112 protein-coding genes and 2 pseudogenes (1 of these 114 cut by a window edge) are annotated in these 112,144 nt (G+C 55.0%); 56 read left to right on the forward strand and 58 right to left on the reverse strand.

The window, feature by feature from the left end; all coding sequences use genetic code 11:
* On the forward strand, positions 1-1,039 hold a 1,039-nt coding region (locus tag ACEPP2_RS18210; RefSeq protein ID WP_395517436.1), incomplete at its 5' end, for a hypothetical protein.
* An 82-nt stretch (positions 1,040-1,121) separates the two neighbouring features.
* Here the strand turns inward: ACEPP2_RS18210 and repC are convergent.
* From repC to ACEPP2_RS18250, 8 genes are all read right to left on the reverse strand, one after another.
* Positions 1,122-2,336 (reverse strand): plasmid replication protein RepC, encoded by a 1,215-nt coding sequence (repC, locus tag ACEPP2_RS18215; protein WP_395517437.1) that lies wholly within the window; start codon positions 2,334-2,336, stop codon positions 1,122-1,124.
* A gap of 154 nt (positions 2,337-2,490) precedes the next feature.
* Positions 2,491-3,492, reverse strand: coding sequence for a plasmid partitioning protein RepB (gene repB, locus ACEPP2_RS18220; protein WP_395517438.1), 1,002 nt, complete (start codon positions 3,490-3,492; stop codon positions 2,491-2,493).
* A 75-nt stretch (positions 3,493-3,567) separates the two neighbouring features.
* Positions 3,568-4,773 (reverse strand): plasmid partitioning protein RepA, encoded by a 1,206-nt coding sequence (gene repA / locus ACEPP2_RS18225; RefSeq protein ID WP_395517439.1) that lies wholly within the window; start codon positions 4,771-4,773, stop codon positions 3,568-3,570.
* Positions 4,774-5,094: 321 nt separating this feature from the next.
* Positions 5,095-6,345: a hypothetical protein gene (locus ACEPP2_RS18230; RefSeq protein WP_395517440.1), complete on the reverse strand. Its 1,251-nt coding sequence runs from the start codon at positions 6,343-6,345 to the stop codon at positions 5,095-5,097.
* Between the two features lie 104 nt (positions 6,346-6,449).
* Positions 6,450-7,568, reverse strand: coding sequence for a hypothetical protein (locus tag ACEPP2_RS18235; RefSeq protein WP_395517441.1), 1,119 nt, complete (start codon positions 7,566-7,568; stop codon positions 6,450-6,452).
* A gap of 107 nt (positions 7,569-7,675) precedes the next feature.
* The gene (locus ACEPP2_RS18240; protein ID WP_395517442.1) at positions 7,676-8,437 is read right to left on the reverse strand and encodes a hypothetical protein; all 762 of its coding nucleotides are present in this window, start codon (positions 8,435-8,437) and stop codon (positions 7,676-7,678) included.
* Positions 8,438-9,085: 648 nt separating this feature from the next.
* Positions 9,086-9,277, reverse strand: coding sequence for a hypothetical protein (locus tag ACEPP2_RS18245; RefSeq protein ID WP_395517443.1), 192 nt, complete (start codon positions 9,275-9,277; stop codon positions 9,086-9,088).
* Positions 9,278-9,361: 84 nt separating this feature from the next.
* Positions 9,362-9,802, reverse strand: coding sequence for a MucR family transcriptional regulator (locus ACEPP2_RS18250; RefSeq protein WP_395517444.1), 441 nt, complete (start codon positions 9,800-9,802; stop codon positions 9,362-9,364).
* Between the two features lie 309 nt (positions 9,803-10,111).
* On the opposite strand from ACEPP2_RS18250, the gene ACEPP2_RS18255 reads away from it, so the two are divergent.
* The 4 genes from ACEPP2_RS18255 to ACEPP2_RS18270 all read left to right on the forward strand — a co-directional run bounded on the left by ACEPP2_RS18255 (position 10,112) and on the right by ACEPP2_RS18270 (position 12,839).
* Positions 10,112-10,555, forward strand: coding sequence for a LexA family protein (locus ACEPP2_RS18255; RefSeq protein WP_395517445.1), 444 nt, complete (start codon positions 10,112-10,114; stop codon positions 10,553-10,555).
* Between the two features lie 143 nt (positions 10,556-10,698).
* Entirely contained in the window at positions 10,699-11,976 is a 1,278-nt protein-coding gene (locus ACEPP2_RS18260) for a Y-family DNA polymerase (RefSeq protein ID WP_395517446.1), read from the forward strand.
* A 176-nt stretch (positions 11,977-12,152) separates the two neighbouring features.
* Positions 12,153-12,389, forward strand: a complete 237-nt coding sequence (locus tag ACEPP2_RS18265; protein ID WP_395517447.1) for a hypothetical protein — start codon at positions 12,153-12,155, stop codon at positions 12,387-12,389.
* Positions 12,390-12,593: 204 nt separating this feature from the next.
* Positions 12,594-12,839 carry a hypothetical protein gene (locus tag ACEPP2_RS18270; protein WP_395517448.1) on the forward strand — a complete coding sequence of 82 codons (246 nt, stop codon included), beginning with the start codon at positions 12,594-12,596 and terminating at the stop codon, positions 12,837-12,839.
* A 215-nt stretch (positions 12,840-13,054) separates the two neighbouring features.
* Here the strand turns inward: ACEPP2_RS18270 and ACEPP2_RS18275 are convergent, their stop codons facing one another.
* The 3 genes from ACEPP2_RS18275 to ACEPP2_RS18285 all read right to left on the reverse strand — a co-directional run bounded on the left by ACEPP2_RS18275 (position 13,055) and on the right by ACEPP2_RS18285 (position 15,260).
* A complete protein-coding gene (locus ACEPP2_RS18275; RefSeq protein ID WP_395517449.1) occupies positions 13,055-13,324 on the reverse strand; it encodes a hypothetical protein in 270 nt (89 codons plus the stop codon).
* Between the two features lie 52 nt (positions 13,325-13,376).
* A protein-coding gene (locus ACEPP2_RS18280) for an IS3 family transposase (RefSeq protein WP_395517450.1) occupies positions 13,377-14,590 on the reverse strand; the annotation gives its coding sequence in 2 pieces (ribosomal slippage) (positions 13,377-14,254 and positions 14,254-14,590; 1,215 coding nt in all).
* A 70-nt stretch (positions 14,591-14,660) separates the two neighbouring features.
* Positions 14,661-15,260, reverse strand: a complete 600-nt coding sequence (locus tag ACEPP2_RS18285) for a hypothetical protein (protein WP_395517451.1) — start codon at positions 15,258-15,260, stop codon at positions 14,661-14,663.
* 270 nt (positions 15,261-15,530) lie between these two features.
* On the opposite strand from ACEPP2_RS18285, the gene ACEPP2_RS18290 reads away from it, so the two are divergent.
* From ACEPP2_RS18290 to ACEPP2_RS18330, 9 genes are all read left to right on the forward strand, one after another.
* Entirely contained in the window at positions 15,531-16,169 is a 639-nt protein-coding gene (locus ACEPP2_RS18290; protein WP_395517452.1) for a GntR family transcriptional regulator, read from the forward strand.
* A gap of 2 nt (positions 16,170-16,171) precedes the next feature.
* Positions 16,172-17,101, forward strand: a complete 930-nt coding sequence (locus ACEPP2_RS18295) for a dihydrodipicolinate synthase family protein (RefSeq protein WP_395517453.1) — start codon at positions 16,172-16,174, stop codon at positions 17,099-17,101.
* A 17-nt stretch (positions 17,102-17,118) separates the two neighbouring features.
* Positions 17,119-17,862 carry a type 1 glutamine amidotransferase gene (locus ACEPP2_RS18300; RefSeq protein ID WP_395517454.1) on the forward strand — a complete coding sequence of 248 codons (744 nt, stop codon included), beginning with the start codon at positions 17,119-17,121 and terminating at the stop codon, positions 17,860-17,862.
* 19 nt (positions 17,863-17,881) lie between these two features.
* Positions 17,882-18,916: an ABC transporter substrate-binding protein gene (locus ACEPP2_RS18305; protein WP_395517455.1), complete on the forward strand. Its 1,035-nt coding sequence runs from the start codon at positions 17,882-17,884 to the stop codon at positions 18,914-18,916.
* 75 nt (positions 18,917-18,991) lie between these two features.
* Positions 18,992-20,122: a M24 family metallopeptidase gene (locus tag ACEPP2_RS18310; RefSeq protein WP_395517456.1), complete on the forward strand. Its 1,131-nt coding sequence runs from the start codon at positions 18,992-18,994 to the stop codon at positions 20,120-20,122.
* A gap of 28 nt (positions 20,123-20,150) precedes the next feature.
* A complete protein-coding gene (locus ACEPP2_RS18315) occupies positions 20,151-21,821 on the forward strand; it encodes an ABC transporter permease subunit (RefSeq protein ID WP_395517457.1) in 1,671 nt (556 codons plus the stop codon).
* On the forward strand, positions 21,818-22,834 hold the full coding sequence (locus ACEPP2_RS18320; RefSeq protein ID WP_395517458.1) for an ABC transporter ATP-binding protein: 1,017 nt from the start codon (positions 21,818-21,820) through the stop codon (positions 22,832-22,834). Before ACEPP2_RS18315 ends, ACEPP2_RS18320 begins: the two co-directional genes overlap by 4 nt.
* Positions 22,835-22,863: 29 nt before the next feature.
* The gene (locus ACEPP2_RS18325) at positions 22,864-23,652 is read left to right on the forward strand and encodes an SDR family oxidoreductase (protein ID WP_395517459.1); all 789 of its coding nucleotides are present in this window, start codon (positions 22,864-22,866) and stop codon (positions 23,650-23,652) included.
* A gap of 1,545 nt (positions 23,653-25,197) precedes the next feature.
* Complete coding sequence (locus tag ACEPP2_RS18330) at positions 25,198-25,554, forward strand: hypothetical protein (RefSeq protein WP_395517460.1); 357 nt, start codon at positions 25,198-25,200, stop codon at positions 25,552-25,554.
* A gap of 555 nt (positions 25,555-26,109) precedes the next feature.
* On the opposite strand, the gene ACEPP2_RS18335 is transcribed toward ACEPP2_RS18330, so the two are convergent.
* From ACEPP2_RS18335 to ACEPP2_RS18345, 3 genes are all read right to left on the reverse strand, one after another.
* On the reverse strand, positions 26,110-26,760 hold the full coding sequence (locus ACEPP2_RS18335; RefSeq protein WP_395517461.1) for an NUDIX hydrolase: 651 nt from the start codon (positions 26,758-26,760) through the stop codon (positions 26,110-26,112).
* Positions 26,761-27,267: 507 nt separating this feature from the next.
* Entirely contained in the window at positions 27,268-28,668 is a 1,401-nt protein-coding gene (pdxR, locus tag ACEPP2_RS18340) for a MocR-like pyridoxine biosynthesis transcription factor PdxR (RefSeq protein ID WP_395517462.1), read from the reverse strand.
* Positions 28,669-29,649: 981 nt separating this feature from the next.
* Positions 29,650-30,144, reverse strand: a complete 495-nt coding sequence (locus ACEPP2_RS18345) for a MarR family winged helix-turn-helix transcriptional regulator (RefSeq protein ID WP_395517463.1) — start codon at positions 30,142-30,144, stop codon at positions 29,650-29,652.
* A gap of 44 nt (positions 30,145-30,188) precedes the next feature.
* On the opposite strand from ACEPP2_RS18345, the gene ACEPP2_RS18350 reads away from it, so the two are divergent.
* From ACEPP2_RS18350 to ACEPP2_RS18380, 7 genes are all read left to right on the forward strand, one after another.
* Entirely contained in the window at positions 30,189-31,703 is a 1,515-nt protein-coding gene (locus ACEPP2_RS18350; protein ID WP_395517464.1) for an FAD-dependent oxidoreductase, read from the forward strand.
* A complete protein-coding gene (locus tag ACEPP2_RS18355) occupies positions 31,700-32,668 on the forward strand; it encodes a quinone oxidoreductase family protein (RefSeq protein ID WP_395517465.1) in 969 nt (322 codons plus the stop codon). Before ACEPP2_RS18350 ends, ACEPP2_RS18355 begins: the two co-directional genes overlap by 4 nt.
* A gap of 1 nt (position 32,669) precedes the next feature.
* The gene (locus ACEPP2_RS18360) at positions 32,670-33,896 is read left to right on the forward strand and encodes an MFS transporter (RefSeq protein WP_395517466.1); all 1,227 of its coding nucleotides are present in this window, start codon (positions 32,670-32,672) and stop codon (positions 33,894-33,896) included.
* A gap of 72 nt (positions 33,897-33,968) precedes the next feature.
* A complete protein-coding gene (locus tag ACEPP2_RS18365) occupies positions 33,969-35,120 on the forward strand; it encodes a patatin-like phospholipase family protein (protein WP_395517467.1) in 1,152 nt (383 codons plus the stop codon).
* A 498-nt stretch (positions 35,121-35,618) separates the two neighbouring features.
* Positions 35,619-37,211 carry a cytochrome c oxidase subunit I gene (ctaD, locus tag ACEPP2_RS18370; protein ID WP_395517563.1) on the forward strand — a complete coding sequence of 531 codons (1,593 nt, stop codon included), beginning with the start codon at positions 35,619-35,621 and terminating at the stop codon, positions 37,209-37,211.
* 21 nt (positions 37,212-37,232) lie between these two features.
* Positions 37,233-37,850, forward strand: a complete 618-nt coding sequence (locus ACEPP2_RS18375) for a Tim44/TimA family putative adaptor protein (protein ID WP_395517468.1) — start codon at positions 37,233-37,235, stop codon at positions 37,848-37,850.
* 62 nt (positions 37,851-37,912) lie between these two features.
* Positions 37,913-38,761, forward strand: a complete 849-nt coding sequence (locus ACEPP2_RS18380) for a LysR family transcriptional regulator (RefSeq protein ID WP_395517469.1) — start codon at positions 37,913-37,915, stop codon at positions 38,759-38,761.
* Between the two features lie 86 nt (positions 38,762-38,847).
* On the opposite strand, the gene ACEPP2_RS18385 is transcribed toward ACEPP2_RS18380, so the two are convergent.
* The 5 genes from ACEPP2_RS18385 to ACEPP2_RS18405 all read right to left on the reverse strand — a co-directional run bounded on the left by ACEPP2_RS18385 (position 38,848) and on the right by ACEPP2_RS18405 (position 45,178).
* The gene (locus ACEPP2_RS18385) at positions 38,848-39,549 is read right to left on the reverse strand and encodes a 5-formyltetrahydrofolate cyclo-ligase (protein ID WP_395517470.1); all 702 of its coding nucleotides are present in this window, start codon (positions 39,547-39,549) and stop codon (positions 38,848-38,850) included.
* A gap of 103 nt (positions 39,550-39,652) precedes the next feature.
* Entirely contained in the window at positions 39,653-40,804 is a 1,152-nt protein-coding gene (gene metB, locus ACEPP2_RS18390) for a cystathionine gamma-synthase (protein WP_395517471.1), read from the reverse strand.
* Positions 40,805-41,304: 500 nt separating this feature from the next.
* Positions 41,305-42,297 (reverse strand): FecR domain-containing protein, encoded by a 993-nt coding sequence (locus ACEPP2_RS18395; RefSeq protein ID WP_395517472.1) that lies wholly within the window; start codon positions 42,295-42,297, stop codon positions 41,305-41,307.
* 801 nt (positions 42,298-43,098) lie between these two features.
* On the reverse strand, positions 43,099-43,851 hold the full coding sequence (locus tag ACEPP2_RS18400) for a pseudouridine synthase (RefSeq protein ID WP_395517473.1): 753 nt from the start codon (positions 43,849-43,851) through the stop codon (positions 43,099-43,101).
* Positions 43,852-44,164: 313 nt separating this feature from the next.
* Positions 44,165-45,178, reverse strand: coding sequence for an Ldh family oxidoreductase (locus ACEPP2_RS18405; protein ID WP_395517474.1), 1,014 nt, complete (start codon positions 45,176-45,178; stop codon positions 44,165-44,167).
* Positions 45,179-45,504: 326 nt separating this feature from the next.
* Here ACEPP2_RS18405 and ACEPP2_RS18410 point away from each other — a divergent pair, with 326 nt between their 5' ends.
* Complete coding sequence (locus ACEPP2_RS18410; protein ID WP_395517475.1) at positions 45,505-46,239, forward strand: hypothetical protein; 735 nt, start codon at positions 45,505-45,507, stop codon at positions 46,237-46,239.
* A 57-nt stretch (positions 46,240-46,296) separates the two neighbouring features.
* On the opposite strand, the gene ACEPP2_RS18415 is transcribed toward ACEPP2_RS18410, so the two are convergent.
* Both ACEPP2_RS18415 and ACEPP2_RS18420 read right to left on the reverse strand, forming a co-directional pair.
* Positions 46,297-46,890 carry a DUF488 domain-containing protein gene (locus ACEPP2_RS18415; protein ID WP_395517476.1) on the reverse strand — a complete coding sequence of 198 codons (594 nt, stop codon included), beginning with the start codon at positions 46,888-46,890 and terminating at the stop codon, positions 46,297-46,299.
* A gap of 196 nt (positions 46,891-47,086) precedes the next feature.
* Entirely contained in the window at positions 47,087-48,061 is a 975-nt protein-coding gene (locus tag ACEPP2_RS18420) for a bile acid:sodium symporter family protein (protein ID WP_395517477.1), read from the reverse strand.
* A gap of 107 nt (positions 48,062-48,168) precedes the next feature.
* Here ACEPP2_RS18420 and ACEPP2_RS18425 point away from each other — a divergent pair, with 107 nt between their 5' ends.
* A complete protein-coding gene (locus tag ACEPP2_RS18425) occupies positions 48,169-48,840 on the forward strand; it encodes a FadR/GntR family transcriptional regulator (RefSeq protein WP_395517478.1) in 672 nt (223 codons plus the stop codon).
* Here the strand turns inward: ACEPP2_RS18425 and ACEPP2_RS18430 are convergent.
* Positions 48,812-49,324 carry a hypothetical protein gene (locus ACEPP2_RS18430; protein ID WP_395517479.1) on the reverse strand — a complete coding sequence of 171 codons (513 nt, stop codon included), beginning with the start codon at positions 49,322-49,324 and terminating at the stop codon, positions 48,812-48,814. The two genes, ACEPP2_RS18425 and ACEPP2_RS18430, sit on opposite strands and share 29 nt — an antisense overlap.
* Positions 49,325-50,355: 1,031 nt before the next feature.
* Here ACEPP2_RS18430 and ACEPP2_RS18435 point away from each other — a divergent pair.
* Both ACEPP2_RS18435 and ACEPP2_RS18440 read left to right on the forward strand, forming a co-directional pair.
* Positions 50,356-50,487 (forward strand): annotated as a pseudogene (locus ACEPP2_RS18435) (DUF1127 domain-containing protein); the annotation flags it as partial.
* A gap of 474 nt (positions 50,488-50,961) precedes the next feature.
* Positions 50,962-51,351, forward strand: a complete 390-nt coding sequence (locus ACEPP2_RS18440; protein ID WP_395517564.1) for a GreA/GreB family elongation factor — start codon at positions 50,962-50,964, stop codon at positions 51,349-51,351.
* 34 nt (positions 51,352-51,385) lie between these two features.
* On the opposite strand, the gene ACEPP2_RS18445 is transcribed toward ACEPP2_RS18440, so the two are convergent.
* Positions 51,386-52,102 carry a hypothetical protein gene (locus tag ACEPP2_RS18445; protein WP_395517480.1) on the reverse strand — a complete coding sequence of 239 codons (717 nt, stop codon included), beginning with the start codon at positions 52,100-52,102 and terminating at the stop codon, positions 51,386-51,388.
* 221 nt (positions 52,103-52,323) lie between these two features.
* Entirely contained in the window at positions 52,324-52,758 is a 435-nt protein-coding gene (locus tag ACEPP2_RS18450; RefSeq protein WP_395517481.1) for a MucR family transcriptional regulator, read from the reverse strand.
* 255 nt (positions 52,759-53,013) lie between these two features.
* Between ACEPP2_RS18450 and ACEPP2_RS18455 the strand changes: the two genes are divergently transcribed.
* Positions 53,014-53,433: a hypothetical protein gene (locus ACEPP2_RS18455; RefSeq protein ID WP_395517482.1), complete on the forward strand. Its 420-nt coding sequence runs from the start codon at positions 53,014-53,016 to the stop codon at positions 53,431-53,433.
* Positions 53,418-53,906 carry a hypothetical protein gene (locus tag ACEPP2_RS18460; protein ID WP_395517483.1) on the forward strand — a complete coding sequence of 163 codons (489 nt, stop codon included), beginning with the start codon at positions 53,418-53,420 and terminating at the stop codon, positions 53,904-53,906. The genes ACEPP2_RS18455 and ACEPP2_RS18460 overlap by 16 nt, the downstream gene beginning before the upstream one ends.
* Positions 53,907-54,121: 215 nt before the next feature.
* Here ACEPP2_RS18460 and ACEPP2_RS18465 read toward each other — a convergent pair whose 3' ends face one another.
* The 12 genes from ACEPP2_RS18465 to ACEPP2_RS18520 form a co-directional block, all read right to left on the reverse strand.
* A complete protein-coding gene (locus ACEPP2_RS18465; RefSeq protein ID WP_395517484.1) occupies positions 54,122-54,907 on the reverse strand; it encodes a metallophosphoesterase in 786 nt (261 codons plus the stop codon).
* A gap of 125 nt (positions 54,908-55,032) precedes the next feature.
* The gene (locus ACEPP2_RS18470) at positions 55,033-55,275 is read right to left on the reverse strand and encodes a hypothetical protein (RefSeq protein WP_395517485.1); all 243 of its coding nucleotides are present in this window, start codon (positions 55,273-55,275) and stop codon (positions 55,033-55,035) included.
* Positions 55,276-55,529: 254 nt separating this feature from the next.
* Positions 55,530-56,975 (reverse strand): pyruvate kinase, encoded by a 1,446-nt coding sequence (gene pyk / locus ACEPP2_RS18475; RefSeq protein WP_395517565.1) that lies wholly within the window; start codon positions 56,973-56,975, stop codon positions 55,530-55,532.
* A 68-nt stretch (positions 56,976-57,043) separates the two neighbouring features.
* A complete protein-coding gene (locus tag ACEPP2_RS18480; protein WP_395517486.1) occupies positions 57,044-57,706 on the reverse strand; it encodes a histidine phosphatase family protein in 663 nt (220 codons plus the stop codon).
* 57 nt (positions 57,707-57,763) lie between these two features.
* The gene (locus ACEPP2_RS18485; RefSeq protein ID WP_395517487.1) at positions 57,764-58,852 is read right to left on the reverse strand and encodes an ABC transporter ATP-binding protein; all 1,089 of its coding nucleotides are present in this window, start codon (positions 58,850-58,852) and stop codon (positions 57,764-57,766) included.
* A gap of 27 nt (positions 58,853-58,879) precedes the next feature.
* Positions 58,880-60,592: an ABC transporter permease gene (locus ACEPP2_RS18490; protein ID WP_395517488.1), complete on the reverse strand. Its 1,713-nt coding sequence runs from the start codon at positions 60,590-60,592 to the stop codon at positions 58,880-58,882.
* A 103-nt stretch (positions 60,593-60,695) separates the two neighbouring features.
* Entirely contained in the window at positions 60,696-62,015 is a 1,320-nt protein-coding gene (locus tag ACEPP2_RS18495; protein ID WP_395517489.1) for an ABC transporter substrate-binding protein, read from the reverse strand.
* A gap of 159 nt (positions 62,016-62,174) precedes the next feature.
* Complete coding sequence (locus ACEPP2_RS18500; protein ID WP_395517490.1) at positions 62,175-63,506, reverse strand: sigma-54-dependent transcriptional regulator; 1,332 nt, start codon at positions 63,504-63,506, stop codon at positions 62,175-62,177.
* Positions 63,503-65,425, reverse strand: coding sequence for an ATP-binding protein (locus ACEPP2_RS18505; protein WP_395517491.1), 1,923 nt, complete (start codon positions 65,423-65,425; stop codon positions 63,503-63,505). Before ACEPP2_RS18505 ends, ACEPP2_RS18500 begins: the two co-directional genes overlap by 4 nt.
* Positions 65,422-66,747 (reverse strand): ABC transporter substrate-binding protein, encoded by a 1,326-nt coding sequence (locus ACEPP2_RS18510; RefSeq protein ID WP_395517492.1) that lies wholly within the window; start codon positions 66,745-66,747, stop codon positions 65,422-65,424. The genes ACEPP2_RS18505 and ACEPP2_RS18510 overlap by 4 nt, the downstream gene beginning before the upstream one ends.
* A gap of 289 nt (positions 66,748-67,036) precedes the next feature.
* Positions 67,037-67,867: an EamA family transporter gene (locus ACEPP2_RS18515; protein WP_395517493.1), complete on the reverse strand. Its 831-nt coding sequence runs from the start codon at positions 67,865-67,867 to the stop codon at positions 67,037-67,039.
* A 315-nt stretch (positions 67,868-68,182) separates the two neighbouring features.
* Complete coding sequence (locus ACEPP2_RS18520) at positions 68,183-69,379, reverse strand: IS256 family transposase (RefSeq protein ID WP_092938864.1); 1,197 nt, start codon at positions 69,377-69,379, stop codon at positions 68,183-68,185.
* 645 nt (positions 69,380-70,024) lie between these two features.
* On the opposite strand from ACEPP2_RS18520, the gene ACEPP2_RS18525 reads away from it, so the two are divergent.
* From ACEPP2_RS18525 to ACEPP2_RS18570, 10 genes are all read left to right on the forward strand, one after another.
* Positions 70,025-72,277 carry a DNA translocase FtsK gene (locus tag ACEPP2_RS18525; protein ID WP_395517494.1) on the forward strand — a complete coding sequence of 751 codons (2,253 nt, stop codon included), beginning with the start codon at positions 70,025-70,027 and terminating at the stop codon, positions 72,275-72,277.
* A 333-nt stretch (positions 72,278-72,610) separates the two neighbouring features.
* A complete protein-coding gene (locus ACEPP2_RS18530; protein WP_395517495.1) occupies positions 72,611-73,183 on the forward strand; it encodes a transcriptional regulator in 573 nt (190 codons plus the stop codon).
* A 158-nt stretch (positions 73,184-73,341) separates the two neighbouring features.
* Entirely contained in the window at positions 73,342-73,830 is a 489-nt protein-coding gene (locus ACEPP2_RS18535) for a hypothetical protein (protein ID WP_395517496.1), read from the forward strand.
* A gap of 57 nt (positions 73,831-73,887) precedes the next feature.
* Entirely contained in the window at positions 73,888-74,097 is a 210-nt protein-coding gene (locus ACEPP2_RS18540; protein WP_395517497.1) for a phosphoheptose isomerase family protein, read from the forward strand.
* Between the two features lie 390 nt (positions 74,098-74,487).
* A complete protein-coding gene (locus ACEPP2_RS18545) occupies positions 74,488-75,333 on the forward strand; it encodes a transporter substrate-binding domain-containing protein (protein ID WP_395517498.1) in 846 nt (281 codons plus the stop codon).
* 58 nt (positions 75,334-75,391) lie between these two features.
* Positions 75,392-76,054 (forward strand): amino acid ABC transporter permease, encoded by a 663-nt coding sequence (locus tag ACEPP2_RS18550; protein ID WP_395517499.1) that lies wholly within the window; start codon positions 75,392-75,394, stop codon positions 76,052-76,054.
* 4 nt (positions 76,055-76,058) lie between these two features.
* Entirely contained in the window at positions 76,059-76,724 is a 666-nt protein-coding gene (locus ACEPP2_RS18555; protein WP_395517500.1) for an amino acid ABC transporter permease, read from the forward strand.
* 13 nt (positions 76,725-76,737) lie between these two features.
* Entirely contained in the window at positions 76,738-77,508 is a 771-nt protein-coding gene (locus tag ACEPP2_RS18560) for an amino acid ABC transporter ATP-binding protein (protein ID WP_395517501.1), read from the forward strand.
* Between the two features lie 17 nt (positions 77,509-77,525).
* Positions 77,526-77,915: a RidA family protein gene (locus tag ACEPP2_RS18565; protein WP_395517502.1), complete on the forward strand. Its 390-nt coding sequence runs from the start codon at positions 77,526-77,528 to the stop codon at positions 77,913-77,915.
* A gap of 49 nt (positions 77,916-77,964) precedes the next feature.
* Positions 77,965-78,768, forward strand: a complete 804-nt coding sequence (locus ACEPP2_RS18570) for an IclR family transcriptional regulator (RefSeq protein WP_395517503.1) — start codon at positions 77,965-77,967, stop codon at positions 78,766-78,768.
* A 168-nt stretch (positions 78,769-78,936) separates the two neighbouring features.
* Here ACEPP2_RS18570 and ACEPP2_RS18575 read toward each other — a convergent pair whose 3' ends face one another.
* A complete protein-coding gene (locus ACEPP2_RS18575) occupies positions 78,937-79,944 on the reverse strand; it encodes a bifunctional GNAT family N-acetyltransferase/nucleoside diphosphate kinase regulator (protein ID WP_395517504.1) in 1,008 nt (335 codons plus the stop codon).
* A 1,240-nt stretch (positions 79,945-81,184) separates the two neighbouring features.
* Between ACEPP2_RS18575 and ACEPP2_RS18580 the strand changes: the two genes are divergently transcribed.
* Positions 81,185-81,505: a GreA/GreB family elongation factor gene (locus tag ACEPP2_RS18580; RefSeq protein WP_395517566.1), complete on the forward strand. Its 321-nt coding sequence runs from the start codon at positions 81,185-81,187 to the stop codon at positions 81,503-81,505.
* Between the two features lie 140 nt (positions 81,506-81,645).
* Here ACEPP2_RS18580 and ACEPP2_RS18585 read toward each other — a convergent pair whose 3' ends face one another.
* Positions 81,646-81,909, reverse strand: a complete 264-nt coding sequence (locus ACEPP2_RS18585) for a hypothetical protein (RefSeq protein WP_395517505.1) — start codon at positions 81,907-81,909, stop codon at positions 81,646-81,648.
* Positions 81,910-82,388: 479 nt separating this feature from the next.
* Between ACEPP2_RS18585 and ACEPP2_RS18590 the strand changes: the two genes are divergently transcribed.
* The 4 genes from ACEPP2_RS18590 (at position 82,389) to ACEPP2_RS18605 (ending at position 85,776) form a co-directional block, all read left to right on the forward strand.
* A complete protein-coding gene (locus tag ACEPP2_RS18590; protein WP_395517506.1) occupies positions 82,389-83,159 on the forward strand; it encodes a hypothetical protein in 771 nt (256 codons plus the stop codon).
* A 757-nt stretch (positions 83,160-83,916) separates the two neighbouring features.
* Positions 83,917-84,069 (forward strand): hypothetical protein, encoded by a 153-nt coding sequence (locus ACEPP2_RS18595; protein ID WP_395517507.1) that lies wholly within the window; start codon positions 83,917-83,919, stop codon positions 84,067-84,069.
* A 100-nt stretch (positions 84,070-84,169) separates the two neighbouring features.
* On the forward strand, positions 84,170-85,309 hold the full coding sequence (locus tag ACEPP2_RS18600) for an ImmA/IrrE family metallo-endopeptidase (RefSeq protein ID WP_395517508.1): 1,140 nt from the start codon (positions 84,170-84,172) through the stop codon (positions 85,307-85,309).
* Positions 85,309-85,776 carry a PIN domain-containing protein gene (locus ACEPP2_RS18605; protein WP_395517509.1) on the forward strand — a complete coding sequence of 156 codons (468 nt, stop codon included), beginning with the start codon at positions 85,309-85,311 and terminating at the stop codon, positions 85,774-85,776. Before ACEPP2_RS18600 ends, ACEPP2_RS18605 begins: the two co-directional genes overlap by 1 nt.
* Before the next feature lie 130 nt (positions 85,777-85,906).
* Here the strand turns inward: ACEPP2_RS18605 and ACEPP2_RS18610 are convergent, their stop codons facing one another.
* Both ACEPP2_RS18610 and ACEPP2_RS18615 read right to left on the reverse strand, forming a co-directional pair.
* The gene (locus ACEPP2_RS18610; protein WP_395517510.1) at positions 85,907-86,368 is read right to left on the reverse strand and encodes an SRPBCC domain-containing protein; all 462 of its coding nucleotides are present in this window, start codon (positions 86,366-86,368) and stop codon (positions 85,907-85,909) included.
* Positions 86,368-86,697: an ArsR/SmtB family transcription factor gene (locus ACEPP2_RS18615; protein WP_395517511.1), complete on the reverse strand. Its 330-nt coding sequence runs from the start codon at positions 86,695-86,697 to the stop codon at positions 86,368-86,370. Before ACEPP2_RS18615 ends, ACEPP2_RS18610 begins: the two co-directional genes overlap by 1 nt.
* Before the next feature lie 171 nt (positions 86,698-86,868).
* Between ACEPP2_RS18615 and ACEPP2_RS18620 the strand changes: the two genes are divergently transcribed.
* Positions 86,869-87,423: an alpha/beta fold hydrolase gene (locus tag ACEPP2_RS18620; protein ID WP_077548970.1), complete on the forward strand. Its 555-nt coding sequence runs from the start codon at positions 86,869-86,871 to the stop codon at positions 87,421-87,423.
* Here ACEPP2_RS18620 and ACEPP2_RS18625 read toward each other — a convergent pair.
* A complete protein-coding gene (locus ACEPP2_RS18625; RefSeq protein ID WP_268877028.1) occupies positions 87,400-87,813 on the reverse strand; it encodes a winged helix-turn-helix transcriptional regulator in 414 nt (137 codons plus the stop codon). The two genes, ACEPP2_RS18620 and ACEPP2_RS18625, sit on opposite strands and share 24 nt — an antisense overlap.
* A gap of 87 nt (positions 87,814-87,900) precedes the next feature.
* Between ACEPP2_RS18625 and ACEPP2_RS18630 the strand changes: the two genes are divergently transcribed.
* Entirely contained in the window at positions 87,901-88,506 is a 606-nt protein-coding gene (locus ACEPP2_RS18630) for a DUF899 family protein (protein WP_395517512.1), read from the forward strand.
* Positions 88,507-88,524: 18 nt separating this feature from the next.
* Here ACEPP2_RS18630 and ACEPP2_RS18635 read toward each other — a convergent pair.
* Both ACEPP2_RS18635 and ACEPP2_RS18640 read right to left on the reverse strand, forming a co-directional pair.
* Positions 88,525-88,707: pseudogene (locus tag ACEPP2_RS18635) on the reverse strand (peptidoglycan-binding domain-containing protein); the annotation flags it as partial.
* Positions 88,708-89,120: 413 nt separating this feature from the next.
* Positions 89,121-89,867 carry a hypothetical protein gene (locus ACEPP2_RS18640; protein WP_395517513.1) on the reverse strand — a complete coding sequence of 249 codons (747 nt, stop codon included), beginning with the start codon at positions 89,865-89,867 and terminating at the stop codon, positions 89,121-89,123.
* Between the two features lie 1,562 nt (positions 89,868-91,429).
* Between ACEPP2_RS18640 and ACEPP2_RS18645 the strand changes: the two genes are divergently transcribed.
* Positions 91,430-92,992, forward strand: coding sequence for a replication initiation protein (locus tag ACEPP2_RS18645; protein WP_395517514.1), 1,563 nt, complete (start codon positions 91,430-91,432; stop codon positions 92,990-92,992).
* On the forward strand, positions 92,989-93,786 hold the full coding sequence (locus ACEPP2_RS18650) for a hypothetical protein (protein ID WP_395517515.1): 798 nt from the start codon (positions 92,989-92,991) through the stop codon (positions 93,784-93,786). The genes ACEPP2_RS18645 and ACEPP2_RS18650 overlap by 4 nt, the downstream gene beginning before the upstream one ends.
* Positions 93,787-93,902: 116 nt before the next feature.
* On the opposite strand, the gene ACEPP2_RS18655 is transcribed toward ACEPP2_RS18650, so the two are convergent.
* The gene (locus ACEPP2_RS18655) at positions 93,903-94,316 is read right to left on the reverse strand and encodes a hypothetical protein (RefSeq protein WP_395517516.1); all 414 of its coding nucleotides are present in this window, start codon (positions 94,314-94,316) and stop codon (positions 93,903-93,905) included.
* Between the two features lie 75 nt (positions 94,317-94,391).
* Between ACEPP2_RS18655 and ACEPP2_RS18660 the strand changes: the two genes are divergently transcribed.
* Positions 94,392-94,610, forward strand: coding sequence for a hypothetical protein (locus ACEPP2_RS18660; protein WP_395517517.1), 219 nt, complete (start codon positions 94,392-94,394; stop codon positions 94,608-94,610).
* Between the two features lie 99 nt (positions 94,611-94,709).
* Here ACEPP2_RS18660 and ACEPP2_RS18665 read toward each other — a convergent pair whose 3' ends face one another.
* Positions 94,710-95,774 (reverse strand): helix-turn-helix domain-containing protein, encoded by a 1,065-nt coding sequence (locus ACEPP2_RS18665; RefSeq protein ID WP_395517518.1) that lies wholly within the window; start codon positions 95,772-95,774, stop codon positions 94,710-94,712.
* Positions 95,775-95,938: 164 nt separating this feature from the next.
* Between ACEPP2_RS18665 and ACEPP2_RS18670 the strand changes: the two genes are divergently transcribed.
* Positions 95,939-96,346, forward strand: coding sequence for a hypothetical protein (locus ACEPP2_RS18670; RefSeq protein WP_395517519.1), 408 nt, complete (start codon positions 95,939-95,941; stop codon positions 96,344-96,346).
* Between the two features lie 105 nt (positions 96,347-96,451).
* Here ACEPP2_RS18670 and ACEPP2_RS18675 read toward each other — a convergent pair whose 3' ends face one another.
* Entirely contained in the window at positions 96,452-97,009 is a 558-nt protein-coding gene (locus ACEPP2_RS18675; protein WP_395517520.1) for a hypothetical protein, read from the reverse strand.
* A 174-nt stretch (positions 97,010-97,183) separates the two neighbouring features.
* On the opposite strand from ACEPP2_RS18675, the gene ACEPP2_RS18680 reads away from it, so the two are divergent.
* Positions 97,184-98,539 (forward strand): hypothetical protein, encoded by a 1,356-nt coding sequence (locus ACEPP2_RS18680; RefSeq protein ID WP_395517521.1) that lies wholly within the window; start codon positions 97,184-97,186, stop codon positions 98,537-98,539.
* Between the two features lie 58 nt (positions 98,540-98,597).
* Here ACEPP2_RS18680 and ACEPP2_RS18685 read toward each other — a convergent pair whose 3' ends face one another.
* Positions 98,598-99,368, reverse strand: coding sequence for a hypothetical protein (locus ACEPP2_RS18685; protein ID WP_395517522.1), 771 nt, complete (start codon positions 99,366-99,368; stop codon positions 98,598-98,600).
* Between the two features lie 195 nt (positions 99,369-99,563).
* On the opposite strand from ACEPP2_RS18685, the gene ACEPP2_RS18690 reads away from it, so the two are divergent.
* The gene (locus tag ACEPP2_RS18690; protein WP_395517523.1) at positions 99,564-100,484 is read left to right on the forward strand and encodes a hypothetical protein; all 921 of its coding nucleotides are present in this window, start codon (positions 99,564-99,566) and stop codon (positions 100,482-100,484) included.
* Between the two features lie 429 nt (positions 100,485-100,913).
* On the opposite strand, the gene ACEPP2_RS18695 is transcribed toward ACEPP2_RS18690, so the two are convergent.
* Genes ACEPP2_RS18695 through ACEPP2_RS18720 form a run of 6 tightly spaced genes read right to left on the reverse strand, consistent with a single transcriptional unit; the run spans position 100,914 to position 104,606 of the window.
* Entirely contained in the window at positions 100,914-101,237 is a 324-nt protein-coding gene (locus ACEPP2_RS18695; RefSeq protein WP_395517524.1) for a hypothetical protein, read from the reverse strand.
* Complete coding sequence (locus ACEPP2_RS18700) at positions 101,231-101,560, reverse strand: hypothetical protein (protein ID WP_395517525.1); 330 nt, start codon at positions 101,558-101,560, stop codon at positions 101,231-101,233. The genes ACEPP2_RS18695 and ACEPP2_RS18700 overlap by 7 nt, the downstream gene beginning before the upstream one ends.
* Entirely contained in the window at positions 101,553-102,287 is a 735-nt protein-coding gene (locus tag ACEPP2_RS18705; RefSeq protein ID WP_395517526.1) for a hypothetical protein, read from the reverse strand. The genes ACEPP2_RS18700 and ACEPP2_RS18705 overlap by 8 nt, the downstream gene beginning before the upstream one ends.
* Positions 102,284-103,120 (reverse strand): metallophosphoesterase, encoded by an 837-nt coding sequence (locus ACEPP2_RS18710; protein ID WP_395517527.1) that lies wholly within the window; start codon positions 103,118-103,120, stop codon positions 102,284-102,286. Before ACEPP2_RS18710 ends, ACEPP2_RS18705 begins: the two co-directional genes overlap by 4 nt.
* Positions 103,117-103,980: a metallophosphoesterase gene (locus ACEPP2_RS18715; RefSeq protein WP_395517528.1), complete on the reverse strand. Its 864-nt coding sequence runs from the start codon at positions 103,978-103,980 to the stop codon at positions 103,117-103,119. Before ACEPP2_RS18715 ends, ACEPP2_RS18710 begins: the two co-directional genes overlap by 4 nt.
* On the reverse strand, positions 103,977-104,606 hold the full coding sequence (locus ACEPP2_RS18720) for a metallophosphoesterase (protein ID WP_395517529.1): 630 nt from the start codon (positions 104,604-104,606) through the stop codon (positions 103,977-103,979). The genes ACEPP2_RS18715 and ACEPP2_RS18720 overlap by 4 nt, the downstream gene beginning before the upstream one ends.
* 161 nt (positions 104,607-104,767) lie before the next feature.
* On the opposite strand from ACEPP2_RS18720, the gene ACEPP2_RS18725 reads away from it, so the two are divergent.
* Genes ACEPP2_RS18725 through ACEPP2_RS18735 form a run of 3 tightly spaced genes read left to right on the forward strand, consistent with a single transcriptional unit; the run spans position 104,768 to position 107,124 of the window.
* Complete coding sequence (locus tag ACEPP2_RS18725) at positions 104,768-106,147, forward strand: AAA family ATPase (protein ID WP_395517530.1); 1,380 nt, start codon at positions 104,768-104,770, stop codon at positions 106,145-106,147.
* Between the two features lie 48 nt (positions 106,148-106,195).
* Positions 106,196-106,837, forward strand: coding sequence for a hypothetical protein (locus ACEPP2_RS18730; protein ID WP_395517531.1), 642 nt, complete (start codon positions 106,196-106,198; stop codon positions 106,835-106,837).
* Positions 106,838-106,896: 59 nt separating this feature from the next.
* Entirely contained in the window at positions 106,897-107,124 is a 228-nt protein-coding gene (locus ACEPP2_RS18735; RefSeq protein ID WP_395517532.1) for a hypothetical protein, read from the forward strand.
* A 6-nt stretch (positions 107,125-107,130) separates the two neighbouring features.
* Here ACEPP2_RS18735 and ACEPP2_RS18740 read toward each other — a convergent pair whose 3' ends face one another.
* The 3 genes from ACEPP2_RS18740 to ACEPP2_RS18750 all read right to left on the reverse strand — a co-directional run bounded on the left by ACEPP2_RS18740 (position 107,131) and on the right by ACEPP2_RS18750 (position 109,288).
* Complete coding sequence (locus tag ACEPP2_RS18740) at positions 107,131-107,673, reverse strand: hypothetical protein (RefSeq protein WP_395517533.1); 543 nt, start codon at positions 107,671-107,673, stop codon at positions 107,131-107,133.
* Positions 107,674-108,208: 535 nt separating this feature from the next.
* Positions 108,209-108,544 (reverse strand): hypothetical protein, encoded by a 336-nt coding sequence (locus ACEPP2_RS18745; RefSeq protein WP_395517534.1) that lies wholly within the window; start codon positions 108,542-108,544, stop codon positions 108,209-108,211.
* Between the two features lie 312 nt (positions 108,545-108,856).
* A complete protein-coding gene (locus tag ACEPP2_RS18750) occupies positions 108,857-109,288 on the reverse strand; it encodes a hypothetical protein (protein ID WP_395517535.1) in 432 nt (143 codons plus the stop codon).
* 203 nt (positions 109,289-109,491) lie between these two features.
* On the opposite strand from ACEPP2_RS18750, the gene ACEPP2_RS18755 reads away from it, so the two are divergent.
* Positions 109,492-109,680, forward strand: a complete 189-nt coding sequence (locus tag ACEPP2_RS18755; RefSeq protein ID WP_395517536.1) for a hypothetical protein — start codon at positions 109,492-109,494, stop codon at positions 109,678-109,680.
* A gap of 98 nt (positions 109,681-109,778) precedes the next feature.
* Positions 109,779-110,357: a GNAT family N-acetyltransferase gene (locus tag ACEPP2_RS18760; protein WP_395517537.1), complete on the forward strand. Its 579-nt coding sequence runs from the start codon at positions 109,779-109,781 to the stop codon at positions 110,355-110,357.
* A 1-nt stretch (position 110,358) separates the two neighbouring features.
* Here ACEPP2_RS18760 and ligD read toward each other — a convergent pair whose 3' ends face one another.
* Both ligD and ACEPP2_RS18770 read right to left on the reverse strand, forming a co-directional pair.
* Positions 110,359-111,426 carry a non-homologous end-joining DNA ligase gene (gene ligD / locus ACEPP2_RS18765; protein ID WP_395517538.1) on the reverse strand — a complete coding sequence of 356 codons (1,068 nt, stop codon included), beginning with the start codon at positions 111,424-111,426 and terminating at the stop codon, positions 110,359-110,361.
* 217 nt (positions 111,427-111,643) lie between these two features.
* On the reverse strand, positions 111,644-111,835 hold the full coding sequence (locus ACEPP2_RS18770) for a hypothetical protein (RefSeq protein ID WP_395517539.1): 192 nt from the start codon (positions 111,833-111,835) through the stop codon (positions 111,644-111,646).
* 112 nt (positions 111,836-111,947) lie between these two features.
* On the opposite strand from ACEPP2_RS18770, the gene ACEPP2_RS18775 reads away from it, so the two are divergent.
* Positions 111,948-112,144, forward strand: partial view of a DUF6894 family protein gene (locus ACEPP2_RS18775; protein WP_395517540.1) — the 5' portion only. The gene runs 37 nt beyond the window's last position; 197 of the gene's 234 nt are visible here — the first part of the coding sequence; the start codon lies at positions 111,948-111,950; the stop codon falls past the right edge of the window.

Genomic DNA, 112,144 nt, shown 5'->3' on the forward strand with positions numbered 1-112,144 from the left:
GTTGGACTGGTACGCAGAAAACAAGCGTCAGAATATGGTCCGGAATCGTAGGGTATTGTTCTCTTATCTGAAGAGCCAGCCCAGTTACGAGCGGGATGAAATCAAACAAGCTCTGGTGAACCCTGGCAAGGCACTTCAGAAGTCCTGCACCAGCAGCATGCGCGTCCATGGCACAGAAGTAGATTATGATGGCGAGGAAATGATCCATTTCCTGCACCTGGTTGCCCCGTTTTGCTGTGACGGCATCCGTCTTCCTCCTCTCGCAATCGCGATCGGAGCTGACGTTGCACATTCACTCAATGAACAGGATTGTCACTCAGACGAAGCTCTGATTACAGACTTCTTGAAGACCCGTTCCACCATCTACATTGATGTCGCTCACCACAGCTATCTGGTCACTAACTCGGTCCAGTTGCGGGCGATCTTCGTTTACTTTGATGGCAGCCATAAGCGATTTTCAGGAATCTTCACGAGACCTGGCTGCAACAATGGCCGACGGATCAACTGGCGAGCTGGCCGCTGGAACGCTAGCCCGTTCGGCGCAGAATTTGACGAACTTTTCTGGGCTGCTTCATCCGACTTCAGGGGTAAGGGGTCTGAAACCATTGTTAGCGAGATCCTCGAAGATCGCGACAACGCATTCAAGCTGATCGAGCGATTTGCGGATAATGCTGTCATGAGCCTTCTGCAGCTGACCAACGATGAGAAGATCGAACGGCTTCCTCAGGTACCAATTATTAGCCCGCAACGAATTGGCAGGAGGTCGGCTCAGCGGCTTGCAGATCGCAGTCTGTTTTCGGTGGTGAAACTGACCGCTCAGCAGGTTCAGGCTAACAGGGTTTATGGGGACGCTGACTCCCAAGGTATTAGCCGTGCTCGCCGTCTGCATCACGTATCCGGACACTATCGTTGGCAGGCGTGCGGACCAGGTCGTCGGGACCGAAAGCGGAAGTGGATCCGTTCATTCCAGCGAGGATCAATTGCCCAAGGTAAAGTGACTTCCATGAAAATCCTGCGCGACAACGGAATGTTGCCCTAAGATTGCAACCTCTCGAAACTGGGGGATGAGATGCCCCAGTTTCGAGATTCTTCGCTAGGCCTAAGTCAAGGGTTCGGGGCCTTCAACCGACCATCCTGGCTGGCTCACCATTCATTTTCAGCGCCGCCATCAACATGGGCCCAACCGAAAAGTCCCCTCTCTTTGCCTTGTCAGTCAACGCTCGCAAATAGCCGCCTGCAGAGTTGATGTGGTTGGACCGCTGAAGGATGCACGCAATCACGATCGCGGTGGTCTCCTGCCCCATCACGTCGAGGGCATCGGCATAAGCCGACGGCGAAATCCCAAGGAAGCCGCGGACCTGCGCCACAATCATCATGAAGTCCCGCCAGCTCGATATACCATCGGGGGCATAGTCAATGATCTCGGGGCAAGCCTTCAGCACTAATCCAAGTGGATACGCTTTCGGCACACTCGTCCGCTGACTGATTGGCTCTGCCCTCGCCTCCCCTGCTTTCTCTAAAGCTGGTTCAAATTCACAATAATGGGATTCGGGTTTTGATTCAGAGTGCTGCCGTCCATATTGAACGTCATTGCCGTCCATATTTTCAGTATTTGTGAGCTTTTCCAACATCCTGTCGATATCTTCGCGGATTTCCGACAGATCGCCAACGATAGCCTCGAGCTGGTCAACAGTAGCACGACGTGGGATTGCCTCCACAACGGCCCTGAAACGGCTCCAGAGAACCCGCCAGTCGCCAGCAGCGCCTTCTTCCATGGCGGCTTCCATGATCTTGTAGATATCGCGCCTGTAGAGGGTCACACGCTCCCGCATGAGCTTCAGCGCTCTGCTCTCAGCACGAACATGATCAGCGGCAGCCTGGAACTCTTCGGCCCGGACCAAGAGCGGGGCGAGTGAGAAGCCAAACGCGTCTTCAATAACCCCTTGGTCCGTCTTGCGGGCATAACGCTTGCCGTTGGGGCTGTCCCGTCGGAGGATGAGCCCGGCATCAACGAGAGCTGCCAGATGCCTCCTGAGGCTCGTATCGGCCATGCCGTGAGCTCGCAGGGACAGCTGGCGATTGGATGGGAAGACGACCAGGCCGTGCTCTTCAGACAGCTCTGCGTCGGGATAGAACGACAGCAGCGCGTGCAGGATAGCCAGCGAGCGATCAGTGACACCGAAGCTGGCCTTCCCTTCGCAAAGATTCCGATACACTTCCCACTTGTTGACTGACTTCCCCTCAGGGATCTTGTCAGCTTTCTTGTAGCCTGCCAGCAAGGCGAGCGACATCGCACGGCCACCGAATGGGGTGGTCGCAATGTTATGCGTCTCCATTTTCCTTCACCTTCAATCAGGCAAAAGAATTCCAGTCGCCCAAACGGACGTTACGACTCTTGACAGCGATTCGAGGAAATGCGATTCTATCTTTGCTAAGAGATGAGAAGGGCTTCCACGACGGTGACGTTTGGGGGCCTTTTTCTTTTGCGGTTTAGTCTCCTGGTTTCTTTTCCGATTTCCTGAACGCCTCGTAGAGGTCATCCAATTGGGATCTGATAAACTCTCCGAACGGCTTCGCATCCTTCTCCGTGAATTCTAGCGAATAGCCCTTCGGTTTTGATTTCGAAGCAATGATAACAGCCTTGTTTTCAGGAGCCCAGGCATCTGCTGCGGCCGAGCTCCCGGCCCTCTTCGGCTTCTTTGCTTTGACTTTCAGGTGAGCGAGCAACTGATTGAAGCCCTCTCCCCTCCCCTGCGCATCCTTGAATTCCTCGGATGCAACGAACTCAACAGCTTTGCTGGTATTCGCTGGAATCAGAACGAGCTTTTTCAACTCTTCCCAACGATCTCGGCCGATCCCCTTCCCTGCTCCAATGGCCTCGAGAACGGTTTCTGGAACCGTCTCAACGACCGACAGCATTCTGGAAAGAAGCGTGTCGTCGACTGTGAGCGCAGACTTGGCGACTTCTTTGGTCATGCCGCGGTCAAGAAGCCGACGGGCAAACAGTGCCTTCTCAATGAAGGTCAGGTCAGCTCGAGCGGTGTTTTCCTGCCCCTGAGCGATGACATGCTCGATGTCAGCCATCTGCTTGATGACAGCACGAACCTGAATTCCAAGCTCGCGGGCAGCCTTGGCACGTCGATGCCCGAAGATAATCTGGTACTGGCCAGTTGCGTCCGGATGAGGACGGACCAGGATGGGCGTGGACTGCCCACTCTTCCTGATAGCTTCCTTGAGAGCTTCGAAGTCATCAGCCTGCTCACCAATGCGATCGGCGATAAAGGAGCCATCAAGGAGATTGGGATCGAGAGAAACAACCGTCTCTCCGCCAATCATTCTGAGACTGGCCTCTGCCATCTCGTCCAGCGACTGCAGCATTGAACGTGAAGCACCGCGCTTTGTGTAATCAGCTCTGGCTTCGGAAACTTCGGCTGGGGCCGTGTCGCCCTTGATTGATGCTGTCACACTTGCCAGCAGGTTTTTTCTAGCCATTGAAACCTCCTGAAATAGGCTTCATCATCTTCATTTTGTTAGTGAAATTACCATTCTGCACGGCTGTCAAAATCATCATTTGCGCCCCCATGCTTTATGGATCAGTGAGACGACTTCGCCATTGACGGCATTCAAGCTTTCGATGGCCCGATCATAGGTGGAGCGCGTGAACTGGGACCGCTCGATTTCGTAGACGCTCTGCTTTGTGATACCAGCGTCGGCGATCGCCGTGGACTTCACCATCTGGTTTTTCAGCATCCTGTTGCTGAACATTGCCTGCAGGAAACCCACCATTGATGATTGTGGTCCATCGGTCGGCTCGTAGCGCGTCACCAGATACCGGAACCACTTGAGCTTGACGGTCGCCCCTGCGGATTTGATCGACTGCAGAATACCACCCAGCATGAGCAGGAATTGGCTCATGGACATCACATCGAGCATCTGGGGATGGATCGTGATGAGAACCGAAGTTGAGGCCGTCAGGGACGTGAGAGTGAGATATCCAAGCTGTGGCGGGCAATCGATCACAACGACATCATAACGGTCGTCGACTTCCTTCAGGATCGTCGATATCCGAGTGAAGAAAAGGCGGCCTTCCGGCGAGTTCTTGTTCGAGGCTGCCAAAGGCGTTTCGTATTCGTATTCCTGAAGCTCAAGGTTCGCAGGTACAATATCCAGGCCTGGGAAATTCGTCGGCCGAATGATCTCGGTAATAGAAATCCGCTGATCGTCATACCGAAGTGCTTCGTAGAGCGACGGATTCTTATCCAACTCAGGCTGGATTCCATGCAACGAAGTCAGAGAAGCCTGGGGATCGAGATCGATGGCAAGGACGCGATGGCCTGTAAGGGCCAAATATTGCGCCAGGTGGGCAGCGGTCGTCGTCTTTCCTGAGCCGCCCTTAAAGTTCACTACAGAGAGGACCTGAAGCGCTTCACCTTGGCGGCGGTGAGGTACATACCGTTTGAAGTCGGAACGACCGTGCTTGTCCAAATAGTGACGCAGTTCAAGCATCTGCTGAGCCGTGTATGAGCGACGGCCAGAGGGCGAGACCTCAGGGGAGGGGCCTTTGCCGTCCAGATGCAGCTTCTTGATATGATTTTGGCTTACGCCGAGGAAGTCAGCTACTTCAGCAGACGAAAATAGCCGCAGGCCCTTTTGAGCATTCGGAGGATACTGCTCGATCCTCAACATGTTCAATTTATCCGAGATGAGCTCTCCCTGGCGGAGGATCTCCTCGTCAAAATCGACATCAAAGTCGTGATCTGGCATCACATTCATTTTCTGCTGAACCCGGAGTAACGCTTTTCCGAAGCAAATGGCTTCGCAACCGGGATTTGAACCCGATTCTCCGATTCCAGCAAGAAGTTTTTCGTTAACGAAAGGTTAACCCGTGGACAGCTCTTTCAACAGAAGCAGAAAGAGGCTGGGGGTCTTATGGGACCTTAAAGTCTGATCGGGGAATGGGAGCTTACGCTGTAGCCACTAACCGTTTCTGTTTGCACGCCTTTTTGCCAATCTGCACGGCTGTCAAATTGCGGGCTTATAGCCATCAAAGAAATCGACCGCGGAGGACTTCAGAAGCCCCGATGACAACTACTCCTAAGCCGTCACTTTCCTAGGCCGCCCACGCCCACGCTTCGGCTGATCCCCGCGATCAATCTCGACAGCATTGACTGGCTTAAGCCGGGCAATTGCCGCCCAGTATTCCTCAGGCACCAAGGGCTGAAACTCGATAGGTTTCTTTTTTCGACTATCGCCGAGCGCGTTGGAGACCACATTCGATGCCCATTGGAGGCCACTGATCGCCAACACTTCAAGAACGTCGGCAGGCGGATGCGAAGGGTATCTTTTGCCCCCGACGGCCTCCTGTTCTGAATCGACTGCCCACTTCTTCGTCGTGTGTTCACTTACATTTATGTATGCGCCGAGGTCCGAATATCGAAGGCCTTGCAGCCGAACCAGCTTTGCATAGAGATCGCGCTTCTCAGGGATGGACAACTCACCTGGCGTCACCACCAGTTCCAGATAGCGATCCCACGCCTTCTCTCTGATGGCGGATCTGCAATCCTCCAGCGATTTGCCATCCAGCTCATGGTGCAGATGTCCGAACGATGGCGTAGCAAGTTCGTGGCCAATACGGCGAGGCTGCCCGTTAATTCTGATGGTCACGGAGCCGGGATCTCCAACCTCAGCCAACAGGGCAAAACCATTGAGCTGATGATCGACATCCTTCAGGAAGTCTTCTCTCGCCAATCCATCGTCAGCAAAGACCCTGGCTGCCTGGTGGATGATCGCCCATGCATACTCAGGAATTGCAGCCATGAGTCTATCCAAGACCTCCTGGCTAGGGGCGTTGGCGATTTTGGACAGCCCGTTGTCCGCGGATTGGGCGAGGAGGTCATCAATTCTCTTTCTGGCGACAGCAAGCTTGGTATTGGTGATCGAGCTCAACATTTCAGCAGCCTTGGCGGGATCATGCTTCAAGAATGTCTTGGCTTCATCGATCTCCATGCTGAAGATAGCAGCCAGTGCCTTGTACTGGCGCGTGAGGCCGAGTTCCGCTTTCACGAGGTAATTGTTGACACGGTCCTCGGCTGCTCGAGCTTGGATGCCATTGTCCTTGAGCAGTTCGATTGCGTGATCTTTGTTCGCAGAAATGAAGTCAGCCAGCTTTCCAGGCTCGACATTCAACAGGTCGGACAGCACAAGTGTCTCTGTACCTTTCACATAGGTCGCCATGGTAGACGGCGCGATTCCGGCGATCCCAGCCATTTCGTCGGCAGTCCACCCTGTCGTTTGCTTGATCTTCGCTAGTTGTAGCTTGCGTTTCACGTTGTCAGTATGTCTCATCCCAGTCCCCAAAATCCTTTATTATTATCCACCATTATATCCCTTATTGGGTCTCAATACAAGCGCCGACGGTTTTACGGCGCTGTATTATTGCCTAACGCCAATTATGCTGGCGCTGCGGGCTGGCCTTCTGCGTGACGTGTCAAAGCCCGGATCTTGGTAACCGGTGTGGAATTGATATCTCCACGATCAAATCCCGCAATCCACCGTAGCCGCCTGTGCCTCCAGCCTGGACCCACGGCCTGCAGTCGAAAATGTCCGCGGACGGTATGACGGCGATTGCGATCACGGGGCAGGGGAGGGGCATCTGGATCCCTGTCGTACTGCTGCCTGCGCGTTAAGTCTCGGCCGAGGTTCTCACCAGTCACCTTTACCATCGAAAACAGGCTGAATTTCTTGGCCGCCTGCTTTGCCTTCCGCCCAAAACGACGCGGATCATCGATCGGCAGGTAGGGAAGCTGCTCGAACGGGGCAGGGCGGTTTTCTTGTTCGATCTGCATATAGGCGAGCGTCAGAAACGTGAAATCTTCGATCGCTGTAAGGGTCGCTCCAAGGGCCTCATCCGTCGTCACCCGCGTTTCCTTTGTCCCGTCGTCTGTGACCTCAAAATGGATGAAATCGACCGCTTTTGGCATACAGCCGCCCCAACCAATCATGCGGTGACCTGACCGCTCACGGCCAGAAAAGACGGCGCAAAATTCAGGGTTCGAGGACTGCACGTTCTTCATGAAAATCGCCCTGAGGAAGATCCCCTCTGAGAACGCGGGTTCTTTGAATACACCGATCTCAAGCTCGTAAGTGAAAGGCATCAAATCCAGATAAACTAACTGGCCATCCTCGAGTGATGCCGTGCCGGCAGCCCTGATATCCTCAGTGATGCCAGCGTGTCTGAAATTATTGATGACCTCATGATCGAGCTGGGCCGCCAAAGGTCTTGGGATGCCAGGGCGATCTCTGAAGAACGGAAGCAAGGCAATGCGAAATGGGATTTCGCTGTCCGTAACACCCGTCAGGTCAGCTGCGGTCCCGCCTTCCTCGTGGAGTTCTGTAAACCACCGGAACGCAGCACCGTCATTTACGGATGCCTGCTTCATGAGTGGTGTCAACGGCGCAGGTTTTACCGCGACTTTCGGAAATTGCTTGTAGACGGCGTTCTTCGTCTCCACACCTTCGTGGAATCGAGCAGATGAGCCTAGAATGTAGTTATCGAGCCAAGTTTGCATTGCTTCTATCTCTCCAAATCGTCGCCCTCCAAGGGCTATCGTTATCGTGGTTTTAATTATCTCTACTGGTATGAGGAGGGTTTTTGATGCCCCTCCCATGGGCGGTGTCAGTCCCCCAACCGCACTCCCCATTCCCATGTGGAAGCTTCCTCGGCCACACGAATTGAATACCAGCGGTCTTCATTGGCGAAGACCATGTCGTGCTGATCCTTGGTGTGTTTGATACGCGGTGCGAACGCGAAGATCATGCCCTTGCTGGATTTCAGGAATTCGTTTGAACGAACCTCATGGGATCCGCCGACCACAACACTTTCGGCTTCGATCTTATCGGCATTTGCTGGCTTCGAAGCAGGCACCATGAGGACATCGCCCTGGCGAACACCTGCTGCCAACTGTTTGTCATTGACACCCCACATCCAACGCTGCGCTGACCGGACGGCCGAAACCGGATCGTCTTCATCTTTACGGATCCCAGCGTGGACAGCATGCGCAGATACCGGATGCCTGAAGAGCTCATTGGTGATCTCATTCCGGCCGACGAGAACGTAATCTTTATGGATGTTCGCGAAGCCCTTGGCGTAACGCTTGAAGAAATGCCGGATCTGGATGACGGCAACACCCTGCTCAGCGTCGTATCCGTAGACATCGAGGTTCAGGCTATCGCCACGCATCTTCTTGTCGAATTCAACAAAGCTCTCGGGCAGCACGCCTTCGAAGAGCTTTAGAATCTCGGATGCGCTCGTCGTGCTGCCGTCCAGGTTCTTAATGGATGTGATTTCGTTGTAATAACCCCTTTTGGCTTCTCCATTGATCGACAGGGCGACTGGTGTGGCTGCTACGAGGTTGGTTTCATTGATGTTGGTGCTCATTTATGTTCTCCAAATTTGATGTTTTGAAATCCCTTGTTGTTATTCACATCATTATAATGGTTGTGCATAGTGGTGACGAAATTAATGGGAGTCAATCCGCCAATTCGTAGCGCGAGGATTCCAATTTAGTAAGCAGGCGGTCGAGGTCGTCCGACAGTTTGCTGGCCTGAGACAGCTCGAACTCGCAGTTTTTACGCTCGACGGTAGCCATCGCAGCATGGAGGTACCGTATGCCCCGAATACTCGGTCATAAAGCGGGCCCTCCTTCTCGAAGCCTGTAGCGGGTGGAAGGGCGGCCAGAGCATTAGTTTTCGTAACCTCGGCGAGAGTGATAGCTGTCCTCAGGTAAGTCATACGCGCGTCCCCATTTCTTAAGTTTGCAAGATTATTATATCCCTATTTTGGATATATGTCAATAGCCGACAGTTTTGGCCGACAGAAATAGGGGAGGGAATCCATAACGGTACTCTTCCCTCAGCGTCTCTCTCAATTCTCTCCTGAGAGGCTTTGACTATGTCGACCGCGGCAAGCGACGGCTGGAAGCCCGTAAGGCCTGAAAAGGTTTCCCCAGCAGCCGGGGAGGGGGGATCAGGCTGCTGGGGATCGGGCGGGAAACCGGGGGAAACCGCCCGAATTGATGAGAGGGATTCAGCCTCTAATCAAATGGTCGCCTGGAAGTTCCCCTGGCACAATAGCCGTGCTGTTGGCTTCGGCGATGTCTGAGAAGGCCTCGACCAGGAGGCGCTTGAAGCTCCCAGGCATGCGGAATTCGCTGCCATCTGTCCTGGTCAGGATGACAACAGCGTCGATGTTTTCGTGAAGGTTTGGTTTTGAAGTCATGGTTGCCTCCGATTTCAATTCGGAGGCAATTGTCTCACCTGGCCAAGCAAGGCACAAAAACGCGGCGGCTAAAGCGCCGACAGATCAGGCTTTCTTTTTGGCCGATGGGGCCTTTAGCCGCCTTTGCCCGAGACCTGACGACACCGCGAGTTTAGAGCGAGCCACAGAATACTCCGGCGCTGTCATTGGGTAATCCTTGGGAAGCCGCCACTTTTCCCGATATTCTTCAGGCGAAAGCTCATGGTGGGTGGACAGGTGGCGCTTCAGGGACTTCAAGCCTCTGCCACACTCGAGACAGGTGATCGCCTCGGGGTTAACCGATTTCTTGATTGGGACAGCAGGCTGCTGGCGCACTTCTTCCGCAACCTGGACAGCGGATCCAGTTCCTAGAGCCTTGAAGGACGCGTGTACCGAGGCGATGAGCTCGGCCAGGCTGGCGGCGGGGACGACGTTCTTTTGGACATAAGCAGAGACAACGTCGGCCGTGAGACTGACAAGTTCTTCGGTGCGATCTATTTCGGACAAATCAGGGCTCCTAGGATTGAACGGACCTGTCTAAGGGCTATCGGATAGACTTCAAGGTGATTTTGGCTCGGATGCTAGTTTTCGCACTATGGCCTCAACTTCCGCGATCGGGACATCCCAGAGCGAGGCAGTTTGATGTCATACGGTAGAGAATGGTCGCGTTCTCCAGAGCCTTGGGGAAGATGGTAGTCGCGGCGAAGCCGTCGTCTCAAAGCAGGCAGCGTGAATCAGCGTCTGCCATCAGAGCCGATGAAAATTCATGTGAACCCCGATTGAGAGTCCTGTTTGTTCGCGTTATGTTCGAATATCATGGACAACTCAGACATACCTATCATTCCCGTTCCAATTTCCTGTGTAGGCACGACTGTGCCGCTTTCGGGCATCCTTGTGCCTGCTGGGTTCCCATCACCCGCTGCTGATGATCTCGAAGACGAAATTGACCCCATCGCGTGGATCGTAAGGCACCCCTCAGCCACGTTCTGGTGGAGGGTCTGTGGGGACAGTCTACTGGACGAGGGGATCCAAGATGGCGATCTGATCGCGGTGGATCGCGCTGGCAAGAAGAGGGTCGGGCGGATCGTACTGGCCTTGGTCGATGGCTCTATAACGGTCAAAAAGCTGGCTCGGCGAGACGGCCGATACTGGCTCGATCCCAAGTCCCGAGGTCGCGAATTCATTCCAATCCCAGTGACTGACAGCACGGAAATCTGGGGAGTGGTTGCTGGTGTTGTTCGTCGATATTCAGTTGATTGATTATCATGGAAACGCATATTGACGCTCTTCCGGGACTCGTCGTAGAAGGCACTCCTCACACCAGACATGTGGGAAATCCTTCGATTGTCACCTCAGGCGGCTTGGTAATGTTACCAAGCCGCCCTTTTTCTTGAGGTGAGAGGATGCCAGAACCAATCGCCCTCATCGACTGCAACAATTTTTACGTCAGTTGCGAACGTACGTTCGACCCCAAGCTGATCGGCGTGCCTGTCATCGTGCTTTCCAACAATGATGGATGCGCAGTTGCAAGATCCGAGGAGGCCAAAGTTCTCGGCATCAAAATGGGCGAGCCACTGTTCAAAATCAGGGGCAAGGTTGCCGCCCACGGGATCCGGACGCTATCGTCCAACTATTCGCTCTATGGCGACATGAGCCGCAGGGTCGTCAATGCCATCAGCCAGTTCTCGCCCTCATACGAGATCTATAGTATCGATGAGACCTTCGTCGATCTCGGCGGCTTCGGCGATCGGTACCTGAAACAAGCCACCGAAATGCGAACAACCGTCAAAGAGCTGACTGGCATCCCAACGTGCGTGGGTATTGCGCCGACCAAGACCCTCGCAAAGCTCGCAAACCATGCCGCCAAGAAGAATCCGATTTTTGGTGGTGTTTGCGACTTCACAGACGAGCGTGTGGCCGCCTGGTGTATGGACCGTATAGCCGTCGGCGAGGTGTGGGGTGTCGGCCGCCAAACAGAGGCTAAGCTGATCGCGCAAGGGGTTACAACAGTATCCCAGCTCCGCAACACTCCGATGCAATTGGCAAGGAAGATTGGCACTGTAGTGCTCGAGCGACTGGTGGCAGAACTTCAGGGAGTGCGATGTCTGGACATTGAGCAGGTCGAACCACAGCGCAAAGGTATGGCGGTCACCCGGTCGGCCGGGGAGCCTATGCGCGACTTAGATACCCTGATGCAAGCGATCACATCTCATGCGACCAGAGCGGCCGAGAAACTCCGTCAACATGGCCTCGTCGCAGGGCAGTTGACGGCCTTCTTCCACACCAGTCCGTTTTCAAATGGCCCCCAGCATTCGGCATCTCGAACGATCGGATTGAAGCCGATGAGTAGCAACACGTTCGATCTCGTGCAGGCTGCCAGCATGTGCATCCAGAAAGCGTGGAAAGGTGACCGCCGCGGGAATGGACATGCATATGCCAAGGCAGGCATCATACTGGATGACTTATTGCGTGAGGAGGATGCTCCCAAGTTGCTGTTCGACATCAATCGGCCGAGGGATGCTCGCCTGATGCAGGCGTTAGATGCCGTCAATGACAGGTTCGGGAAGAAGGCCCTGGTCGTTGGTAGTGAGGGCTTCAGGCGGCCGTTTGAGGTCAAGGCTGAGATGCGGTCGCCAAGGTATACGACGAGGCTCTCAGAGGTGCCTGTGGTGAGGGTGTAGGGGCACCAGATACGAGAGCGGGTTGATGCCCGTCCTTGTTCGGGGCACATTGAAGGTATATGTAAGGTCTACAGCGGGTTTCAGTGTCGTTGCCAACGGGATTGCTCGATCCGGTCGGAACAGCTATGCTTGACCGACGTTGGAACCTTAGATGAGTTGGTTCCTTTGGAGATAATATGGCTGTCCGTAAGTTAGTAACCCAATATCGCACCCGTCGGCCTAAGGCTGATGGCCGTGGCGTGGAGGTTTCTCAGCTTCGCGATGCCCGTATCAAGGCCAAAGTTGCGAAAGCACAGCACGACTATAACGGCATGCCGTTGGACAAATGGAAAACAGCGCTGAAGAAGGATGTTGAGGCGCGTTTTGGCCCAACTCCCGACGATCTCGTGCCAGCTGGCGAGTCCGGCTGGTAAAGTTTGCCAAATCTAGGCCCTGACGACATCTTTGATCTCAACCTGGTGGCTTTGCCTCAGGTGTTCGATGTCGTATGGTGCAAATACCCATATAAGCAACATGGACGTTCGCCTGGCCCAGTGCCGCGGCCCTGTCTTGTTCGCAGATCTTTCACCCACGAAACGCCGATAAAAGGACGAACGTATCGGGTGGGATGGATTGAAGTGATCTATGGGACGAAGCAAATCGACAAGTTCGATCCGCCACAGGGCTTCCACGTCAATGACACTGAGGAGAAGAATGTATGCGGCCTCAGCGTCGATACCGTCTTCGATCTCAGCGATACTCAGACTTTGCCGTGGTCTCCAATCTATTTCACTTCATCCAATGGCAAGCCGATTATTGCAGGTCGGTTCACTGATCCCATGAAGGCCCGCCTGCGCGAGCAATATGCGCTGCTGGCAAGGTAGCAACGCAGAACCAGTCAGCACCGATAAAGGTACCCTCAGACTTCAACCACCTTCATGAAGTCGACGTGCTCGTTCTCCCTCAGATATCCTCTCGGATTGCATATGATCCGTGTAATGCCGACTTGGTATCGTTATCTTTGAAATACTAATGGATAGAACGGATGCGGGGCATGATCGGTGACAACTGTCGGGCCATCGAAGGCTGGGCCTAGTGGTTATCGGCGTAAGCAGCCAGTGAGTTGGTAGAAATTGAAGGGAAGTGCGATATCCTGCTCTTCTGACAATCCGTCGCTGGTTTCAAGTCCACTACGAGCCATGTAAATTTGCTGGCGGGCTGCGGCAAAGACAAGCCCCCTGTCCCCATTCGTTGTCTCGATCTCTTCAAAGACAACTTCCTGTGGCTCACCATCAGTCAGCTTAAAAGTTACACTGCAGATGCTGGCACCATTCGAGCACCCGAACTCCGAAACGTTCGTCCAGATCATCCTGCCCCCAGATCGCTTGGTGGAGTGCTCCCCGTTTCACCGGACATGTCGGCTAGTTTGATTTAGCGCTGATGAACTGCCGTGGGGAAGCCATCTTGAGCGCGGAATGGGGATGGATTTCGTTGTAGTCCTCGATCCATCCGTCGATGAGCCGAAGCGCCGTTTCGGCGTCCGGTAGTGCTGAGATGCGGATGTAGTCCCGCTTCAGGGTTTTGACGAAGGCTTCCGACATGCCGTTCGATTGCGGACTGGCCACCGGCGTAAAGCAGGGCGTCAGATTGAGCGCCTGGGCAAACAGCCTCGTGTCCCTCGCGGTGTAAGCCGAGCCATTGTCCGAGAGATGCTCGATTGCGTGCGGGGCTCGGGTTGCTGCGAACCGCTTCTCGACCGCCTCCAGCATCATGTCGCGCACGTCCGAGCCGGAGATGCCTGCATTCTCGACCGCCGTCCAGGCGATGATCTCGCGGTCGAAGGCGTCGATGATGAAGGCGAGGCGAATGACCTCGCCATTCCAGCAGGTGAACTCCAGTCCATCCGAGCACCAGCGCAGGTTGGAGCGCATCACCATCACCTTGCCGTCGTGGAGGCGGCCCTTGCGAACGGCCGTATGCTTCTCTAGCAGCATGGCGTGATTGCCCATGATGCGATGAACCCGCTTGGCGTTGACGACAGGCTTATCGGCGGCTCGCCTCTCGCGATTGAGGAGCGCGGCGATCCGCCGATAGCCATAGGTTGGCCTTTGATCCACCAGCCTGCGGATGATGGGCAGAAGCTCTGCATCCTCGACCTTGTGATAGGAGCCGCGCGGCTTTGATCTGCCTTTCAACCGCTCCACGAGGTTGGAACGGGATACGCCCAGCGTGTCGGCGACGGTCTTCATCGGGAACCGTCCTTCGGCAACAAGATCGGCCGCGATATCCGTTTTTTTGAGTCCGCTTTGGAAAGGGCTTCGCGGAGGATTTCGACCTCCATCGTCTTGCGGCCGAGCATGCGCTCCAGCTCGCGGACGCGATCCTCCAGCTTCTTCACTTCCGAATTGCCGACAACCGGCTCGTCAGAATCCACGGCTGCAGCACCTCCCTCGCTCAAGAGCCTGCGCCACCGGTAAAGCAGATTGGGCGCAACACCATGGCGGCGAGCAGTGGACGATACCGTCTCGCCAGGTTCGAAACTCTGCTCGATGATCGTCAGCTTCTGCTCGGTTGTCCACCGCCTACGACGGACATCACCCGTCAGCAATTCAACGTGTCGATACTCGTTAGACATAAGCCTGTCCTCAAGCCTGTGCTTGAGCCTTTCTGCTTATGCCGAATGTCCGGTCGAAATGGGGGGCAGTTCAGTTAGCCAGTTCTTCGTGCTCAAGGTGAGCATGCTTCACTGAATCATATTGGTCGCGAAGAAGAACGTTCGAGAACGTCCGTCCACTGAAGAGGCTCATGTATCGCTGGTTGATCGTTCGGAAAAACCGCTCGACTCGCCCCCGCAGGTGAGGGTGCTTGGATGGTGGGATCACATGCCGATCTGTCAGCGCAAATACCGCTGCCTGAAACTCAGGCGAGATGTAGGCCGAGCCTGCGTCGGTGTGGACTGCACGAGGTCTGCCGCACTGGGGCCATCCTGTTACAGCGCCGGAAAGAGCAGTTTCTCCGTCCTTCTCCCGAACAGCCATTGCAAGGGTATCTAAAGCGGACTGCCCGTTAGGATCATCGTAGAGCAGACGCATGCCCAGGATCGAGCGAGAATAAGCATCCATGGCCACCGATAGCCATGGTCGTCCTCGCTCCTCGACCCTCTTCTTCACGTCTGGATGCAACTCATCCCAAATTCCGTTGCGGATCAGGATCCTAACGAGGTCGACCTTGTGCTCGTCCTGCCCTCTATGCGGAGCTCCTTTAACTCTCGGTAGATTGACCGGCAGCCGGTTGCTCAGCTTCATTTCAAGAACCTTGTTTTTCCCGCCTCCCGGTTGAAGCTCGAGTCGTCAAAGCCTAGCCCAGCACTTTCACGCGATTGCCCATCACGCCAACTGGTTCGTGCGTTTCAAACCTACACGACACGTCCCAGCTCATCTCGGATTCCCGATGCGCCTGCTCAGTAATGCGCGACCGTGCGGTCAAGACGCTCACCTCGCAAATTTCACATGAACGGGTTGACGTGGTCGGCCAATGGTATACCAATTGTATGCGAGTAACGGTGCGAGGGTCATATGCAGGTCGGCGATGTGAAGGGGCTATCTCATGACGCTTATGAGAGAATTGCCGCAATGATCCTTTCCGGCGATTTGAAAGGCGGCGCGGTCTTGAATGATCGTCGTCTGTCAGACCTACTAGGTATTTCCCGTACGCCTGTTCGTGAGGCCATGGGACGGTTAGAGGGCGAGGGTTACCTCGTCCGTTCTGGACGCACTACAACCGTCAGCAAGGTAGATCTGCAGGATATCCTGCAGATCATCTCAGCCCGTATCCTCATCGAACGTGAGACGGCGCGACTGGCTGCTGAAAAGATCAGTAAAGCCAGCTTAGACGCTATGCGCGACGCAGTCGAAGCGCTGCTTCATAACGAGGATGCCAGTCCCGATGAGCACTGGAGCACGGACGATATCGTTCACCTTGGGATCGCGGAGGCCGCGTCGAACAAGTACCTCGCGCAGACCGTCGAAAACCTACGTAAACGAACTAAGATTTTTGGCATGAAGCGGATCCCCTCTCGTTTCGAGCCTGGCATCCGCGAACACCTCGCGATCATAGATGCTCTGGAGAGGCGCGACGCGGATAGCGCTGGTCGGCTGATGGCTGAGCACATCGCGAATGCGAGAGATGGAATAATCAACAGCTTTGTAGGGTGATAATGCATAGGATCGATAGTAATTCCCAAGGTGTGTATGTGATTGCTGTCACGCCTTTCAAGGGAAATGGTGCGCTTGATCTTGAAGGTGTAGACCGACTGGTGAATTTTTACCGGGAGGCCGGGGCTTCAGGCTTAACCATCTTGGGAATGATGGGTGAAGCGCCCAAGTTGTCTCAAGATGAAAGTGCCGCGTTTGCTCGAGCCGTCATAAAAGCCGCTCCGGATATGCCGGTCGTTGTCGGTGTGTCTGCGCCAGGCTTTGCGGCTATGCGAGATCTCACCTCTACAGTCATGGATGCAGGCGCGGCTGGCGTAATGATTGCACCGCCGTCATCACTGCGGACGGATGAGCAAGTCTACGGCTATTTTGGACAAGCCGCCGAGGTAATCGGCTCGGATACCCCCTTCGTCGTGCAAGATTTCCCCCTCGTTACGAATGTGGTCATCTCGTCGTCTGTTCTATTGCGGATCTTTGCGGATAACCGCAACGCTGTAATGCTGAAGCACGAGGACTGGCCGGGTCTCTCTAAAATCACGGCACTTCGAGCCGCCGAGGCGGATGGTGCCAAGCGCGTCTCAATTCTGGTTGGAAACGGTGGGCTTTTCCTTCCCGAGGAGATGGAGCGCGGTGCTGACGGTGCGATGACGGGCTTTGCGTATCCGGAGATGATGGTTGGGGTCGTTGATCTGGCCCAAAAGGGTGAGCACGAGCGGGCTCGCGACCTGTTTGACAGCTATCTCCCCTTGGCACGCTACGAACAGCAGCCGGGGCTCGGTCTCGCCATCCGAAAGCATGTGCTCTGCCAACGAGGGGCGATTGAGAATGCTCATATCCGCCGGCCCGGTCCAAAGCTGACATCTCGCGATCTCGAAGAGATCGAGACTCTTCTTGCTCGCCAAGTCAAGCGCTTGTCGATGATGGGCTTCTAACTAAAGGCTTTAAGCGAATGGCGCGACTACTTTACCTCCAAAATGGATCCAGTCAGAAATCTGTCGCAAAACTGGACGAACGCTTTGAACAGTATGGCCTTAGCGTCGATCGCTTCTGGGCATACAACGGCGAATTTCCTGAAGATCTCGACATCTATGACGGAATCTTTCTGTCAGGCAGTGCCCATGGCGCGTACGAGGATGTCCCCTTCATCGGCCGTGAGCACCTGCTGATCCGAGAGGCTGCGGAATTGAAGCTTCCTATGCTTGGGATCTGCTTCGGCAGCCAGATACTGGCCTCTGCACTCTGTGGGAAAGAACAAGTCTTCCGCCGACCTTTCTGTGAGGTCGGGTTCAAATGGCTTCCCACCACTTCGGCCGCCAAAACCGATGCGATCACCAACGAATGGGGAAGCGAGGTTTACATGTATGTCTGGCACAATGACGAGGTTCGTCACGACCATCCGGACATGACGATCCTTGCCTCCTCTGACCTGTGTCCAAACCAAGTTTGGCGGTATCGCGATCAGGCCATCTGGGGCATCCAAGGACATCCAGAGATAACGCTGGAGCAGTCAAGTGTTTGGTTCGAGCAAAATCGCGAGCGCCTTCTGAAGGATGGCGCGGATATCGATGAGCTGAACCGCACAGCTGACGAGGCGGCGACCGCCAAAACATCCTTGAAGAAATTCGCAGATTTCGTGCTTGCAGCAGCATCCGCGAAAGCTAGGCCAGAAAATGGTCTGGTAGGGGCAACCTAAAACGAAGAGGGAACAAAAAATGAGACTATTCAAGGTATTGCTGATCAGCGGAGCGCTTGCGTTAAGCTCAAATGCTGCAAAGGCCGAGGAGATGGTGTTTGCAAGCTGGGGTGGGACCTATCAGGAGGCTATCGTCAAGGCTTGGCTCAATCCATTCTCCGAAGAGACTGGTATAGAAATAATTGAGGACACCGAACCGGAAGTTGCTCGCATTAAGGCGATGGTAGAGACCAACTCCTTGGAGTGGGACGTCGTCACGGGCGGCGGTTCAACTATCATGCGAGGCGTTGCCGATAACCTATTCGAGCCGATTACGGCTGACATGGTAGATCAAAGCCACGTTATCGAAGGTGCGAAGAATGAATATGGAGTACCTACCGAGATTTTTTCAACGGTAATCGGGTACTCCAAGGACGCATTCCCTGACGGGGGGCCGCAGACCTTTGCCGACTTTTGGGACGTTGAGAAGTTTCCTGGCAAACGCGCGATGCCAGACAAGCCGGCAACAGTACTCGAGGCCGCTCTGCTCGCTGATGGCGTTCCATTTAACGAAGTATACGCTGTGTTGGGAACGCCAGAAGGATTTCAGCGGGCTCTCAAGAAGGTAGCTTCGCTGCGAGATCACGTGGCTATCTGGTGGTCGAGCGGGGCCCAGCCTGTCCAGGCTATCGGCAGCGGTGAAGTCGTAATGGCACTGGGCTGGAATGGGCGCTTCCAAGCTGGGATAGACGAAGGTCTGGACATCGAGATGTCGTGGGCCGAGTCAATTGCCCAGGTAGGTTACTTCATGATCCCCCGTGGAGCGCCCAACCGGGAGCAAGCAATCAAGTTCCTCAACTACGTCGTTCAACCAGAGGCTCAGGCTCGCTTTAGTGAGTATGTCGCCTACGGGCCAGTAACCGAAAAGGCGTGGGAGTTCATCGACGATGAACGCAAAGCCCGGTTGCCGTCCACGCCAGAGCGTCTTGAGAATGCGATCTTCATGGACATCAAATGGTGGGCGGATAATGCGACCATGGCCTCGGAAGAATACACCGCCATGCTTCAACAGTAGCATTGTGAGGGGCGCGGGAACTCCGATTCCCGCGCCGTCAATCGTAAAATCTCCGCCTGATGAGAAAGACATTGCATGGCTATCGACTCTCCCTGGTTTGCACGTGAAGAATACAAGAGCCGCGTTGAGCGGGTACAAGCAGAACTCAACCAACGTAACTTAGATGCACTGCTCGCATTTCAGCCGGAGACGGTAACGTATCTTACAGGGTATTTTACGCGAGGCTACAGTTCATTCCAATTTGCAATCATTCCGGCATCTGGCGATCCAACGTTGTTCTGTCGCGACGTCGAGGAATATTATCTAGATGCTACGTGCGTGTATCCCGATCGGGTTATGTGGACTGACAGTGACGACAAGAATGTCGTGGCCGCAGAAGCCATTGCATCACGCATAGGTTCTTCCGCCCGTCTCGGTATTGAGATGGCCGCTTGGCCACTTTCGGTAAAACGCTATGAAGCGATATCAGCCAATTTGCCGAGTGCAGCGTTTGTCGATTGTTCAGACCTCGTCAGCCGAATGAGGCTCATCAAGTCCCCTGCAGAAGTAGCCTATCAGCGCAAGGCAGCGCTGGCCGCCGAGGCTGGCATGACGGCCGCAATTGAAACTGCGAAAGCAGGCAAGAGTGAGCGTGATATGGCGGCGGCAATATGTGCGGCTATGGTGCTAGCGGGAAGCGATCTTCCTGGTCCAGGCGTCTTATCTTCCGGGGAGCGAGCTTTCCACCTCCATGGAGGATATACCGACCGCATGTTGTCAAAGGGCGATATCGTTCAAGTTGAGACCACACCCAACAGCCATCATTACCATGCTCGTTTCATGCGGCCGATACGCGTCGGAGAGGCAAGTGATGAGGACCATCGCGTCGTAGAGAAGTTGATCGAGATACAGGATCGAGCGCTAGCAGAGGTACGACCGGGTGTGGCGGCAACTGTGCCCGACGCGATCTATCGTGACGGTGTTCTCTCGGCTGGCCTCAGGGACACCTACACCAATAAGACTTTCTATTCGGTCGGACTGCTACTTCAGCCAAGTGGAGGTGAGCCTTTGGAAGCAGAACCGAAGGCTACTTGGACCTTCCAGCCGGGAATGACGTTCCACACCTATGTATTGGCACGCGGCTTCGGGATGTCTGAGACGATTCACATCACTGAGGAGGGATACGAGCGTCTTACCAACTACCCTCGCAAGCTTTTTGTGAGCTGAGGTTGTGGATGGTCGGAGATAGTTCTGGATGAAAATGTTGTCAGTTAGGCGACCCGTCTTCTGGGCGTGGGTTGCGGTCGCGCCGCTGCTAGGTTTCCTTGGGCTCCTGTTCTTCTTTCCCGTGCTGTCGCTGCTCGGGATCAGCTTCGGTGATGATCAGCTTACCCTTGAGCACTACCGTCGCATCATAGAAGTTCCGGTATATCGACGGGTTTTGTTGAATACCTTCGTAGTCTCGGGTCTTGTCACCTTACTCTGCGTCGTCGTGAGCTACCCAGTCGCCTATCTCTTGGCGACCGTCTCTCCAAATGTTCGCAAGTTTCTCTTTGTTGTTGTCTTGTTACCGTTCTGGACAAGTGCTCTTGTCCGGACAACAGCGTGGATAATCCTGCTGCAACGGAAAGGTGTTTTGAACGACTTTCTGACCGGAAGTGGCCTCATCGACCAACCAATAGCCTTCGTCTATAATCTATCCGGTGTCCTCATTGGCATGACGCACGTGCTGATGCCATTTGTGGTCCTGCCGCTTTTTGCAGCCTTCATCAATATCGACCGGACATTGCTTGAAGCTGCTGAGGGACTTGGCGCAAGCCCCTACAGCATTGGTCGTCGCATCATCATGCCTCTGACAGCGCCCGGGGTGATAGCAGGAGCCACCATCGTCTTCTTGAACTCGATTGGCTACTACATCACCCCTGCTTTGATGGGTGGTCCCGGCCAGAAAATGATCGCGATGCTCATCGCGGATAACATCAATCGCGATCTCAACTGGAGCTTGGCAGCCGCATTATCGGTAGTGCTCCTCTTCTGCACTGTCGTCATATTTGTCGTGTTCCAACGAGTGTTCGGGTTGGAGCGGCTTTTAACTGGAAGCGCATCGCGCGGGTCGGCGGCCAAATTCTCGATCGGCAATAACGGACGTACAGGTGGGGGTTGGTTGACGGTCGCGTGTGGTGTTGCCGTCCTTATCTTCCTTATCACTCCGATCCTCATAATCTTTCCAATGAGTCTCGGAAATTCTCCGTTCCTGAGCTTTCCGCCTGACAGCTACAGCCTGCGCTGGTTCGACAAGCTTTTCAGCGATGCCAAATGGCTTCGAGGCGTCTCTAATTCTCTTCAAGCCGCTGGCGTAGCAGTCTGTCTTTCCGTCGTACTGGGGACCCTGGCAGCAATAGGTACGATGCGAGTGGGGAAGGGGTTTCGTCCGCTACTGGAAACCATCTTCATTCTTCCAATGGTGATCCCAGTAATAATTCTGTCCGTGGGCCTGTTCTACATGCTTAGCCCACTCGGGATGACTGGGAGTCCGCTAACGCTGGGTCTCGCTCACAGTGTGCTGGCGGTGCCATACGTCTTCATCACGGTACGTGCTTCTCTTGTCGGTTTTGATCGGAACCTAGAACTTGCCGCAATGAACCTTGGCGCAAGTTGGCCGGTGATGTTCCGGCGGGTCATGCTGCCGGCAATCATGCCCGGCGTGATTGCCGGTGCTGTGTTCGCCTTTATCCAGTCTTTTGATGATGTCGTACTGGCGCTGTTCCTCACCAACATCCGCTCCCGGACGCTGCCACGAGTGATGTTTGAGGGCATGGCGCACGAAATCGATCCCACCATCATCGCAGCATCGGCAATGATTATCCTGCTCACGCTTAGCTTGCTCGCGATCAACCTCCTTCTTTCGCGGAGACCAACTACATGAAGACGTCTTCATTGGAACGTTTCGAGTTGCAGGGAAGACCTGTCAGCATTGTCGGCGTTAACAAGAGTTACGGGAACTACCAGGTACTTCACGACATCCAACTTGATATCGCTGCGGGCGAGTTTTGCACCCTCCTCGGCGCTTCAGGCTCGGGGAAGACCACCATGCTAAAGGTTCTCGCCGGGTTCGAACCGTTTGACCAAGGCAGGATCGAGGTGGCCGGACGCGACATCAGTCATGTCCCGGTGTCGAAACGAGACATCGGAATGGTATTTCAGAACTACGCGCTGTTTCCACACATGACAGTACGCGACAACGTGTCGTTCGGACTCGAAATGCGGAATGTACGGGGGCAGGAGCGGCGCAGACGTGTCGACGAGGCCCTGGAACTGGTTAGCATGCAGGACTACTCAGAGAGACTTCCGGGTTCCCTGTCTGGTGGTCAGCAACAGAGAGTGGCGTTGGCGCGAGCGCTGGTAATCCGTCCTGATATCCTTTTGATGGATGAACCACTTGGAGCCCTGGATAAGAACCTTCGACAGTCCATCCAGCTTCAACTCAAACAGCTTCACCGAGAGCTTGGGATCACTATCGTCTACGTTACGCACGATCAGGAGGAGGCCCTCCATCTATCTGATTCCATCGTGATCATGGAGAAGGGGAGGGTCGTCCAGTCGGGACCGGTACGGGATCTATACTTCAAGCCGAATAGCAGCTTTGTCGCGTGCTTCCTGGGGGAGTGCAACTTATTGAGGGACGAGGCCGGCAGAGCCTTTGGCATTCGGCCAGAAGATGTTCGGATTCGCAGCGCGAACGAACGGGCTGATCATTCGGTACAGGCGCAGGTCGAGAGCGTTATCTTCATGGGTTCCGGAAGCAAGATAGTCGCTCGTGTCGGCGACAGCGCGTTTACCGCGAATGTAGCGAACACGACTCCATTAGACGGTTATGAGCGCGGAGCCATCGTTGAATTCGCTTTCGACGAGCAGCGTGTTCTCCGATTTGCTGCCTAAGGCTCTTCAAACAATAAAAGGTTCGAAAAATGGATCTAAGAATTCAAGGTAAGAAGGCGCTTGTGCTCGGAGCTTCGCGTGGTCTGGGTCTTGGAGTGGCTAACGCACTTGCTGCTGAAGGAGTTGAGGTGCTGCTCTGCGGGCGCAGCAGTGACGTGCTCGAGAGGCATGTCAAAGACATCCGACAACGGCATGGGGTCGAGGCACATTTTGTAGTGGGAGATATGGCTGACAAAGCTTTCGCCCAGGTGGTTGCGGATCATGCAGCGCGTGTGATGGGGACGGTAGACATCCTCGTTAACAACAGCGGTGGGCCAGCGCCCGGCAAGGCTACGGATATCACAGCTGACGCGCTTGCTACGCAGGCGCAAATTATGCTGGTCAGCATCATTGAACTCAGCAATCTTCTAGTTCCAGCAATGCGGCAAGCACAATGGGGCCGCATTCTAACCATTGCGTCCTCGGGGGTTGTTCAACCCATCCCCAATCTCGCCCTCTCGAATACATTACGTTCTGCGATCGTCGGTTGGAATAAGACACTTGCTAGTGAAGTGGCCGCCGATGGAGTAACTTGCAACTTGATCGTTCCTGGTCGGATCCATACCAGCCGTGTGGACCAACTGGATGAAGCCGCAGCAGCACGGAAAGGGGTCGTCATCGACGCCGTTCGGGCGGAGTCTATGGCTTCGATACCTGCAGGGCGTTACGGTACGGTAGAAGAATTCTCAGATCTTGCGGCCTTCCTGTGCAGTGACCGTGCAAGCTACACAACGGGTTCCATCTTCAGATGCGACGGAGGTGCGATCAGGAGCATCTAATTGTCTCGGCCGTTGAACCCTCATGCGGGAAGCTCGGCAGCAAGTTCATGACGTGACTGCCAAACCCATCTGAGGCGCAGAAGTTGCGCCTCAGATGGTCGGCTCCCATCAGCCTAGGGCCCTAAGGGGGTGTTGGCTACGATAAGCCGTGATTGCTTTCGCCAGTCTGCGTTCAGGCGAGTCAGATCGATGACCGCTCCATCTCCAGCAGTCCGCGATTGCTAGTCGGAACACCAAGCCAATCTGCTCTGTGCAACGTTCAGGTTGTGGCCCACTCGGCTGAGAAGCGTAGTTCGCAGCCACGCGTCGTAAGGTATCGAAGAACCCCTCGATAGAATGGGCAGGCATTGCATTATTGGAAGACGAAAGTGCGTCCGCAGGTCTAGCGCTGCTTCCATCAGAAAGGCTGTGCTTGCTCCGGATGAAAGCTGTCGAGCGACTATTACCAAATGAGGTTCCTAGGCTTGATTTTAGCTTCTGGATGCAGTCAAGACCTGCTGACTGGACGTCGCTGCCGCTCCCAATTGCCAGTAGGTAGTCCTGGTCGCGGTCGACTGCTGTGCACAGGTGGATAGATGTGTTCTCCAGAGCGTTTTGTGCTCTGGTAGGTAAGGCCGCCCACAAACCGTTCGCGACAAGGAACCCGGTAAGGTCAACTGCAAACGCGTCCAGTTCAATGCGCTGGAGTGTGGGGAATTCGTTCTTGTTCGTCATTCTATAGATCCTTTCTTGTTGGGGGGAGGCGGCCACGGCAGCGACGTCTGCAACCAGAGCGGCGCAGATCAGCCGGGCCACCTCAGCGCCTTTGACGGCCAGGCGGGCAGCTATTCAGAATTTGATATTCTCAGGCTGCGGCACACGTTGTTGCTAAGCCCGCCACCGACGCCGCTTGAGCGAAAGACACCTGCTTCCGTCGCGGGAATCGGATGGGGAACCGAAGCTGATACGTCTGCAAATGGCCTTAATATGAGGCGGAGGAATGGGATATTCATTGACGTGTTCCTTAGGTCATCCGGCATTTGCCCGATAACCAGAACAGGCCAATTGACCTGCCATGACTTAGCGAGCGGTGGATCGTTCAAGTATGGCAATGGTCATCATTGTCCCCGGCGCGGCTGGCAATTTATTCAATCGGTATTGTGATAGTCGATCAGGTGGGCGCAAACGCGCAACTCGACGGCTGGAAGCCGCTTGGCACTACATCTGTATGTGTGTGATCCTGAACATGGAATGGGCTTCTACAAGAGCCTCGTTAGATGTCGATCCTAATGCGAAATCAAGGTTAACCGTCTATTAGAGGCCGCTGGATCTGGAGCAAAGGTCGAGCCTGCCCACTGCGACATTCGTCTCGAGCAGGACGCCAAACCGGTGCCGAATTAGTGCAACGGTGCCGAGCGCGACAAAATGCCATTCTCCATAGCGCCAGAAGCGGCACCGATAGCACCAGAAGCACTGATGGTGGAATGTTTCCCGCTGGCATGATGATGTGCCAGGGCTTGGTTCACGCTAAGCTAATGCGTGTAACAACCTTCAAGGACGAATCAGGTGCCGTTCTATCTGGTCAAGCAAACGCTTCTCATTGAGGCTGAAAGCGAAGGGGCTGCTGCCAAGAAGGCTGTAGCAGAAATGCTGTCTGTCGAAGAAATGAGGCTTGAAGTGAAGCTTGATGATGCCAATCGATGGTTTGTCCAAGTTCCTGTTCGGGAGATGCGTGCGCCAGAAGCCGATGTCAATGCGCGGACAGCGCTAGATGAGAGGAAGTTGCTGAAGCCGGCTGAGGAGCCGGTGATGACTCCACCTAAGCTTGCAAAGGATCACAAAGGAAGGACTGGAAACGGTATCATTTTTAGCCTCGGGTTGTTTGTCGGACTTTCTCCCGCACTGCTCTGTCTCCTAATGTAGGGATTGATAGCCTTATCCGTAAAGTTGATCGCGGTCACATACGCGACTTTGCCCACCATCGGTGGATCGAGGAGCTGGCAGTTAATTCACCGCCAGCTCGCATCTTGTTACAACTTGGCTCGTGCCATCCTATCTAGAAGCGCATCCCGATCCGCGTTCGTCTTGACTCTGATGGTCATCTGCTCGGATTTTACAGGGACCTGTGGTGGGAGGCTAAACTCGATGTCTGCGGCATTCGATGCCGCCCATGATTTGAACCGAGGAATCTTGTTCGGGCCGCTGATAGGAAAGGTGCAACTGCATCTGAAGGTCATGTCGTTTGTCCAATATATCGCGCACGAACATGCTCCGTCGATCCGGAGGCAAAGGTGCTCGTGGCAAGGAAAGAGAAGGCGACGGCTTTACCTGGCACCGCTCTTGCAGACTTGCAGGTAGAGGTGCCAGGCCTTCAGCCGATTTTGCAGCTGGCCTTCAAGCTCACCGATTGGACGAACAGGGAATTGAGCATGGTCGGCTTTTCGGCCATTTCCTGGATGTTGTCAAATGCGTATGAAATCAACGAGCGACCATTATTAGAGTTCGTGAGCTCTGACAGAATTCCACCCTCGACAGCAACCTTTTCAGATCAGGCTCATCGATCAAACGGATGGCTTCCGCCAGCGAGCACCATCTTCGACTTCGCTGATCCTTCTCGCGCCATTGGAGCAAGGTACCGCGCACTCTAAGACCGAATAAGTCAACGCGACATCGAACTTCAGACCCGTTACGTCGTGTCTTAAGGTATTCAAAGCTCCCAAACGGCGTCGAGCTGATCTGTCCGATGACGCCTGCTTCCTCGAGTGCTTCTTGCATTGCTGCTTTACTTGGCGGACGGTCAACCATGGGCCAACCTTTAGGTACGATCCACCGGCCTCGCCGCCGAGAGGTGACTAGAAGAATACGAAGATTTCCGCATCGACCAACGCGCCAAGGCAGTGCGCCATACTGTATTAACGGTAGGAGTTCATCTGTGGGTGCAGTGCCACGCGTTCTGTGAGGGCGTATCGACGACGATAATAGTAGAGGCTTTGATGTCAGCGGCTGCGCATGATCTCGCATCACGACATCGAAAACGCCGGGCTTAGGTGCAATGGAAGTCGTATTGGCACCGCTTATGCAGTCGCCAGAGGTGGTCTCAGCGTAGGAGTGACGGGTATCAGTATACATGGCAGTACCTCGCCGCGGGCCTTTGAAAGCCGCGACATTTAAGTTAGCCGCATGTCTAGAAGGGTTCCCGAAGCGATATTTGCGGTTTGAGGATGAGTCATCCGCTTCGGGAGAGAGCACGTCCCTCACCGACCAGCCTTGACAAAAATACCCACGCAGAAATTCGCATATGCTGTATATGGCTCCGCCTAGGCGTATTTGCAACTAGCCTGGACTCGATCGATGGAAAGCGCAGCTCAGTGGTCGTCCCCGTGCCGACCGCGCTTAAAAAATGGCAGTTCCGCCGACCGCCTCTCTGAGGAAGCGCCCTATTTCATTTAACTCCGGTGCCTTGTCGCCTTTGATCGTGGGAAATAGCTGGAGATCTTGGTCTGCCATTCAAGATGGTGCCAATCACTTCAATACAGCTCGATTTTGCAAAGCATCAGGAACTGACACTTCAAGTGTCCCAGAGGGGCGGTCGATATCGCCCGTTGTCGCTGTATTGACGACATCATATATCGCTACTCAACGTATATGTGACCTGATGAGCGCGACGCCCTCTGGGATCCTGTCTGCATTTATAGAGGAGTACCCCATACGGAAGTAATGTCGATTGGCTTGCGGTTCGTTGAAGAAGGGTTGACCTGGTTCGATCAAGACCCCGCAAGTCGCGAGTTTCTTGCTCAGTTCCATGCTATCGATATGATCCGGTGCAGAAATCCAGAGGCTTGATCCTCCGTATCGTGCCGCCCCAGCAATGCTCAGATCGCAATCTTCCAGAGCTTCGACTAACGCACTCCTGCGCTTCTTGAAGACACCCCTCAGGCCAACGATGTGAGCGTCGTAGTGTCCTAGCGCCAGGAAATATGCAGTGACCCGCTGCATATGAGTAGGCGCATGTCGTAACATCATCGCTCTGAGTGCGCGCGCTTGTTCGATAAATGGTTCTGAGGCTACGAGGTAGCCTACTCGGAGGCCTGGAAAGATCGATTTGGAGAAACTACCAACGTAGATCACCCGGCCACTCTTATCGAGTGACTTCAATGATGGTGAAGGAGGTTCGAGAAAGCTCATTTCAAATTCATAGTCGTCTTCGATGATTAGAAAGTCCTGCATCTCCGCACGTCGAAGCAATTCAACCCGACGGGACACGGGCATGGTGACACCTGTTGGAATGTGATGGCTGGGTGTCACGAATACGAGTCCAGTCTCCTGTGGAAGCAAGGCCGGATTCAAGCCTTGACTGTCGACCGGGATGTAAGTCGTGGGCATGTTGACTATACGCAGAGTCTCGGCAAAATCAGGATAGCCCGGATCTTCGAGCACTGCCTGTCTGTCTCGCCGAGCAAGCAATTGCGTGGCTAACCACAGTGCATTTTGGGCACCCAATGTAATTAGTATCTGTTCAGGTTTTGCTCTAATCCCTCGGCGGGGTAGGGTATTCCTACAGATGTAGTCTACCAGCAATTCATCATCCATCGTCAGACGATCATCAGCTAGCTGAACAAAATCCCTCGTCCCTAAGGCCCGTCGCACGCAATCACGCCAAGCGGAATGATTGAAAAGAGCAGGATCGGCCTGACCGTAGATGAAGGGATAAGGATAATTGCGCCAGTCTCTGGGTTTAATGATCTGGCGTCTTTTACTTAGGTCCCGGGGAAGCCAGTCGCTCCAGGTCACGTTGCCTGGTGCCGAGGCATCATCTGTAGCCTGCATCCGACGGTGCGGGGCATTGCTCGAGACGACATATCCTGATCGGGGTAAGGATTCGAGATAACCCTGAAGGACGAGCTCATTGTAAACGAGGGACGTTGTCAGGCGGGAGATTCCCAGTTCAGCCGCGAGCTTGCGTGATGACGGTAAACGGGTCCCTGGCCGAGTCCCAGTGTCAAGGATCGTTGAGACGATTGAGGTTGCCAACTGCATTTGGAGCGGCTGCTTTGAGGATCGGTCAATATAGGCCGTCTTGGTTGCTGATCATGAAAAAGGGAGAAAAGGCTAAGCCTTCGAAACTCGAGTGTCTGGACCGATAGGTCCTTCATCAAGTTCTATGGTGACAACTCGCTGCAAGGTCAGTGATGCAATCGCAGCGATCCCGTCGGCGCAGTTCTTGATGAGTTGGCTGCAGGAGGCAAGAGGTAGCGATCCGTGCTCATCCAGATAGGTGAGGAGCCGCACGCGGTCGCCTAGAGAAACGGACACGCCAGCGTAACGGAGAAGATCCTTGGCATTCGCCAGTCGATGGCTGGCGGCAAGACCGATGTCACAGTCTTCGTACTGGTAACCGAGATCGTGCGCTGCTGACTTGGCCCAGTCAGGGGTTGGGCCAGCGTCAGTAAGGAATGTCCGACACTCGGTGGTGACGAGGACGTCGGGGACGTGTGTCTCCTGATTCCTTGAGAGGAGGATTGGCAGACACGTCCAAGAGACTACCTCCGAGTCCACATCAAGAAGGCATCCGAGGTCGCGTGCCGCACGAGACTTGAACAGCGGCACTCCAACGCAGCGTACGGTACCCGCCGGTGAGAAGTGAAGGTGAGATGCTTTCAGTCGGACGAGATGCAGGTCAGAAACTGCGGATACATCGAAATCAATGGACATGATACGCCTGCCCTAAGAACGGCGGACTTGGCCGCCTGTGAACGCTGTGGGTTCGTTCTTACGAGTGGCTTATTCGAAAAACGCACATCTCATCATCGCGCTTCTGAAGCGGCTTGATGAGTGAGAGTGGGGAGCGTTGGTGCGTCATGAAAGGAACAAATACAGAACAAGTTTTCGACTGTCAAGACCCCATCCGAGACGTTTTTTGACGCTGCTGTCGCCCTCGTATCGGTTCTTTGATCCCTTGGTCGTAGGAGGGGCTGTGAGCTTCATCAGTCTAAGCTTAGTCGACCTCTGGTAGTGACATCATGGTAGAAGCGCGTCCTTGGCCTCTTCTCCCATCGCGTCGGCAAACTTGCGCATCAAGCGCGTAAGTTCGTCAACTTCATCTGCTTCCCAAGTCGCAAAGACTGCCAGAGCGATTTTCTCGCGCGCCGCATCGATCTTGTCGGTCATTGCCTTGCCTTTTGGTGTAATAACCGCCTCGTTCACCCTGCGGTCGGTCGCACTTTGTCTGCGTTCGGCAAGGCCGAGACCCTCCAGCTTCGCCACCTGGCGGCTGACGGTGGTGTAGTCTCTCCCAACTCCTGTAGCGAGGTCGACGATCCCGATGGGTCCGCGCCGCTCGATTCCTACCAGTAGAGGGAAAAGCGCACGATCGAGCGCAATCCCTGCCTCACGCACGAGCGCCTCGTCACGCTGTGGCCTGTTCATCAGGGTCACTATGTCGATCAGAGCTCCGTGCAAGTCACGTATCTTGCTCCTGATATGTGTATGTTGCACGTTTTTTGTTGACGTCATTTCCGTTCTCCTATTATGTGCATATAACACATATGGAGAGATAAATGACAAATGATTTTGCGGCAGATGTGCTCATCTGCGGCGCGGGAGTGGCTGGCCTAACGCTGGCAATCGACTTGGCGCGACGTAACATACCGTTCCGGCTTATCGAGAAGATGCCGGAGCCGTTCCCTGGCTCACGCGGCAAGGGCATTCAGCCACGCACACAGGAAATCTTTGAAGATCTCGGCATCCTCGACAAGGTCGTAGCTGCCGGTGGCGAATACCCGCTGATGCGCGTCTACCGCGACGACGGGAGTGTCATCGAGAAAGATCTCGGCGAAAGACCTCAGGCCACGCCAGCAGAGCCCTATCACATCCCGTTGATGATCCCGCAGTTCCTTACCGAGCGCATCATGCGGGAAAGGCTGGTCGAACTGGGCGGCCGAGTGGAGTTCGGCTGTGAGTTGCTCAACTTCAAACAAGACCAAGAGGGCGTCACAGCACGACTATCCGGTCCAGATGGAGAAGAGATAGTGCGCGTGCGTTACCTCCTTGGAACGGACGGCGGACGCAGCTTGGTGCGTCACGCGCTCGGCTTGGATTTTCCGGGAAAGACGCTTGGTGTGCGCGCGTTAGTCGCCGATGCGATGCTAACAGGGTTTGATCGGGACTGGTGGCATCAGTTTCGCGATGGCGACATGGAGCAGATGCTCTCGATATGTCCTTTGGCGGGAACTGACCTGTTTCAGCTTCAAGGACCGGTACCGTCCGATGGAGAAGTCGATCTTTCCGCTGCAGGACTTGAGCGGCTAGTCGCGGAACGCACTGGTCGCCATGATGCCCGGGTCCATTCCGTGAAATGGGCTTCCATCTACCAAATGAATGCACGTCTCGCTGACCGGTACCGAGTTGGCCGGGTGTTCCTCGCTGGAGACGCCGCACATATTCATCCCCCGACTGGTGGTCAGGGGTTAAATACCAGTGTGCAGGACGCCTACAACCTCGGCTGGAAGCTTGCGGCCGTGCTGAATGGCGCAGCCGACGCGCTTCTAGACAGCTACGAGATCGAGCGCCGTCCGGTGGCAGAGGCGATGCTCGGACTGGCAACCCGGCTGCTCGACGCGAGTAAGCGCGGCGAGATGAAGCGTGGACGTGAGGTGCGGCAGCTCGACATCGGCTACCCTGTGTCTCCGCTCTCGTTTGAGCTCTCGTTTGGGAGGAGGGGGCTGCAGGCTGGAGATCGTGCTCCGGATGCTCCAATCCAGGGCGCAGCGGGTCAGCCTTCGCGGCTATTTCAGTTGTTCAGGGGAACGCATTGGACCTTGCTCATCAATGGGCAGGAGGCATTCGCGCCACGGAGAGACCTGCACATCCATCGTGTCGGCGATAGAGGGGACGTGGTGGATGCTTTCGAGCAACTCCATGAGAGTTATGGATTGATGCCGAACGAATCTGTGCTGGTGCGACCTGACGGATATATCGCCGCCATTCTACCCCTCAGCATCGAGACAGTCGCCCGCCTGGAAAGCTATCTACAACATTCAGGATTGCCTGCTTGCCAGGGAGAGCCGCTATGAGAGCCGCTGTTGTTTGCGCTGCCGGACAGCCGCCCGCCCTCACAGAACTCGTCGTCCCGACGCCTTTGCCCAGCGAAAACCTGATCCGTGTCAGTGCCGCCGCTGTTAGCCATCTGGCCAAGGCGCGAGCCTCGGGCGGACACTACACTGACAGCGGGCAATTTCCTTTCGGGGTGGGTATTGATGGCGTAGGGGAGTTGGAGGACGGCAGCCGAGTCTATTTCGCTATGCCTCGTGCACCCTATGGCAGCATGGCGGACTATGCCGTTGTCGATGAGCGATTTTGTGTTCCGATGCCAGCTGGTCTTGATGGTGCCACCGCTGCTGCCATTGCCAATCCATGTATGTCCTCTTGGGCAGCGCTTACCGAACGAGCCCGATTTAAACCCGGCGAGACGGTTCTGATCAACGGTGCTACTGGCACATCAGGACGACTTGCCATTCAGGTCGCGCGCAAACTCGGCGCAGGCCGCATCGTGGCGACCGGAAGAAATGCCGAAGCGCTTGAAGAAGTGCGACTACTCGGGGCTGACGTAACGATCCAATTTGGCGAAGACATCAATGGTGTTCGACACCGCCTGATGGAGGAGTTTGCCCACGGCGTAGACGTCGTGCTCGACTATCTATGGGGCCCGAGTGCAGAGAACCTGTTATTAGCCGCGGCCGCAGCGGGACGTGACGCGGTTCCTATGCGCTTCGTCCAGATCGGCTCGATCTCGGCAGCGGACATCACCCTCCCGGCGGCCGTCATGCGAGCCAATGCAATCGAATTGATGGGCAGTGGCGGCGGTAGTGTGTCCCTGCCACGGCTGGTGGCGGTCATCGAGGATGTGCTGCGGGCAGCTGCGGCAGAAGGATGGCAGATCGCGTTTAAGCCGATGCCGTTCTCTACCTTCAACGAAGCATGGCAGCAGGATAATAGCGCCTGCCGCACGGTCTTCACCATGACTGCGCAAGAGGCTTGATATGAACAACCAATCCATCTCACGCCTCAACTGGGCTCGTACACTCCAGTGGCGACATATCCTGCCCGTTTTCTTTATCGTTTGTACTTTTGCCGCAGGTACCGCTGCAGTCTTGCCGGTTTTGCCTTTTCACATCCGCGGGATGGGAGGCTCCCCGTTTCTCCTCGGCGTCATTATCTCTGTAGAAGCCATGGGGCAATTCGCGTCTGGCCCCATGCTTGGGCAGCTGTCAGACCGCTTTGGACGCAAGCGTGTTCTCATTGCGAGCCAAGCCGTTGCCGCTGCAAGCCTTCTGCTGCTCGCTCTAGCTCCAAGCATCACGTTCATCTTACTTGCTCGCGTATTGCTTGGCCTGACCGCTGGCAACATCGCTGTCACCGCGGCCTACGTCGCCGATCATACCGATGCAGCAAGCCGGAGGCAGGCAATGGGCATCCTGATGGGTGGGGCAGGTGTGGGTGGGATACTCGGCGCGGGCCTCTCAGGTCTGTTATCCGATACCTCGTTGACGGCTCCAATACTTGTCGCATTTGGTTTGGTACTACTGTCGATCCTCGTAACAGCCTTTTCGTTGGATGATGCGCCGGCTGCGCCACGCTCAAATGATAAGATCCAGGAAGAGCAGCCGTCGTTCCGTTCAATTCTGGCTTCCCCTGGAATTCGCGTCCTTATCGTCGTGATGCTTTGCCACTTCTTTGCGTATGGCATGTATGTATCGCAGATGCCGGTCTTCCTTGGCGACACGTTCATCTGGAATGGCCACGCGTTTGGAGCGAAAGAACTTAGTTACCTCATCATGGCAGACGGAGCGATCAATGTGTTCGCGCAGATCTTCCTGCTCGGCTGGCTGGGAAAATATGTATCCGATCGCAGCCTGATCCTTATTATTTTCGCGCTTATCTCCGCTGGTTTCCTGACCGCTGGCTTTGCCACGACCATTCCTATCCTGTTCCTTGCCGTCCTATGCGTTAGCATGGGGGACGCCCTGGCAAAGCCGACGTACATGGCAGCATTGTCAAACCATGTCCCGTTGGAGAGACAGGGATTGGTCCTTGGCGGCGCGCAGTCTTTGGTCGCGGTAGCCGACATCGCCTCCCCGGTATTGGGCGGTTTCATCCTTGGCTATGCCTTGTACGGCATTTGGATCGGGGCCGCTGTAGCTATGGCCACGACAGGAGCACTCCTCGCTGCGACCCTGCTCCCGAGGGAGAGCCGCGCTGAGGCGTGAGACGGCGATCTGACATCAACCCAGTCACACACGCCTCGACCATCAACCATCTTGTTCCCAAGGGCTATCTGCATGAGCTACGTCGTTCGGCGCTGGATCAGGCCTAGAAATCTCTGGATCGTCGTCTTGCTGGTCGTAAGCGGATGCATGGCATCTGGGCGGCAGCTCTATAACGAATCTGAAGCTGAGCGGGCGCGAATTGTCGGGTTCGAGAATATCAGAATTCAAGCTGACGCCCCGCGACCTCCTAGAGCCGTATATGATCCGTGGAGACCAGTAACGAAAAAGGCCGAACCTGCTATGCTGGCTATATCGGGTGGGGGCGCAGGCGGGGCCTTCTCGGTCGGCATACTGTCTGCATGGAGCGATCTTGGCACCCGTCCAACCTTTGACGTCGTAACTGGTGTCAGCACTGGGGCGCTGATAGCGCCCTTTGCATTCCTCGGTCCTGAATACGACCAGCGGCTACGACGTCTCTACCTCTCGGATCAAAGCCGTAATCTCGTCGATATCGACTGGAGAGGGTTCGGAATCTTCTCCCCAAGTTTCCTTAAAGGAGAGGGCCTTCGCCGCATGGTGGAGGCGAATATCACTGATGATATCTTGCGCAGGATCGCGCATGAGCATCGTTCCGGGCGTAGGCTTCTTGTAATGACAACCAATCTCGATACGCAACATGCAGTAGTCTGGAACGTCGGTGCGATCGCAGACAGCGGAAGCGCGGGAGCTTTGGAGTTGGTTCGTCAGGTCCTAATCGCGTCCGCTAGTGTCCCCGGGGTCTTGCCACCCATCGTGATCAAAGCCGTGGTGGATGGAAAGCAGATCGAGGAAATGCATTCGGATGGTGGGAGCTCCGCTCAATTCTTTACTCTGCCCGAGCAACTGATCCTTGATCCAAACTCGAGGAAGGAGAACCTGCATATCTATGTGATCATAAACAATGCACTCATTCCTGAATTCGCAATGCCCGCTGAAAGAGCGCTCCCAATCATGGGGCGGGCCTATTCAATCCTTCTTAAAACGCACACGAAGCAGGGGCTGATGGCACTCTACAACTTCGCGCAGCGCTCTGGCGTGGGGCTAGACATTGCTTCCATCGATGTGCAGGTGCCTTATTCGATGAAGGATCCTCTAGATCACCAGTATATGAAGATCGTCTTCGACAGAGGTTACGAAAGAACGATGAACAAGCTCATCTGGAGAAAGCGTCCGGTCTTCAAATGATGGGATCTTTCGGAGCCAACGCAACTGCGTTCGTGGGTGCAGACCGATAGTGACGATTGCTCCATCTGCATCCAGCCCATATCAGGGCCATTCGGCGAAATGCGCGCCCGTCGGACGACTTCGAGGGGGTAAGTCGCTGCGAGTGACCTGGCGGCCAGTTTAAAGCTTGCCAAGGTGGCTGAAGCAAGACGGCACTGCCCAATGCCTTCCTTGTTCGCTGCCTACACACCGGCTTATCACCACGTGCATCTATCTCCATAATTACTTGGACGCACCTTATCCGACCGCCGAAATCGGCACTCATTCTGGAGATGGCATAGTCGAATGTCACCAAAAGTGAGGTTCAGTCAGCTAGCTAGGTAAGTCAGCCGGAATCGCCTGAAATTATCGATGCGCCGCGTAGCACAAAGCAAAGATATTGCAGTTACGCGGCAATTCATTCCGTTTGTCTGCAGTGCCGAAGTTGCCTACGTTCAAGCTATATCAGGGGCCGTAAAAATGGTGTCTCTAGCCTCCAGAAATCCTTCTAAGTCCCCGTTCTTGCGTCGGTGGTTCTTTTCGACAAATCACAAGGACATCGGGACCCTTTATCTGATGTTCTCGATCCTGGCAGGCGTGTTGGGTACGGCCTTGTCAGTCGCCATCCGCATGGAACTGCAGCAGCCGGGTCTGCAGTTCTTTGCGAATCCAGACACCTATAACGTTGTGGTCAGCGGTCACGGACTGGTGATGATCTTCTTTGTTATCATGCCGGCACTTATTGGTGGATTTGGCAACTGGTTCATCCCGCTTATGATTGGGGCTCCAGACATGGCTTTCCCTCGTCTTAACAACGTTTCCTTCTGGTTGCTCGTCGCTTCATTCATCCTTTTCATCCTGTCGCTTTTTGTACCTGGAGCGCCGGGCGGTTCAGGTCATGGCGGAGGCTGGACCCTGTATCCGCCATACTCCGTGCTGGGCCAGCCGGGACCTGCCGTTGATCTCGTGATCTTGTCCATCCATCTTTCCGGAGCTTCTTCGATTCTCGGAGCAATCAATTTCATTACGACTATCTTCAACATGCGTGCACCGGGGATGACTTTGCACAAGATGCCGCTTTTTGCGTGGGCAATGCTTGTCACCGCGTTCATGCTTCTGCTTTCTCTTCCCGTTCTAGCCGGTGCGGTGACAATGTTGCTGACGGATCGGAATTTCGGGACAGCTTTCTTCTCGCCCTCCGCCGGCGGAGATCCAATCCTCTATCAGCACCTGTTTTGGTTCTTCGGTCACCCCGAGGTCTACATAATGATCCTGCCAGGATTCGGGATCATCAGCCACGTGGTTTCTACCTTCTCCAGGAAACCAGTTTTCGGTTATCTTGGAATGGCTTACGCCATGGTGGCAATAAGCGCGCTAGGCTTCATCGTCTGGGCTCACCACATGTACACGGCGGGCCTATCGCTGGAGTCTCAACGCTATTTTGCGTTTGCCTCCATGGTGATTGCTGTGCCTACGGGCATCAAGGTGTTTTCGTGGCTAGCCACGATGTGGGGCGGATCTTTGGTGTTCCGTACGCCGATGCTTTGGGCGCTTGGTTTTATCCTGCTGTTTACAGTAGGTGGGGTCACAGGAGTTGTGCTGGCGAACCCCGGCGTTGATCGTCTACTGCATGATACCTACTTCGTGGTCGCGCACTTCCACTACGTGCTGTCCCTCGGAGCGGCCTTCGCGATCTTCGCAGGCTTCTATTATTGGTTCCCCAAAATGTCGGGGTACATGTACAACGAGACCCTCGGTAACCTGCACTTTTGGTTGATGTTTGTGGGCGTCAACCTAGTGTTCTTCCCGCAACATTTCCTAGGCCTCGCGGGGATGCCGCGTCGCTACGTGGATTACCCGGATGCCTTCGCGGGTTGGAACCTGATCTCATCGATTGGAGCATACATCTCAACTGCAGGACTTGCCGTTTTCTTCGCGATGCTAGTCGAAGCATTCGCGAGAAAGAGGGTGGCAGGACACAATCCATGGGGGCAGGGTGCCACCACCCTAGAGTGGACGCTGTCTTCCCCGCCGCCATTCCACCAGTGGGAAAACCTGCCCCTCATCAGGTAACCATATCCAGGAGCGCTGGAGATGACTGACTCGATGGATTTAACCGAGTTCCTTGTAACATACTACCTCGCGTATTGTTGGTACGTCATCCTCCGTGCTGTTTTGAAGCCTGTCTCTGACAACGAAAACGGACGGCCCGCGCAGACGAGTGGTGAGCAGAGCGGCTCTTCAAGCGTGAGGCGGCAGCCGACGCATTCCGTCTCGAGAGATAGTACTCACGCATGCGGTCAGCCCCTCGACGAACAGGATTTCTTGGAGGGTGCTACTGAAGCATTCGAGATCGTACTAAACGCATATGTGAACAAGGATCTGTCAATCTTGGAAACGTTCTGTAGCGGTGAGGTGGTAGGTAGTTTCGCTTCAGATCTGATACGGATGCAAAATGAACATCAGCAACTGAACCTGGTGCTGATAAGCGTTCAGCCAGGCAGGATCCTTGCCACAGATGTGTCCGATGACGTTCTTGAGGTTACTGTAGCGTTCGACGCGGAGATGATCCGATCGTTAGATGACTCAGATTGCGAGGCTCCAGATTGGAGCTCGATCAAAGCAATTGAAACGCGGGATCTGTGGACATTTCGTCGTCAACCTATGGGCTCTTCTCCTCGGTGGAAAGTCGTAGCGACCAGACCCGGCTGACGCCTACGTCCACGCAATACGCCAAATTTGACACTGCGCTACGGGTGCAATCTACTGACGGAATGGATATTGAGCTCGCCCGCACCTTCTTGGAAATCGTCTCGACCAGTAGCTTCGTCCGCGCTTCAGAGAGGCTCAACGTAGCTCAGACTACAGTGAGTGCTCGCATTCGTACGCTGGAGTCACAGTTGGGGCGGCCTCTGTTCGTGCGCCACAAGAATGGAGCGACATTAACGCCAGCAGGTGAGCAGTTCCTTCGATACGCGCCCAAGTTTGTGCAGCTTTGGCAGCACACCCAGCATCAGGTCGCAGTTCCCCCCGGTCGACGAGCAGTACTCACCATTGGTTCCGACATCGCGCTTTGGCAACCTCTGCTTCTTGACTGGGTCACATGGATACGGTCCTCGATGGATGATGTGGCACTGAGGGTGCACGTTGACGTTGCTCAGGATCTGTTTGATCAGGTCGCTGCAGGAATGGTTGATGTCGCCATCATGTACGCGCCCCATCATCGGCCTGGATTGACGGTCGATCTTCTGACCGAAGAGAAGCTGGTGCTTGTGACTACCGATCCGGGTGGTTCCTTCAACGAAGGAGCTGGCTACGTCCATATCAATTGGGGGCCAGACTTCGCTTTAAATCAAGGGACGAACTTCCTCGATGTACGGCCAGACCTCTTCTTCGACTTCGGTCCACTGGCGCTGAACTATATTCTCAAGGAGGGGGGCAGTGGGTACTTCCGGATGTCCGCGGTCGAGCCGCATCTACGCGCCGGGCGGCTAAGTTTGGTAGTGGGCCAACCCCAATTTTCTTATCCCGTCTACGCGGTCCAATCTGCTAGCTCAGATCCATCGGTCGTGAACGCGGCTCTGGCAGGACTAAGGGAGATCGCGAAAGGTGTCGCTGCCTAGGATCGCTCCTGGCGGCACACAATGGCGCTTGTGAAGGAACACCGCTCACTCTGGATCGGAAGACTTGCAGCGCCCAAATTGATGTTTCATCCCGGTTCCTCCAAGTTCCCGGAGAAACGTTGAGTAGGACTTTTGGAGACCCCTGTTTCTGTTAGCACCCAATCCATAGGCACATCGTGTGGCTGAGGATAGATCGTAGGGATTATTTGCTCCTCGAAACCGATACCTACTACTACCGCTGGTTTTTTCAGTTCTACGAGGGTCCGATCAAAATATCCGCCGCCGTATCCAAGGCGATAGCCATCTTGATCCATCCCAACGAAAGGAGCCAGAATCAAATCTGGATTTAATTTCTCGCTGGCCTCAGGCTCAACAAGCCCCCATGCTGATTTCCGTAATGTCGTATCCGACGTCCACGATCGAAATACCAATGGCGCTGACGGCATGACCACTACAGGAAGGCTGCAACGACCCCCTAACTTCTCGATCCAGGTGCGGGATTGTCGAAGGTCTGGCTCCCCCCGGAAAGGCCAATACAGGCTTATCACCTTGTCTCTGACGTCGCCAAGAAGACGCTTGAGGTTTTGTTCGATCGCGTCTGTCCTGGATGATCGTGTTGTGAAACTAGTCGCCATACGCTGATCAATGAGTCGTCGACGTTCTTTTTTGCGCCAACTCATGACGGCTTCGGAGGCCGAAAGCGGCTCGATCCCCGAATAAGAGGAATCAACCTCATCCAGGTAGCAGACGGGAGATGTCGATCTGTTTTTATTATCCTTCGGTAGCACGATGCCCCCCGCCGTTTCGTTCAATATCGATCGCAATGATGCTGTGGTTCGTTAACGGACGCCGTGTTCCCAAGACGACGATTTCCGATAGTTCCTGTCATCGCTAAAGGTTTGAAAGAGCGTTACCAAGATCGTCAATCAAGTCATCTTCTGCCTCGAGACCTACCGACAAACGTATTAGTGAGTCTGATATGCCCGCTGCTGCTCGCGCCTCCGCACCCATGCCCAGATGAGTCATTGTTGCAGGATGAGCAACGAGACTTTCAATGCCACCCAATGATTCCGCCAATGTGAACACCTTGACAGATTCTACAAAATGTCTGACTTCGGCCACGCCCCCCTTCAACTCGAAACTAAGCATAGCTCCGTATCCCCGCTGCTGTGCCTTCGCTATCGAATGGCCCGGATGAGTGTGTAGTCCGGGATAATGAACTCGTTCAACAGCTGGGTGAGAGGAGAGGAAAGCCGCGATCGCTGCGGCGTTCCTCTGTTGAACATCCAGGCGCGCGTGCAAGGTCCTAATTCCTCGCAGAATTAAATATGCATCGAACGCCGATCCCGTCACTCCAGTGATGTTAGCCCACTGGTCAAGTTGCTCGCCTTCAGAGGCGCTAGCCGCAACGACGGCTCCTCCGATGACATCGGAGTGTCCATTGAGATACTTCGTTGTAGAATGGACTACGAGATCAGCGCCGAGTGCGATGGGTGTCTGCAAAGCAGGAGAAAGAAAAGTGTTATCAACTGCAAGCAGAGCGCCCACCTCGTGCGCCGCGGTGGCTAAGGCAGCGATATCAACAATTCGCATCAGAGGGTTGCTGGGCGTCTCGACTAGCACCAGCTTTGGTCTTTGGCCAAGTCCGAGCGCCAGCGCCTCCGGATCATTCTGATCGAGAAAACGTACTCTGAAATGTCCCCGTTCGGCCTTCTGCTGGATCAAGCGATAGCTTCCTCCATAACAATCATGAGGAGCGATCATTAAGTCGCTTGGTCGTAACAAGGAGAGGACGAGGTTCAGTGCTGCCATTCCTGAGGATGTGATGATGGCAGCGGTTCCTCCTTCAAGTTCTGCGATCGTCTCGGCTAGAAGGCTACGTGTCGGATTACTGGTGCGGGAATATTCATGCTGACCAGGTGTTGCGTATCCCGAGAAGGTATAGGTGCTGGAAAGAAACAAGGGAGGATTGACAGCGCCGAAGGCTCTGTCCTCACCGATGCCTCGCGAGGCGGCGATTGTTTCGGGTCTCTGCTTTCTCACGTCTTTCCTTCCTGCCAATCTAGCTCGTAAAGTCTTCGGTGCTCTACCGAATATCTCTGTGAGTTTCTCCGAGCGTCATCTCAGATGAGCCCGGAGGCCCTTTTGAAGTGTGCCACATTATTCGAGATCTATCGACAAGCGAGTCTCGCTTCTTGTGGCGCTACGAGCCACGGCGTAAGCGAAATCCTGAAGGGTCCCTCCCAGTCTGTTGGATGGTCTACGACGATGCTAGTGGCAGCCTGGATGAACAGTAAGCACTGGTTTCTTTGCCGATTGACCAAGGGAATAAGACGGTCAGAGAACTTGCGCTTTTGAAGGCAAGAACGCAGCAAAGGCAACAACGTCAAGCTCACGATAGAAAAGCGGTGAAGGGGCGGTCTCTATTCGGTTATTGGACAGCGGAATAATAAGCACAGGTCGAGATCCCACGGAAGGGAACATCACGACAGGCAGCAAAATCCCCGAGGCGGGTCGGCTTTCTCTCTTCGCGTAGGCTTGTATCAGTCGTCATCGTCATCGTCATCGTCGTCATCATCACCGTCGTCGTTATCGTCTCCGCCGCCACTACCGCCGCCACTACCGCCGCTGCTGCCGCCGCTGCCGCCACGACCACCACTACCACCGCTGTCGCTGCCGTCGCTGCCGCCACTACCCCCGCTGCTGCCGCTGTCGCTGCCGCCACCGTTTCCGTTGCCGTTGCCGTTCCCGATATTGCCATTGCCGTTCCCGCCAATCACCCCGTGCTTGCCGGAACTGTCGCCACCTCCGCTGCTCTCGCCATTGACCCCGTGCGAGCCAGCATCACTACTTGGGCCTGTCGAGCGTTGGTCGCCAAATGAATCTAGCCCGAGTCCGGCATCCACCGGCGCTGGCTGACCAACGGCAGGGAGGGATGCTTGCGTTGGCTCGACCGAGAACACGGCGGGCGTTTCGGTTATTCCGGCCACGGACATGCTCTGAGCCTGGTCGACAGTGACTTGTTGGCCGGCCCCGACATTCGTGCTCTGACCACCTGTGAAGGAGGAGACTTGAACCAGGCCCTCGTCAACGGCGACCGAGGCGTCCCTTTCGGTCACGGTCACAGTGAATGTTGTTCCTTTGACTACGGCAGCGAGGAAGGGCGTGTGGATATAGGTATGCGGTCGACTACGCTTCTCGATATTGAGCGTAATCTCCCCGTTCTGTTGAACCACCTCGGTCTTTCTAGAGAAGAGCCCGTTCTCGGTAATGATCGCAGCGAGGGTCTTCGGATCGAAGGAAACCTTCTCCACGCCTCGTTCCAGCTGTACTCGCCCCCTTGGCCCCGTCGAAATCCAGGATTTGTTCGGAATAGTCATGCCCCCGATAACGGGCACCCATGTCTTCTTGTCGACCGTGAACGAGACTTGTTGTGTTGTCCTGCTGACTACCCATTCAGACGCCAATGAGCTTGCGGCCGAAAAGCACAGCATGAGCACTGCGACGATTGAAATAGAGCGGAAAAAGCGTGGCATGGAGTCCCCCTTGCATGTCGGGCGAGCAAAGCAGGCGACTAATTAAGGAAGCCCTTGGGTCGAGTTAGCGACAAGGGCAAAATCGCGTCTATTTGAAGCTTGTTTGCTGTGTCTCCTACCTCTTCCCCTATGAAATCGAGTTATTGGCGACCATAGCCTTGCCCCCGAAGGGCTTCGCAAGTTCACTCCCTGCAACGTGACAGGTCCACCGGAAACCGCCGCCTGCGACAAACGTCACAACAGCGAGAGGGAAAACCTGTCCTTTGTAGATTAGGCGGTGGTCTAGCGGGCGCTTCAAGTCCGCTTTGGGCCGACCGACAGCAGACTTCGTCTGCTCGCCGCAAATAGTTCCAGGCGGCAAGTCATCGATCCATTTTTGCTTACGGGCCCTTAGAATAGCAGTGCGTAGCGGCCAGATGCGCCAGCCGATCGATGCCATTGAGCTTGCAGGCCTCGATGGGCGAGGGATGGTGGCCCATGCCTCAGCCCCAGTATCATGCAAGAGCTTCAGGCCACCCCAGTAAATCGAAGATATTTCCGAGGCCTTCCCAAGCGGAGAGCTGGTGAAGCGCGAGCCATGTCTGGATGTCGGGACCAGTGATGCCGATAGTTGCTGTAGTCCGGCTAGGTGAGCCAGGTCAGGGCTTCGCAGCGCGGCCTTGATCCGATACGGCTTACCGAACCCGTTTCACGTCTTCCCCCGCAATCGGGCCTGCTCGTTGCGGGTAGTCTCCAACAGCTTCTGCCGGGCATGAGCAGAACGGCACGGAAGCCCGATTTTTTGACGGATCCGGGCTGGCGCTAAGCTGGATGCCTGACGGCCTGTAATGTGACGGCTTCAAGCAGCCGCTGTACCTCAACCTGGGTCAAATGCCTGAAAGACCCTTTCTGTAAATCTCCTAACTGAATGGCATGTATGGCTACGCGCACTAACCGTATACAGTCAAAGCCAAGGGCTTCGACCATACGCCGGATTTGGCGATTTTTGCCTTCGATCAGAACGATCTCCAGCCAAGTATTGCGGTCTCCTCGGCGCAAAACCCGAGCTTTTGCTGCTGTCAGGTGTTCACCATCACTGCGGATACCTGCAGTGAGGAATGCGAGTTGTTCCTTCGTGGCGGGCCCAGACACTTGAACATGATAGGTCTTGGGAATTCTCATCGACGGGTCGAGAAGTCTGTCAGCAAGGACGGTATCATTGGTGAACAACAATATACCCTCACTGGCTTTGTCCAGTCGGCCAACCGGAGCTACGAAGGGTAAGTCTTCCTTTGGTAGGCAATCAAAAACGGTCGGACGGCCCTCCGGATCGTGCCGCGTCGTCACAAGCCCTCTCGGCTTGTTCAGCACCAGATATGTCAATGCACTTTTCTGAATCAGCGTACTGTTCAGGGAAATCTGATCACGTGAAGTGTCTACCCAAATGGAAGGGTTCGTCTCTAGCTTTCCGTTGAGAAGAACGCGTCCTTCCTTGATGAATTTCTCTGCTTGTGTGCGGGAGCATACTCCCAGCTTTGAGAAGGCCCTATCGAGGGTAACCTTCTTCGCCTGCATTTTCGATCTTGCGATCATCCTAAGATACCTGAACAACACTCTCCGTCGGAGCGAGCCGAAGCGGAGCAACTGAAACGGTGGATTTGACGAAACTGCAACCTGGGCCGTCCCGAACGCCACCAGGATCTTTCAGCGTTCGGGCAACCTGAAAATTTTCAAAGGATGAAATAAAGCTTTGATGTTATCACCATTACGGAGACCAATCAGATGCGCCAGACATGCTGGTCTGGACGTATCTACAGATGTTGACGCTCTTTTCAACGACGAGGTATTCCTCATTCCCTTAGACTAATCGTGGCTCCAGAAACACCCGTCAGATTGCCGCGCCCATCAAGACCTGGATGCGATCAAGCAATGGGCTCGATACCCGGATTCCTTCGCGAGCGCTATTTTCTCGTATCCTATAGCGTCGGTCGCCGGGCAGACGCGCCCCTTGTTCGTAGAAGCCTGAAAACAAAGTCTCTGCGTGATCCAAAGCGCCTGCTCCCCCGAAGACGCCAGGAGAGAACGCTAGGAAGAGCTCGCCATGGCAGGGAGCAGCATCAGCGCCTTGGTCGAACGACTGAGACTCGCGGCTCGTGAAGGCTCCAATAAGTGGACCTGCCAGTAGTTCGATCATCAATGCGATCGCCGATCCTTTATGTCCGCCAAATGGGAGCATTGCTCCAGCCAGGATTTTTGCGGGGTCTCGAGATGGTTTCCCTTGGTTGTCTAGACCCCATTCCTCGGGAACTTCGGTGCCGGTTTCTCGGTGCATGGCAATGTCCGCTCTAGAGGCAGCAGAGGTTGCAAAGTCGAACACTGCAGGTGGTTTATCCCGCCGCGGCCATGCGAATGCTATCGGATTGGTTCCTAGAAGTCCCCGGTTCCCGCCAGCTGGTGCAACCCAAGCATGAGTGGGATTCATCGACAAAGCGACGAGGCCACGGTTGGAAATCCTCTCCACCAGGGGCCATAGGGCAGTTGAATGGAACCCATTGTTTACGGCCAACATAGCCAGCCCAACGTCGTGAGCCTTTTCCACAAGGGCCTCGATGCCTCTCTCGGCAGCCAGGCAGGAGAAACCAAATTGCGCATCGATTTGGACAGCAGCTACAGAAAGATCATGCGGCTGCGGATCTGCATCCCTGTTGAACTGGGGGTGCGACATCGTAGTAAGGGTACCCGGTAATCGCTGCAGCCCATGCGAAAAACTTCCGTCCCGCTGAGCCTCAACCAGCGTCCTCGCGAGGGAACGTGATTGTGCGATATTCAGTCCGTTAGAGGAGAGAAACTCTTCAGCAAGCGCTATTAAGTTGGTTTCCGAGATTCGGAGTTCATTTGTCATCAATGCGCCTTCCATAGCTGCAGATCCGTACGCCACATTCGTTCTTGAACCACCTGCGTTGTGAGGGTTCTTGTCCGGCCGCACGGGAGTAATCGGAAGCAGCGGATGGAAATCTGGACGGCAGGTGCAACGCATAAGCCCCCATGTTCACCAATCCGACTCAAGATTGACTAAAAAAAAGAGCTCGCTAATGATGATGCCATGAAGATATCTGGACTACGATCTAGACAGGAGCGCCTCCGCCTCAAAGCAGGAGTCTGACCCGGTCGCCACGAGGTGACCGGGCCTTAGATCCCATTGCCTCTTACAAGCGCTAGGTCCCAGATATGTTTTACGAGACACTTCCGATTAAGTGTAATCCCGATCCACTGACCGTTGCAGGTCTAGCGGCCTCTCTCAATGAGGATCCGGTAGCCGTGCAGCTGCTTCTCGGCACCGCAACAAAGTACGATTTGCTCATATCACCGGAAGACGTCAAGGGGTTGATCCCCCTGTCGATAATGCAGGTACTGTGGCGGCGTGCGAATGTGCAACCCGCTATTGGAGCGGCGCTGTTGCAGGCGTATCCCGAAATCACCTCTTCATTGGAAGAGGTATTATTCTTTAGAGCTGATGAGTTCGGTGAAGAGGAGGATCCCTTCCTGTTCTTCAGATCAACGTCGCCAGAATCCATCCCGGTTCCGGCGACTGATGACTACATCGATGTTGTTCAAGATCGGTTCTTCATATGGAGGCGTCCTAAGCACGATCGTCACGCTCTAGGTTGTTCACTTCTTCCGGAAAAGAGTGACCTTCCTCTGGAAGCATACCTTGATGCGCTTGCCACCCTAAGGAGGCTTCCAACGTATGAGCCAAAGTGGCTAGGTCGAATGGACGGACATCAGTTCGTATTGAACCACAATGCGGAGCCGCAGCGTGCAGAACTCCATGGCTCCCTGACAAGCTTTACAGAAGCGGGCGTTTCATTCGAAGATAGCTATTCCTTCAAAATCTCCATCAACATCACCTTGGCCGCCCGAGATGTAAAACGCCGCACGCTAGGACTCGCGGTAGTGGCATAGGGGGAATCCGTCATTTTGTCAGCTCTGGACTTGGCTGCGTCCGCAGACTTGAGCGACTTAACAGCAGGCCGGATTTCCCGCCTCGCCCGGGTAGGTGATTGTGCCGCCTTCGTCGAGCTTTGCTCCCTTGGTCAAAGTCGCCGGTACGGTCTTCCCCACATCCATTAAGTGACAGACTTCGATTTGGCGCTGTAGTAGATAGTCCGCGATAATTCGCCGGTGGCACCGCCACCATACGGCTTCGGCACACATTATCACGCAACGCTTTGTGGTGCCCACGCTGATGAGCAGTTCCAGCCCTGCTTTGAACGTATCAGAGAGCGTGTAGTCGGCGTAGTTATGGAAGCTTTTGTTGTTCCAAAACCCGTTCAGGTCTTGGTCTACCGCCTTCTGCTTGGAGCGTCTGCCTCCAAGTTCTGGGATGGCCAGGTATCCTATTTGGAAGGGCTCAAGGTTTGCGGCGAGAACTTCCTCGTTAAATTGTGGATTTGTTCGCGAACGTCTGATCGAACGCACGTCCACGACAAGCTGTATCTCTGCGCTCCTCAAGATTTCCGCGAACTCAGTGATCGTTCTGGTTGAATGTCCAATTGTAAAGAAGCGGAACCTCTGGCGAACATGACTTTCAGAGCTTCTCCTCATTGGACGCATATCGGATGCCCTTTCCTATCTGGCTCAGTCGTTGCCGTGGTGGTTTCTGCCAATCTCTTATTAATGCCGCGGAAGCCTTTCGGTGCCTTTGATCAGCCTCGGATTCGCCAGATCCTTACCGCGACTAAGCATCATGGACCCCAAAAAAATTGGTATGGGTCTCTCCGTAGTTTGGCGGATGTGAATGCGAAATTCACTAGTGCGGTACGCTTTCTAGTTGGTTAGAATACCTCCGTGCCATGATGGCTCCTACGATGATTTGAATCTGATTGTAGAGCATGATTGGCAAGACAATCATCGCGAAAGCTGGCGATCCCGCGAAGAGAACCTGCGCCAATGGTAGCCCCGATGCCAGGCTCTTTTTGGAACCGCAGAACACCGCTGCAATCCTGTCCTCGCGAGAAAAGCGCAGAGCGTGCGTAGTGGCTATCATGAAGCTGATCACAATCATCAGCAGCGCGCACGTCATGCCGATGGCTAAGAAGAGGGTCGTCGCGGATAGTTCGCTCCATAGCCCGTCCACTACTGATTTTGAGAAAGCAGCGTAGATTATCACGATGATCACGCCTTGATCGTACTGCTCGAGCCGGTGCTTGTACCGCATGGTAAAGCGCAGCAACGAAGTATGGAGCGCCTGTCCCAAACCAAAGGGCAGAAGAAGCTCTACGACGATATCCTCTAGAGATTCCACGAGGTCGATGGAGCCCGAGGCGTCGGTTCGCATCAGAAGTGTTACCAACAGTGGCGTAAGCATCAGGCCAAAAACATTGGACGCAGCGGAATTGCATACAGCGGCCGGGACGTTCCCCTTGGCGATGCTTGTGAAAGCGATAGAGGATGAAACTGCTGAGGGAAGTGCAGCTAGATAAAGGAAGCCGAGCAAAAGCTCGGGAGGCATCCACGTTGCTGGCACCATGTTCAGCGGCTGCACGATCAATGGAAAAAGTCCAAACGTCACTGCAAATACGAACAGATGGAATTTCCAGTTTCGCAGGCCATCAATCAAAGCTCGACGGGGGAGAACGGCACCGTGGGCAAAAAACAAGAACGCCACCGCAAGCGTCCCTATTTGCTCTATCAACTTCGCGAAAGCTCCATGTGCGGGAGCGATCGATGCGATAACGATGGTGCCCATCATCAGGGCGAGAAAAGGGTCGATCTTCAGCTTCACATCTTACTCCATCTTTCACTTTAGCCGATGAACCCTTTTGCGTGCTCCCCAGATTGGTCTACTAATTGGTACAAAGCTAGAAAGGGATCTCAGTGAAGCGAGCTACCGTGGATGAAGTCGTCGAAGCGGTGAGGGGGCATCTGGCCGCAACCTCCAAAGGACCTCATGACAAGCTAGAAGCAGAGCGAGTTCTTGCAGACCAAATGGGATGCAGCAGAGGAACGCTCCGCAGCGCGCTCGACCGCCTGGAGCGTGAGGGGGTACTGTGGCGTCATGTGGGGCAGGGGACTTTTCTAGGTCCACGCCCATCGACAGAACCAATTCGCCCACAGGTTCTCTTTGAGATGTCATCTCCAGCCGAGCTGCTTATGGCGCGATTGATTTTAGAGCCGCCTATCGCTGCAGCGGCAGCGGCGTCAGCAAGGCCTGAGAAGGTCGCGCTTCTTCGGAAATGGGCATCCAGATCTAAAGAAGCGTCGGATTGGGCGGAATATGAGGCCGCAGACGATGCGTTTCACAAAGCGGTGGCAGCTGTTACAGGAAATCGCCTCCTGATGGCCGTTCTTGGCATGCTCTCATCTGTACGGGGGCGAGCGCAGTGGCAACGGCGTCATGATGCGGCGTTTCGTAAGGCCAGGAAACGGGAGTACGCGCTATCACAAGGGGACGTTCATCTAGCAATCGTTGATGCCATCGCGGAAGGAGATACTGTCATGGCGCATGACTTGATGAAGCAGCATCTGCACTACATCAGCGAGCTGTTTGGGGATGGGTTCTAGATTTCGTGGGTAGTTTATTCTGGAGCGTTTCAACGGTTTGCCCGTTGTTGATAAGTTCAGTCGAGACTGCTCCATCGATGCTGCTTACGGGGACAAGATCACTATCAGTCACACCCTCAAGACATGGGCCCGTTGCCCGCAGCATGCTTGAGATCAATGATTGCCGGGCGAGCAGAGGTCTGCTTTCCGGCGTGGTCAAAGCGAGGAAGCCGCCAGGCTCCCTCATGACCTCCAGTGTTTCATCCAGCTCATCTGAGGCGGACCGCATTGCCAGGTCGGCGAATAACCGATCATCGAGTGTACAAAGCATCGGCGGGAAGATCGCAGCAACCTCACCCACACGTAGCGTGCTCAATTTGAAGACGCCGACACCTTTGGGTTCATGATCACCCACGGTCTCGACGGGAAACTGGGAGTAGACGCTGCTAGCGCATCCAACAAACCAGCCGATGGCGATAATGGGAAGTGAGATTCTTCTGAACACGTGGGCGTTCTTTGACTTCCGCAGTATCAAGGACCGTCACTCAACACGTTCCTGCTGCCATTTGAGCTGAAGCCTCTCGATCTGCTATTGCTAGGGGGCGCGAAGAGATGCTCCGGCAGCGTGTCGATCCCCCAGTGCGAGCGACAGGTCACGCAGCGGTTAAGTTCATCTATCCAACCTGTTTTGCACGACGAGCAAACGGAGGAAATTCTCATTGTCCTATTCTCTCTCCTGATCAGCAGCCTCATGCGTACGTTGACCGCACTGGAACCATGGACTGCGTAGGGATTTCCGATGACACGGCTTCGTAGAAACACCGGAGCGAGAGAAGGCTAGATCAACGTACCCTCACCCCGGAAAGCGCATGCGTTTCCAGAGCGGGCCTGCTGTGATGTGGGGGAAGCATGATCATGATCATCTACTTAGCTTTATTCTCAGCAAGATCAAGCCTCGCTCATGTGGCTTCTGCCTGACAATCGCTCGCTCGATCCGGTTGGCGTTGGTCGAATGGGTCATTGCGCTGTCGCGCAGGAGTTACAGAGTTCCTGCGATCAACCGCGACGCCAGAATCTCATCTAAATTGTCGCTCTATAGCTATCGGTTACACGGTCGCCGATCTATTTACGGCTAGCGGACTTCCAGTGGCTAAACCGAATGATAGAGCCGATGACGAGCTGCCACTGCCGTGTCGTCCACGGGTTGCATTCAACGCTCGTGATCCCCATATATTGAGCATGACAACCGTAAGCAGACACAAGAAGTACCTGGTCGTCTCGGCGTCCCTCCTCACGCGTCGCTAGCCCCGAGCGGCTGAGGCGTTTTGCCAGCCGTTTCGGGGAACACTCCACAAACAGATGCCGTCTTCCGCCTTCTTGAAGGCCATCAGGCGGCTGAACATTCTCGCTTCGCCTGACGCACTGAAGTTGCTCGGCGATACTGAAGGAGTGAGCGCTATGTCCGCAACCACAAGAATGCCAGCATCGAAGCCAACCCACCACTCTCAGAAGAGGCCGCGCCTCACTTTTGCACGGCTGTTTTTACGCGCAGCGCGCCGCTGGCAGCGAAACCGCGCCTTTAACGCACTCTCGCAGCTGTCCGACCGACAGTTGGAGGACATCGGCGTTTCGCGCAATGACATCCCAAGGGTAGTGAAGGGTATGTTCGTCGACGAACATGAAGACACAGGACCTCGTCATGAGGGACTCGTGCAAGATGTCGGTGAGGTCGATGTCGCCGGCGAGCCCTATTCAAAAGCGGCGTGACCAATGGATGTCGTCGCTAAGGCCGTTCTGGCCGTAGGCCTTCTCGGTCTGATGATCGCCGCTTTTGCGCTGTTGTGAATGCCGACCTAAGAAGCATCGGTCTCATTGAAGTTGACATAAATTACCAGCCGGTCAATGTGCGGCTGATAAGAGGTCAGAGAAGTGTTTGCAGCTACATCAAAGGTGTTTCCCACCAAAGCGCAATAAGCCGGAACCTGCGATGGCCGTCGTCGCAGCTTCCGGTGTTAGCACCGCGTTGAAGAAACGTTTTGCGATGTAGCGGCAGATAACAGACAGCGTCTCCAGCCAGGGTGGGCGATCTCTTCAATGACCTCTCTTCGTAAACCAATAGCCGTAGTTGCCCAGTCTGACTTGATGCGCCTCAGCACTCTTGCACAAAGCGCTAGAGAACGTGGGTTGAAGATTGCAACTCTTTTGATTGAGGAGCTGGAGCGGGCATGGATCTCCCCTGATGAGGAAGTAAAGCCAGAAACGGTGCGGGTAGGGTCGACGGTCACGTTTGTCACGCTGTCCGGAGAATCCAAAACCGTAAGACTGGTCTATCCCGGAGAAACCGATGTGGCCGCCAGTCAAGTATCAGTTTTATCCAACGTAGGCGTGGCACTCCTAGGTCTCTCTAAGGGAGACACCGTGCACTGGCTTACTTGGGAGCACCGGGAAAATTCGCTAACGCTCGTTGACGTCATGCCGCCGGTGCGTGTTCCTACTCTAGCATCAGATAGAGTAGATGAACCCTTGTCTTGATCGTTTGGAGTCAGTGCGCATCCGTCGTCGGAAATCAATGCCTTACTCCCGGATGACGGAAAGCTATTGTTTGCTCGGCGGCGCAAATCTTTCGGAGCCAATCATCTGCCAGATCGATCACAGTTGGCATTATGGGATCGTCAAGAAGGGCTTCGTCTCCCCATAAACCTCGACTGCGAAGGCCATAGGACAGGGATTCTTCCGACGAGGACCAGCCGGCAGCTATTCGACTGCTCAAAGTACGCAGTCCAGAGTATGAGGAGCAAGCGTCTGGGGGACTGAGTTCTCCACAAACGAAAGTCGCGCTTAGGCCTTCTATGTTATTGCGACTAGTTGCTCTCAAATAAACTCCGTCGAAGAAACTTGTGGGATCATGCCTTGTGAAGAGGGCTGCTTCTTGACCGAAGTGGATGTATAGGTTGTTGCTGGGAAGTGTGAATTCGAGGTGCTGTACATCATCTAGATCGAAAGCTTCCGGAACCTGAAGCTCGCTGACGTCGAAGATCCTGCGTCCTTCAGATTTCCAAAGTTCATGGACTTCAAAAAGTATCCGCTGACGTTGAAATAGGCGCTCTTGATCACGTCTGGACATGCCCTCGGTTGCGTAAAGGCGGTTTGCTTCTTTGCAGTGTTCCTCGCTCAAGTGATAGGTCTTCCTGGCGGTGAGCGCCAGCGCTTCTTCTATTTCCTTTTCCTTCTGGTCGATTAGCGTGCGAACCCCTGGAAATCGTAATGGATGGTACTGCGTCATAAGGTAGTCTCGGTTGATCGAGAGATGATGATGCAGAAGCTTGCAAGGCAGAACTGAGCATGCGCGTCGCCGCCGCTCAAGCTTTCGTCCTGATGAGCGCGGACATGTTGAGTTGCAAATGAGCGGGAAGGTGCCGCCAGGTGGAAGCGGCTTCTCGAACTTAAGCTGGATGATTTTGTGCGATCAACATTGGAAGGCGCTTTTCTGTGCCGGAAGAATAATCAGGCCTTCTTCCTGGAGAGCGAACGCTCAGCACGTTGCTGTCCCAAGCCCATTTCTTTGGCGAGCGCCGATCGCTGTTGAGCGTATTCGGGCGCTACTAATGGGTAGTCTGCAGGTAGCTCCCATTTTGCCCTGTACTCCTCGGGTGCCAGGCCGTGGTTTGCTGAAATGTGACGGCGAAGCGACTTGAAATTCCTGCCGCATTCAAGGCACGCGATCGCGTCTGATTTAATTGACTTCCTTACAGGAACAGCGGGCTGCTGACGCGGGATTGCAGGAGTTTCACCCGATGCACCGAGCTTCTTCAACGCGGTGTGAACGCCCGTGATGAGTTCCGGGAGAGTGCTCGCCGGCACCACGTTCTTGTGCAGATAGGCAGCCACCAAATCTGCAGTCAGTGACACCAACCCAACATCTTTTTCGAGTTCGGACATTAAGTGACTCCTATTGCAAAAGTTCGAGATACAATAATGGCGTCGATGTTCAAGGTTCGAAATGTCGCACTGATTGATGCGCGATACGCTGGATCAAATTTCCTCAAACCGGGGGCTTTGGGGAGCTGCGCGCCTCGTGAGGTTGATCCGCCCATCTCGTACGGCTGCATCGGAGGAAAGCGTTCAAGTTATCCTGCTTGACGAGGTGCCAAGTTGAGGTTCCAATTATTATAATTAATTCTACGCGGGATAATGATGTCTGATTTTCTTTATGCAATTGTAATTAACGAGCGAGTTTTGACGGCGGCGCGGTTACCGGAGGTCGCGGATCCAGATGCCGTCTTGGAATCGTTCATTCTCTACCTGTATCACTTCAATCACAACGCTCTCTGTTACCACTATTGTGATTACTCGGTCGTGACAGAGGAAGATGCGGTTTTCGAAGAGGCTGAATACAGAGTTTTTCGGTTAGATGCCCCAAAAGAAGTTGATCTGAGGGATCAGCCTACGCTGCGTGATCTGCAAGCCAGATTTTTCTGCGAGGAGATGGATTATCGGATCAATCGGACGTTCGATGACGAACTGAAGGATGAGGTTGAAGACGACGAAGCTCCTGCCCGCGAATCGCCAATACACGTCGATAGCTACATGATGGTCTCATGTGCCATCCATTGAGCGCGTGCGGTCAGTTAGTCATACGAAAGCACCTTGAGTGGCTCGCGGACTGTGAGAACGGTTTCGGTCCTGCGACCGCTCTTTTACTGTATGGCAAGGGTCTTATCTCCGGCGAGCAAGCGCCAAAGTGGGTATCATTTGGCGGAGCTAAAGAATGCTACAAGAACGCGGCGCAAGCCCTTCTTCACAGGGATGATGTCTTCTATGCCGAAGGTATAGCGGTCGATCTTGTAGGACCGCCAGTACCGGTAGAGCATGCATGGCTGGTACAGGACGACGGAGTGGTGGTTGATCCCACCTGGCGCGACAGCGGCAGCTGCGCGTACTACGGGATTGCGTTCAAAAGCAGCGTGGTGAGGGAAAAGATCCGACGCGAACGGGAGTGGCAGGGTGTGCTAAGTGATCCCGTCTTGATGCGCAGCTGCCGGAAAACTCCAGAGATATTCCAAGAAATGATGGTGCAGGTTGCATAGACGGCTTGCTCTCCAAACCGCAGCTATCATGGTGCCAGGTGCATGCGGAGCTTGGAAGGCTGATCATCCGGCCGCAAACCTGGCGGTTCTAGCGATCATCAAGTTCCTAGTTGGCTTTTAGGCGGAAACGCGTGGGTCCTATCGACGCTGTGTTTCATCGCCGCAGCTGCTTTTCATGAGTTGCGTCTTGGGGAGGGCGGCTCCCGATCCGTCAGCTAAGTCTCCGGATAGGACCGCTCAATCGGCTCTACTTCTCGAAAGCCGCAAACCGAGGGCACGGCGCTTTCGTGAGCCTGAATGACGCTGATCTCGCCCCCAGGCACTATATGCAGTGCGGATAGTATCCCTGTCCTAAATGCTCCCGTGTCGATTCCGATACGGTTTGGATACACCTCCACCTGACCTGAGGGGGTGATTGAGTGGCCATGTACAACGATCTTCTGAAACAGCCCCGGGTGACTGAGAAATTCGGTTCTGATCCAGCTCATCTCGTAGGCGGATTGTTCCGATAGTGGGACTCCTGGTTTCAATCCTGCGTGCACCAGGATGTGATGTTCTAACTCCACGTAACTCTTGGCGCGGCGAAAGCATGAAATATGCTTGGGGTCCATGAACTGCCGTATAACGGCAGCACTCACTTTTCCCCCTGGGAACCCATAGGAGCGAAGGGTGTCCATCCCACCGATTGTGCTGCTCGTCCAGTGAGAGCAGAACTTCGTTTCGTTTTCATCGCCTTCATGCTCAAGGATCCGAAGCAGAAGCCATTCATGATTGCCAAGGATCAGCTCCGAACCCGGTAAATCCTTCAAAGTGGCCGTGACCAAATCCATCGCGCCGCTGCTGTCGGGGCCACGATCGATGATGTCGCCTATGAAAATTATCCTGTATGAGAAGTGCTGTCTCTCAGCCTTCCTTTTGATGCCCCATAAGATTTCGTCCAAGAGATCTGCGCGGCCATGCACATCGCCAATAACCAGCGTGTGAAGCGATTGCTGGGACATTTGTTTAATTCCATGTTCAGTTGCGAGCTTGGACGCGTCTCCCGAAACTCGACGCAAGTCAATCCGGCGCTGCTTACTCTACGAACAGTTTGGCGCTACGGTATGAGATAAGAGAATCAAAGGGGTCATTCGGCAGCGATGCCGATGTCGCCGGTCAAGGCTTTGAATCCTTCGTTGAGGCCCTCGAACCGATACAGTATCGCGGAACATTCGTCCTTAAGGCGATGGAGGAGCCGGAGCTCCTCGACGCTAGTATCGTTCGACATGGCGCGCAGGCGGATGTCTGCCTCAATCTCGATGATTTTAGCTTGATAGGCAGAAACAGCCTCCACAACGTGTAGCTGGTGCTTTTGCAGTACAAAGCTCATGCTCCACCTTCGACCAGGTTCAGACGGTTAACTAGTTGTATAGCGCGCCTGTTCGAGTGAGCACTCATTGAGCTAAGTGATGGTTAACCTGGGTGCTACGGCGGCGGGTTGAGGACGCGAGATACTCTGCGGTTTCTGGCCGGTGGTGGCCACTGGTGCAGGCGTTGAGTTGATTCATCAGACGGATCCCGAGATGCAGTGGCGGTCATGCGTTCATTGGGAGGCGCATGTTCTGCCTGTCAAATTTCGATGGGTCACGAGATGCCGCTCTGTCCGTCCGCCCCGATATAGGCGATGCGCAGCATGTTGGTCGCGCCAGGCGTGCCGAGCGGTACACCGGCCGAAATGATGATGCGGTCGCCCGGAGCGCCAAAACCTTCCGAAACGACGATCCGGCAGGCACGATTGACCATGTCATCGAGATCCTCTGCGTCATGGGAGACGACGCAGTGCAGGCCCCAGCAGACCGAAAGCCTCCGCGCCGTCTGGATGATCGGCGACAAGGCGAGGATGGGAACCTGCGGCCGTTCGCGCGAGGCGCGCAGGCCCGTATTGCCGGACGAGGTGTAGGTGACGATCGCCGACAGCCGCAGCGTCTCGCCGATCTGCCGGGCCGCAAGCGAGATGGCGTCTGCGCCCGTTGCTTCCGGCGTCGGGCGCTGCGCGTAGATGATGTTCGAATAAAAGGAATCCTGCTCGACCGTGCTGGCAACCGAGGCCATGGTCGCCACCGCTTCGACCGGATAATCGCCGGAGGCGGATTCCGCCGAGAGCATGACGGCGTCGGCACCTTCGAAGACCGCTGTTGCCACGTCGGAAACTTCCGCACGTGTCGGCACCGGCGAACTGATCATCGATTCGAGCATCTGCGTGGCGACGACCACCGGCTTGCCGGCCCGGCGGCAGGCGCGGGTCAGCTGCTTCTGCAGGCCTGGCACCGCCTCGAGCGGCATCTCCACGCCCAGATCTCCGCGCGCCACCATCAAGGCGTCGGACAGTTCGATGATCTCGTCGATCCGCTCGATCGCCTGCGGCTTCTCGATCTTCGACATCAGCCCGACGCGGCCGCGGGCAATCTTGCGCACTTCCGCGAGGTCCTCCGGCCGCTGCACGAAGGAGAGCGCTACCCAGTCGACTTCTCCCGTCGCCAGAACGGCGTCCAGATCGGAGCGATCCTTGTCGGTCAGCACGCCCACCGGCAGAAGCGTGTCGGGCAGGCTGATCCCCTTGCGGTCGGAGATCTTGTTGCCGGATACGACGGTACAGACGATCTTCTTCCCGTCGGTCTTTTCGGCGCGCAGCATGAGCTTGCCGTCGTCGATCAGCAGGCGGTCGCCCGGCTTCACGGCCGACAGAATTTCCGGATGCGGAAGGAAGACGCGCGTGGCATCGCCCGGCTCGTCACGATTATCGAGCGTGAACGTCTGCCCCGGCTCCAGCGCCACCTTGGTGTCGGTAAACTTTCCGACGCGCAGCTTCGGCCCCTGGAGGTCGGCGAGAATGCCGATCGGTCGGCCGCACTTTGTCTCGACGGCGCGGATACGCTGGATCAGCATGCGCATCGTATCGTGGCTGGCATGGCTCATATTGATGCGGAAGAGGTCTGCGCCCGCTTCATGCAACTTCTGGATCGTGTCTTCCTCGGATGACGCAGGCCCCAGGGTCGCAAGGATCTTAACTTTGCGATTACGCTTGTAGATTGCTGCGGAGGGAGGATCATTATTGGGTATGAAGGTCAAATGTGTTAGAGGGCCTCCTGTCGAACCTGTTAAATCCATACCGTTCCCCCCGCGCCGCTGCAGCCTAGGACTTTCAAGACCGACGATGGAACGTCCAATGCGGTACAGCTCTCTGAGGACAGGAGAAATGATGAGGTTTGCGCCTCTCTGTATTGAAGAATCTCGTCGGGCAAGGCCTTTTCGTAAATTCCGCGCAAGGCTCGCAGGCAACCGCTATGAGTTACCACCACATGGGGTACCGCTGGGTCCAGCTGTTGCAGCCATGAGGCCACACGAGACGTCAACATGGTTCGGCTTTCACCTTGCGGAACCAAGAAGCCCCAAGGATCTGCTCCATGTGAGGCGAACTGATCCGGGTAGGTGTCCCGAATTTCTTGCTGCGTAAGCCCTTCCCAGACCCCATAGTTCCGTTCAAGGACATCGGGAGCTTCGCCGAACAGGTTGAATGGGAGGCTCCAGCTGTCTGCGAGGATAGACGCAGTTTGTCGAGCGCGCCCAAGTGGGCTAACCCAGAAAGCTGCGTTCCAAAATTGTTTGGATATCGTCTCCGATAATCTCACCGCAACCGCCAGTGTTTGTCGGACGCCGTTTAGTGTCAGGGGGGAGTCCCGCCGACCTTGCAGCCGACCGGCGAGGTTCCATTGCGTCTCCCCGTGACGGATTACGAGTAGTGTAGGGAGTGGTTTTGTCATTGTACATCTTGCTTATTACTGAAGGCCGCTCCGATTGGCTCGGCTCTGTTTAGGTCGTTAATTGTTAAGCCAGGTCACAGACGCCGGTCTTATTCCAAGCGTGGTTTCGCTGCCGGTGGAGAGTAGCCCGTCGCCCGAATGAAACGGCGCATCGACAAGCACTCTTGTCTTGCCAACTTCTACACCGTAGCGAACGGTCGCACCGAGGAATTCTCGGTGAATGATGGTACCCTTCAGAGACACGGCGTCGCTTTCGACGCGCCCGATGGTCGCATACTGGGGCCTGAAAACCAGCTTTGCCCCCTTCGGAACCTTCACACCAGAAGGGATTGGAATGATGCCACCACCATCGACTGAAAATGCCTGCGATAATCCGCCGTCGATTACCTCACCTTCAAGGAAGTTGGCGGTACCGAGGAAATTTGCCACAAAGAGGCTTGCTGGCTTCTCGTACAGTTCCATCGGCGATCCAACCTGGAGGATCCGACCTTCGTTGAATACGGCGATGCGGTCGCAAACTGTGTTCGCTTCCTCCTGATCATGCGTAACAAAGATCGTTGTCAGCTTCAGTCGTTGCTGGAGTTCGCGCAGTTCGCGCCGCACCTCGACACGCATCTTGGCATCGAGATTAGACAACGGTTCGTCGAGAAGCAGCACCTTCGGCTCAATCGCAATTGTGCGCGCGAGGGCCACACGCTGCTGCTGTCCACCGGAAAGCTGAGAGGGGCGGCGATCAGCGAGATGCGACAGCCCAACGAGCGAAAGTGCGGCCGCGACTCGCTTCTCCACCTCCGCCCGCGGGAGCCGTCGTTCTTCGAGTCCGAAGGCAACATTACGCGCCACCGTCATGTGCGGCCAGAGCGCATACGACTGGAACACCATGCCTATGTCCCGCTTCCACGGCGGCATATCGAGCACATCCTTGTCTCCAACTGAGACCGAGCCGCTCTGAGCTTGATTGAAGCCTGCGATAAGGCGCAACAGAGTTGTCTTCCCGCACCCCGACGGGCCAAGGAATGCGAAGAATTCGCCAGGCTGAATCTCGAGATCGATATCCTTCAGCACATGCAGCGAACCGTAATATAGGTTCACATCCCTTATGCTGATCGCCTTTGCGGGGCTGCCCGCGAGGGCATTCCTGTCCATATTTATAGTCATGTTGTTCCTCCCGGATTACTTGTTCATGCCCAGCGCCTTTTGACGGCGCTCAATGACGTAGTGCGATAACAGCGTGCAGAGCGCGACCATGACCACGGCAATTACGCCGAGCGCGGCCCCCGGTCCGCGACCTGCCGGCGACTGCATGAAGACGTAGAGGCCATAAGCGAGTGGCGCGTCAGAATTGCTCTGTATGAGCATCAACGTCGCCGAAAGCTCCACGGCAGCTGTTGCGAAGCTCGTCACGAAACCGGCGAGAAGCCCACCAGTCATCAGCGGAAGCACAATGCGTCGGATAGTACGCTGTTTTGTAGCGCCCAGGTTCTCTGCAGCCTCTTCCAGCGATTCCGAAACCTGCTGCAAGGCGGCATAGCAGGCACGCAATGCATAAGGCAGGCGACGGATGGCAAGTGCGAGGACGACCATCACCCAAAGGGTGGCTAGCGGGGTACCGTCCGGCAGGGAGACCCCGTAGAAAGTTCGCAGATAACCGATACCGAGTACGACACCGGGAATCGCGAGTGCCGAAGTCGCAGCCCAGTCCAGCCAGCGGCGGCCGACAATCTTGGTACGCAGCACGAGATAAGCAATTGCACCGCCCACGATCACATCGATGAGACCGGCTAGGCTGGCGTAGATGAGCGTATTCTTGATGTAGATCGAGCTCTCCCCAAACACGCGACCGTAGTGCGCCACCGTGAAGGCGTCTGGCATTGGACTGAAGGACCAGACCGTCGCAAACGAGAGCAGCAGGAGACCGATGTGCGGAGACAGAACGAGGAGCAGGATCACGCCGACGATGCCATAGGCGATGACACTCTCGCCAAACCCAAGCTTACGTCGAGACAGGCCACCGCCGCCACGTTGTGTCGTCGAATAGTCCTTACCGCGCATCGCCACAGCTGAAAGCCACATCGCAAAGATGGAGACGACGATCAGGATGACTGAAATTACATAGCCCATCGGATCCGTCAGACCCACCGAGGTGACCCGGAGATAGGCCTGCGGTGCAAGCATGTCTTTGACGTTAAGCAGAAGTGGCGTTGCGAGATCGTCGAAGACTTTGACGAACACAAGCGACGCGCCTGCAAGATAACCCGGCATGGCGAGTGGGAAGACAATGCGGCGGAAGAGCCGTAGGCCCGAGGACCCAAGGTTCTGCGCAGCCTCCTCCATCGACCGATCGATGTTGCGAAGGCTGGTGGACAGATTGATGAGGATGAAGGGGAAGTAGTGCAGCGACTGCACAAAGATAACGCCGTTCAACCCCTCCATGAAGGGAATGCGAAATCCGAACCAGTCATTGAGTAGGAGATTGACTGTACCATTCCGGCCGAACAGAAGCTGCATAGCCACTGCACCGACAAAGGGAGGCATGATGAGCGGCACGAAACCGAGCGTCTGGATAATCAGAGAGCCACGAAAGTCGAACCGCGTCGTTAGAACGGCAAGTGGAAGAGCGATTACCGTCGCCCAGACAACCGACATGGCCGATACATAGACAGAGTTGACGAACGCTCGGCGGAAAAGGTCGGTATTGAAGAAGTCAACGAAGTTCACCACGGTCAGGGAGCCCGTGCCTTTCTCCGTAAAGGCTGTGTAGATGACGGTGCCAGCGGGTATGACAAGGAAGATCGCTAGAAACAGCGTGATCAGCGTCACCGCCAGAACTTGACCGGGGGTCGCAGAAATGCGCCGGGCAGAAAGAGATGACAATGCGAAGGCCATGGTGGCAGTCTCCGGAATGAGGTCGACCGACCCGGCAGCGTATGCCGCCAGGGAACAGATACGGGCTGGGAGACCGCTGTGTAGAACGGCCTCCCGTCGAGCATCAGTTGATCAGGTCAAGCGCCTGTTCGGCCTTCGCCTTGGCGGCAGCGTATTTCTCGCTCGCGAACGCTGCCCATTGCTGCTCAAGCTCAGCCTGACGGGCAGTTTTGTCCTCGCCGCCCGTGAAGGCCGCCCGGAGTTCGTCACTCTCGGCTTGCTCTCCTGTGACCGGCATCTTCGACAGCAGAGCATGGGCTTCTTCAATCAGTACACGGGCGTCGGCCTGGTCTTTGCCTGCCAGCGCCTCCTCGGCCGTTTGAATTGCCTTCGTAGCTTCCTTCAGATTGTCAAGCTGGAAGGTGATGAGCTGGTCGAACAGAGCATCGACCACGTCCGTTCGCTTCTTTGAGACGTCTGAATCGAAAGTGATCATCGACTGGAACCGAGGATCTTCAAAGGGGTTCGGGAAACCTTCCGGAGCCTTCGCATAGAGTGCAGGGTTGATCGGCAACCGGCGGATCGCTGGCTCGAGAAGAACGGCTTGCCCCTTCTCAGACAGGAGGTAGTTCACGAAAACCTCCGCTCCTTTTTGGTTCGGCGCATTGGCGATGATACCAATATTGGCCGGGACGACCGTGGTTACGGACGGATAGCTGAAGGAGACCGGAAATCCGCTCGCTTGCGCGGAGAAGGCAAAGAAGTCGATGACGATGCCGATGCCAGTCTGGCCGGAATTCACTGCATCCGGCACGCCGAAGGAGCGCTCAGTCACCTGCTGGAGATTGCCGCCAATACCGGTTAGTGTTGCCCAGCCCTTCTCCCATCCTTCACCCTGGAGGATGGTCTCGATGGTCAGGTGCGTGGTGCCGGAGCGGGACGGGGCGGCAATCGCGATATGATCGTGATATTCTGGCTTTAGCAGATCGCTCCATTCTGTCGGCGGGGCGAGACCCGCCGCTTCGAGGTAGCGGTCGTTCGACATGATGCCGTAGCCGGATGCTGCAAATCCAAAGTAGTACCCATCAGGATCGTTGACCGGATAGGAGCCAACTTTTTCAGGCAAGCCCTTAACAGAGGGGGTAAATTGCTGAAGAAGGTTACGGCTCTTCAGGTTTTCGAATGCGTCCGGTGCGGAGGCCCAGAAGAGGTCCACCTGATTATTGCCCTTGGTCTCGTCGACGAACTTGACGCCAGAGCTGGTGCTCTTGTTCTGGACATCTAGCGTGTAACCCGGGTTCGCCGCCTCGAAACTTGCTTTGAAAGGATCGGTGACATCCTTCGAGAAGGACGTGACGACGGTTACCTTGCCGCCTTCTTGTGAATACGCGTTTGAAACAACGGCAGCCGAGATTAGCATCGCCGTAGCAATGGTCTTGAGCATGTGATTTCCTCCCAATAGGCACCGCCGGTCAGTCGACGGCCATCAAGAGAACAGCAAGCTCTGTGCCAGATGCAAAATCCCGGGAAATGAGGGTTGTCAGGATGCCGATGGGAAATAACGGTAACAGTGACGGGAATTCAGAGGGGCAAGAAGGTAACGTCAAGCCTCGTCATCGGCTCCCCCGAGACCGTACTTTCGCATCTTGAGATACAGTGTTTTTCTGGAGATGCCGAGAGCATCTGCCGTGGCACCAATGCGGCCATCATATTCTGCAAGACTGTCGAGAAGAATTGCCCGCTCCACTCGATCCATGCGTGCCTCAAGGGTTTCAACAGTATTGCCGCCGGAGCTGCAGGGCGGATCCTCAAGCCCCAAAACATAGCGTTCCGCGACGTTACGCAGCTCGCGGACATTGCCTGGCCAGCTACGGCCTTCAAGGTCGACCAAGAACGTCGCCGCGACATTCGGTGAAGCACGCCCCTGTCGGCGTGATGCCAGGTCGAGAAAGTGGCGAAACAGCAAGGAGACGTCGCCTCTGCGTGCCGCCAGCGGCGGGAGCTCCACTCGAACGAGGTCAAGACGGTAGGCAAGGTCTTCCCGGAACCGGTTCTGCTTCGCAAGCTGGTGAAGATCGGCCTTGGTCGCGGCGACAACCTGAAGGTCGACAGGCACTTCATCGTTTGACCCAAGTCGCTCGATCACGCGCTCCTGCAATACGCGTAAAAGGCGCACCTGGGCGGCCATAGGCATGGATTCGATCTCGTCCAGAAAGAGCGTCCCTCCGCTTGCGTACTCAATTTTGCCAACGCGTCGATCCTTTGCCCCGGTGAAAGCGCCGGCTTCATGGCCGAATAGCTCCGATTCCAGCATTGTTTCGGGCATTGCCCCACAATTGACGGGCACGAAGCGCCCCTTGCGGCCGCTGAAGTCGTGCAGCGCCCGCGCCGTCACCTCCTTTCCGGTGCCCGTCTCGCCCAGGATTAGAATATCCGTCACCGCGCCGGCGATGCGCTTCAGGCGCTCGCGGAGTGCGATCATCGGTGCCGAATGACCGATCAGTCGTGCGTCCCAGCCATCAGCAACAATCGAAAGTCTGAGACGACGGTTTTCAACAAGCAGGCGTCGGTGCTCCAGCGCGCGGCGAACCGTCTCGATAAGATGTACCGGATCGGCAGGCTTCTCCAGGAAATCCCACGCCCCGTCGCGCATTGCCCGCAAGGCCATGGGAATATCACCATGGCCTGACATAAGCACAATTGGAATTTCCCGATCGATCTCCCGTACTGCGGCAAGAAGGTCAAAGCCATCTTGTCGAGGCATCCGAACATCCGAGACAATAACAGCTTCACTTTCCGCGCTTAGACCCGGAAGACAGGCCGCCACGGACGCGTAAGCGGCCACGTTGAATCCTTCGAGTTCCAAAACCTCGCGACAGGCGTCAAGCACATTGGCGTCATCATCGATTAGGATGATATTGGGAGCCGTCGTCATTCTGCACCCTTCAGTGAGATAACGAATGTTGTCCCCGCTGGGCCAGTCTTAAGCACTGCGATACTTCCTCCGAAATCCTTGATGATGTTGTAAGAGATCGAAAGGCCAAGCCCAAGCCCTGCTCCAGCCGGCTTCGTGGTGAAGAAGGGATCGAACACTGCCTCAGGTGGTGCTGCATCAATACCTGGGCCTGAATCGGTGATATGCACTGTCACCCCATCTTTCCCCCGCGCCGCGGCTATTGTGACCACTTTCTCCCGGCGTTCGGCGACCGCATCGAGCGCATTCGCAACCAGATTAACGACTACCTGCTCCAACCGGACCGGTTCGGCCATAACCGCGGGTGCCTCCCGCGGAATGTCGAGCTGCAGCGTCACGCCCTCATCCTCAAAACGGTGCTCCAGCAGGCTGAGGGCCTCTCGTACCACTATAGCAAGGTCAACTGGATGAAGCTTAGAATCCGGACGGCGGGCGAAGCGGCGAATATGACTGATCTGACTGGCCATACGAGCTGTAAGAGCTCGGATTTTCTCAAAGTTGTGCAGCGCCTGTTCGCTCTTCCCGCGAGCGATGTGCGTCGAGCCACTGTGGATATGGGCCCGGATAGCCGCGAGCGGCTGGTTTAGTTCATGACCGATGCCAGCAGCCATTTGTCCTAAGGCAGCAAGCTTGGCCGACTGGACCAGTTCGTCCCGCGTCTGTCGGAAAAGAACTAGAGCGCGGGCAAGGTCGGCAAGTTCATCATCGCCGCCGGCGGGAATGGCGGCCGCAGCATTGCCTTCGCTGATCGCCGTCGCCGCATGAGCTAGTTGGTTTATGCGCGAAAGAAGGCTGCGATGGACGTAGAAGATGCCAATAACGAGCGCGAGAACAACGGCGAGCACTGCGATACCTGCAAGCAACTTCCTACCGAGGTCAATAGCTGCCGCGGCCCGTCGTGCCGCCTCCTCAGCACTAGCCTCGATTGCAACTACCTCGGCCTCAATACGCTGTCCAAGCTCCGCGACAAGTTTCCCATTTTCCTTCGCGAGGTGTCCGAGCCGAGCCGCCTCACGCATCTCAAAGCGTTTTCTGTTGGGTGTGCCCGTCGCTGCATCCGACTGTTGTAAGATGCGCCTTGCCAGCTGCCGGACGGTCAGGCTATCCGGCCAGCCCTCCAGCATAGTGAGGCGAGCCGCAAGTTCGTCAGCGCTGTCGCCGAGGAACGCGTTTGCTTCCTGAACCTCCTCCGCCGTGGAACTACTGGCGAGCCGGGCGAGCAACCCGGTCGCTAGGTTGGCCTGCGACACTAAGGTCAGTAATGCCTCGCTTCGTTGCTGTTCGCCGAGTGCACCTGTGCTACGACCGTTACGGATCTCTGCTTCAACGTTGAAGCGGATGTCGTCGACGAGCGGGTCAGCTTCCTCAATGAGGTCGGCTTGCACCCAGCGCAGTTCATCCAGGTCGGCGCGCATGGCCTCCGCAAGCGTAAACCGCTTCCCTGCGGCGATGTCGATCAGCGCTAAATTCTCGTTAATCGCGGAAGCAAGCGGTAGCAAGGCTTGGACAGACTCCATCTGCTCGCTATCCTCAAGGAGCGCCTGCAAGGCCGAAAGACGCTCAGCGTAGACCTGACGCGTCTCGTCATATTCTGCCCGCGTCTCGGCACCTGTCAGCGCCGCAGTCACTGAACCTATATCCGCACCAGCCTTCGAAAGACGCGTAGCGAAGGCGAGTTGAGGCATCTGAACCTCGACAATTCGGGACAGCTCTCCCGACAGTTCTCGGTAAGAAAACCAACCGACCAAGCTTGCGCCGACCGCAAGGCCCACAATGGCAACGAATGCTGCACCGAGGCGTGTGCCGATGCCAAAACGCCAGCGCTTCGTGTTTCTGGATGTTGTACCGCTGCAGATCGTCATCCCGGCGGCTTCTATCATCGCTGCTCGGACGCGGTCGAGACTGATCTCAGCAGACCCTCAGCACGTGTTAGATTTTGCTCGATTTCTGCACGAATTTCCCGCGCTAGAGCCTGCTGTTGAGGGGTACGCGCTATACTTCTCGGCCATTCGCCCGCCAGTTCGTCAGCCAGATCTTGAAGAGCTTCCTCGGAAATCGGAGGTTTGCCGAGAAGCCGGCGCGCTTCCGCCAGCACTTTAAACTGAGCTGGGTCATCTAGGAGCACGCGTTCAAGCTCTCGAAGGCGCGACCATAGTCGGGCGAGCGAGGCACGGCGGCGCACGATGTAATCGTCGAACAGGAGGTTGACGATACCGTAGCGTCGCGCAGAAAGCGGCGCATCAAGTCCATGTGCAGCCAGCAATCCTCCGCTATCTGGGCGCGGCAGGAGATGAGCGTTTAGCTCGGGGAGGACGGGGATTCGCGCAATATTGGGTAGGAGGAGTATGCTCTGTCCCTCTCTGGAGAAGAGAAAGTCGATAAATCGCTCGGCCACATTACGATTCTTGGCTTGGGAGAGGATAGCAATACTGGCAGGCACATAAATGGGATCGGGCGTAAGCACAAACACATTCTCTGCTCCGGACACGTCGGGTGCCGTAGCAAGGAAATCAATCGTGACACCGATCCCGAAGCGACGCTGGGCAACTCCGGAGGCAACCCCGAAGCTTCGAGCCGTCACTGTTGACAGGTTGCCGCCGAGTTCCGACAGCAAAGCCCATCCGCGATCCCAGCCGTAGGTCTGCAGCAACGCCTCCACGATGAGATGTGTGGTGCCTGAGCGGGAGGGCGAAGTAATCCCTATGTGGCCAGCATAAACCGGCTTTAGAAGATCCTGCCAGCTCTGCGGGACCGGCAGATCATACTGTGCAAGGTAGGCTGGATTGTAGACGAGCCCGTAACTGGAAAGTGCGAAACCAAGGTAGAAGCCATCGGGATCATTGACAGGGTAGCCAAGGATTCGAGCGGGCGCATTTGTCTCCCTTGGCTGAACCGTGCTGAGAGCGCCTTTCTGTTTTAACAGTTCGAAAGCATCCGTCGCAGACGCCCAGAAAAGATCAGCTGCCGGCTCCGGCTTTCCAAGTATGAAGCGAGTCGCACTGCCGGTATTGCGTTGGATGATCGTGACACTAACATCCGCGTTAGATTTCTCGAACGCTTTTTGGAAGGGCTCATAAAAGGATGGAGGATAAGAAGTGATGATGGATAGGTTTGCTGCTCGAAGTTCGATGGGAGAAAGTGAAAAGATGATGGCTAAAAACCACAGCCAACCTCCACAAGGATTTTTTCTGCGCTTGAGCACTCTCTTCCCCCAATTACAGTTGAAGCACAGCAATGATATCCACGATGCCTCCTAGCCAGTGACGTGTCTATAGAGCTGAGCGCGGCATCGCCAACCAACTCCTACGGTGTCCAACAACCTCGCTTCGGCACTTCCACGTCACGTGCACGCTTCGCCACGCGCCCATCGATCTGTAATCGCTTTTCTCATTGTTCTGCAGACGATGTTGCAACGATGACAAAGGTTGGGAGCATGCCGGGTTGTCAGATCGGATTTCTGTCGTCCACTACTTTGACGCACTCGGTATAAGTCACCGCAGGTTGAAGGCTCCGATGGCTATTATGCAGACTGCGAGGAGGCGGAACAGGCTTGCTGGCTCTTTCAATATGAGGACCGAAATCAGAAACGCGAACACAATGGACGTTTCGCGGAGCGCAGCAACGGTCGCTACCGGCGCTCGAGTCATCGCCCATAACGCTAGGCCGTAAGAAGCCAAGGAACACCCACCTCCCAGCAATCCCTTCCACCACTGCTTGCGGATGTAACTGAACACGACAGCATTGCCGCGGCTCCACCATGCCCACCCTAGAAGCATCGAGGCAGGTAGGATCGACATCCAGAGTGTGTAAGAGATCGAGTTCCCAGAGAGCCTTGCTCCAGCGCCGTCTACGAAAGTGTAAGCGGCGATGACGCAGGAGTTTGTGAGCGCAAAAAAGACACCCCCTCCAGGTCGACCGCGACGATCAAGCACCAAGATCAGGATGCCCACCGAGATTGTTGCGATCGCAGCCATAGTGGCAGAGGAAAGGTGTTCCTTTAGGAAGAATCCACTCGTCGCGGCAACCAGCAAAGGTGCGCAACCCCGCATGATGGGATAGACCAGTGCGACATCGGCAACCCTGTACGCAGCAGCTATCAGTCTAAAATACGCGAACTGAAGGACAGCTGACGCCATGATCAGCGGCCAAGCCTGCGGCTCGGGCAGCGGTACTAACGGGAGGAGCGGTAGTGAAAGAACCGCCGCGCCGACCGCGACAAGAGCCGCATCAAGGCTTTTGTCTTGGCCGCTCTTTATCAAGGCATTCCAAGCAGCATGCAAGCAGGCACCAAACAGGACTAATAGGATAACGTCCAAAGGCACGAGACGGCGTTCTTTCGGTAACGGTGGAGGATACCTGGACAACAACTACGGAGCGATCAGCTCAACACGGGCTGTCCTTCCTGTACGACGATCCGCGACTTTGCCGGGAGGCGGGGTATAGGTTTACAGCATCTTGGTTGATCAACCCTATACAGCTTGCTCAAGCTGCCTTGCCTAGGGAACGGTAGTCTTCTTAGGTCAAAGTTGCCCAGTATCCGGAGGATAACTGGAAACAACTCGGTTGCGGACGGATCGTGTCCCAGGACGTAGTGTAGCTTAGACGACCACGGCTCATTCCCGAGGGCCGGATGAGTGTCAGCTTGCTGCTGGCAGGCTGATAAGCGGATCATCGCTCATTGTTGCGATGGTTTCCAGTGTCATGTAGCGGGACCGCTGAACGGCCCATTCGTCATTCTGCTCCAGGAGCAAGGCACCGACCAGTCTGACTATTGCGTCGTCGTTGGGGAAGATGCCGACGACCTCGGTGCGCCGCTTGATCTCGCCGTTGAGGCGTTCGATTGGATTGGTGCTGTGAAGCTTGGCCCAATGCTGCTTGGGAAAGGTCATGTAGGCGAGCACGTCTTGCTCGGCACTGTCCATGAGACTGGCGAGTTTGGGCACCTTCGGCCTGATCTGGTCGGCGACGTTACGCCATTGGGTACTTGCAGCCTCTGACGTGTCCTGGGCAAAGGCCGTGGCGATGAAGGCGGAGACAACACGGCGTCCGCTCTTTCCAGCATGGGCCAGCGCGTTGCGCATGAAGTGAACCCTGCAGCGCTGCCAGGTGGCGGAAAGTACCTTCGATACTGCGGCTTTGATGCCCTCATGGGCATCGGAGACGACGAGCTTGACGCCACGCAGACCCCGCCTGGTCAGCTTTCGAAGAAACTCGGTCCAGATCGCCTCGGCCTCGGATGTGCCGATCTCCATACCGAGCACCTCGCGTCGACCGTCGGTGTTGACGCCGACGGCGATGATGACGGCAACGGAGACGATGCGCCCGCCGCGCCGGACCTTGAGGTAGGTCGCATCGATCCAAAGGTAGGGCCATTCCCCTTCGATGGGCCTGTCGAGAAAGGCCTTCACCTTCTCGTCGATCTCCTCGCAGAGCCGGGATACCTGGCTCTTGGAGATGCCCGACATGCCCATGGCCTTAACGAGGTCATCGACGGATCGGGTCGAGACGCCTTGGATATAGGCCTCTTGGATCACCGCCGTCAGGGCCTTCTCTGCCATGCGGCGTGGTTCGAGAAAGCTCGGGAAATAGCTGCCTGTGCGAAGCTTTGGAATGCGCAGCTCGACGGTGCCCGCCCGTGTCTCCCAGTCCCGGTCGCGATAGCCGTTGCGCTGGGCAAGTCGGAAGCCATTCTTCTCGCCATAACCCGCGCCCGTCTTTGTGCCGACCTCCAGCGCCATCAGCTTCTCGGCAGCGAAGCCGATCATCTCGCGCAGCAAATCGGCGTCGGCGCTCTTCTCAACGAGTGAGCGCAGGTTCATCATGTCGTCGGTCATCGGTGGTGTCCCTCAGGTTGGTCATAAGCAACCCGACCCTACCGGAAATCACCGATGGCTATGAAATCCAGCTACACCACTCCATGGGACACGATCCGCGGACGTGGTACACACCGCTCCGCGCTACAGCTCAGGTCGATGTGTGAGGGGGCTAGCCATAACGTCATATCCTTGGACGCCTGTGACGTTTAAGCATCCCTCCAGCGCAATCGGGGTCGTCTTGGGACGGCATAGTTCTTGTTCTGGTGCACGGAAGGTGTGGAGTCCCACCACCAGTCCTGCCCTTCAGCACGGCTCGGCAACACCTGGTTAAGGTTTTCTTTCTATTAACCCTCGTGGTTCGACAGCTCATTTTTGGTCACGAGTAGCATGCAAGAGCACCCCCGGATTTCCTTCCTCGACAGACCCAAAGATCAGGACGCGCAGGATCCTTGCATCGGTCCCGCCACACCAGCATCTGGTCGGACTCCGCGTGACACACGAACGTCGCCGAATGAGGTGCAATCTGCTGTTATCCTTGATCCGGCACAGCTGCCAAGCTGGCAGCGCCCATTCGTCCTCAAGCCAAATGTGCGTTTCACTCGCACTCCGGGAAGGGCTAGGCCGGAAGATCAAGAATTGCGAAATCTGCAATCCGGAACAGGATTGGATAGCGAGCTGCCTGAAACTGATCAGCGGCCGTCGCCAGCGAAAGATCTGCAAGATCGCGTCGAGCAGGCTATTGCCGCCACGGTGCCGAACGCGCGGCAGGTAGCGTTTCAGGGGAACGCAAAACCCGTTCCTGTTCCCAATGGAACTTCGGCTACACACGCTCAAGCTGCTGGAGTCATCTCCACTTTCGCGCAGAGAGGTGACCAGGAGGTCTCTGGGCGTCCGCATGTGCAGGAGCCTGCAGAGACCTCAAAGGTTGGCTGTAGAGAAGGGCTAGCGGAGCGGCGCTCGTTACCAATACCGGATCATCTGATATGGGAAATGTTTAGTCTGGGTGCGTCAGATCTGGAGCCTAGACATCTTCGTAGGCAAAAGGCGGCTGATCCCGTTACGGAGCCATCGAAGTCAGAATCTGTTGCTGCGACCTCTCGGCAAGTGCAGGCTGCTGATAATTCTGAAGTGACAGCGTTGCCCACTGAAGTGCGCCCTTCGCTGTACGATATCCAGGCACACCCAGATTCTCCATTGGCTTACTATCGACAAGTAGAACTTCGACCTACCGCGCCTGCCCGCGGTGTAACCGAACACTCTGTCGCTGCAACGCAAACCAGCGTTCATCCTGCCCAACTCAGAGAACTAAATTCGACTTCTTCCGGCGCTGTAAGCGGCCTGCGACTCACGAAACCAGCAGCTGCTGTCGCCGTGACATCCGACTACTTATTCCCGTCAATCGATTTTCTGCAGCCTATCTGGTCGACGCCTGTAGACAAAGTAAGCCAGGAGGCTCTTGAGAAGAGCGCAGGTCTCCTTAAGAGTGTTTTGGAGGATTTCGGTGTCAAAGGCGACATCATCGATGTCCGTCCGGGGCCAGTCGTGACACTTTACGAGTTTGCGCCTGCACCCGGCGTGAAATCCTCGCGCATTATCAACTTGTCGGACGACATTGCTCGTTCCATGTCTGCCTTATCAGCCCGTGTCGCAGTCGTGCCGGGGCGCAATGTCATTGGGATTGAGCTTCCTAATCATCAGCGAGAGACGGTTTTCCTCAGAGAGCTATTCGAAAGTGAGAGCTATATCGGCACCGATCAGCGCCTGCCGCTTTGCCTAGGGAAGACGATCGGTGGAGAGCCGGTCGTCGCCGATCTTGCAAAGATGCCTCATCTTCTGGTGGCGGGAACTACAGGGTCCGGCAAGTCGGTTGCAATCAACACGATGATCCTGTCTTTGCTATACCACCTCAGGCCCGACGAGTGCCGTCTAATTATGATCGACCCGAAAATGCTCGAGCTGTCGGTCTATGATGGAATTCCTCATCTGCTCACTCCAGTTGTGACCGACTCTAAGAAGGCTGTTCTTGCGCTCAAATGGGCTGTCCGCGAGATGGAAGAGCGTTACCGCAAGATGTCGCGCCTGGGGGTGCGAAACATCGATGGCTTTAATCAACGCGTGGCAGAGGCGCGTAGCCAGAACGAAACGATTTTTGTCAGCGTCCCCTCAGGGTTCGATAAGAGTACCGGTCAGGAAGTGTTCGAGCAGCAGGAGTTGGACTTATCAGCACTGCCCTACATCGTCGTCATAGTCGATGAGATGGCCGACCTCATGATGGTCGCTGGCAAGGAAATCGAGGGTGCCATACAAAGGCTTGCTCAAATGGCGCGAGCCGCAGGCATACATCTTGTCATGGCAACCCAACGCCCGTCGGTAGACGTCATTACCGGGACGATCAAAGCCAACTTCCCGACACGGATTTCATTTCAAGTCACCTCCAAGATCGACAGTCGGACGATCTTAGGTGAACAGGGCGCAGAACATCTGCTCGGCCAAGGCGACATGCTGCACATGATAGGTGGCGGCCGCATCAGCCGCGTGCATGGGCCGTTCGTCTCTGACTATGAGGTCGAGAAGGTAGTTGCCCATCTAAAGGCACAGGGTCAGCCATCTTACGTTTGTGGAGTGACAGAAGAGGTTGATCCGGCGACGGATGAGGCTGAGAATGCTGTCGTGTTCGACCAAACGGATATGGCCGAGGACGGCGGAACTGACGAGCTCTATGATCGTGCGTTGAAGATCGTGCAACGCGACAATAAGTGCTCGACCTCTTACATCCAACGGCGGCTGTCCATAGGCTACAACCGTGCCGCGTCTCTAGTCGAAAGGATGGAGCAGGAAGGTTTGGTGGGGCCTCCTAACCACGTTGGTAAGCGCGAGATTCTTTCGGCGAAACCGCAAGGTGACCTTCAATCCTGAATTTCTTCGATGAAACAGATTGCAGCAGACTGGAGATCGGGACTAGCTTCCATATCCCCATCTCCTTGATTAGCAATTGACGCTGTCTAAATGAGCTTGCGCTATCTCAGCGCCCGGTTGGCAAGCTCGCGTATTTCAAGGAGCTCCGTCTGCTGCTTACCTATGTCTGGGCAGGCTCTTGGGGGGTGTTGGCGTCTTGTCTTACATGCGCTGCAACGGAGGTTCTCGGGAATGCGCTAAGACCGATGCCCGCAGTATGTTGGGCTTGTCGAAGCCACCGTCCAAGGTTTAATGGACCTCACATCACGAATTACGGGCAGTGAAGGCTTCTATATGAAACGACCCCAACGCAATTTTAGCGTCGAGTATAAATCTGGGCGACGGAAGGCCGGCATCAAATCAAGTTCGATTTGGGGTGATATTGATCTTAAGTCAGTTGCTCAAGATGTGCAGGAAAAAGGAGCAGCGCGTTCATTAAATGATATCAAAGATGACAAAGCTGGTTCTGAAACATCATTATCTTTGAGACCGAGTGACGAACAATTATTGACTCAATCGCTTAAGCAATCGAAAGAGGTATTGCCTTCAGAGGAGATCGTAATGGCCGTAGAAAGTGATAATGTTGCTGATGCACCGGTATCGGTAGTGACGGATGAGGCTGTAGCGCCCCCGCCGGTTAGGAAGCGCCGCGGACGCAAGCCTAAGTCCGCTGAAGAGAAGGATGAAGTCACTGAGCGTCCGCTTAAGCGGGGCCCTCGAAAGAAGGAGTTGACCCCTGCCGTTGCCATCGACGAGATCGCTGATCTCCTGCAGCTAGAGCAAGAAAATCAACGATTGCGTCGATTGCTCGCTGAGAAGCTCCGGGCAGAGAATGCCGATCTCCGGAAGCGCCTTAACCTGGATTGAACCAGCACGCTCACTCGTCCTTCTGCATTCATGCGATAGGTTGAGTTGCCTGCTTTCACGTTTCAAGCTGCCGCATAACGTCGTGCCGTCGCAATCGCAATGTAAGTATGGGCAGGGCTAGTTAGATGGCATCTCCTTGGAAAGTACTAAGCCGATGGATGTCGACGAAGCGCTCGTCTAACTCAGTCGAGGAAGGGAAGTCGGCTACCCTTCTCGGCCCGTCTCTAACCGAGGCTGACACTCTATTTGAAACAGCCTCCGTCGATCAAGCTGCGGCGGCGGAGGCTCCTGGAGCGGATGAAATCTCGCAAGGTAAGACGCCATTAGACGGTGCGCCCTTGCTCTCGCAAAGTGAAAATCCCGATGGCGACGGTCAGGAAGCGCGCGATTTTGATGGTGCCTTGCTAGGTCGTGGGCGCACGGTTCATCACAATACCACTGAGGCTGGTCGTGCTTCAATGAGAGGCCGACGTTCTGCTTCAAGCAAGAGAGATGGCATTGCTGAGGGGGCGTCGTCGGTAGCCAGTTCCTTGGATGAAGTAATAGCGCTCGACCACGAGATTCAGGCCCTGCGCGCCGTGTTGGCCGCAAAGCTTGAGCTACAGAATTTGCAACTCAAGAAGATGCTCGAACGCTTCGATTGCTGATTTTGCTCCTGCGTTCCTGACTTCATAAAGGCCTTTGGTGCCCGCGGCAATTCGGCGATGATCGCTCATGAGCTTCATAATCGGCTGTTTCGCCTTGGCTGCCGCATCAACGCCTCGAACGACCACAACATGAACCTGATGCTCTCTGCGGCAGCGCAGCCCGGCACGATCGTCTTTGGATCTTCCTTTACGGGACGTGATATCGGGCTTGTTCAATGCCTGCAGCTTTTGCGGCAAAACTCCATACCGTCAATCGTGATGACCTAGGCTGACTCACCGGTCGCTTTGGCTGCGGACGTGGTAATCTCCATCGATATGCCAGAAGATCGCCAACTCCTCGGCGATTGAAGGCCCGGGATGTAGCTAGGACGCCTCAAGCTAGCAAATTTCAGAAATACGTCAGGCCAGACCCATCCTGAGTGCGTGCAGTTCGCTTCCATGTGCATGATATCCGGTTGAAATCATCAGGCAAACACCCAGCGTTGCGTGACGTGGGCGCGAGGGCTTTCGGCTAGTGATCTAATTCACTGCTTCTGTGAATTCCTTCTGGCTCCCTTGACAATCGGAACTCCCTGCGACTGAATGCACAAATCCAATAATACAGACATCCGTCCAGTATATTGGGCAAAAGGGTTCTATAGTTACAAGGGGAACGCGATGACTAATTCCTTGAAAACCGCTGCGCTTGCGCTGACGGCAACCACCTTCCTGGCGGCAGCGCCCGCAATGGCACAACAGACAAGCAAACTTGATGAGGTCCTTGCTCGGGGCCATCTGGTGCTTGGCACGGGCTCCACCAATGCCCCCTGGCATTTCAAGAGCGATGACGACAAGTTGCAGGGCTTCGACGTAGATATGGGCCGCATCGTCGCCAAGGCTCTATTCGGCGACCCCGACAAGATCGAATACGTCAATCAGTCGTCTGATGCTCGCATCCCGAACATCACTACCGATAAGGTCGACCTGACCTGCCAGTTCATGACCGTTACCGGGGAGCGTGCGCAGCAAGTGGCTTTCACCATCCCCTACTATCGGGAAGGCGTAGGCCTGATGCTGAAGGAAGGCGGCCAGTACGCAGACTATGAGGCTCTCAAAGCTGCCGGTTCGTCAGTCACGATCTCCGTTCTTCAGAACGTCTATGCTGAGGATATGATTCACGCGGCGCTGCCGGAGGCCAATGTCGATCAATATGATTCTGTTGACCTGATTTATCAGGCCCTGGAGTCGGGTCGTGCCGATGCCGCGGCGACGGACCAATCTTCGCTCGCCTGGTACATGACCCAGAACCCTGGTCGTTACAGGGACGCCGGCTACGGCTGGAACCCACAGACCTACGCGTGCGGCGTGAAGCGCGGTGACCAGGACTGGTTGAATTTCGTCAACACGGCGCTTCACGAAGCCATGACGGGTGTCGAGTTCAACTTCTATGCAGAGTCCTACAAGAAGTGGTTCGGCAAGGACCTTACCCCGCCGCAGATCGGCTTCCCGGTCGAATACAAGTAGCTAGTGAATGGAGCGGGATATTTAGTCCCGCTCCATGTTCTCCGGACGACGATCACCCATGGGTTACACGCTTAACTTCGCCGTGGTCTGGCGCAACTTCGACCAACTCTTGGCCGGCCTTGCGCTGAGCCTTGGTCTTGCCTTCGTCTCGATTGTGATCGGTGTCATAATTGGGCTCGTTGTGGCATTCGCGCTGACCTCCACCTATCGTGCTGCCCGGTGGCCAGCTATCGGCTATGTCACCATCATCCGAAATCTGCCGATCCTTGTACTTGTGCTATTTGCCTACTTCGCCTTACCGCAGATGGGCGTGCGACTCGGCAAGATTGAGAGTTTCGTCGCCGTATTGGCGATCTATTCTGGCGCTTATCTCGCAGAAGTGTTTCGTGCTGGGCTCCTCTCGATCCCGAAGGGTCTTCCGGAAGCGGGACTTGCGATAGGCCTGACGCCGATGCAGATCCGCACTACGATCATAATGCCGCTAATGTTTCGCAACGTCTTACCGTCGCTTTCCTCGACGATCATCTCGTTGTTCAAGGACACTTCGCTTGCCGCTGCGATTGCAGTGCCCGAACTGACATTTGAGGCCCGAAAGATCAACGTCGAGAGTTTCCGCGTCATTGAAACCTGGCTCGTTGCATCCGGCCTCTACGTGGTGACATGCACCGCACTTGCTGCACTTATGCGCATGGCCGAGCGCCGCCTAGCTGTTCCTAAGTGAGAACATGATGGACTTCTTTGCTTTCCTCGATCAGTTGTGGATCGCCCGGTACGTTATCCTGAGCGGCCTAGGTACCACCGTGTCAATCTCGCTGCTGGCCATCATCTTCGGCTCACTCGCGGGGATCTTTGTGGGCTTGGCCCTGACGTATGGGCCACTTCCGGTGCGCCTGATAGTTCGGGGGTATACGGACATTGTTCGGGGAACGCCCGTTCTCGTATTAGTTTTAGCAAGCTACTACGTCTCGTCAGCCGTGGGGCTCGATCTCGGACCTTTCTCGGCCGGAGTATTGGCGCTCGCCATCTTCTGCTCGTCACATGTGGGAGAGATTGTTCGTGGCGGACTTCAGGCCATCCCAAAGGGCCAGACGGAAGCAGCAATGGCGATCGGCCTCACCTTTACCCAGACGTTCACGAGTGTTCTTTGGCCGCAAGCATTGCGTCAGTTCCTCCCGACTTGGGTCAACACCGCTGCAGAAATGGTGAAGGCCTCAACCCTGCTTTCGGTGATTGGTGTGGCGGAACTGCTGCTGCGGACCCAGGAAATCATCTCCCGCAACTTCATGAGCCTCCAGTTCTATTTCTTTGCTGGCCTGCTCTATTTCGTCGTCAACTTCGCCATCGAGCGCTTCGGCAAACATGTCGAGCGCAAGACGGCCGTGCCGATCTGAGGAATTTGGACATATGGCAAAGACAATTCTTGAGATCTCTGGACTGCGCAAAGCCTATGGTGCCGTTGAAGTCCTGAAGGGCGTAGACACCACGGTCAAAGAGGGAGAGGTGATCTCGATCATCGGGTCGTCCGGCTCTGGCAAGACTACGATGCTACGTTGCATCAACATGCTGGAAGAATTCCAGGGCGGCACGATTAGGCTTGATGGTGAGGAGATAGGCTACACCACCTCAGGCACACAGCGTCGCCGCAGGAGCGAGAGGGAGATTGCACGCCAGCGTGCGCTAACCGGCATGGCGTTCCAGCAATTCAACCTCTTCCCCCATATGTCGGCAGCGAACAACGTCATGCTCGGCCTCATCAAGGTGAAGAAGATGTCTCGTGCGGAAGCGCGAGCCGTTGCAGAAAAATGGCTGGAGCGCGTTGGGCTCGGTGCTCGCGCAGATCACTTTCCTGGGCAGCTTTCGGGTGGACAGCAGCAACGCGTGGCGATCGCCCGTGCCATTGCGATGAATCCGCGTCTCATGCTGTTCGATGAGGTTACGTCGGCACTCGATCCGGAACTCGTGGGGGAGGTTCTGCAGGTGATCAAGGGCCTGGCAGCTGATGGCATGACCATGCTGCTCGTCACACACGAGATGCGGTTTGCCTTCGAAGTGTCCAAGCGGGTCATCTTCATGAACCAAGGCGTGATCTGCGAGGAAGGTGATCCGAAGGAAATGTTCGTCCGGCCAAAAACAGAGCGATTGGCGGAGTTTCTGAAAACTTCGAGTTTCAACTAGAATTAAGTGAGGTGGTTATGTCTATCACGCGTTATGGCGCTGGCGAATCTGGAGCCGGTAAACAGCCTTTGCCGTTCGCACGAGCGGTCGAGGCGAACGGCTGGCTCTATGTTTCCGGCCAAGTCGCTATGGAAAAGGGTGAGATCGTCGGGGGCGGCATCGTCGCTGAAAGTCGTAAAGCCATTGAGAACATGATCGCAATTCTGAGGGAAGCCGGCTATGGGCTGGAGGATGTCGTCCGTATCGGCGTGTGGCTTGATGACCCGCGCGACTTCTGGAGCTTCAACGGAGTTTATGCGGAGTACTTCGGAGAGAATCCGCCGGCACGTGCTTGTGTTCAGTCGCGCATGATGGTCGATTGCAAAGTCGAAGTCGATTGCATCGCCTATCGCGCGGATCGCGGCTGATTTCTCTGACGCGGTCTAAGACCTCGGTTTGTTTGTTTGAAGGACGCATATGCCTGAAGCCGTAGACATTGCAGCTAAACGAAGCCGTGGCCTGGACCGCGCGTTTGAAATCCTTGAGTTCCTGCGTCAAACGCGCCGACCCATGCGCCCGAATGAGATTGCATCCAGCATTGGGGCACCGCGCTCTTCGGTCTATGAACTCGTTAATTTGCTGCTACGTCACGGAATGTTGGAATACGAGGGCGGAGACGGACGAGTATTCCTTGGCCGCAAGTTGTACTTCCTTGGCACCGTGTATGCGGAACAGTTCGATCTGATGCGGGAGTGCGATCAAATGCTGGTGCGTCTTGCCGAGGAAACTCGAGAGACTGCGCAGATGTGCCTCCTTGAAGGAAATAAATACACCGTAGCGATGATGCGCGAGGGGTCACGCCCATTCCGAATTTCCTCAAGTGTCGGTGGGCTTGTTTCAATTCCTTGGACGGCGTCTGGTAGGCTCTTGCTGGCGCATCTTTCCGATCAGGAGATCATCGATTTCATTCCTGATGAGGACTTTGTGCTGCCGAACGGGCAGCGGCTCGATCCTCAGGAGTTTATTGCGCAGGTGCGCAAGGCGAGCCGAGACGGTTACTTCACTTTCAATAGTGTCGTGGAGAACTTCACCCACTGCTTTGCCGCTCCCATCTATCGGGCTGACGGCATGTGTATCGCAGCGCTTTGTCTTGTCGCGCCACGCGAGGACGGGCTTCGCAATCAGGATGACTATCTCGCAAGCTTGACCCGTGCTTCACGCGAGGTCTCCGAGAAGCTGGGCTTCCATGAAGCGCGCGGTACTCTTAGTTCTTCCGGGTAAGATGGCGCTTCTGCCGCTCAGGTATGACCCGGAAGCTGCTGCTCAAAGAGAAGGTTTCTGTGGCCCGCCGTCGCAGCCGAAGAGGTCAGCGGCTTCACCACCTCCTTACTCAGATCTTCCCCCACGTCGGCGGATATCCGCTTAAAAGAAGGCTCGCTCCAAAGCCTCCTAGAGATGGAGATCACCGGAGACTTCGGGTTGGTAGATGACCTTCTCGATCCGGATGCTGCGCGTTCGATCTGTTATCATCCAGTCTATGGCGTCGCCTTCCTGATAGCCCAGGATCGCGGTGCCGATGTCGGAGAGGATCGATAGCTTTCGAGCGTGCCTGTCGGCGTCTTGTGGATAGACAAGAGCGACTTCCTGTTTTTCGTCGTCGAGATGTAACACGACCCGAGAATTCATCGTTACAACGTCGCGGGCGATGTGCTGCGGTGCAACGACAACTGCTCTCTCGATCTCATGTTCAAGGTCAACAACTGACGCTCTCTTCTCGAAGCCGGTGAGACTCTGGAGGCGAGCCTTGTCCAGTTCGGTAACGTAGATTGCGCCAGTATTGGCCATTGTGCCTTCGCGCAGAAGGTCGAGATATCGTCCAGCGCTCAGGGTCAGTGAATTGACCGTTGGCGTTTCGCGTTGGAGATGAAAGCCGCAGCGCTCGAACCCCTTCAACGAGCGCAAGTTGTTCGGGTGGATCTTTGCAGTCACGGTTGCGGCCCGCATGTCGAGGAAAGCGAGCTTCAGGCCTTCCCGAATAGTGCTCCCGCCAAGCCCTTGCCCCCAGTCGTCATGGTCGCCAATGACCAGGACAATTTCGCAGTCTACGCCTGTCTTGATGAGACGGACAAAGCCGACCGGTCGATCGTTCCTGTCGTAGGCCATGAAGAAGCGGCCGCCCTGATTGAACAGATGGGTCAGGATCGGCATCTGAGCTCGATCGACGGCCTGCGCAATAAAACGAGACACGCTGCTTGAATCGCTTAGGTACCGTGTGACGCGCTCGTTCTCCATCCAGTTCATCAGGGTAAAGGCGTGCGTTCGGGTGATTTCTGGACGCAACGAAATAAAAGGCTTGTTCATCTTCGCTACCCTTGGTCGGAAGAATGAAAGCCTGTCACGGTAGTTGCCGTGCTGGTTCTTTCGGTCAGCTTTGGAAAATAAGGGAAGCCATAGCAAAGGCCGTTAGCGAACGCCAGCAAGGAACCACGCATGGGTGCCATCACAAAGCCCGACCTGAACCGATGGGTGCGAGCGTCTCGCGGAGTAACTCGAGAAAAGCTAACACGCTGGAGAATTCGAGTGGGAAAGTCTCTCCCTTCGCCCGTCATTGCTGTCCTCACACCAAAGTCTGGCCGCGAGGCAAAGAGCCTGACTGCTAATGAGAGTGGCACATCGTCCTGGCATTTATCCTTGTCCGCCGCTGATCGCCTTAGCAGCGAGTGGTGAGGTGTTGGGAGAAGACCTTTCACCAGCCGCGGTCATCGGAATTGGCACAATTTCGGCAGGCATACTTGTATTGGCGTTTGATAGCAGCGCTCCATCCCTCAGCGGCATCATTCTCGCCGTTGCCAATGCCTGTGTGATAGCTGCCTACACCTTCGTGGACGGCGCAGGTGCAAGAAGTTCCGGGAACCCGTTCTCATATACCTATGGATGTCGCTCCTTCCCGCTGTGATGTTGATTGGCTTCGCCGTCTGGTCACGGGGAGGTTTTCACGTCATGCAACATGTCAGGAAGCATTGGTTGAGAGGCATGCTTGGGGGCGGGAGCTCTTTGTTGGCGTATGGTGTTGCTCTCTGGGCGATAACGAAAGCGCCGGTGGCCTTGGAGGCGGCTCTAAGAGAGACATCCATGTTTTTGCGATTGTATTTTCCACGGTGCTTCTGCGCGAACCCTTCAAGCGGATAAGACTTCTGGCTGCTTGCACCATCGCGGTAGGAGCCTTCGTTTTGCGTCTGTGACGAAGGCGGCGGGGTATACTCATTTCGTTTGATCCGGAGATCGGGCGCAGCGTGAAATTGTCTTGAAGAGCGGATATGTGTTGTCGTCCGTCTCGAAGCCCCGCTTAGCATCGTGGACAGCCTCAACCAGACTGGGGTTTGATAGCGGGCGTATCGTCGTTGCCTTGACATCCGCGAGTGGCCGGGCATGATTGTCCTCATGTTGATCCGTCTAGGACATCACCTGCAGATATGTAGGACCCGTTCAGCCGCACGTTGATGGGCAGGGTTCGGCTTTCGTCGCTAGCCGGATCCTGAGAATTGCGCCGCCTAAGCGGCGATCGCGGCACCTTCAATCCTTATATTTTAACTCGGCTTCTACATGGAGGCGTCGCGCTGTCATGACGTTGAATTCTTTTCAGTTTGTAGAGCAGTTTCCTACGATTAGCTCAGAAGATTATTTAAGATTACGAATAATGTCGGATGAGGGTTCTGTGGTTTCCGCTGAACTCAAAGAGAAACTTGAAAACACGTGGGTGGTCTCAGGTGAACAACTGCCTGCCGACGCGGTCCGTATAGGTTCCGTCGTGGACTACTCCATTGACAAGGGTACGCGTCAAAGGCTCCGATTGGTGTATCCCGATGACATTTGCGCTGAGACTGGAAGGATATCCGTGCTCAGCCCGATTGGCACCGCCCTGTTAGGACTCCGCTCCGGACAGGCGGCCGAATGGTTCTCCGCTAACGGGGAGAGGTGCTGTGTTTCGATAATAGGTGTCAGCCAACATGGCTGCTGACACCTATTCCTAGTCCAGCCGATTGGTGAAGGGAAATATCCTTCTTGCTCTGGCTAAGGCGGCCGGCAAGTATGGGTCGGGATCGCCCGTTGATACTCTAGTTGGCTGAGGCACTAAAGTCCTGACGGTCGCCGAGCTTTTTAAACATCTGTTTTCTTGCAGCAGGCCATCCAATCGAAAGATCCAGTTTTCTGCTTGTATTCTGCCCCCAAGAAGCCTGCATAGCCTTCGGTGACGATTTCGCGCAGGATAGCTAGGATGTCGAATTCACCTTGATCGGGCTCAGCGCGATCAGGAAGTGAAGCGAACTGGACAACGCTGACTTCGCTGTGCCCCGGTTTAGCTGGTGAGGTCGATAGGACGGATAGCGTGAGTTTATCTTCAGTTTTGCACCAATAGAGCATGGATCTCGCGAAAATCTCCAGTTTTCTGCATCCCCCGTGGGCTCGCAATCGTCGTCCCCGCGGGCGGATAATCTGATGCAAAAACAATCCGCCGCGGTGCTCTGAAGAATGCGAGCAATGCACTTCACCGACGTACTCGGAAATGCGGAATAATGTAGCAAATGCCACCAGTCGGGTCGGGGTAATTGTCCATGCGTTTAAGAGTAGGCGCGCGTCAACACGACCAACCTATTTTGCGCCATTCTCCCGTAGACTTCTATAGAAATTCGACCGTTGTTCGTTGCCGTGTTGGAAGTGCTTTCCTCACTCGACATAGCGGTACCGTGAACATCTCGCCACTTTCGGATAGCGAACCGAGCAGGTCTCGGGTTTCGGTGGCGCGCGGTCGGCGTGGTGCGCTAAGGTTGCACGCTCCATTTGTGAAGCTTTAACGAGAGCTCAGCCAATAGGCATGTGGTATACAACTGCAAGGATTTCACATGCGAGTTGCTAAGCACCCTTTCGAGAATCGGGATATTGAAGCCGCCGTTTTCGGCAAGACATTCGGCAATCAGACGGCTGACGAGAACGATGATTTCGTGCAACCACGGGCGCGATGCAGAACGTGCAACAGCGAACTCAGCTTTGTTGCGGCCAAGACAAGGAGGATCGCCCACTTTCGTCATCGCAATGATGTTTTCTGTCCAACTAAGTATCCTGCAGGTCAGCCCTATGTGAACTTGATACCGCATGCTCCGGATGATGTGGCTGGAGCAGCGCTGCGCCAAGAGTTTAGACGGCGCTGGAAATGGCATTATGACGCGATCCAAAGGCATCTTGTACCGTTTTTGTCGACGAAGGAGTTTCTAGCACTGCTAGGCATCGCGAATGAGCATCGATCGTGGGACTACGTGGGGCTGACTCAGGAGATGATCCCGTACTGCTTGGTGTTGATGGCCGATTTCCCGCCGGGGACCGGGTACGTTCCGAAGGGCCGGGAAGGCCGGAAATTATGGTTCCGTTTCTGGTACGAACATCGGATGACAGACCTTAGAGACTTATGGATCGTGGATGGCGACCCTGTTTTGCACAGGGCTTCATTTCAGCCCCCGGCCACGAAACGCGGTCGGCCTGCTTACGAGGACCTGATCGCGGATAGAGCTCTTCATCCTTTGCCAGCAAACTTCCTGGAGGCAGACGCACCCGCGGTTCCGACCTTTGTTGTTGAGCAGGTGGATCGCTGGTTCACTAATCATCCAGAATTCGAGTAGTCCCCGGCCAATCTGCTAGCTTCACTGAAAATCTGTGCGCGATGATGGAGGTCAACACGATAGATGGGCGGTTTAGACATTACTTCTGCCCAGTAGCGTTCGTCGCATTTGTCGATGTCGGATGCAAACGCGTCCGACGCCCCGAAAACCCAAACACTGATGCCACCGGAACCCGGTGGCTCGGCGCAACCGTCGTCCGCCCACGCTTGGATACAGGATCGCTCGCGATCATCGACTCTGAAGCCGTACTCGAGATGAGCGGCGATATCTCTCTCATTTCGTGGTAGACAGAAGATGTTGAAGCGTCCATCAGAAAGACCTCCCGACCACGACAACCCCGCTGTAAGCATCCAGAACATTTCAAGGCCTCTCGTTCAGGCTAGTCTAAGAGACTAGGGGGACGGCCATGCAAGAGACAACGATGTCTTTGTGGCATTTGCCACATGAGTCTGCGAAAATGTGAGAGCATTAGTCCTACGATCGTCACAAGCGCCTTTTCTACCCATCGTAGCGATCATATTGCTCGCGGCGTGGTGCTTCTGGTCTGGAAACGAACTCAAGTGCTAGGCCCGAGCAGTAAGATAGACTTAGCTGGCGCGATTGCGTCTGGTCGTATCGGTGAGCACTCCCAATCAATGGCATGCGTCGTGTAGTGCAGGAGTGTCGTCTCCGAGCGAATTATGTTCCGGCAGGATCTCGTTAGGGTGGTGGTATTCTGATCCTGACGTGGAGGTCATCGCCCACAGATAGGTTAGCGATGAACTACGAAGCCACCGGTTACCTTCGCGCGGTTCATATCCTGCTGGGTCACACGAAGATCGAGAAGACAGTTAGGGACCTCGGCCTCGCCATAGAGGACGCTCTGGTTTTCGCAGAACGTACGAGTGTGACGGTGGGACTGCCCGTCTAATGTAAAGAGGTGCTCTCCGCTGCCGACCGGCTTGGTGCCGAGTAAGTGGTGCAATCTTTGGAGTGGAAAGAACTGCTTCTCTGCGATAGCCTGGGACGAAATGACAGAGCAGATTCCCATCAACCCCACCCTCTTGGTTTGGGCCCGCCAGCGAGCGGGGCTGAGCCGTGACGAGGCCGCGAAAAAATTCAAGCGGATCGCCGACTGGGAGGCGGGTGCGTCCGCGCCGACCTACCCGCAGCTTGAGCAGCTCTCCGACACGCTCAAGGTCCCGATCGCGGTGTTTTTCTTCCCTCATCCGCCGGACGAGCCCCCGATCAACGAGACGTTTCGTACCCTGCCTGAGGCCGAACTGGATCGCCTGCCGAGCCGGGTCCGCATGTTGATGCGCAAGGCAAAGGCCATGCAAATCAATTTGGCGGAACTCACTCAGGGTCGGAACCCGGCAGAGCGCCTTATCACGCGGGATCTACGTTTCGCTCCCAACGTCGATATAACCGAGATGGCCGCCGTCGTACGTCAATACGTCGGAGTGACCGTCCAGCAGCAACAGGCATGGCACGGTGATGATGCGGCCCTTAAGGAGTGGCGGACGGCGTTGCTGAACGTAGGCGTCTTCGTCTTCAAGGACGCGTTTCGAGTGGACGACTTCTCGGGGTTCTGCCTCTACGACGAAGAGTTCCCGGTAATCTATGTCAACAACAGCTCAACAAAGACTCGGCAAATATTTACGTACTTCCACGAGCTCGCGCACCTCATCTTCCACACCAGCGGAATCGATAAGGTTCGCGACCGATACGTTGATCGGCTCGTTGGAGATGCCCGACAGATCGAGGTTATTTGCAACAGCTTCGCTGCCCAGGTACTGCTGCCAGAAGACGCTTTCCAACACGCTATGGCCGGGAGAGAGGCCACCGTCGCGACTGCGGAGGCTCTCGCGGCCCAGTTCCACGTCAGCAGGGAGGTGATCTTTCGTCGTCTGCTAGACCAAGGAAAGGTGGCCGAGGACGAATACGATCGAGCGGTCGAACAGTGGAACGCGCAGCGCCAGATCCAACGCGCCCCGGGCGGAAATCCCTATTGGACGAAGCTCTCCTATTTGGGCCGTGAGTACGTCGCTATGGCACTGTCGCAGTACCACCAGAACAGGATCGACCAGGGTCAACTGGCAGACTTCCTCGACACAAAGCCGCGTCACGTTGGCGCTCTGGAGGAGTATTTTAGCCGGGGGGCAGCGTAATGTATGTGTTTGACACATCTCCCCTCTCAACCCTGTTCAAGAACTACTATCGACGCCGCTTCCCGACGCTGTGGGACCGTTTTGACGGGCTGGTGGCGGATGGCCAGATCATTTCCACCCGCGAGGTACGGCGCGAGTGCATGGACGGCCCTGTGGAGACCTTGAGGGACTGGGCGGGGGATCGGGAAGAATTCTTCCACATGCCCGGCGCAGCTGAGGGCGCGTTCGTGGGCCGGATATACGGGGTCGTGCACTTTCAGCAAAACATTGAGCAGCGGAAGCTGCTTAGGGGCGGGCGTAACGCCGACCCGTTCGTAATTGCGAAAGCGGCGTCGGAGGGACGAGGCGTGGTCACGATGGAGGAGTTCAAGCCGAACGGCGCAAAAATCCCGAACATCTGCCGCCACTTCGGGGTGGAGTGCTTGTCACTTGAAGAGTTCATGGAGCGCGAGCGCTGGGAGTTCTAGCGCCACTGGGCCCCAACCCTTGGACCTGCTAAATGAGCACGGCTGCGGATGCTGCGATGACAGCTTTTTCGAGTTTCCGCCCAATACCCGCCATCCCGCTTACGGCCCCAACGGAGACATTCAAGCTGGATTATTTCATGCGCACGCGACTGACATCCGCCGCCAGGAACCCCGCCAGCCCATCCAGCAAAGCGCCCCATCCATGTTCACGTCCCTCAGCGCCGTCGCTGGGAGGAATGACGCACATCTGTTCGGTATAGGTGAGCCGCGTCCCGCCACCTTCATCTTTAAACAGGATCGAGGCCAGGGAAACGGTATGAACGCGCCCATTCACGGCCATTGAATATGCGAAGACGATACGCTCGCCTTCCTTGATCTCGAAATAGCGACCTTCGCTCACGTGCTCGCCCATGGAATCGCGAAAGCCGCTGCGCTCGATGCCCCCGACCGAGAAATCCATCTCCAGCCTGGCGCTTCCAAGCCAGGCCGCCTTCTTCTCGGGAATGCTCCAGGCAGACCAGGTATGGGCCCTGCAATTGGGGTAGAGACGCTCAAGCGTGAATTGGCGATGGTGTTGTGATTGTCCGTCCATCAATTGTCCCCTTGTGACAGAAAAGACCCCAGTTGATCGAGGCGTTGCTCCCATTGCCCGCGATGCTGGGTCACCCATTCGTCTACCCATCGCAGCGCATCCGGCACCAAGATCACAAACCGCACCCGCCCTGTTTTTCGGGACCGGACCAGACCGGCCTTCTCGAGCACCTTGATGTGCTTGAGGAAAGAGGGACCAGCCATCTCGAAGGGCTGGGAAAGCTCCGAGATGGATGCCGGGCCCGTTGCCAGGCGCTCGACCACCTTCAGTCGTGTCGGATCTGAAAGTGCCGCAAAAATGGTGGGTAGATGAGGATGATAGGTAGTCATGAGGATACCTATCACATGTCAAAGACAGGCGTCAATAAAGATAGCCATGCGGCTACCCTTCCGAAGGGTGCCGCGAGCGTGTCTCAGCGACGCATAGCCGAAAAATGATCCTCAGAGCCATTGATGCCGATAGGAAAACCGCTACACTAACAATATCAGTACGGAGGCTTGATGTTGCTGAAACCGAGACTCATCCTTGTCCATGGTGCTGGGCGTGATCCAGACGACCCGGTCATCCAGCGGCTAGCCAAACCGCTGGATGACGCTCTTGAGATCATTACGCCTGATCTCAGATCAACTGAGAACGCATCGCAAACGGGATGGATGGAGCGGCTCTCTGATGATATCGGAGACGCGAAGCCGGACGACATTCTCCTTGGTCACTCCCTGGGGGGCAGTCAGCTCCTGAAATGGCTGGTGGAATGCCAGCAGCCCAATCCACCAAAAGCTTTCTTCGCCCTGGCCTGCCCCTATTGGGGGGCGGCAGAATGGGAGGCAGACGAATACACTCTCGGCCATGATGCCGCTGAGGCTCTGACGCAGATAGGCCTGCTATCGTTCTGGCACGGCACAGCCGACGCGGTGGTTCCTCATGAACACCTCAGCGACTATCAGCGAAAGCTGCCATTTGCAGAATTCAATTCGCTGACTGGCATCGACCATGATTTTGATGACCAAAGCCTGAAGGCTATCGCTCACCGACTAAGACAGGTCGCGCTCAGCTAGTCGCGACGTTTCCCGAAGGATGAAGTCGTCTCTATTGGCTGCAGCCTGCCGGGCAATATCTGCAAGCGCAGGGTCGACCTTCAGATGCTTGAGGCTCCAAACGGATATGTCCGCAAGAACTGGCAGAAGATCGATGCCTTTTTGGGTCAGTTTCAGGATCGAGCGCTGACTGTGTCCAGGATCGCTCGATCGGACCAGAATCCCCTCATCGACCAGCATCGACATTCGCTCCGCCAATGTTTTGGGTGAGATCCCTTCCTCGGACGCCTGGATTTCCCGGAAGGTCCTACGATCCGTGAACATGATGTCTCGCAGGATCAACAGCGTCCATCGATCTCCGAAGACTTCAAGACCCAAATTGATCGGGCATCCAGACTTTGGCTGTCGCACTCTGCACTCCGGTCAAAGAACCGCTTGCCTATGTAAAGCGGTATAGATAGGTTACTGGTTATTCTCCGATCCCACCATGGTTACATCATGATGCCGAACAAAGCGATTTCAAGCAGAGCAGAATGGTATGCGGCACGAGAAAGGCTCCTCGTCGATGAGAAGAGCCTCACCGACGCACGCGATGCGGTAAACGTCGCCAGACTGCGTCTTCCCAAACGGGAGTTTGTGACATCGTGCCGTTTCGAGGGGGAAGAGGGCGAGGTGTCATTCGAACGTCTCTTTGGCCGATATGATCAGCTGATCGTCTACCACTTTCTGTTTCCAAGAGACGCTGGTCCGGGACATCCGGTGTGGAGGCGCGGTGTGGACGGATGCGCCTTTGTTGCAGATCACATAGATGCGGCTCGGCTCCATCTGCTCAATCGGGGGGTCAACCTCATCTGCCTTTCGGAAGCGCCCTTCGATCAGATCGATGCTTTCAAACGCCGCATGGGTTGGAAGTTCCCATGGTATGGCGGGGTCACTGAACATTATCATGGTGAAGTGTTCTCACCCGCGGCGGAAGCGTTGCGACCTTTCCCGGGTCTCAGTGCGTACCAACGACAAGACGGTCGGGTTTTCCTCACCTATGTCACAAGTGGGCGAGGGAAACAACGCTTCAAGCGCCTCAGGATCGGCACTACCAGTAGGTGATAGACCTTTGGTTCTTTGGAATTCTCGCAGCGCTCCGGTGGATCTCTTACCCCAGATACCATCTACGACACCGGGATTGAAGCCAAGGTCCTGGAGTGCTTGCTGGATTTCGCGAGGTGACCGTTCCGCAGGTTGAGCATGCGCTGGATGCTGCAGCAACGATATCAGAACGCCCAGAAAGTATAGCTCACACAGCTTCAAAAGCAGTCACCCCAACTCCGGTTCACACTATACATGGAGTTTTTGCTTCGCCAAGGCGAGGCAACGGAGCGATCGAGGTGCCGGCTATGGTGCCAGCCACTAAGAAAAATGTGGAATTGGCATCAAGCGAATAAACACGGAACAGGCTTCTTGTTCAGAGCTCTTAAGAGTGCCAGTCGCTGCGGGTTCATCGACGCCATCAGGACGGGTCGGTGGATTTTCTGGCGTCCTCAGTCCTTCTGCCAGGCTTAGTTGGATTTAACATTTCATCGATGACCTCGTCTGCCGATGCGGTGACACCGAGATCTTCTAATCCACGGAGCAGAGCCACCGTTGATATAAGGTGGAGATTTGGCGGTCGGTTGAACACCGATGACACTGACTCCGGGGAGCAAGTGCCCTCGCATCATTCGTCAAGCCCGCCCACTTGACCCGTCGGCTCGGCCCATGGAGTCCTTCAGTGCCGACGACACCTTTTCCAGAAACCGTTCGAAGCCAATGTAAGTGAGAACGTATTGCTGAAGAGCAATACGATTAGCGAGGTCGACCGCTGGATCTCCGATCATCTCTGGATCCCCATCGATGACTTCGAACTTGCCGTCTGTGTACCTGGTAAAGACGATGGACGATTGATTCAGATAGAGCGTCTCAATTCTATCGTTTCGTTTAGGACGTCCACCTCTTGGGCATAGGGCAGCCAACACTACCGCCGGACGGTCATCAGTCGTCCGGGATGCAGCCACGTTGACACCCTCGATAGAATTCCCCGGGATATTCGCTAACTCAAGAGATTCCTGTTTGCCCATATGGACGAACAGATGTTTGGAGCAGTTTTGAGGAAGTGAAGGGATCTCGAGCGTGGGTCCAGGTTTCTCTTGGGTTATCCACGCAGATGCGTCCACCGAGAGGCCGCCGTTTCGCTCCCACGCGTCGTAGATGTCATCGTAAAGGCCTAGAAGCCCAGCTCGAAGCTCAAGATTGGATCCCACGATAGAGCCTACCTGAATCTTATAAGTATCATCAAATTTGGCCTGCGCGCGCCTCCGTTGGCGACCTTCGAGTGACTCAATGCTGGTTCCCTCCAATGACAGACGCGCAATAGTCGTCATGAGTTGGAGGCGGCATCTTTGGTATACTGCGGGCGAATAATTCTCTTCCATATCAATTCCTAGCAATGTGGATGTCAGCAATATGAATATGGTTGCCCGGAGTTTCTTGGCCGTCAATAGGGTTATGGGAGTGGAGGTTCAGGAGGAAGTTCAGGCAATGCATCGAGGTTGGTGTTCAACCTCATCGCTCAAGCGAAGTCATGGGAAGACGCAGAATTTGCCTGTCACTTAACCGTTGCCGGCATGGGGCAGATGGAAGGATGGGAGAGACTTCCCGACGGAATGTCCGAAGCCACCCTTCTTCTCCGGTATGGGTCGGAAGTGAATCATAACCCGATACTGCGTTCGCCACCCCCTAAGCAGAGACGTCTAACGAACCTCAAGTGCGGCGTGGAGATCCTTTGGTTGTGTTAGGTCACAAAGTTGTCTTTGGGACAAATTGCGTGGCTTCCCACAAAACTTGAACCCCGGTGTGGAAGATGCGGCATCCGTCTCCATGTCGATACACCCCTTGAGGATGCTGTAGGAACCGCCCGAGACCCGCCCTACCTCATCGCAATAGGACCGTGTCTTTGAGGGCAGGCTATCCCAAGAGGCCTTGAGGGAGTCGTAAGCATCCTGTTCCATGCCCAAACAACCGTTGTAGATCATCTGGGATCCCCCGCTAACTTCCGAAACAGTTCGGCAATAGCCGGGAGGGTCGTAGCGCGGGATAGTATCCGCCATGGCTGCGGTCGAAACCACCAGAAGCGTGGCGATCGTGCCGAGTGTGAGTTTCATCCTACCTGCCCCCAAATAGCCCTGTCCCATTCATTCCCGCATCGATCCGAAAAAGGCAAGCGGATGGCGTTTTAAACGACCTTGAGCGACGGACGGTGTTGGACAGGGGCTGTAGCAGCGAGGTGCGTTAATTCACGCTTTTTACCCGTTCTTAGCCGCGGTCGGGCAAAACAGACCAGCTCTTCCTTCCTTCCCTCCTCACTCCTTTCAATTTCCTGAGCATGTCAAAAAACAAGAGGAGGAGGCTTGCAGAACTTGCCCAACCGAAGGGCGGGAGCATGGAATCCTAAATCTCCTGAAGGGGAAGGTGGGATATCTGCTTGCTCTATTTATACTTATTTATATCCCCCTATCAATTTCGTTGACGCGACCAGCAAATTCAATGGTTTACGCTGAAAAACATGGCGTTTCTTCGTGGCACATTGGAACAAAATCAGCATGTCTTAATGGCACATTGGAACAAATTATAATGTCTCAGTGGCACGGTCTTAGGCCGCGCCACAGAGACATCGAACTCGACGTTGTGGCATCGAACAATTTAAGTCACGATAATTATGTCGTTGTATTTGCACGCTGTTTGCTAGGGCGCGAGGGAACGTCGAGGCCATAAAACGAGGTCGTCTGCGTTATCTTCGTGGCACGCCACATAGCGATGCCATTATAATAAGATTTTTGTATGTTTTGGTGGCGCACTCGATTCAAACGCCACGTTGAAAATACTGCTGCAATTACCGGATGTTAGGATTTCGTGGCGCTCTTGATGTAGATGCCACTAGGACTTGTTTCTTGCTTCGTCGACCTGCATAATACGAATATCAACAGAACGAGCAGAAATGCCAAAGCAAAAATCTACAACTATCAGCGCAGACAATCGCAACGGAATCCGCGCATTCAACTTCCTTGAGGAAGTGACCCGTCCCAGCGTTCCGGGAAAAGTCGACCCGTCCCCAATGGTCGATCGACCCGCATCAGTAATTGAGTCGATCAGAATAGTCGGCGACAACATTATGACCGCGCAGGATGCTGCTGCTTACCACCTCCTAATCAGCATTGCCCGTGACAAGGGCATTGAGAAGGAAAGTCATGAGATCGATCTCAAGACTATCCTGGATTTCCTCGGCACCAGAAACGTGGAGCGAGTCCTGGAAAGCTTGGAACGCATCACCCGAACTCTGGTCAGATACGATTTCACCACTGAAAACCGTAGCAAGCGTCACAGAGGGGCGATCCCCCTTATCATCGCTGACATCACTGAAGATCTGAAAGGTGGCAAATCAACGCTCACCTACTCGATCCCTGGATCCATCAGGAAGGCCTTTCTGGAAGCAAGACAATATGCCTGGTTGGAGGTCAGGCCTTATGCCCACTTTCGATGCAAATACACAGCCAGATTCTACGAAAAACTAGCTCTACGTTCGGGCATGACCAAGGACTATGGAAAGATTTGGGAGATCACTCCGATCGAGCTCGCTGAGATCCTCGACTATTCTACCGATAATTTTCATTTCGGCACTTTCGACAAGCGCTGTCTGAAACCCATTTTGGAAGATGTCCAGGAGTACGTTGACCGCTTCAATGTCTGGATGGACATCGTCTATGGCAAGGGACGAGGCAAGCCAATTGAAAAGCTGGTCTTCAACATTTCTGCCAGCAGGAAGCGCTTCGAAGAATTCAAGGCAGCCACCGTATCGAGGAAGGTTCAGAACCTGATCCAGGAGCTAAAGGATATGCCGACATACATCAATCTTGGTCGCGCAATCACCATCCTGAACCTTAATGAGGAATACCTTGTAAAGGCATGGCAGGCGGCCGTTACGGCTGCTGCAAACCCAAAAGCGATCATCGGGTTCGAGCACAATGCAGCCTACCTTCACAACTACCTTGCAAAGGGTGAGATCGAAAACGCCTTCCGCGCCTGGGTTATGAAGCACCACGCTTTGAAATCACAGCCAGAGCTGGCGTTTGGGGAATTCAATCCGAAACGGATGATCGACCACGTTCCCGCCATAAAGGAAATGCCGGAGACGCAGCTTAAGCAGCCGAAACTCAAGGCTCCGAAGAAAATTGGGGAAGAACCAGGCGAGGGATATAGGCCATCGGCAAAGGTTGGGATGGAGGTCCCGAAGCTTGATGCTACTGTTACCGAGGTGATCTTTTGCGTCTCCGAGGACGTGGGGCACCACGAGCTCAATGAAGAGGTCGTCGCATCGATCCTCAGACATCGCTTTACGGGCGAGAAGAAGGTGCCCGTTTTCGTCCGGCACTTTATCGGAGAGGGAGCAGTCCAAGCGCTCGAAATCGGAAAATTCAAAGTCTCCGAAGCCGACGTTGAACGCCTCCTCCGAGCCAACGCCCCGTATCTTATTGATGGCGGTGAAGTGGAGATCGTACGATGACCGTTCTGAACCGTGCAATTTTGTTTAGCTATGCCCACTATGTTCCAAATGAGGAACTCAAAGAGCACGTTAAAATTTTGAGGGAAGAAGCCGCCAAGCATGAGGGGAGAAACGGACTCGTTCCTGTTGTGATGGAGATTCGAAATGGGGGCCTAGAAAGTCAGTCCTATTTCGCACCGCTGAGTTTTCAACTGCCCTTTGACATCTTTCTGCTCCGTCCAGTTTGGGACAAAATGACCGAGGTCTCTGATACTGAGCAGCCGTCCTCCATGACTTACGAAAAACAGTTGGATGTCTCGAACAAGAGAGAACCAACACCGCGACCCACGATTCCACGCCAGGAACCGATACCATATTATGATCCTGCCCTGTTGCCTGATCATCTTACCTATGTCGGAACAGACGAATTCAGGAAAGAAGCCTACGACTTTTATAAGGCGACGACCTACGTACCCATGCGCAATCAGCTGTCCGACAGCAAATGGATCGAAAAGCGTTTCGTCATCCAACTTGCAGAAAGTTGGCCTCTTGTTGCTCGGCTAGATGAAGATTTGGACGGCGCAATCTCCAACGTCTTTCGCAAGTTGGCAGCCACGCCAAATCTACCATTCTGGCGCTCGGTCTGTGTTGCAATCGAGCGAGGAAGTGTACCCTCAGTCGTGAAGATGTCCCAGATGACCATGTTGTATTCTGGCGAGAGCAAGAAACTCACCGACATCGATAACTCTGATCGATATGCGCAAATTGCGGCTGTTAACTCTCATGACGCATGCATGCTGGATGACGTTGAATAGCCCGAACACTGACGGGTAAGGTCAGCTCAGTCGGGGTCTCTCTTGGGAGACGGTGGCTTGCTGCTGTTCCTTAGGTATTTGGAACTCGAATGACGTTTCTCGCTGCCCGGACTGCGTCAAGCGGGCAGTGTGCGCTCGTATGGAACGCCGAGCCTTTGATTGCGCATTTCGAGGTGTCTTCCGACGGTTACTTCGACCTTCACCGGATCCTTGCTGGCACGGTAGTCTTTTACGAATTCGGGCTTCATCGCTTTCACATCACCAAAGGCTGTCAAACTGTTGCCAACCTCGACGGAAAACATGCCTTTCGCCTGGGGAGGGAAATATTGGATTGAGGATTCCTTGAGGAGATTCAGGCCGTCTGAATTTGGGCCCCTCTGCTGCTCAAGGAAGCTATAGGCATCTTCCCGCGCTTTGATGATTTCAGCTTTGGTCAGAGAGACCTCGGACCCCGGAAATTTCATCTGGATCCGCCTATTGGCCTTCCTGACCTGCCAATCTACTACACTGTCCGGCTCCCAATCCGCCATGCCTCCACCTCCTTATAGGTTTTACTTGAAACCCACCATTGTGAATACTATAGCTGTCGGCGCAAAAATAAAGAAATGAAATCCGGTGGCTATGGCTCACAGGTGATGAATAAATTGAAACCGGAGCCTGAAAGGCAGGCGTTTACGCTGTCAGACGCGCCAGCGGACGACATCGATAATTTGCGGGTGGGATTTCAGCGGATCCTGGATGAAGCCGGAGCCTTGGGCGCTACAGAAATTGACGAAGCCATGCCGTCAGCAGATGACTCGGATCGCGAAAAAGCGGCACAGTGAATAGTGAAGGCCGCCTCGCACCATTACCCGGTGATCGACCGTGGGTTAGGGATCCCGTCTGCCTCACCCTCTTCTCAATTCTCTAAAACAGCGTCAGGGCTATTCTGACTTCTCCTCAGCCAGTCGAGCGTCAACTTTAGCCGCTGTTTTTTGCCGTCTGCCCTTCACCGCGGCACCCAACTCATCTGTCGATTGAAATGCTTTGGCAGTGCGCCTTTTGTCTGCCTTCTGCGGCTTTGGTCTCTTATAAACTGGAGCCCGCCCTTTCGATTTTGGATTTGCAATGAACCGTTCAATCATCGCTGTCGTGGCACCAAGGGTTCTGGCAATGTCATAGGGCGTGATGTTTTTTGCTCGCAACGTGTTGACGTGCTGCATCTGACTATCAGTCAACTCAGTTTCCAGCAGATAGCGTGAGACGGTTGGCTGGCTAACACCAACCATGGTTGCTACAGATGCTTGCCGGATACCTTTATTAGTGAGCTCGATGATCCGCTGGGCCTGCTCGTCAGTAAGAGATCTCGGTCGCCCGGGTTTCTTGGATCTATCCTCGGAAATGGCACGGATCACTCCCGCCCGGGTCCGGGCACCTGCCAGCTCGCTTTCGTTTCTAGCGATACGACGAAGCCAGGCCATATGAATGGAGTCTGGCGCTACTTCGAATGCATGGAGGTCGAGATCATTATAATTTTCAGGAAGTGCGCTACCATCGTCTTCGTCTTCATTAATAAAAAATGTCTTTATGCGACGAGCGTGAAGAAACTGGAGTACGTCGTATAGGTTTCGCGTATCTGGACATCCTATATTTGATGTCGAATAGAAATAAAGGCTCGATCCTTCAGGGATCGCAAGCAACCATTCCTCCATCTTCTGGCGGGTGTGAATGCCTCGCTTTCTTTTAGCTTGCGATGGATTTTCTCGGACTTCCCACAGCAGGATCCGGCCCGGAACTGGCAGGTCATACTCCACAAGAAGATTTTCGGGAGGAACTATCTCATGAAATGGACGGATCAGACCCTCATCGACAGCAGGATCATTAAATCCGGTTGTCCGAAAATAGCCGTAGTGAGATTTCGGTCTCTTTGGCCTCAGCACGATACCTTTTTTCTTCGGCTCAGCCCGCTCGTCCCCGGTCTCTTTAGCCTTTGTCGACTTAACCATCATCGCACTTCTTTCGCGTTAGCTCTTGCGCGTTATCCTGTTTATGAATAATCTATATAGATGCGACCGCTTCTATGGAAGAGCTTCGCAACCAAAAAGGATGGAAACATATGGGGGACCGACCAAATCTCGCACCTATGATGCTCGCAACCGGGGTTGTGGGCGCAATGGCTACACGTGCCATGGCCGAGGGAGCTGCTGCAGTTACTACCGCTGTCGTCGACGGCATTGTGGCTGGCGTAAACGCCAAAAGGATCCGGGACTGGGAAACCAGGATCGATGAGCTGTGCGGTAGCATCGAAAACCTTCTGTTGGAAATCGATGCTCCTCGCAAAGCAGGCATCCTGAGCCGCAGGAACCTCGAGTTCACTGTAACTACCTACATGGCTTTCCGTTCGGAGTACCTGGACTGCATCAATGAGAGTGAGGATGGCTACGAGCTGTACTTTGCACTCGACGATCTCGAGACCAGGATGATTGCTGCTCGGGCAGAGGTCCGGATGCGTGCTGCGTTGGATGGCCTCGAAGGTCTCGGTGAACTCCAGCTGCTGAAGGAAGAAGCCGAGGAGGCATAACCTCGCTCGGCTTCCATACCTTCCAGATCTCGACGTAACCCACATAAACAAAAGCGGCCGCGAAATTATCACGACCGCCTAAACATTAACTTCCACTCAATTTCCTTACATCGTCATTGCAAATGACGGGGCAGGACGGCGAGGACGCTCTTCTCTCTGCTTCCGTCTAGGTCCACGCATCTTCATTGCCATCTCTCTGTCGGCATCAGGGTTCCCCCGAACGATCGCCCTACGGATGTCTTTTGGCAGATGCTTTGTAATCGCTGCTTTCGCCATAGCGGTCTCTTTTACGAAAAGCTCGAGAGCTTCCGCGGGTTCAAGCTTTGCCAGCCTATCAAGCGTTTTGTCGTCAGCGGCCCTGAGCCAGGCAGCCTGGATGCTAGTCAATGAACTCAAATCGAAGTCTTTGCGTTTGGCCGCGGGTGTCGTCGCATAAGCGAAGACAGTGCCGATCACCGCCGCTGCCATCTTGTGATCCATAGACATCTCGGATTTTCCAGCAGCAGCCTCTTTGGCTTGGGCTGAAACCTTGTCCGGGGTTTTTGGAGCCACCTGACGGCCACCACCTGCACTGCCGCCAAGGCCGAACATCCTGAACACATTCCCAATCATTCTCAGGATCGATGCCACCACATCTTCAATCATTTTCATCAAACTTTTCATCGTAATACCTCCTCGATTTCTGTACTCCAATTTTCTCCCACCAGCTCGCAACCCACAAATTCCCCTTGCGCCGACAGCACACATAGCCAATAATGTATTCATATCCATTTTACGGATTGCGGATACGGAGGGATTTATAAGATGGCTAAGAGCCTTTACGAGAGCCTCTTACACATGGCTGATAAAATTGAGAGGGCTAATGCCGACATCGAGCGCGTCGATCCCAGTATCTTCGTGCAGCCCAGAAAGGTGCAGAGGGCACAAACACGCTATTCAGAGGATAGCGAACTCGAGAAAATCCTTCTGGAGACTATCGGCGACGACCCAGACTATATCAAAGGTACCGATGTCGACGACGAGGCCCAACGACCCTCCCTATACGACCTATGGGAGCAGCGAAAAGAAAAACCAGATGATGTCGATGAAGACACCTGGAAGCAGGTGGGGGATCGCTTTCATCAGTGCATGGCGCTCGTGAATACGCCTCCCGAATTTTTTCCTGGTTACGAAGAGCGTATGGAGATCCTTTCAGGTGATTCCGACTACGAAAATGATGAAGAAATCGACGAAGTTTCATATCTCGAAGTCGACATTCCAGAAAGCCTAGCCCGCGATTACGACTTCGATGCCCTTCAGGATCTCGGCATCCTAGTCGAAAACGGGAAGGCAAGCATCCTGGTTGATGCCCAAGGATCCCCGCTCTTCCCGGATGGCCCCGAGTCCTACACCGGTCGTTTTATCAGAGACCTGCAGGCCGCCAATAAACCAGCATTTGAGGCCAATGCCCATGCTCTGCGGGAGGCCCATACTTTTGAAGAGACCCTGCTCGAGATCGGTGCCTTGGGCATGATGATGCGCCCCCAGAAGGCCGAGGACGGCAGCATGGAGTTGATGGTCGACTATCGCTCTGACAGCCCAGGTTTTGAGCGTGGTGATGCCGAAACCCCCGCCAGCGCCAATATTGTCGGCTCCCTGCCAGAGGCGTTGGCAACAGCGAAGGACATGGCTGCCCAGCGTGACAAGGTCCTGACTTCGATCGCCGAAGCTCAGGTAGCCGATACCAGTGTGCAAAAAACATACGTCGTACTATCGGCCGACGAAATGCAGCAAGCAGTTGCAGCCGCAAAAGGCGAGGGGGTTGCCACCGCTAGAACCATCGAAAGCAACGACGTTTCCATTTCGATCACAGACGACGGTATTGTTGCTACCAGCTGCGGTCACACGATGCGTGCCGTCAAGGAAGATTCCGGTGCCCATCTCGCCGAAGTAAAGGCCGAGTTTGCCGACCAAGACATCACCATCCACAAGGTGGCGGCGACTGGGGAGTACCGCGTTGATTTCCGCAAAGACACCTTTGGCTTTCAGGCGGGAGAAGACGGCTCCGCTGGGTTCCATGACGGTCTGAACGATGCTGCTCTGGGTGCCAAAGCCCGTGTGGAGTGGCGTGCAGCCCATCAGCAAAAGCAGTCTGAAACCAAGGTGGCCACCGACGAAGATGACAAGCAGCGTCTGCGCCTCGTCGCCAGCTGATGGCTCTTTTGATGTCAGAGCGAAGCCGCGGCATCAATCCGCGGCTTTTCTATTAAGTTCAGCGGAACGGATTGGTGTTAGCCGTTTCATCGCTCTCGATGGAGGAGGCAAAATAGCTGTGACTTCCCTTACACGCGGCATAGTCGACGTTACCTGAGAGTTTAAATTCAGCTTCCTCTCGGCTCCATGTCTCGTCGATGTCCCTTTGAGGAAGATTGGCCTGCATCGTATGCTCGCGGAGACTCTCCATGATTGGCCCCATATCCTCTTGCTTGAAGAGCACATCACTTTTTGCGCAAGCCATAGCAACATGGAAATGATTATAGGCCTGCCCGAGCTGGATTTCGACTGACGCAAGAGGGCCGATGACATCCTGCAGTTTCTGAATGTCAACGTTCGAAGGCATGGCATCAATTCTCAGATACCAATCCCTGTAAGTCTCGTTATTGCCTCTCCGATACATAGGCGGCAAACGATTCATTGCTGCGATCAGCCGATTGTCTTTGGCTTCCTTCTCGCGCAAATAATCAAGTTCGAGAAGTCTGTCAGCATAGACCTTGATCTCTTCGAAGTAGGGATCAGCAACACCTTCCCCCTCGTAGTACGCGACGTGCTCTTTGATTTGTTCGATCAAAGCTATGTCGTCCGCGGTCAGCCCGGGCTGCTCGTTGGAGCCAGAATCTCCTTCCGCTGGGAATGCGATCTCAGAAATTTCGTTGAGAGACCCCATAGCCGTTGTGACAAACGCATTTGGTGGGGGCCTATCTGATGCAGTCGCAGTGACCTGCAATCCGCAGACAATAAGGAACGGCAGTATCAGCAAACGCATTATCAGGACCTCCTATTACCCAAGCACTCAACCACTAACAGGTAAAAAATCCCGCACTCGCTCATCTAAAGTTTGCCACCCCTTCCATCGGTTGCTTAGCTTTCATTCATTATTTTATCATGGTTTCGATTTATCGCTTGTCTCTTGCTCCGCCAACGCCGATAATTGGCGAGTTGAGATCAGGCAGGGGGCATAATGATCGCGAGATTGAAATCCATTATTGAACATTTCCGAGCAGACGACGAACCTGCTCCGACGACAAAGACCGACATCTTCCAGACCGAAGAGGAATCGACGGCAGTCCGCAGCGCACGGATTGCGCAGGAAGCGATCGGGAAACCAACGTTTTACGACGGCACCAAATCCGACATCGAGCTTGTAGCAGGGCAGGGCCATGTGCTGGCAGTCCAGCTCACAAACCATATCAGAAGACGCGCTGTCTTTGCCCCCACCAAAGCACTAGCGGTGGCATGCCTAGCCTCCACCGCCATCGTCTTTGCCCCGCACGTTGCCAGCATGACGACAAGCTCGGAAGTCGAAAATACTAAGGGTTGGCTTCGTGAGGCCATCGCCTTCGATCCCACAGCTGCCATCACCCTACCTGATGGGACGGCCGCCCATGCTCGCTATGCCAAGCTGACTAACCTGCCGCCTGCCAAGGTAGGAATGACCGATATCAAACCCTTCGCTGATGGTTTCCAGGACAACCTCGCTGCCTACGCCGAGGTTCGCGCCCACGAAGCGGACCAGAAGCGTGCTATCGAGGATATTTCTGGCGGCGAGATTGAACTCGGACAACTGAACACCCGCGTGTGGAACGCCTGGTTAAAGCTGAAATCGACACCAATGCCAATAGTTGAATCCAGTATCCCGCTTATTGCCGCCGAGGGTCTCTGGCAAAATCAGGAAGCTCTCGATGCCATGGCAAAGACAGGTGTGATTGCAAGAGATGGCGAGCATCTGTTAGCCGCGGCCTATGGCAGCGGCAGTCTAAATCTTTCGAGCAAATCCAGCACTTCAGAGTATGAAACATCGAGGCGATCCATGACCGTGCTCTTGCTGATTTCTCCGCGAGAGAAAGATGCCAGCAATTCGCGCTCCATCAATTCGCGATGAAATGCATCCGACACCACCCCCCTGGGATACTCGATACCGTATTTCCGTAAGAGCTCAACGATACCCTCATGCGTTACCTCAAGACGCTCCATGACGATATTGGTGTCGAGCTCAAGCTTTGAGAAAGCGGTCAAAACTTGCTTTTCGTAGTCCTCTCGAACCTCCTGATAAAGAGCTTCATTGACAATTACGGGGTTCACTGTGACCCCCGCTGGTGCATCTCCAGGCACAGCCTTCCGAAATTCCTTGTTATTGCCGCAGCCTATGCATCGATACCTACTAAGGTCCGATCGGGCACCTTCGTATGGACCGCCAGCTGGCTGCTTAGCGACCATGCTATTGAACTGCTCGATGTTACGCAGCGCCGCCTCTTTCGAGATTGCGAACGACACTCGCCCGCACCGATTACAGGTCACACCATAAGGTAGTTCAAACGGCATCGCGGCCTCCTTGTTTTGAGCGGAAGTTGGCCAGCAGCTGCTGAGTTCTCCCTTCAATTTCCAAATACTCCTGGCACCGCTCTCTCAGGAAGTCTGCCAGATCTCCGCAATCATTGACTTTGTCCGGCATCCCCAGAAGGTCTCTCCCATCAAGCAGCCTCACATGAACCATCGTGGTGTCGCATTCCCACCCGGACCAGAGCACTGGCACCCAATCAATTACCTCGAAGTCCTCCGCCCCATACGCTTCCAGCATCTGCTCCCTCAGCAGCGCCATCATGGCTGGATCCAAGAAGTTGTTGGTGTCTACCATAGTGGCTCCCCCTTTGGATCCCTCGGAACTCGAACCGGCCGGATCGGGCCGTCATCGAAGCCAAGGGTAATCACGAAGGTGCTCGTCCACACGATGATAGGGTCGTGTTCGTTCACGCTGAACTGGTCGACTTCGTAATCGAGGTATTGCTTGGCCTCCTGCCAATTGAGAATGACACCACGAAGCTCTCGGGGGACCACGACAGGATCAGATAGGTCCTGCATCTCGCGTAGCCTCTTATTCATCGAACCGATGACCAGGGCCTCGACTGGATCTCCGTCAGCGGCTTGCAGGATCAACGCCTGTAGATTCACCTTATCCATAAACGTCCTCCCGTCGACGAAGGACACTGTCCTTCAACATGAGCACATCAGGGGTCTCGACAGCTTCCGCACCTCCGGAGTGGCTCCCACAAGCTACAAAATCTGCGCGATTGTCGGGGCTTCTGGGAGCCCCTAGCTCTCCGCAGACCTCGCAGTTTTCATGGGAACTGAAGACGGCGCGAGCATGAGCCTTCCAGATCTGCTCGCGCTGCGGTGATCCCTCTGGCGATGTGGATGCCCAACTGATTTCAAGGGTGCCAGAGCGATTAGCGACACTGCACAACGCAAAGAACTCACCATCCAAAAGGTTGCTATGCACGTCCTCGAGAAACTGATGAACGATGGGGACCCAGCCATCACTGCAGCGATAGCTAAGGGTCGGCAACAAGAAGTGGTTAAAAGGCTGGAGCGCCGCCGACAATCGTCTTGAAGGCTGTACACGACCTAGGAGTTTCCCTAGTGCGACATTGTGCGACTTGATTGATCGAATATCATCAACTGAGAAATCCGAGATGGCGGACGTATGTGACCGCATCCCGACTCTCTGGAAAAGCTGCTCAGCGAAGACCTCTGCTGAGAACTGCCCGTCAGGAAAATCCGCGAGCAGTCGGACTGGCTCGCCCGGCTCGTTATCCAGGCAATCGACAAGAGGTAGCCAAAAGACCCCTTCATTCGCGAAAGCATAGCGCTCGAGGTCATCAACGATGGCAGCGATCAACGTACTCATGCTTCCTCCAGATCGATAATCAGATCCCAACGGAAACCGTTGATGCCACCCTCTTCGTCGGATGCGGAATGGAATCCGTGAGGATTGCAGAGGATCCTGGTCCCTCCGACCCTGACATCGATCGCCTGGTGAGTATGGCCGCACACCCACAGAGCAGGGGCCAGATCGCCCATCATGATGTCCTCAAATGCGGCCGAGCTGTTGCAGTATAGGTAATTTACGTTGCTATCTGCATAGATCGCAGGCGTGGCGGCCGGGTGCGGAAGATGGTGGCTAAGCATCACTGTTTTGCCGTCAAAGGGCTCGGCTAGCAGGCTTCGGATAATCCGCGTGGATTCCTGATTTAGTGCCAGCAGATCGCTGGGCGTGATGGGCTTGCCGCCACTACCATTGATCTTCAGGTGGTCTGGATTGAGATGGAAAGCCTCCTGAAGCCGCCATGCAAAGTCAGCCTCGTCCTGCAAGCCGTCCCGATAGTCAGTCCATAGGGTGGCACCGACGAAACGCACGCCATGAAAAATAACGGATCCGCCGTCTAGGATAATGCACGGGTACTGCCATTCAGCCGCTGCCTCGTTAATCTCTGCGAACATGAGGCGGTCTGATGCCATGTCGCGAGAGTGCGTTCCCGACGACCAGAACTCGTGGTTCCCCGGCACCATCACGATTGGCATCTGGTAGCGATGAGAGATGTCGCTGAGCGTATCCATAAGCTGATCGGCATGGCAAAGGTCGCCAGCAATGATGATTACATCGGCATCAGGACGCTCATATGGCAAGTCTACATCTTGCTTCTCGAGATGGAGGTCTGAAAAGACCCATAGCTTGGTCACACGGACACCACCTTTCGCCAGTCGAAAGATCTATTTCCGCCGTTGCCGCGAGGGTTACAAAGGATGCGCGTGTTGCCGACCATGTAATCGTGGCTGGCATGCGTATGCCCATGGATCCATAGATCTGGCCCGCAGCCATAAATCAGGTCTGAGAGGTCAGACGCGAAAGCAGGATTGATACTGTCGCCTCTGAACTTCTCCAGAATCGAATTCGGGTGAGGGCAGTGATGAGTGACGACGACCGTTTTGCCATCAAAACGTGTTGAGAGCGTCTCCATCAGAAACTCAAAGGACACCATATGCATCCGCCAGGCATCCGCGGGCCTCATTCGGCGACCAGTTTGGTCTACGGATGTATGGTGGTACTCCGGCATGCTCTCACAGAGCATCTCCATGGCTAGCTTAGCACGGCCGTGCAGATCGAAATCTGTCCAGAGAGTTGAGCCGACAATGCGAACCTGCTGGTCCCCAAGACGCACAGGCAAGACACCGTTCTCAAGAAGTATAATCTCGTATCGTGCTGCCAGCTCGCGGGCTTCATCAAAGATCGTATCAAGCGATCGACCGAAGAAGTCATGATTTCCCAAAACGTAGATTACGGGCATGTGCGGCCGCAGGACGCGAGTCATCCATTTGAATGAGGACTCCAGGTCATCCGACACATCGCCAGCGGCGATGCAGATATGGGCATTTGGGATGCGGAGCTTGTCGCCGAAAGCGTCCAGATTGGTGAGATGCAGATCAGATAACACCCATAAATTCATAGTTTTGCCCTCCAGAAAAATAGTGTTCGGGAAAGCCTGCTTGTCGGCTTGGCAAGGCACAAATTTAGGAGGGGATTGAAGGGAGAAGAAACTCAATTGCTCTCCCTCCGCTTCCTGATGGCAACAGCCATTTCACGATAGTGGCCCAGACGGTTTGCAAGGATCTCTACGAGCAGATCGACGCGCTTCTCAGCGTTGATGACGGTTTCCTCGGCCTGACGGATAAACTCCTCGACCGAGATCGGCTTCAAACCCTGACAATCGACACCAACGTCGACAGAACCAGGCAGCCCAGGCAGTGAACCGTGGTTGTGACCATAGGCTTGATAGGACCCTCGATGCGACTGGTTCCAGGCCCAATGGGCATAGTGCGACAACATAATCCGCTGTCCATCATGAGTAATCTGAGCAGCAGCGCTGATCGACTCCCACGGAAGCCGTGTCAGGGCAGGGAGGACAGTGCCGTCCTTGTAGTAGTCATGATTTCCGAGGATCAGATGCTTGCGGCCGTTCAGACGACGAAAGACATCCGCAATCTGATCCGCCTGCATCTTCATGGCGAAATCTCCCAGATGCCAAACAGTGTCCTTGGGGTGAACAACGGCATTCCAATTGGCAATCAGGGCTTCATTCATTTCTTCGACGCTGGCGAAGGGACGCTTCTGCGCGGTCAGCATAGTGCCATGGCCAAAGTGGGTGTCTGCAGTAAGAAATGTCGTCATTTCATAGGGCTCCATTAATCGAATACGTGCCAGGGTCGTTGTCGTGATCAGCCAGATATTCGTTTCACAGGAGCCTCCTTTGTGCTGTTCTATTCATATCCATCTTTACAGCCATTGCAAGTACTGATATTGGAGCCACGGCAAAACAGGGGGTTTACGAGATGGCTGGCAAAGAATTTACGAGAACTTATCCAGACGGCACTTGGCTCCGAATGCCGGGCACCGAGGCAGAAGCCAAAGCGGTTGCGAAGAGCGAGCTGCTGAAATTCGAGACGGCCGACGATGCCTTTGAGCAGGCCGGACGGATGTTGCTCGAGCACGCGATGATCGATCCCAGAGACGCAGAAGCGATGGAAGCAGGCGAGATCCTGATCTGGGATGCCCGCGTATTACTCTGGTGTGCAGCCTCCATGGATCACGCTGATGCCTGCCGCCAGTTGGCAACCGAAATCAGGGCGCACATGAAGCAGTTTCCCGACGACAAAATGGGTCAGCATACAAAACGCCACCAGGACTGGGCTCCTATCGCCGCATTGTACGAAGCCCGTGGCCAACGTCTCCAAAAGGCCCCGAAAGGCATCAAGCTGAAGCCCCGCAAGGCTCCATCAGAACCGGAAGAGGGTGAGCCTGCTGCTGAAGGAGACTTCCACCTGATCGTCTCCAATCTGGGTGACCCCACCTCTCGTGAAGCCAATGACCTGAAGACACGTTTCGCCCCTGCATTCGTCGCCCTTCCACTATCCGGCATGATGCCTGAACGGGGTATTCTCGCGGACACCATCGGCCGCGAGTGGCCATGGGCTTCCAAAGCAGGCGAAGCACTCGAGGCTACCCTCGAAGTCCAGCGTTCAGTCGGCAAAACACGCCCGTGCTTGAAACCATTGCTGCTGGTGGGACCTCCTGGCACCGGAAAGACGGCATTGGCCCAGCGGCTTGCCGATCTCCTTGGTCTCCAATCGCGCATTGTTTTGGCATCTGGCGCTGGCGACGGCGCTGGACTTGGTGCCATTACCCGTGGATGGCAGGGATCACGGCCGTGTGGGCCTGTCGTGGCCGCCGCTGAGACAGGGTGCGCGGATCCGTGCATTATTATCGATGAAGTGGACAAGGGTGCCGCCGTAGGCAATCGCAACGGCTCAGTCGCTGGCACCCTGCTGGGCATGCTCGGAAGCCCAGAAAGGTTCTATGACAGCTGCCTGCTGGCGACCGTGGATCTCTCCAAAATGACATTCATTGCCACCGCCAATTCACTCGATCCCATCCCCGACGCGCTCCTCGATCGCTTTTCGGTGATCCATGTTGGCCGACCATCTGCAGAGCACTTCGATATCATCCTTGCCTCCATGCGGAAGAAGGCCGCTAAGGATCTCGGTGTCCCTGTGGAGTTGCTGGCTGAACTCGATCACGAGGAAACAGAGGCCCTGCGGACCTTCTTCGGCAAGGGCGGTTCCTCTCTTCGCCAATTTTCCAGGGCCTTTGATTATGTCCTCAGTCAGGCAGTCGCCCGGGAGCGTGAAATGATGCCGTCGATGCTTTGTTAGGGGATCTGGTGGCAGTGTTAGCCATCGTTGCCGCCAGATGGATTTCAGATGCCGAACTTCTACGCCTATCACATGAATCTATCCGGCAAGAACCAGGTCGACAAGCTCCTCGCCGAAAATCAGATTGCTATCGGTTGGAGCCGCGCCAGAGGGCTCTTGAACACTACATTGACCGAAGAAGCCTTCAACGCTGAACTGGATGCGGTCTACGACTTTTCAACGGATAGGGAACGAAATAGGGCTCGCAAGGAGTGTTGGCAGTTTTTAAGGGAGATGAATGTCGGTGATATTGTTGCTGTCAAAAAGAACAATTTTTTCCACTTTGTAAGAGTAGAAGGCCGCCCAAGACACCACGAAGTGGACGATGATACCGCTATCCGTCGCCAGATCGTTAAGCTCCGAGACGACAGCATCCACCTAGACAATCTTCCTGAGCCACTGCGAAGCAATTTGCAGTTTCGCCCAATGTCAGTTGTCCGCTCTTTCCTCCTGAATGACGTTCTGGCCTTCCTTGGTATCGATCCTGAAGACGCTGTTGACCAGGCCGAGGCCCTAGAAGCCGACAGGCTGCTTATGGAAGCCACGGGATCATACGTGATCCCACCAAAAGACGAGCTCATCATCGATCGCAAGCATGCCGACGTATCGGCAGCGCTATACAAGCATCTAGATGGCAAAGGTTTGAGGTAGGGAACATCAGTACCGACTGGCTGGCTCCCGACATCTATACCACGTGCAAACAAGACCCCATGCTGTTCGAGATCAAGACTGGCGTTGGATCGGGCGACTACCTAAAGGCGCTGGGGCAGCTTTTATTTTATGAGAAGCAGCGCGGGCGCTCGTATCGAAAGTATCTGGTGTTGCCGCCTGGTATCCCAGAACAGGTGGTTTCCATCCTAGGCAGCTTTGACGTTTCCATCATCGAGTATACCGAAGCCGACGGCCGCTTCAACTTTGAGTGGCCGAAGCTCATCTAATTGTTTCTACCTCGTAATGCCTAGAGAGGCTCCTCTAGTCGATGCGGGCGCTTTACCGTTCTCCTGACGCCATACCTCTCTCATTATTTGCTGTTTTGCGGCTTCCAGATTCTCTGACGAAATCTGTGCTGCCATCTTGCAGAGATTACTGCGCTGGAAGTCCGTCAATCCGCCAAGGAACATTGATGCCGCAAGATTCATTTCGATCGGCACGTCATCGAAATGAATCTTTTGGAGCTTGGCATGTTCCATTCGGGCTGCATTTAGCACCACGGGACTGACTGTCCCTCGTTCACATTTAAGGTGAGCGGCACTTATTATAACTAGGTTGTCGTGGATACCGATCTCAGGGAGGAGTGAATAGCCATCTTTGGGCCGACCACTCTTAAAATCGTCAAGAGTAGGCTCGCCGCCCAAAATCTGAATCTCAGGATCATCTTCAGACCAAGACGCTTTCCAATCTGCAGGCCATTCGACCGCAGACGCAGTTCCAGCTACCAAAACCCCCGCAAACGCTGAGATAGATAACAATCGCAATATCGATTTCACATCAATCCTCGTTCGTCGACTCTCAACTTCCACTCTGACTGGCTGTTCTCTGGTAGATGCTGAATCGAATTTACCATAGATTAGGTTGTTGAGCGAGATGGAGGTGACGAGAGTGGGTACATCGATCGATGCGCACTGCTTTTCATGTGATTACGAAACTTTTTGGGTTTTAGGGGCAGGAAGGGCAGACTTTCAGACACGGCTAGATTGGCCAGTTTCTTGTTCGAACTGTCGAGCAATTACCACTGCTGACTATAAGCAAGCCCCACTAGCCTGTAAGCAATGCAACTCTACAGAAGTGGTGAAAGTGAATGATGCCGCTAACACTTTCGGAGATGGCGAGAGGGTAGAGCGCTGGGAAAATCAGATCCTGACGAACGGACACTATCGCTGCCCGAAATGCGACCGATTTGAACTGCGCTTCGGTACTTATCACTCAGGCTTTTCTTCCATCAGCATCGACTAAAGGGTCCGATCGGAACACCTTTCTGCAGCTAAAAGGAGTAGGCAACTTAGTTCGCCCGACGTACGTCAACTATTTAAGAGCTGCTTGCCTAAGGCGGGCCGCCGCATCTTCAAGTGCCTTCGCCAGATCATCCCGCATCTTCAGTCGTTGATTGAAATCGTCGGGAGACTCTTCGTTTTCTTCGTCAGGTTCCACAAGGGTGAGCGATGCCAACAAGGCCGGGAAATTTGTTAGACCGCCAATTTCGATGCGAAGGCCAGGCTCCTCTGCAGGAGTAGCGATTCCCAGGTAAACTCGGTTCGCATGATTGACTATATATCCACTGTGGACGCGTCCTGCTCCACAGTGCTCACGGGTTTCATACTCTACGTATGCTCTTATTGTTACCTTGTCGCTTATGTCCACTTTCCAAACTCCTATTCAAACGAACCGTAGGTGCGCATGTCCTGCTCAATCATCTCGCCCATCAGGTTGAGGATGCCCCCAACATTCTGCGCCCGACCAGGAGCCGCACTTATCCCGATGGCTAGCACACACGTGCAGCACAATAGCTTTGCCCGCAAAGACATTCAAAAACCCCCAACTTACCCGCTGCCAAGCTACACAATACATCACTAAAGTTGCAACAACTTTTCAGAGCGCATCGGTGAAATCTGATTAGGGATTCACGAGCCACACGAAGGGTTTGTCAGGGAGTTCAATTGTGTTCTGAGCATGCTATCTGGAGGTTAACCCTCGTATACTCTCCAGAAAACCCTGCCAGGTGCTGACACGGCGAGGCTTGTCGGGTTCAACATCCTGAGGCAGCGGCGATATCTCATTAAAGTCCCCAAATCGATCGCGCAGCACTTTGACTTCCGATGGCCTGAGATCCCGCAGCGCCATCATGATGAGTTCCATCGGTGTCAGTGCGATCTCAAGCTTGCCTCGCTTGTAGATGATGGCAGGCCGACCAGAGAGCACTGACACCGCAGTGGGAAGTCGCCCCAACTTCTTCGGATTGAAGATCTCGATATCAGGCGAAAGGAGATCGATCGCAGGCGGCCGGATGGCTACGCCAGTGGCAAATTTGGCCGACAAGGCGACAGATGATGCCGTCGCCCTGATCATGCCGCCGCCATGAATGATGTGAATCTCGTCTTCTGCCATGACGCGGAGAAGTAGAGCCGATGATGCGGTACTACAAGCTCCAGAAGCCGTCAGCTGGGATAAAATTTCACCAGGTTCTCAAAAGGATAATTGGCAAAAGCTAATTGTAAGGCACCGGACAAATTGTCTCATTCGCCGTATTTTACTTGCCACTAATGTTCCGCTGTCTACGGTATCTTCATCATTGGATGGAGGAGTACCCAATGCAGCGCGTGGATCCCAAGAGCATCGGCAATGAGGCTTCAAACCGCGTCTGGTCGGTAGAAGACTTTGCGAAGCGCAATCGTCTAACTCGGATTGAAGAAGTCCGCCTGCTCCAGCTTTTCGGATCCTATGCGACCGCCAGTGAACTCCAGCACAACGCGAAACGGCCGCCCAGATATCATCAGTAGAGCTGGTTCGATAGCTCTTCGTGGCGGCATTTGAATGACAGTTTTCAACTCGGCGGGGTTGCTGCCTGCTTCGTTCGAACTATGCTGGACTCTTCCGTATGTTACAGATTCTCGACAAGATGCCCGTATCCAAGAACAGTCCCGTCGATTTTCAATCAGTAGTCCCGATCTCAGATTATGTCGTGACCGTAAGGCCGATGTCGATGGGAGACGCTGAAGCGTACGCACACGGTACCAATGATGAGCAGGTGAAGCGCTTCGCACATCTGCCATTGGACAATTATACCCCGGAGATCGTTCACTCCCTGCTAGCTGGAGCTATTGCCGACGGTCTTCGAGACGGCACCTTAGCCGTATTGACAATCGCTGACGCTGGTTCAGATCAGTTCTTGGGCAGTCTGGTTTTCTTTGATGTCACGCATGATGATGCCGAAATCGGGTACTGGGTCGCCAAGGAGCACCGCGGCCGAAGGGTCTCAAGCCGTGCGCTTGCATTGACCTTGGAGATTGGTCGTGCGCTGGGCTTGAAAAGGCTACGTGCGAGAACGGTCGAAGAAAACCCGATTTCACAACGGGCTCTGATGAAAACGGGGTTCGTACAAGTCGGCGACGCACGCCCTCAAACCGTCCCCTCGGGAAAGACCGAGATGAGCGTGGACTATGTAATCGAGTTGTGAACTAGCAATGCTCACCTGACTCCTTCATCTCAAAAACCTGAGAACTATCGGCTTCCTCGCGCAGTCCTTTGAAGGAGGCATGGCGTAGCGTTCCCGTATGCGTCCAAGCGCGATACTCGACCTCGGCGACCAGTTCAGGGCCGACTGCGACTACCTTTTTGCCCTTGAGAGGCACCACGGGTTTATCGATCCTGATGTCATCCAGCTGTTTGCGGAGCTTCCGAGCATAGTCATGTTTGAAGCCCGTCCCAACGCTCCCGACGTAGACGAGGCCGTCGCCCTTTATGGCTGCCAGATACAGGCTGGCGAAACTGCCAGGCATTGAGTTCGAGGGCTCATAACCAATGACAACAAAGCTATCCGATTGGATGCACTTGATCTTCAGCCAGTCGCCAAGCCGTCCCGAACGGTACGGACGATCCAGCCGCTTCGCAATGATGCCCTCAAGGCCAAGCTCGCAAGCCCGCTTCAACAGCTCATCTGGTTCTGCCTCAATTTCCTCCGACAGGCGGATCCCGCCGCCTTCATGCCCGTGAAGTACGTCCTCGAGCAGGTGACGACGCGCTGAGAGCTCCATCCCAGTGAGATCGTGGCCGTCCAGATATAGAAGGTCGAAGGCATACAGGATGGCATTGCCAGCAGGCAGCTTACCGCCTCGGCCACCCAACGAGTTCTGCAGACGGCCGAAATCCGAGCGACCTTGTTCATCAAGAACGACAGCTTCGCCGTCCAGGATCATCGTGGTGCCAGCAAATTCTTTGGCTGATGCCGCAATGCCGGGAAACCGATGCGTCCAGTCATGGCCGCCGCGGGTAATGATACGGATGCCCATGGGTGTTATGTGGACAGCAAGGCGATACCCATCCCATTTGATTTCGTATGCCCAATCTTCGCCCCGCGGCGGCTTACTCGCGAGCTTTGCAAGACAGGGTTCAATCCGATCAGGCATCGGGTCGAAGGGGAGATGGGGCTGGCTTGGATCTCGTGGTTTCAGCGGCCGTGTCTGGATGCCAACGCGGTCATCCGCGAGGAGAGGGCGGCTCTTCGGTGGGCGAGGCTTCTTCACCATGATGAAGATTGAGCCAGAGAAAGATTAACGATGATGAAATAGCAGTTTAACGGCCGTTCAAGAGACGATTACCGCCTTGCAAATGCCGTCAGTCATTCCCATCTATAGCCTACCACCCGACATCGCAGACTGCCTGCAGTAACAGCGAGCTGTTGCGCGTTCGCATGTCGGTCGGGTGCATGGGCGCTCCCCGGAGACGGGTTGAGCGCCCATTTGTTTACGTTTCACGCAGCCGTCGTCTTCCTGACCTCCAGCCGAGATCCCGACACTTCTGCTCGCCAGCGGCTATTCCATCACGACGGCCGGAGTACGGGCCGATCAGGTAATGAAGCTTGTTCCGGAATTCGATAAACACGCTCTTGGATACCACATCGAAGCTGACGGACATCCCATCTTCATAGTCGTCCATTTGACACCCCGTCTTTCCTGTCTGCCTGCAAACAGGCACGTGGAGCTTTCGTTCCTCAAAATAGTTTGGCAGAAGCGGTGGAACCACGGAAGCGGCAGTCTGTTCGGCGGTCATGGAGAGATACTATTTTCATATCCGCACGACGACGGGACTCGATGTCGATGAGATCGGAGTCGATTGCAGATCTTTAGACGATGCCAAGCAGCAAGCCGTTGGTTTCGCACGTGTTGTCTGGGAACTGCTTGCCCACGACAAACTGGCCGGATGCGAAGCGTTCGAAATCGCAGACGAAACTGGATCTATAGTAAC

Origin of the sequence: Pseudorhizobium flavum, assembly GCF_044142885.1 — a bacterium.
GTDB classification, from domain to species: Bacteria; Pseudomonadota; Alphaproteobacteria; order Rhizobiales; family Rhizobiaceae; genus Neorhizobium; species Neorhizobium flavum.

Excerpts from the sequence above, each read along its gene's own strand:
- repC (WP_395517437.1), bottom strand. The coding sequence starts at position 2,336 with ATGGAGACGCATAACATTGCGACCACCCCATTCGGTGGCCGTGCGATG.
- repB (WP_395517438.1), bottom strand. The coding sequence starts at position 3,492 with ATGGCTAGAAAAAACCTGCTGGCAAGTGTGACAGCATCAATCAAGGGC.
- repA (WP_395517439.1), bottom strand. The coding sequence starts at position 4,773 with ATGAATGTGATGCCAGATCACGACTTTGATGTCGATTTTGACGAGGAG.
- ACEPP2_RS18230 (WP_395517440.1), bottom strand. The coding sequence starts at position 6,345 with ATGAGACATACTGACAACGTGAAACGCAAGCTACAACTAGCGAAGATC.
- ACEPP2_RS18235 (WP_395517441.1), bottom strand. The coding sequence starts at position 7,568 with ATGCAAACTTGGCTCGATAACTACATTCTAGGCTCATCTGCTCGATTC.
- ACEPP2_RS18240 (WP_395517442.1), bottom strand. The coding sequence starts at position 8,437 with ATGAGCACCAACATCAATGAAACCAACCTCGTAGCAGCCACACCAGTC.
- ACEPP2_RS18245 (WP_395517443.1), bottom strand. The coding sequence starts at position 9,277 with ATGACTTCAAAACCAAACCTTCACGAAAACATCGACGCTGTTGTCATC.
- ACEPP2_RS18255 (WP_395517445.1), top strand. The coding sequence starts at position 10,112 with ATGGACAACTCAGACATACCTATCATTCCCGTTCCAATTTCCTGTGTA.
- ACEPP2_RS18260 (WP_395517446.1), top strand. The coding sequence starts at position 10,699 with ATGCCAGAACCAATCGCCCTCATCGACTGCAACAATTTTTACGTCAGT.
- ACEPP2_RS18265 (WP_395517447.1), top strand. The coding sequence starts at position 12,153 with ATGGCTGTCCGTAAGTTAGTAACCCAATATCGCACCCGTCGGCCTAAG.
- ACEPP2_RS18275 (WP_395517449.1), bottom strand. The coding sequence starts at position 13,324 with ATGATCTGGACGAACGTTTCGGAGTTCGGGTGCTCGAATGGTGCCAGC.
- ACEPP2_RS18285 (WP_395517451.1), bottom strand. The coding sequence starts at position 15,260 with ATGAAGCTGAGCAACCGGCTGCCGGTCAATCTACCGAGAGTTAAAGGA.
- ACEPP2_RS18290 (WP_395517452.1), top strand. The coding sequence starts at position 15,531 with ATGCAGGTCGGCGATGTGAAGGGGCTATCTCATGACGCTTATGAGAGA.
- ACEPP2_RS18295 (WP_395517453.1), top strand. The coding sequence starts at position 16,172 with ATGCATAGGATCGATAGTAATTCCCAAGGTGTGTATGTGATTGCTGTC.
- ACEPP2_RS18300 (WP_395517454.1), top strand. The coding sequence starts at position 17,119 with ATGGCGCGACTACTTTACCTCCAAAATGGATCCAGTCAGAAATCTGTC.
- ACEPP2_RS18305 (WP_395517455.1), top strand. The coding sequence starts at position 17,882 with ATGAGACTATTCAAGGTATTGCTGATCAGCGGAGCGCTTGCGTTAAGC.
- ACEPP2_RS18310 (WP_395517456.1), top strand. The coding sequence starts at position 18,992 with ATGGCTATCGACTCTCCCTGGTTTGCACGTGAAGAATACAAGAGCCGC.
- ACEPP2_RS18315 (WP_395517457.1), top strand. The coding sequence starts at position 20,151 with ATGAAAATGTTGTCAGTTAGGCGACCCGTCTTCTGGGCGTGGGTTGCG.
- ACEPP2_RS18320 (WP_395517458.1), top strand. The coding sequence starts at position 21,818 with ATGAAGACGTCTTCATTGGAACGTTTCGAGTTGCAGGGAAGACCTGTC.
- ACEPP2_RS18325 (WP_395517459.1), top strand. The coding sequence starts at position 22,864 with ATGGATCTAAGAATTCAAGGTAAGAAGGCGCTTGTGCTCGGAGCTTCG.
- ACEPP2_RS18335 (WP_395517461.1), bottom strand. The coding sequence starts at position 26,760 with ATGTATACTGATACCCGTCACTCCTACGCTGAGACCACCTCTGGCGAC.
- pdxR (WP_395517462.1), bottom strand. The coding sequence starts at position 28,668 with ATGCAGTTGGCAACCTCAATCGTCTCAACGATCCTTGACACTGGGACT.
- ACEPP2_RS18345 (WP_395517463.1), bottom strand. The coding sequence starts at position 30,144 with ATGACGTCAACAAAAAACGTGCAACATACACATATCAGGAGCAAGATA.
- ACEPP2_RS18350 (WP_395517464.1), top strand. The coding sequence starts at position 30,189 with ATGACAAATGATTTTGCGGCAGATGTGCTCATCTGCGGCGCGGGAGTG.
- ACEPP2_RS18355 (WP_395517465.1), top strand. The coding sequence starts at position 31,700 with ATGAGAGCCGCTGTTGTTTGCGCTGCCGGACAGCCGCCCGCCCTCACA.
- ACEPP2_RS18360 (WP_395517466.1), top strand. The coding sequence starts at position 32,670 with ATGAACAACCAATCCATCTCACGCCTCAACTGGGCTCGTACACTCCAG.
- ACEPP2_RS18365 (WP_395517467.1), top strand. The coding sequence starts at position 33,969 with ATGAGCTACGTCGTTCGGCGCTGGATCAGGCCTAGAAATCTCTGGATC.
- ctaD (WP_395517563.1), top strand. The coding sequence starts at position 35,619 with ATGGTGTCTCTAGCCTCCAGAAATCCTTCTAAGTCCCCGTTCTTGCGT.
- ACEPP2_RS18375 (WP_395517468.1), top strand. The coding sequence starts at position 37,233 with ATGACTGACTCGATGGATTTAACCGAGTTCCTTGTAACATACTACCTC.
- ACEPP2_RS18380 (WP_395517469.1), top strand. The coding sequence starts at position 37,913 with ATGGATATTGAGCTCGCCCGCACCTTCTTGGAAATCGTCTCGACCAGT.
- ACEPP2_RS18395 (WP_395517472.1), bottom strand. The coding sequence starts at position 42,297 with ATGCCACGCTTTTTCCGCTCTATTTCAATCGTCGCAGTGCTCATGCTG.
- ACEPP2_RS18400 (WP_395517473.1), bottom strand. The coding sequence starts at position 43,851 with ATGCAGGCGAAGAAGGTTACCCTCGATAGGGCCTTCTCAAAGCTGGGA.
- ACEPP2_RS18405 (WP_395517474.1), bottom strand. The coding sequence starts at position 45,178 with ATGACAAATGAACTCCGAATCTCGGAAACCAACTTAATAGCGCTTGCT.
- ACEPP2_RS18410 (WP_395517475.1), top strand. The coding sequence starts at position 45,505 with ATGTTTTACGAGACACTTCCGATTAAGTGTAATCCCGATCCACTGACC.
- ACEPP2_RS18415 (WP_395517476.1), bottom strand. The coding sequence starts at position 46,890 with ATGCGTCCAATGAGGAGAAGCTCTGAAAGTCATGTTCGCCAGAGGTTC.
- ACEPP2_RS18440 (WP_395517564.1), top strand. The coding sequence starts at position 50,962 with ATGCGCCTCAGCACTCTTGCACAAAGCGCTAGAGAACGTGGGTTGAAG.
- ACEPP2_RS18445 (WP_395517480.1), bottom strand. The coding sequence starts at position 52,102 with ATGACGCAGTACCATCCATTACGATTTCCAGGGGTTCGCACGCTAATC.
- ACEPP2_RS18450 (WP_395517481.1), bottom strand. The coding sequence starts at position 52,758 with ATGTCCGAACTCGAAAAAGATGTTGGGTTGGTGTCACTGACTGCAGAT.
- ACEPP2_RS18455 (WP_395517482.1), top strand. The coding sequence starts at position 53,014 with ATGTCTGATTTTCTTTATGCAATTGTAATTAACGAGCGAGTTTTGACG.
- ACEPP2_RS18460 (WP_395517483.1), top strand. The coding sequence starts at position 53,418 with ATGTGCCATCCATTGAGCGCGTGCGGTCAGTTAGTCATACGAAAGCAC.
- ACEPP2_RS18465 (WP_395517484.1), bottom strand. The coding sequence starts at position 54,907 with ATGTCCCAGCAATCGCTTCACACGCTGGTTATTGGCGATGTGCATGGC.
- ACEPP2_RS18470 (WP_395517485.1), bottom strand. The coding sequence starts at position 55,275 with ATGAGCTTTGTACTGCAAAAGCACCAGCTACACGTTGTGGAGGCTGTT.
- ACEPP2_RS18480 (WP_395517486.1), bottom strand. The coding sequence starts at position 57,706 with ATGACAAAACCACTCCCTACACTACTCGTAATCCGTCACGGGGAGACG.
- ACEPP2_RS18485 (WP_395517487.1), bottom strand. The coding sequence starts at position 58,852 with ATGGACAGGAATGCCCTCGCGGGCAGCCCCGCAAAGGCGATCAGCATA.
- ACEPP2_RS18490 (WP_395517488.1), bottom strand. The coding sequence starts at position 60,592 with ATGGCCTTCGCATTGTCATCTCTTTCTGCCCGGCGCATTTCTGCGACC.
- ACEPP2_RS18495 (WP_395517489.1), bottom strand. The coding sequence starts at position 62,015 with ATGCTCAAGACCATTGCTACGGCGATGCTAATCTCGGCTGCCGTTGTT.
- ACEPP2_RS18500 (WP_395517490.1), bottom strand. The coding sequence starts at position 63,506 with ATGACGACGGCTCCCAATATCATCCTAATCGATGATGACGCCAATGTG.
- ACEPP2_RS18505 (WP_395517491.1), bottom strand. The coding sequence starts at position 65,425 with ATGATAGAAGCCGCCGGGATGACGATCTGCAGCGGTACAACATCCAGA.
- ACEPP2_RS18520 (WP_092938864.1), bottom strand. The coding sequence starts at position 69,379 with ATGACCGACGACATGATGAACCTGCGCTCACTCGTTGAGAAGAGCGCC.
- ACEPP2_RS18530 (WP_395517495.1), top strand. The coding sequence starts at position 72,611 with ATGAAACGACCCCAACGCAATTTTAGCGTCGAGTATAAATCTGGGCGA.
- ACEPP2_RS18535 (WP_395517496.1), top strand. The coding sequence starts at position 73,342 with ATGTCGACGAAGCGCTCGTCTAACTCAGTCGAGGAAGGGAAGTCGGCT.
- ACEPP2_RS18540 (WP_395517497.1), top strand. The coding sequence starts at position 73,888 with ATGATCGCTCATGAGCTTCATAATCGGCTGTTTCGCCTTGGCTGCCGC.
- ACEPP2_RS18545 (WP_395517498.1), top strand. The coding sequence starts at position 74,488 with ATGACTAATTCCTTGAAAACCGCTGCGCTTGCGCTGACGGCAACCACC.
- ACEPP2_RS18550 (WP_395517499.1), top strand. The coding sequence starts at position 75,392 with ATGGGTTACACGCTTAACTTCGCCGTGGTCTGGCGCAACTTCGACCAA.
- ACEPP2_RS18555 (WP_395517500.1), top strand. The coding sequence starts at position 76,059 with ATGATGGACTTCTTTGCTTTCCTCGATCAGTTGTGGATCGCCCGGTAC.
- ACEPP2_RS18560 (WP_395517501.1), top strand. The coding sequence starts at position 76,738 with ATGGCAAAGACAATTCTTGAGATCTCTGGACTGCGCAAAGCCTATGGT.
- ACEPP2_RS18565 (WP_395517502.1), top strand. The coding sequence starts at position 77,526 with ATGTCTATCACGCGTTATGGCGCTGGCGAATCTGGAGCCGGTAAACAG.
- ACEPP2_RS18570 (WP_395517503.1), top strand. The coding sequence starts at position 77,965 with ATGCCTGAAGCCGTAGACATTGCAGCTAAACGAAGCCGTGGCCTGGAC.
- ACEPP2_RS18580 (WP_395517566.1), top strand. The coding sequence starts at position 81,185 with ATGTCGGATGAGGGTTCTGTGGTTTCCGCTGAACTCAAAGAGAAACTT.
- ACEPP2_RS18585 (WP_395517505.1), bottom strand. The coding sequence starts at position 81,909 with ATGCTCTATTGGTGCAAAACTGAAGATAAACTCACGCTATCCGTCCTA.
- ACEPP2_RS18590 (WP_395517506.1), top strand. The coding sequence starts at position 82,389 with ATGCGAGTTGCTAAGCACCCTTTCGAGAATCGGGATATTGAAGCCGCC.
- ACEPP2_RS18595 (WP_395517507.1), top strand. The coding sequence starts at position 83,917 with ATGAACTACGAAGCCACCGGTTACCTTCGCGCGGTTCATATCCTGCTG.
- ACEPP2_RS18600 (WP_395517508.1), top strand. The coding sequence starts at position 84,170 with ATGACAGAGCAGATTCCCATCAACCCCACCCTCTTGGTTTGGGCCCGC.
- ACEPP2_RS18605 (WP_395517509.1), top strand. The coding sequence starts at position 85,309 with ATGTATGTGTTTGACACATCTCCCCTCTCAACCCTGTTCAAGAACTAC.
- ACEPP2_RS18610 (WP_395517510.1), bottom strand. The coding sequence starts at position 86,368 with ATGGACGGACAATCACAACACCATCGCCAATTCACGCTTGAGCGTCTC.
- ACEPP2_RS18615 (WP_395517511.1), bottom strand. The coding sequence starts at position 86,697 with ATGACTACCTATCATCCTCATCTACCCACCATTTTTGCGGCACTTTCA.
- ACEPP2_RS18620 (WP_077548970.1), top strand. The coding sequence starts at position 86,869 with ATGTTGCTGAAACCGAGACTCATCCTTGTCCATGGTGCTGGGCGTGAT.
- ACEPP2_RS18630 (WP_395517512.1), top strand. The coding sequence starts at position 87,901 with ATGATGCCGAACAAAGCGATTTCAAGCAGAGCAGAATGGTATGCGGCA.
- ACEPP2_RS18640 (WP_395517513.1), bottom strand. The coding sequence starts at position 89,867 with ATGGAAGAGAATTATTCGCCCGCAGTATACCAAAGATGCCGCCTCCAA.
- ACEPP2_RS18645 (WP_395517514.1), top strand. The coding sequence starts at position 91,430 with ATGCCAAAGCAAAAATCTACAACTATCAGCGCAGACAATCGCAACGGA.
- ACEPP2_RS18650 (WP_395517515.1), top strand. The coding sequence starts at position 92,989 with ATGACCGTTCTGAACCGTGCAATTTTGTTTAGCTATGCCCACTATGTT.
- ACEPP2_RS18655 (WP_395517516.1), bottom strand. The coding sequence starts at position 94,316 with ATGGCGGATTGGGAGCCGGACAGTGTAGTAGATTGGCAGGTCAGGAAG.
- ACEPP2_RS18660 (WP_395517517.1), top strand. The coding sequence starts at position 94,392 with ATGAAATCCGGTGGCTATGGCTCACAGGTGATGAATAAATTGAAACCG.
- ACEPP2_RS18665 (WP_395517518.1), bottom strand. The coding sequence starts at position 95,774 with ATGATGGTTAAGTCGACAAAGGCTAAAGAGACCGGGGACGAGCGGGCT.
- ACEPP2_RS18670 (WP_395517519.1), top strand. The coding sequence starts at position 95,939 with ATGGCTACACGTGCCATGGCCGAGGGAGCTGCTGCAGTTACTACCGCT.
- ACEPP2_RS18675 (WP_395517520.1), bottom strand. The coding sequence starts at position 97,009 with ATGAAAAGTTTGATGAAAATGATTGAAGATGTGGTGGCATCGATCCTG.
- ACEPP2_RS18680 (WP_395517521.1), top strand. The coding sequence starts at position 97,184 with ATGGCTGATAAAATTGAGAGGGCTAATGCCGACATCGAGCGCGTCGAT.
- ACEPP2_RS18685 (WP_395517522.1), bottom strand. The coding sequence starts at position 99,368 with ATGCGTTTGCTGATACTGCCGTTCCTTATTGTCTGCGGATTGCAGGTC.
- ACEPP2_RS18690 (WP_395517523.1), top strand. The coding sequence starts at position 99,564 with ATGATCGCGAGATTGAAATCCATTATTGAACATTTCCGAGCAGACGAC.
- ACEPP2_RS18695 (WP_395517524.1), bottom strand. The coding sequence starts at position 101,237 with ATGGTAGACACCAACAACTTCTTGGATCCAGCCATGATGGCGCTGCTG.
- ACEPP2_RS18700 (WP_395517525.1), bottom strand. The coding sequence starts at position 101,560 with ATGGATAAGGTGAATCTACAGGCGTTGATCCTGCAAGCCGCTGACGGA.
- ACEPP2_RS18705 (WP_395517526.1), bottom strand. The coding sequence starts at position 102,287 with ATGAGTACGTTGATCGCTGCCATCGTTGATGACCTCGAGCGCTATGCT.
- ACEPP2_RS18720 (WP_395517529.1), bottom strand. The coding sequence starts at position 104,606 with ATGACGACATTTCTTACTGCAGACACCCACTTTGGCCATGGCACTATG.
- ACEPP2_RS18725 (WP_395517530.1), top strand. The coding sequence starts at position 104,768 with ATGGCTGGCAAAGAATTTACGAGAACTTATCCAGACGGCACTTGGCTC.
- ACEPP2_RS18730 (WP_395517531.1), top strand. The coding sequence starts at position 106,196 with ATGCCGAACTTCTACGCCTATCACATGAATCTATCCGGCAAGAACCAG.
- ACEPP2_RS18735 (WP_395517532.1), top strand. The coding sequence starts at position 106,897 with ATGCTGTTCGAGATCAAGACTGGCGTTGGATCGGGCGACTACCTAAAG.
- ACEPP2_RS18750 (WP_395517535.1), bottom strand. The coding sequence starts at position 109,288 with ATGGCAGAAGACGAGATTCACATCATTCATGGCGGCGGCATGATCAGG.
- ACEPP2_RS18755 (WP_395517536.1), top strand. The coding sequence starts at position 109,492 with ATGCAGCGCGTGGATCCCAAGAGCATCGGCAATGAGGCTTCAAACCGC.
- ACEPP2_RS18760 (WP_395517537.1), top strand. The coding sequence starts at position 109,779 with ATGTTACAGATTCTCGACAAGATGCCCGTATCCAAGAACAGTCCCGTC.
- ligD (WP_395517538.1), bottom strand. The coding sequence starts at position 111,426 with ATGGTGAAGAAGCCTCGCCCACCGAAGAGCCGCCCTCTCCTCGCGGAT.
- ACEPP2_RS18770 (WP_395517539.1), bottom strand. The coding sequence starts at position 111,835 with ATGGACGACTATGAAGATGGGATGTCCGTCAGCTTCGATGTGGTATCC.